Source organism: Pseudomonas tumuqii (assembly GCF_013184545.1).
Taxonomy (GTDB): Bacteria; Pseudomonadota; Gammaproteobacteria; order Pseudomonadales; family Pseudomonadaceae; genus Aquipseudomonas; species Aquipseudomonas tumuqii.
Genome location: NZ_JAAOJA010000009.1, coordinates 1 through 113022, shown reverse-complemented (window position 1 = coordinate 113022; position 113022 = coordinate 1). Strand labels below are relative to the sequence as shown.

At 63.0% G+C, this 113022-nt stretch carries 115 protein-coding genes, 4 tRNA genes and 2 riboswitches (1 of these 121 only partly in view); of the genes, 37 read left to right on the top strand and 82 right to left on the bottom strand.

The annotated features are described in order from the left end of the window. Both G9C89_RS16900 and G9C89_RS16895 read right to left on the bottom strand, forming a co-directional pair. Window positions 1-159, bottom strand: partial view of an LrgB family protein gene (locus tag G9C89_RS16900; protein ID WP_172150072.1) — the 5' portion only. Its footprint begins 558 nt before the window's first position; 159 of the gene's 717 nt are visible here — the first part of the coding sequence; its start codon is at window positions 157-159; its stop codon lies off the left edge, out of view. Continuing rightward, window positions 156-518, bottom strand: a complete 363-nt coding sequence (locus tag G9C89_RS16895) for a CidA/LrgA family protein (RefSeq protein WP_172150070.1) — start codon at window positions 516-518, stop codon at window positions 156-158. The genes G9C89_RS16900 and G9C89_RS16895 overlap by 4 nt, the downstream gene beginning before the upstream one ends. 252 nt (window positions 519-770) lie before the next feature. On the opposite strand from G9C89_RS16895, the gene G9C89_RS16890 reads away from it, so the two are divergent. The 6 genes from G9C89_RS16890 (at window position 771) to G9C89_RS16865 (ending at window position 7643) form a co-directional block, all read left to right on the top strand. Then, window positions 771-1226, top strand: a complete 456-nt coding sequence (locus G9C89_RS16890) for a MaoC family dehydratase (RefSeq protein WP_172150067.1) — start codon at window positions 771-773, stop codon at window positions 1224-1226. Between the two features lie 131 nt (window positions 1227-1357). Further along, window positions 1358-3124, top strand: coding sequence for a C13 family peptidase (locus G9C89_RS16885; protein WP_172150065.1), 1767 nt, complete (start codon window positions 1358-1360; stop codon window positions 3122-3124). Window positions 3125-3174: 50 nt separating this feature from the next. Then, on the top strand, window positions 3175-3816 hold the full coding sequence (locus G9C89_RS16880; protein WP_172150063.1) for an oxidoreductase: 642 nt from the start codon (window positions 3175-3177) through the stop codon (window positions 3814-3816). A gap of 29 nt (window positions 3817-3845) precedes the next feature. Then, the gene (locus G9C89_RS16875) at window positions 3846-4193 is read left to right on the top strand and encodes a DUF5629 family protein (protein ID WP_172150061.1); all 348 of its coding nucleotides are present in this window, start codon (window positions 3846-3848) and stop codon (window positions 4191-4193) included. A 136-nt stretch (window positions 4194-4329) separates the two neighbouring features. Beyond that, a complete protein-coding gene (locus G9C89_RS16870; RefSeq protein ID WP_172150059.1) occupies window positions 4330-4941 on the top strand; it encodes a class I SAM-dependent methyltransferase in 612 nt (203 codons plus the stop codon). 101 nt (window positions 4942-5042) lie between these two features. Next, entirely contained in the window at window positions 5043-7643 is a 2601-nt protein-coding gene (locus tag G9C89_RS16865; protein WP_218575943.1) for an EAL domain-containing protein, read from the top strand. Window positions 7644-7676: 33 nt separating this feature from the next. On the opposite strand, the gene G9C89_RS16860 is transcribed toward G9C89_RS16865, so the two are convergent. From G9C89_RS16860 to G9C89_RS16850, 3 genes are all read right to left on the bottom strand, one after another. Further along, a complete protein-coding gene (locus G9C89_RS16860) occupies window positions 7677-10328 on the bottom strand; it encodes an EAL domain-containing protein (protein ID WP_172150057.1) in 2652 nt (883 codons plus the stop codon). A gap of 114 nt (window positions 10329-10442) precedes the next feature. After that, a complete protein-coding gene (locus G9C89_RS16855; RefSeq protein WP_172150055.1) occupies window positions 10443-11090 on the bottom strand; it encodes a response regulator transcription factor in 648 nt (215 codons plus the stop codon). Further along, window positions 11087-13384 carry a PAS domain-containing sensor histidine kinase gene (locus G9C89_RS16850; protein ID WP_172150053.1) on the bottom strand — a complete coding sequence of 766 codons (2298 nt, stop codon included), beginning with the start codon at window positions 13382-13384 and terminating at the stop codon, window positions 11087-11089. The genes G9C89_RS16855 and G9C89_RS16850 overlap by 4 nt, the downstream gene beginning before the upstream one ends. 256 nt (window positions 13385-13640) lie before the next feature. Between G9C89_RS16850 and G9C89_RS16845 the strand changes: the two genes are divergently transcribed. The 16 genes from G9C89_RS16845 to G9C89_RS16770 all read left to right on the top strand — a co-directional run bounded on the left by G9C89_RS16845 (window position 13641) and on the right by G9C89_RS16770 (window position 29187). Next, window positions 13641-15263, top strand: coding sequence for an acyl-CoA synthetase (locus tag G9C89_RS16845; protein ID WP_172150051.1), 1623 nt, complete (start codon window positions 13641-13643; stop codon window positions 15261-15263). Window positions 15264-15375: 112 nt separating this feature from the next. Then, window positions 15376-16749, top strand: a complete 1374-nt coding sequence (locus G9C89_RS16840; protein WP_172150049.1) for a solute carrier family 23 protein — start codon at window positions 15376-15378, stop codon at window positions 16747-16749. Window positions 16750-16811: 62 nt separating this feature from the next. Further along, a complete protein-coding gene (locus G9C89_RS16835) occupies window positions 16812-18584 on the top strand; it encodes an acyl-CoA dehydrogenase C-terminal domain-containing protein (protein ID WP_172150047.1) in 1773 nt (590 codons plus the stop codon). Window positions 18585-18723: 139 nt separating this feature from the next. Continuing rightward, window positions 18724-19905, top strand: a complete 1182-nt coding sequence (locus G9C89_RS16830) for an acetyl-CoA C-acetyltransferase (protein ID WP_172150045.1) — start codon at window positions 18724-18726, stop codon at window positions 19903-19905. A 75-nt stretch (window positions 19906-19980) separates the two neighbouring features. Then, window positions 19981-20847: an MBL fold metallo-hydrolase gene (locus G9C89_RS16825; RefSeq protein WP_172150043.1), complete on the top strand. Its 867-nt coding sequence runs from the start codon at window positions 19981-19983 to the stop codon at window positions 20845-20847. 172 nt (window positions 20848-21019) lie between these two features. After that, a riboswitch (FMN riboswitch) is annotated at window positions 21020-21180 on the top strand. A gap of 125 nt (window positions 21181-21305) precedes the next feature. Beyond that, window positions 21306-21968, top strand: a complete 663-nt coding sequence (locus tag G9C89_RS16820; protein WP_172150041.1) for a riboflavin synthase — start codon at window positions 21306-21308, stop codon at window positions 21966-21968. Window positions 21969-21980: 12 nt separating this feature from the next. Continuing rightward, complete coding sequence (gene ribBA / locus G9C89_RS16815) at window positions 21981-23075, top strand: bifunctional 3,4-dihydroxy-2-butanone-4-phosphate synthase/GTP cyclohydrolase II (protein ID WP_172150039.1); 1095 nt, start codon at window positions 21981-21983, stop codon at window positions 23073-23075. Window positions 23076-23260: 185 nt separating this feature from the next. Then, the gene (ribH, locus tag G9C89_RS16810; RefSeq protein ID WP_079204576.1) at window positions 23261-23737 is read left to right on the top strand and encodes a 6,7-dimethyl-8-ribityllumazine synthase; all 477 of its coding nucleotides are present in this window, start codon (window positions 23261-23263) and stop codon (window positions 23735-23737) included. Next, the gene (gene nusB / locus G9C89_RS16805) at window positions 23734-24219 is read left to right on the top strand and encodes a transcription antitermination factor NusB (RefSeq protein WP_172150037.1); all 486 of its coding nucleotides are present in this window, start codon (window positions 23734-23736) and stop codon (window positions 24217-24219) included. Before ribH ends, nusB begins: the two co-directional genes overlap by 4 nt. A gap of 101 nt (window positions 24220-24320) precedes the next feature. After that, window positions 24321-25289: a thiamine-phosphate kinase gene (thiL, locus tag G9C89_RS16800; protein ID WP_172150348.1), complete on the top strand. Its 969-nt coding sequence runs from the start codon at window positions 24321-24323 to the stop codon at window positions 25287-25289. Beyond that, a complete protein-coding gene (locus tag G9C89_RS16795; protein WP_315852827.1) occupies window positions 25282-25794 on the top strand; it encodes a phosphatidylglycerophosphatase A family protein in 513 nt (170 codons plus the stop codon). The genes thiL and G9C89_RS16795 overlap by 8 nt, the downstream gene beginning before the upstream one ends. A 16-nt stretch (window positions 25795-25810) precedes the next feature. After that, a complete protein-coding gene (locus tag G9C89_RS16790; RefSeq protein WP_172150035.1) occupies window positions 25811-26539 on the top strand; it encodes a transporter substrate-binding domain-containing protein in 729 nt (242 codons plus the stop codon). A gap of 17 nt (window positions 26540-26556) precedes the next feature. Continuing rightward, a complete protein-coding gene (locus G9C89_RS16785) occupies window positions 26557-27204 on the top strand; it encodes a retropepsin-like aspartic protease family protein (protein ID WP_172150033.1) in 648 nt (215 codons plus the stop codon). A 152-nt stretch (window positions 27205-27356) separates the two neighbouring features. Continuing rightward, window positions 27357-27977 carry a GTP cyclohydrolase II gene (ribA, locus tag G9C89_RS16780; protein WP_172150031.1) on the top strand — a complete coding sequence of 207 codons (621 nt, stop codon included), beginning with the start codon at window positions 27357-27359 and terminating at the stop codon, window positions 27975-27977. Further along, on the top strand, window positions 27974-28390 hold the full coding sequence (locus tag G9C89_RS16775; protein WP_172150029.1) for an MFS transporter: 417 nt from the start codon (window positions 27974-27976) through the stop codon (window positions 28388-28390). Before ribA ends, G9C89_RS16775 begins: the two co-directional genes overlap by 4 nt. Beyond that, window positions 28390-29187 (top strand): cobalamin-binding protein, encoded by a 798-nt coding sequence (locus G9C89_RS16770; protein WP_172150027.1) that lies wholly within the window; start codon window positions 28390-28392, stop codon window positions 29185-29187. The genes G9C89_RS16775 and G9C89_RS16770 overlap by 1 nt, the downstream gene beginning before the upstream one ends. Window positions 29188-29328: 141 nt before the next feature. On the opposite strand, the gene G9C89_RS16765 is transcribed toward G9C89_RS16770, so the two are convergent. The 5 genes from G9C89_RS16765 to G9C89_RS16745 form a co-directional block, all read right to left on the bottom strand. Continuing rightward, on the bottom strand, window positions 29329-31233 hold the full coding sequence (locus G9C89_RS16765; RefSeq protein WP_172150025.1) for a TonB-dependent receptor domain-containing protein: 1905 nt from the start codon (window positions 31231-31233) through the stop codon (window positions 29329-29331). A gap of 101 nt (window positions 31234-31334) precedes the next feature. Beyond that, window positions 31335-31558: riboswitch (cobalamin riboswitch) on the bottom strand. A gap of 71 nt (window positions 31559-31629) precedes the next feature. Then, window positions 31630-33537: a 1-deoxy-D-xylulose-5-phosphate synthase gene (gene dxs, locus G9C89_RS16760; RefSeq protein WP_172150023.1), complete on the bottom strand. Its 1908-nt coding sequence runs from the start codon at window positions 33535-33537 to the stop codon at window positions 31630-31632. A gap of 185 nt (window positions 33538-33722) precedes the next feature. Then, complete coding sequence (locus tag G9C89_RS16755) at window positions 33723-37001, bottom strand: carboxyl transferase domain-containing protein (RefSeq protein WP_172150021.1); 3279 nt, start codon at window positions 36999-37001, stop codon at window positions 33723-33725. Window positions 37002-37051: 50 nt separating this feature from the next. Further along, window positions 37052-37477: a protoglobin domain-containing protein gene (locus G9C89_RS16750; RefSeq protein ID WP_172150019.1), complete on the bottom strand. Its 426-nt coding sequence runs from the start codon at window positions 37475-37477 to the stop codon at window positions 37052-37054. Window positions 37478-37513: 36 nt separating this feature from the next. Continuing rightward, window positions 37514-39205, bottom strand: coding sequence for an AMP-binding protein (locus G9C89_RS16745; RefSeq protein WP_172150017.1), 1692 nt, complete (start codon window positions 39203-39205; stop codon window positions 37514-37516). 158 nt (window positions 39206-39363) lie between these two features. On the opposite strand from G9C89_RS16745, the gene G9C89_RS16740 reads away from it, so the two are divergent. After that, entirely contained in the window at window positions 39364-40284 is a 921-nt protein-coding gene (locus G9C89_RS16740) for a LysR family transcriptional regulator (RefSeq protein WP_172150015.1), read from the top strand. A 204-nt stretch (window positions 40285-40488) separates the two neighbouring features. Here the strand turns inward: G9C89_RS16740 and ispA are convergent, their stop codons facing one another. The 5 genes from ispA to G9C89_RS16715 all read right to left on the bottom strand — a co-directional run bounded on the left by ispA (window position 40489) and on the right by G9C89_RS16715 (window position 44118). Continuing rightward, the gene (gene ispA, locus G9C89_RS16735) at window positions 40489-41376 is read right to left on the bottom strand and encodes a (2E,6E)-farnesyl diphosphate synthase (protein ID WP_172150013.1); all 888 of its coding nucleotides are present in this window, start codon (window positions 41374-41376) and stop codon (window positions 40489-40491) included. Next, on the bottom strand, window positions 41373-41615 hold the full coding sequence (locus tag G9C89_RS16730; RefSeq protein WP_172150011.1) for an exodeoxyribonuclease VII small subunit: 243 nt from the start codon (window positions 41613-41615) through the stop codon (window positions 41373-41375). Before G9C89_RS16730 ends, ispA begins: the two co-directional genes overlap by 4 nt. 98 nt (window positions 41616-41713) lie before the next feature. After that, window positions 41714-42484 (bottom strand): sulfite exporter TauE/SafE family protein, encoded by a 771-nt coding sequence (locus G9C89_RS16725; RefSeq protein WP_172150009.1) that lies wholly within the window; start codon window positions 42482-42484, stop codon window positions 41714-41716. Between the two features lie 189 nt (window positions 42485-42673). Continuing rightward, on the bottom strand, window positions 42674-43201 hold the full coding sequence (ppa, locus tag G9C89_RS16720; protein WP_172150007.1) for an inorganic diphosphatase: 528 nt from the start codon (window positions 43199-43201) through the stop codon (window positions 42674-42676). 77 nt (window positions 43202-43278) lie between these two features. Beyond that, window positions 43279-44118: a M90 family metallopeptidase gene (locus tag G9C89_RS16715; RefSeq protein ID WP_172150005.1), complete on the bottom strand. Its 840-nt coding sequence runs from the start codon at window positions 44116-44118 to the stop codon at window positions 43279-43281. Window positions 44119-44238: 120 nt separating this feature from the next. On the opposite strand from G9C89_RS16715, the gene G9C89_RS16710 reads away from it, so the two are divergent. Beyond that, the gene (locus G9C89_RS16710; RefSeq protein WP_172150003.1) at window positions 44239-45834 is read left to right on the top strand and encodes a protein kinase; all 1596 of its coding nucleotides are present in this window, start codon (window positions 44239-44241) and stop codon (window positions 45832-45834) included. A 71-nt stretch (window positions 45835-45905) separates the two neighbouring features. On the opposite strand, the gene G9C89_RS16705 is transcribed toward G9C89_RS16710, so the two are convergent. Then, window positions 45906-46361, bottom strand: coding sequence for a GNAT family N-acetyltransferase (locus G9C89_RS16705; protein WP_172150001.1), 456 nt, complete (start codon window positions 46359-46361; stop codon window positions 45906-45908). Between the two features lie 264 nt (window positions 46362-46625). Here G9C89_RS16705 and mpl point away from each other — a divergent pair, with 264 nt between their 5' ends. From mpl to G9C89_RS16690, 3 genes are read left to right on the top strand one after another with little or no spacing between them, the layout of a single operon-like run. Continuing rightward, entirely contained in the window at window positions 46626-47978 is a 1353-nt protein-coding gene (mpl, locus tag G9C89_RS16700; RefSeq protein ID WP_172149999.1) for a UDP-N-acetylmuramate:L-alanyl-gamma-D-glutamyl-meso-diaminopimelate ligase, read from the top strand. Continuing rightward, entirely contained in the window at window positions 47979-48608 is a 630-nt protein-coding gene (gene ubiX / locus G9C89_RS16695) for a flavin prenyltransferase UbiX (RefSeq protein ID WP_172149997.1), read from the top strand. It abuts the gene before it with no gap. Further along, window positions 48601-48909 carry a YceK/YidQ family lipoprotein gene (locus G9C89_RS16690; RefSeq protein ID WP_172149995.1) on the top strand — a complete coding sequence of 103 codons (309 nt, stop codon included), beginning with the start codon at window positions 48601-48603 and terminating at the stop codon, window positions 48907-48909. Before ubiX ends, G9C89_RS16690 begins: the two co-directional genes overlap by 8 nt. Window positions 48910-48928: 19 nt before the next feature. Here the strand turns inward: G9C89_RS16690 and ribD are convergent, their stop codons facing one another. Then, a complete protein-coding gene (gene ribD, locus G9C89_RS16685) occupies window positions 48929-50044 on the bottom strand; it encodes a bifunctional diaminohydroxyphosphoribosylaminopyrimidine deaminase/5-amino-6-(5-phosphoribosylamino)uracil reductase RibD (RefSeq protein ID WP_172149993.1) in 1116 nt (371 codons plus the stop codon). Beyond that, a complete protein-coding gene (gene nrdR, locus G9C89_RS16680) occupies window positions 50041-50508 on the bottom strand; it encodes a transcriptional regulator NrdR (protein WP_172149991.1) in 468 nt (155 codons plus the stop codon). Before nrdR ends, ribD begins: the two co-directional genes overlap by 4 nt. Before the next feature lie 151 nt (window positions 50509-50659). Here nrdR and G9C89_RS16675 point away from each other — a divergent pair, with 151 nt between their 5' ends. From G9C89_RS16675 to trxA, 3 genes are all read left to right on the top strand, one after another. Then, window positions 50660-51109 carry a hypothetical protein gene (locus G9C89_RS16675; protein WP_256674262.1) on the top strand — a complete coding sequence of 150 codons (450 nt, stop codon included), beginning with the start codon at window positions 50660-50662 and terminating at the stop codon, window positions 51107-51109. Beyond that, a complete protein-coding gene (locus G9C89_RS16670) occupies window positions 51106-51762 on the top strand; it encodes a class I SAM-dependent methyltransferase (RefSeq protein WP_172149989.1) in 657 nt (218 codons plus the stop codon). Before G9C89_RS16675 ends, G9C89_RS16670 begins: the two co-directional genes overlap by 4 nt. 72 nt (window positions 51763-51834) lie before the next feature. Continuing rightward, window positions 51835-52707 (top strand): thioredoxin, encoded by an 873-nt coding sequence (gene trxA, locus G9C89_RS16665; RefSeq protein ID WP_172149987.1) that lies wholly within the window; start codon window positions 51835-51837, stop codon window positions 52705-52707. 152 nt (window positions 52708-52859) lie between these two features. On the opposite strand, the gene G9C89_RS16660 is transcribed toward trxA, so the two are convergent. Next, on the bottom strand, window positions 52860-53195 hold the full coding sequence (locus G9C89_RS16660) for a hypothetical protein (protein WP_172149985.1): 336 nt from the start codon (window positions 53193-53195) through the stop codon (window positions 52860-52862). A 128-nt stretch (window positions 53196-53323) separates the two neighbouring features. Here G9C89_RS16660 and G9C89_RS16655 point away from each other — a divergent pair, with 128 nt between their 5' ends. The 4 genes from G9C89_RS16655 to G9C89_RS16640 are packed head-to-tail and all read left to right on the top strand — an operon-like array spanning window position 53324 to window position 56477. Beyond that, window positions 53324-53893: a DUF2796 domain-containing protein gene (locus G9C89_RS16655; RefSeq protein ID WP_172149983.1), complete on the top strand. Its 570-nt coding sequence runs from the start codon at window positions 53324-53326 to the stop codon at window positions 53891-53893. 45 nt (window positions 53894-53938) lie between these two features. Next, the gene (locus G9C89_RS16650; protein ID WP_172149981.1) at window positions 53939-54649 is read left to right on the top strand and encodes an ABC transporter ATP-binding protein; all 711 of its coding nucleotides are present in this window, start codon (window positions 53939-53941) and stop codon (window positions 54647-54649) included. A 2-nt stretch (window positions 54650-54651) separates the two neighbouring features. Further along, the gene (locus G9C89_RS16645) at window positions 54652-55917 is read left to right on the top strand and encodes an ABC transporter permease (RefSeq protein WP_172149979.1); all 1266 of its coding nucleotides are present in this window, start codon (window positions 54652-54654) and stop codon (window positions 55915-55917) included. A gap of 38 nt (window positions 55918-55955) precedes the next feature. Continuing rightward, window positions 55956-56477 carry a DUF3299 domain-containing protein gene (locus tag G9C89_RS16640; RefSeq protein ID WP_172149977.1) on the top strand — a complete coding sequence of 174 codons (522 nt, stop codon included), beginning with the start codon at window positions 55956-55958 and terminating at the stop codon, window positions 56475-56477. A 94-nt stretch (window positions 56478-56571) separates the two neighbouring features. Here G9C89_RS16640 and G9C89_RS16635 read toward each other — a convergent pair whose 3' ends face one another. The 9 genes from G9C89_RS16635 to G9C89_RS16595 form a co-directional block, all read right to left on the bottom strand. Beyond that, window positions 56572-57669 (bottom strand): hypothetical protein, encoded by a 1098-nt coding sequence (locus G9C89_RS16635; protein WP_172149975.1) that lies wholly within the window; start codon window positions 57667-57669, stop codon window positions 56572-56574. A gap of 1 nt (window position 57670) precedes the next feature. Further along, window positions 57671-58360: an energy transducer TonB gene (locus G9C89_RS16630; protein ID WP_172149973.1), complete on the bottom strand. Its 690-nt coding sequence runs from the start codon at window positions 58358-58360 to the stop codon at window positions 57671-57673. Then, a complete protein-coding gene (locus tag G9C89_RS16625) occupies window positions 58360-58770 on the bottom strand; it encodes an ExbD/TolR family protein (protein WP_090503932.1) in 411 nt (136 codons plus the stop codon). The genes G9C89_RS16630 and G9C89_RS16625 overlap by 1 nt, the downstream gene beginning before the upstream one ends. A gap of 11 nt (window positions 58771-58781) precedes the next feature. After that, window positions 58782-59267, bottom strand: a complete 486-nt coding sequence (locus G9C89_RS16620) for a MotA/TolQ/ExbB proton channel family protein (RefSeq protein ID WP_172150344.1) — start codon at window positions 59265-59267, stop codon at window positions 58782-58784. Between the two features lie 55 nt (window positions 59268-59322). Next, the gene (locus G9C89_RS16615; protein WP_172149971.1) at window positions 59323-60672 is read right to left on the bottom strand and encodes a MotA/TolQ/ExbB proton channel family protein; all 1350 of its coding nucleotides are present in this window, start codon (window positions 60670-60672) and stop codon (window positions 59323-59325) included. Further along, on the bottom strand, window positions 60669-61442 hold the full coding sequence (locus G9C89_RS16610; RefSeq protein ID WP_172149969.1) for a DUF3450 domain-containing protein: 774 nt from the start codon (window positions 61440-61442) through the stop codon (window positions 60669-60671). Before G9C89_RS16610 ends, G9C89_RS16615 begins: the two co-directional genes overlap by 4 nt. 239 nt (window positions 61443-61681) lie before the next feature. Then, a complete protein-coding gene (locus G9C89_RS16605) occupies window positions 61682-63208 on the bottom strand; it encodes a PepSY domain-containing protein (protein ID WP_172149967.1) in 1527 nt (508 codons plus the stop codon). Window positions 63209-63260: 52 nt separating this feature from the next. Next, window positions 63261-65432 carry a TonB-dependent receptor gene (locus tag G9C89_RS16600; RefSeq protein ID WP_172149965.1) on the bottom strand — a complete coding sequence of 724 codons (2172 nt, stop codon included), beginning with the start codon at window positions 65430-65432 and terminating at the stop codon, window positions 63261-63263. A gap of 105 nt (window positions 65433-65537) precedes the next feature. Further along, a complete protein-coding gene (locus tag G9C89_RS16595) occupies window positions 65538-65918 on the bottom strand; it encodes a DUF2946 family protein (RefSeq protein WP_172149963.1) in 381 nt (126 codons plus the stop codon). A 245-nt stretch (window positions 65919-66163) separates the two neighbouring features. Between G9C89_RS16595 and G9C89_RS16590 the strand changes: the two genes are divergently transcribed. Further along, window positions 66164-66850 carry an OmpW/AlkL family protein gene (locus G9C89_RS16590; protein WP_172149961.1) on the top strand — a complete coding sequence of 229 codons (687 nt, stop codon included), beginning with the start codon at window positions 66164-66166 and terminating at the stop codon, window positions 66848-66850. Window positions 66851-66908: 58 nt separating this feature from the next. Here G9C89_RS16590 and G9C89_RS16585 read toward each other — a convergent pair whose 3' ends face one another. Genes G9C89_RS16585 through G9C89_RS16570 form a run of 4 tightly spaced genes read right to left on the bottom strand, consistent with a single transcriptional unit; the run spans window position 66909 to window position 70648 of the window. Further along, complete coding sequence (locus G9C89_RS16585) at window positions 66909-67841, bottom strand: NAD-dependent epimerase/dehydratase family protein (protein WP_172149959.1); 933 nt, start codon at window positions 67839-67841, stop codon at window positions 66909-66911. After that, window positions 67834-68718 carry a sugar nucleotide-binding protein gene (locus G9C89_RS16580; protein WP_172149957.1) on the bottom strand — a complete coding sequence of 295 codons (885 nt, stop codon included), beginning with the start codon at window positions 68716-68718 and terminating at the stop codon, window positions 67834-67836. Before G9C89_RS16580 ends, G9C89_RS16585 begins: the two co-directional genes overlap by 8 nt. 22 nt (window positions 68719-68740) lie before the next feature. Next, on the bottom strand, window positions 68741-69241 hold the full coding sequence (locus tag G9C89_RS16575) for a single-stranded DNA-binding protein (RefSeq protein ID WP_172149955.1): 501 nt from the start codon (window positions 69239-69241) through the stop codon (window positions 68741-68743). 18 nt (window positions 69242-69259) lie between these two features. Next, complete coding sequence (locus G9C89_RS16570) at window positions 69260-70648, bottom strand: MFS transporter (protein ID WP_172149953.1); 1389 nt, start codon at window positions 70646-70648, stop codon at window positions 69260-69262. Between the two features lie 134 nt (window positions 70649-70782). On the opposite strand from G9C89_RS16570, the gene uvrA reads away from it, so the two are divergent. Both uvrA and G9C89_RS16560 read left to right on the top strand, forming a co-directional pair. Further along, complete coding sequence (gene uvrA, locus G9C89_RS16565) at window positions 70783-73623, top strand: excinuclease ABC subunit UvrA (protein WP_172149951.1); 2841 nt, start codon at window positions 70783-70785, stop codon at window positions 73621-73623. A 148-nt stretch (window positions 73624-73771) separates the two neighbouring features. Then, window positions 73772-75040 (top strand): M14 family zinc carboxypeptidase, encoded by a 1269-nt coding sequence (locus G9C89_RS16560; protein ID WP_172149949.1) that lies wholly within the window; start codon window positions 73772-73774, stop codon window positions 75038-75040. Window positions 75041-75106: 66 nt separating this feature from the next. Here the strand turns inward: G9C89_RS16560 and bfr are convergent, their stop codons facing one another. From bfr to birA, 50 genes are all read right to left on the bottom strand, one after another. After that, window positions 75107-75571: a bacterioferritin gene (bfr, locus tag G9C89_RS16555; protein WP_172149947.1), complete on the bottom strand. Its 465-nt coding sequence runs from the start codon at window positions 75569-75571 to the stop codon at window positions 75107-75109. Window positions 75572-75695: 124 nt separating this feature from the next. After that, window positions 75696-77846, bottom strand: a complete 2151-nt coding sequence (katG, locus tag G9C89_RS16550) for a catalase/peroxidase HPI (RefSeq protein ID WP_172149945.1) — start codon at window positions 77844-77846, stop codon at window positions 75696-75698. 523 nt (window positions 77847-78369) lie between these two features. Next, complete coding sequence (rplQ, locus tag G9C89_RS16545; protein WP_069519894.1) at window positions 78370-78756, bottom strand: 50S ribosomal protein L17; 387 nt, start codon at window positions 78754-78756, stop codon at window positions 78370-78372. Window positions 78757-78798: 42 nt separating this feature from the next. Further along, entirely contained in the window at window positions 78799-79800 is a 1002-nt protein-coding gene (locus G9C89_RS16540; RefSeq protein WP_079204540.1) for a DNA-directed RNA polymerase subunit alpha, read from the bottom strand. A 22-nt stretch (window positions 79801-79822) separates the two neighbouring features. Then, the gene (gene rpsD / locus G9C89_RS16535) at window positions 79823-80443 is read right to left on the bottom strand and encodes a 30S ribosomal protein S4 (RefSeq protein WP_090505816.1); all 621 of its coding nucleotides are present in this window, start codon (window positions 80441-80443) and stop codon (window positions 79823-79825) included. A 17-nt stretch (window positions 80444-80460) separates the two neighbouring features. Next, window positions 80461-80850 (bottom strand): 30S ribosomal protein S11, encoded by a 390-nt coding sequence (rpsK, locus tag G9C89_RS16530; protein ID WP_013789773.1) that lies wholly within the window; start codon window positions 80848-80850, stop codon window positions 80461-80463. 30 nt (window positions 80851-80880) lie between these two features. Further along, complete coding sequence (gene rpsM / locus G9C89_RS16525; RefSeq protein WP_079204537.1) at window positions 80881-81237, bottom strand: 30S ribosomal protein S13; 357 nt, start codon at window positions 81235-81237, stop codon at window positions 80881-80883. 133 nt (window positions 81238-81370) lie between these two features. Beyond that, on the bottom strand, window positions 81371-81487 hold the full coding sequence (gene rpmJ, locus G9C89_RS16520) for a 50S ribosomal protein L36 (protein ID WP_002555468.1): 117 nt from the start codon (window positions 81485-81487) through the stop codon (window positions 81371-81373). Window positions 81488-81515: 28 nt separating this feature from the next. Next, window positions 81516-82844, bottom strand: a complete 1329-nt coding sequence (secY, locus tag G9C89_RS16515) for a preprotein translocase subunit SecY (RefSeq protein WP_090505815.1) — start codon at window positions 82842-82844, stop codon at window positions 81516-81518. Then, the gene (gene rplO / locus G9C89_RS16510) at window positions 82845-83279 is read right to left on the bottom strand and encodes a 50S ribosomal protein L15 (protein WP_172149943.1); all 435 of its coding nucleotides are present in this window, start codon (window positions 83277-83279) and stop codon (window positions 82845-82847) included. It lies immediately after the preceding gene. A gap of 3 nt (window positions 83280-83282) precedes the next feature. Next, entirely contained in the window at window positions 83283-83462 is a 180-nt protein-coding gene (rpmD, locus tag G9C89_RS16505; RefSeq protein WP_090444984.1) for a 50S ribosomal protein L30, read from the bottom strand. 2 nt (window positions 83463-83464) lie between these two features. Next, window positions 83465-83965 (bottom strand): 30S ribosomal protein S5, encoded by a 501-nt coding sequence (rpsE, locus tag G9C89_RS16500; RefSeq protein ID WP_172149941.1) that lies wholly within the window; start codon window positions 83963-83965, stop codon window positions 83465-83467. Between the two features lie 3 nt (window positions 83966-83968). Continuing rightward, on the bottom strand, window positions 83969-84319 hold the full coding sequence (gene rplR, locus G9C89_RS16495) for a 50S ribosomal protein L18 (protein ID WP_003293038.1): 351 nt from the start codon (window positions 84317-84319) through the stop codon (window positions 83969-83971). Between the two features lie 10 nt (window positions 84320-84329). Then, window positions 84330-84863 (bottom strand): 50S ribosomal protein L6, encoded by a 534-nt coding sequence (gene rplF / locus G9C89_RS16490; protein ID WP_172149939.1) that lies wholly within the window; start codon window positions 84861-84863, stop codon window positions 84330-84332. A 12-nt stretch (window positions 84864-84875) separates the two neighbouring features. Next, window positions 84876-85268 (bottom strand): 30S ribosomal protein S8, encoded by a 393-nt coding sequence (rpsH, locus tag G9C89_RS16485; protein ID WP_069519903.1) that lies wholly within the window; start codon window positions 85266-85268, stop codon window positions 84876-84878. A 206-nt stretch (window positions 85269-85474) separates the two neighbouring features. Continuing rightward, the gene (gene rpsN, locus G9C89_RS16480; RefSeq protein ID WP_172149936.1) at window positions 85475-85780 is read right to left on the bottom strand and encodes a 30S ribosomal protein S14; all 306 of its coding nucleotides are present in this window, start codon (window positions 85778-85780) and stop codon (window positions 85475-85477) included. A gap of 13 nt (window positions 85781-85793) precedes the next feature. After that, the gene (gene rplE / locus G9C89_RS16475) at window positions 85794-86333 is read right to left on the bottom strand and encodes a 50S ribosomal protein L5 (protein WP_172149925.1); all 540 of its coding nucleotides are present in this window, start codon (window positions 86331-86333) and stop codon (window positions 85794-85796) included. 20 nt (window positions 86334-86353) lie between these two features. Next, a complete protein-coding gene (gene rplX / locus G9C89_RS16470) occupies window positions 86354-86668 on the bottom strand; it encodes a 50S ribosomal protein L24 (RefSeq protein WP_172149923.1) in 315 nt (104 codons plus the stop codon). Window positions 86669-86679: 11 nt separating this feature from the next. Beyond that, complete coding sequence (gene rplN / locus G9C89_RS16465) at window positions 86680-87048, bottom strand: 50S ribosomal protein L14 (protein WP_003289207.1); 369 nt, start codon at window positions 87046-87048, stop codon at window positions 86680-86682. 22 nt (window positions 87049-87070) lie between these two features. Beyond that, window positions 87071-87337 carry a 30S ribosomal protein S17 gene (rpsQ, locus tag G9C89_RS16460; RefSeq protein WP_025167719.1) on the bottom strand — a complete coding sequence of 89 codons (267 nt, stop codon included), beginning with the start codon at window positions 87335-87337 and terminating at the stop codon, window positions 87071-87073. A 2-nt stretch (window positions 87338-87339) separates the two neighbouring features. Beyond that, on the bottom strand, window positions 87340-87531 hold the full coding sequence (gene rpmC / locus G9C89_RS16455; protein ID WP_002555481.1) for a 50S ribosomal protein L29: 192 nt from the start codon (window positions 87529-87531) through the stop codon (window positions 87340-87342). Continuing rightward, the gene (gene rplP, locus G9C89_RS16450) at window positions 87531-87944 is read right to left on the bottom strand and encodes a 50S ribosomal protein L16 (protein WP_042552939.1); all 414 of its coding nucleotides are present in this window, start codon (window positions 87942-87944) and stop codon (window positions 87531-87533) included. The genes rpmC and rplP overlap by 1 nt, the downstream gene beginning before the upstream one ends. A 12-nt stretch (window positions 87945-87956) precedes the next feature. Continuing rightward, window positions 87957-88643, bottom strand: coding sequence for a 30S ribosomal protein S3 (gene rpsC / locus G9C89_RS16445; protein WP_027982006.1), 687 nt, complete (start codon window positions 88641-88643; stop codon window positions 87957-87959). Window positions 88644-88656: 13 nt separating this feature from the next. Continuing rightward, entirely contained in the window at window positions 88657-88989 is a 333-nt protein-coding gene (gene rplV / locus G9C89_RS16440; RefSeq protein ID WP_079204524.1) for a 50S ribosomal protein L22, read from the bottom strand. 11 nt (window positions 88990-89000) lie between these two features. Next, complete coding sequence (rpsS, locus tag G9C89_RS16435) at window positions 89001-89276, bottom strand: 30S ribosomal protein S19 (RefSeq protein ID WP_010486981.1); 276 nt, start codon at window positions 89274-89276, stop codon at window positions 89001-89003. 16 nt (window positions 89277-89292) lie between these two features. Further along, window positions 89293-90117: a 50S ribosomal protein L2 gene (rplB, locus tag G9C89_RS16430; protein WP_172149921.1), complete on the bottom strand. Its 825-nt coding sequence runs from the start codon at window positions 90115-90117 to the stop codon at window positions 89293-89295. 14 nt (window positions 90118-90131) lie between these two features. Next, complete coding sequence (rplW, locus tag G9C89_RS16425; RefSeq protein WP_172149919.1) at window positions 90132-90431, bottom strand: 50S ribosomal protein L23; 300 nt, start codon at window positions 90429-90431, stop codon at window positions 90132-90134. Beyond that, window positions 90428-91030, bottom strand: a complete 603-nt coding sequence (gene rplD, locus G9C89_RS16420; protein WP_172149917.1) for a 50S ribosomal protein L4 — start codon at window positions 91028-91030, stop codon at window positions 90428-90430. The genes rplW and rplD overlap by 4 nt, the downstream gene beginning before the upstream one ends. 12 nt (window positions 91031-91042) lie before the next feature. Continuing rightward, window positions 91043-91678 (bottom strand): 50S ribosomal protein L3, encoded by a 636-nt coding sequence (gene rplC / locus G9C89_RS16415; RefSeq protein ID WP_079204520.1) that lies wholly within the window; start codon window positions 91676-91678, stop codon window positions 91043-91045. 82 nt (window positions 91679-91760) lie between these two features. Beyond that, the gene (gene rpsJ, locus G9C89_RS16410) at window positions 91761-92072 is read right to left on the bottom strand and encodes a 30S ribosomal protein S10 (RefSeq protein ID WP_010486970.1); all 312 of its coding nucleotides are present in this window, start codon (window positions 92070-92072) and stop codon (window positions 91761-91763) included. A 141-nt stretch (window positions 92073-92213) separates the two neighbouring features. After that, window positions 92214-93407: an elongation factor Tu gene (tuf, locus tag G9C89_RS16405; protein ID WP_172149915.1), complete on the bottom strand. Its 1194-nt coding sequence runs from the start codon at window positions 93405-93407 to the stop codon at window positions 92214-92216. Window positions 93408-93437: 30 nt separating this feature from the next. Beyond that, window positions 93438-95540 (bottom strand): elongation factor G, encoded by a 2103-nt coding sequence (gene fusA / locus G9C89_RS16400; protein ID WP_172149913.1) that lies wholly within the window; start codon window positions 95538-95540, stop codon window positions 93438-93440. 30 nt (window positions 95541-95570) lie between these two features. Continuing rightward, window positions 95571-96041 (bottom strand): 30S ribosomal protein S7, encoded by a 471-nt coding sequence (gene rpsG, locus G9C89_RS16395; RefSeq protein ID WP_172149911.1) that lies wholly within the window; start codon window positions 96039-96041, stop codon window positions 95571-95573. Window positions 96042-96159: 118 nt separating this feature from the next. Continuing rightward, a complete protein-coding gene (rpsL, locus tag G9C89_RS16390; RefSeq protein WP_003186084.1) occupies window positions 96160-96531 on the bottom strand; it encodes a 30S ribosomal protein S12 in 372 nt (123 codons plus the stop codon). Window positions 96532-96688: 157 nt separating this feature from the next. After that, window positions 96689-100888 (bottom strand): DNA-directed RNA polymerase subunit beta', encoded by a 4200-nt coding sequence (gene rpoC / locus G9C89_RS16385; protein WP_172149904.1) that lies wholly within the window; start codon window positions 100886-100888, stop codon window positions 96689-96691. Between the two features lie 64 nt (window positions 100889-100952). Then, a complete protein-coding gene (rpoB, locus tag G9C89_RS16380) occupies window positions 100953-105026 on the bottom strand; it encodes a DNA-directed RNA polymerase subunit beta (RefSeq protein ID WP_172149902.1) in 4074 nt (1357 codons plus the stop codon). A 219-nt stretch (window positions 105027-105245) separates the two neighbouring features. Further along, a complete protein-coding gene (rplL, locus tag G9C89_RS16375) occupies window positions 105246-105611 on the bottom strand; it encodes a 50S ribosomal protein L7/L12 (RefSeq protein WP_172149900.1) in 366 nt (121 codons plus the stop codon). 81 nt (window positions 105612-105692) lie between these two features. Further along, window positions 105693-106193, bottom strand: coding sequence for a 50S ribosomal protein L10 (gene rplJ, locus G9C89_RS16370; protein ID WP_172149898.1), 501 nt, complete (start codon window positions 106191-106193; stop codon window positions 105693-105695). 213 nt (window positions 106194-106406) lie between these two features. Further along, window positions 106407-107102 carry a 50S ribosomal protein L1 gene (rplA, locus tag G9C89_RS16365; protein ID WP_172149896.1) on the bottom strand — a complete coding sequence of 232 codons (696 nt, stop codon included), beginning with the start codon at window positions 107100-107102 and terminating at the stop codon, window positions 106407-106409. Then, on the bottom strand, window positions 107102-107533 hold the full coding sequence (gene rplK / locus G9C89_RS16360) for a 50S ribosomal protein L11 (RefSeq protein WP_090505833.1): 432 nt from the start codon (window positions 107531-107533) through the stop codon (window positions 107102-107104). The genes rplA and rplK overlap by 1 nt, the downstream gene beginning before the upstream one ends. Window positions 107534-107650: 117 nt before the next feature. After that, a complete protein-coding gene (gene nusG / locus G9C89_RS16355) occupies window positions 107651-108184 on the bottom strand; it encodes a transcription termination/antitermination protein NusG (RefSeq protein WP_090505835.1) in 534 nt (177 codons plus the stop codon). 9 nt (window positions 108185-108193) lie between these two features. Next, a complete protein-coding gene (gene secE, locus G9C89_RS16350) occupies window positions 108194-108562 on the bottom strand; it encodes a preprotein translocase subunit SecE (RefSeq protein WP_172149893.1) in 369 nt (122 codons plus the stop codon). A 43-nt stretch (window positions 108563-108605) separates the two neighbouring features. Then, window positions 108606-108681, bottom strand: a tRNA-Trp gene (locus G9C89_RS16345). A 54-nt stretch (window positions 108682-108735) separates the two neighbouring features. Next, window positions 108736-109929, bottom strand: a complete 1194-nt coding sequence (gene tuf / locus G9C89_RS16340) for an elongation factor Tu (RefSeq protein ID WP_172149890.1) — start codon at window positions 109927-109929, stop codon at window positions 108736-108738. 84 nt (window positions 109930-110013) lie between these two features. Continuing rightward, a tRNA-Thr gene (locus tag G9C89_RS16335) sits at window positions 110014-110089 on the bottom strand. A gap of 26 nt (window positions 110090-110115) precedes the next feature. Further along, window positions 110116-110189, bottom strand: a tRNA-Gly gene (locus G9C89_RS16330). Window positions 110190-110213: 24 nt separating this feature from the next. After that, a tRNA-Tyr gene (locus G9C89_RS16325) sits at window positions 110214-110298 on the bottom strand. 141 nt (window positions 110299-110439) lie between these two features. Then, window positions 110440-111111, bottom strand: a complete 672-nt coding sequence (locus G9C89_RS16320) for an SPOR domain-containing protein (protein WP_172149888.1) — start codon at window positions 111109-111111, stop codon at window positions 110440-110442. Window positions 111112-111119: 8 nt separating this feature from the next. Next, window positions 111120-111866 (bottom strand): pantothenate kinase, encoded by a 747-nt coding sequence (locus tag G9C89_RS16315; RefSeq protein ID WP_172150340.1) that lies wholly within the window; start codon window positions 111864-111866, stop codon window positions 111120-111122. After that, window positions 111856-112818, bottom strand: coding sequence for a bifunctional biotin--[acetyl-CoA-carboxylase] ligase/biotin operon repressor BirA (gene birA / locus G9C89_RS16310; protein WP_172150342.1), 963 nt, complete (start codon window positions 112816-112818; stop codon window positions 111856-111858). The genes G9C89_RS16315 and birA overlap by 11 nt, the downstream gene beginning before the upstream one ends. Between the last annotated feature and the right edge of the window lie 204 nt (window positions 112819-113022).

Below are 113022 nucleotides of genomic sequence, written 5' to 3'. Positions count from 1 at the left end.
GATCACGATCACCATCGACACCAGCACCGGCTGGAGGAACATCCAGCGGGTCTTCTCGTACGCCGCGATGGCCAACTGGTAGGCGCCCAGGGTGATCCCGGCGCCGAACAAGGGGTGATGGGTGACCGCCTGCCAGGCGCCGTACCAGTCGAGACTCATGCGTCCTCCCGGCGACGCTGCTGGCGCTCGATCAGCTTCTGCATCATCCAGCCGGCAAACACCACCGACAGCACCAGCGATAGCACCAGCGCGCCGATCACCGCCCAGAAGTCCGCGGCAATCGCATCGGCGTAGGCCATCACCCCGACCGCGGGTGGCACCAGCAGCAACGGCAGGTACTTGAGCAGGTTACTGGAGGCCAGGTGGAGGGGCTCGCTAACCTCGCCATGCACCAGCAGAAACAGCAACAGCAGCAACATGCCGATGATCGGCCCCGGCAACATCGGCAGCAACAGGACGTTGAGTCCAGTGCCGAGCAATTGGCACAGCACCAGCCAGGACAAGCCGCGTAACAGCATGGGGTGAATCTCCGAGTGAAGTGACGAGCAGCGTCGCGGCGCTACAACCGACCAGCAGTTCCCGCAAAAGCATAACGCCCGGACCTCAGGCCACGGCGCACCGCGGCCATTATAGGCTGGCAAAGCACCTGGCTATAACCCGCCATTCAGCAAGGCACTGCAGACTTGACCCAACAGCGGCCGCGTGATGATCTAGGGGCTGAGCGGTTCGAATCGAACAACAACAAACCCCCGCTTCCTCAAGGAGGAACTATGCCGTCAGTACCCGTAGCAGAACTCAACAATTATGTAGGCAAGGAACTGGGACGCTCCGCCTGGCTGACCATCGATCAGCAACGCATCAATCAATTCGCCGAATGCACCGGCGACCACCAGTTCATTCACGTCAATCCGGAAAAAGCCAGGCAGACCCCCTTCGGCAGCACCATCGCCCATGGCTTCCTGTCGTTGTCGCTGATCCCCATGCTGATGGAAGACATCATGATCATGCCCCAGGGCCTGAAAATGGCCATCAACTACGGCCTGGACAGCGTGCGCTTCATTCAGCCGGTCAAAGTCGACTCCAAGGTGCGCCTGGTGGTGACCCTGACCGACGCCACCGAGAAAAATCCCGGCCAGTGGCTGCTCAAGGCCCGCGCGGTATTGGAAATCGAAGGCCAGGATAAACCGGCCTATGTGGCCGAACCCCTGACCCTCTGCTTCGTCTGATCTGCGTCGGCATAACCGGCGTTCACTCAACCGAGCGAACGCCGGTTATGCAACGGCTCTGTGCGGCGCGGCAGCGCAGGGTCCCTGGTTTGCGGCATACTTCCGGCAACACCTGGATCTGGATGCTTGCCATGCGCCGCCTCGCCCACCTGGCTCCCCTGAGCCTCGCCCTGCTGCTTGCCGCCTGCGGCGACGGCGAACCCCTGTTACCCGCGGACGCGACCCTGCCCGACGGCGCGCGCTATCGCGGCGAGGTGGTCGACGGCTTGTTGCAGGGCCCCGGCCGCCTGGATTACCGCAACGGCAGCTGGTTCGTCGGCACCTTCAAGGATGGCCAGTTGCATGGTCCCGGCGAATGGCACGGCGCGAATGGCGAGCACTACGTCGGCGAGTTCGCACAAGGCGCCTTTCATGGCCAGGGCACACTCCACTACCGTGACGGCAGCAGCTACCAGGGCGGTTTCGCCGCGGGTCGGTTTGCCGGTGAAGGTACGCTCAAGCAGGGCGGTCTGGTTTATCGCGGCGCATTCAAAGACGATCTGTTCCATGGCCTGGGCACCCTCGAACGCGCCGATGGCAGCAGCTTCCACGGCCAGTTCAACAATGGCCTGGCGGATGGCCAGGGCGTGCGCAGCGACGAGTACGGCAACCAGTTCAGCGGCGAGTTCGACAAGGGCCAGCTGCGAGGCCCCGGCAGCTTCAAGAGCGCTGACGGTGATCTCTACAGCGGTGCGTTCCGCGACAACCAGTTCCACGGCAAAGGCCGCTACCAGAGTGCCGCCGGCGATGTCTGGAGCGGGCTGTTCGTCGCCGGCGCAGCCAACGGCGCGGGCGAGTTCCAGGGCGCCGACGGCGAGCGCTACCTCGGTGAATTCCGCGACTGGAATTACCACGGTCAAGGCCGCCTGCACCTGGCCGATGGCAGTCTTTACCAGGGACGCTTCGAGCATGGCGAATACGCCGGCAACGGCACCCTGACCCTCGCCGAGGGCAACCAGCAGAGCGGCACCTGGCTGCGCGGCCAACGCCTGCGCGACGAGCAGGGGCGCATGCTGGCCGACCCGCTGGAACTCGGCCTGCTGGCGCAGGGCCAACTGCTCGACCAGGCCATTGCCGACCTGCCCGCTTCCACCCCCGCCATCGAACTGTACGCCCTGACCCTGGCAGGCGACGGCAAGCAGAGCGTGTTCATGCGCGAAGCCGACTACGTCGCCAATCTGCTCGGCGAACGCTTCGCCGCCCATGGCCGCATCAGCCTGACCAATCACCGCGAGCAGATCAGCCTGCGCCCACTGGCGACCCGCGAAAGCCTGCGCCGTGCGGTGCAGGCACTGGCCGAACGCAGCGGGCCGGAGGATCTGATCTTCATCTACCTGACCAGCCACGGCTCGAGCCAGCATGAGCTGAATCTCGACCAGCCGCGCCTGCAGCTCGGCGACCTGCCGGCCAGCGAACTGGCCGTCCTCCTGCAACCGCTGCGCGAGCGGCACAAGGTGGTGGTGATCTCGGCCTGCTACTCCGGCGGCTTCATTCCCCCGCTGCAAGACGACAAGACCCTGGTGATGACCGCCGCGCGGGCCGACCGGGTGTCCTTCGGTTGCTCGGAGGAAAATGACTTCACCTACTTCGGCCGCGCGCTGTTCGCCGAGGCCCTCAATGAGACCGATGACCTGCAGCGCGCCTTCGAGCTGGCCAAGGCAAAAGTCGCCGAGCGCGAACAAGCCGATGGCTTCGAGGCCTCCGAGCCGCAAATCTGGCCAGCCAAGGCGGTCCTGCAACACTGGCGCGCCCTGCGCGAACAGCAGGCCAGCCGCGCGTTGAACACCGCCAGCGGCGACCAGGCCGCCACCCGCCCCGCCCCACCTATCGAACAAAGTATCGAGCGCAGCACGCAGTAGTTTTTCAATGGCCTGTTAAGCTGATGGATATCAGCGGAGACCCCACGACCATGTATTTGACGCCCCAGCACATCCTCCTCGCGGGTGCCACCGGCCTGACCGGTGAACACCTGCTGGATCGCCTGCTCAACGAACCTACGGTCGCGCGCGTGCTGGCGCCAAGCCGTCGGCCACTGGCCGAGCACCCGCACCTGGAAAACCCGGTGGGCGAACTGCTCGATCTGTTGCCGCAGCTCAACGGCCCGATCGACACGGCCTTCTGCTGCCTCGGCACCACGATCAAGCAAGCCGGCTCGCAGGAGGCCTTTCGCGCCGTCGATCATGACCTGGTCGTGGCCTTCGCCCAGCGTGCCCGCGAGCTCGGGGCGCGCCACCTGCTGGTGGTCAGCGCCCTCGGCGCCGACGCCAAGTCCGCGGTGTTCTATAACCGGGTCAAGGGCGAAATGGAGCAAACGCTGCAAGCCCAGGGCTGGCCACAACTGACCCTGGTACGGCCAGCCCTGCTGCTCGGCCCGCGCAACGAGTTCCGCCTCGGCGAACGCCTGGCCGCGCCGCTGGTGCGTTGGTTGCCGGGCAAATACCACGGCATCGAGGCCACCGTCCTGGCTCGCGCCCTCTGGCGCCTGGCCCTGGAAGAAGACCACGGCCTGCGCGTCATCGAATCCGACCGGCTGCGCCGCCTCGGCCGTTGACTCCCTTACTTTCCCTATCGAGCCAACCCATGAGCACAACCCACAGCAGCCTGATCGAAGCCCTCGAAGCCGCCGACATGCTGGAAATCGACGACCTCTACGCCTGGCAATTCAACCTGGACAAGGAGCTGCTGGCCCAGGTCAGCGCCGGCTCGGCCGCTGCCGACAGCCAGGATCAGCCGCTGTTGAGCATCGACTGCGTAGACGGCAGCGCTCGCCGTCACTGGCAGTTCTCCCTGGCTGCGGTGAGCGCGGCGCGCTTCGATGCCGAGACGGATAGCTGGCTGCTGAGCGATGGCGGCACAGAACACCGGATCAAATGCAGCGCGGCGATCAGCGGCGACAACCTCGACAGCGACGACGACAGCGACGACTGAGAGGTTGTGAAAATATCGAGCGCCGTCGCGAGGTCGCCTCCAAGCGTTCGCGGCAAGGCGCGATGCAGCGGGCGTTTGGAGACGGCCGCAGTAGGCGAGAGTTTTTTCACAAGCTCTAATACCTGCGGAGCGCGCCATGCACCTGTATGACCGCTACATCCTGCCGCACCTGATCGAGTTCGCCTGCGGCATGGGCGAGGTGATGCAGGCCCGCGCGCAGATCGTCCCGCTGGCCCGGGGCCGGGTGCTGGAAATCGGCATCGGCAGCGGGCTGAACCTGCCGTTCTACGACGCCGCGCAGGTCAGCGCGATCGTCGGCGTCGACCCCTCGGCCGAGATGCAACGCCTGGCCCGAACCCGCGCCGCGCGCAGCGCCATACCGGTGCAGATGATCGCCCTGGAGCTGGGGCAGATCCAGGCCGCCGATGCCAGCTTCGACAGCATCGTCTGCACCTTTACCCTGTGCACCATCCCGGACGCCGTGGCCGCCCTGCAAGAGATGCGCCGGGTACTGAAACCCGGCGGCCGCCTGCTGTTCTGCGAACACGGCCTGGCCCCGGATGCCCCCGTGGTGCGCTGGCAGAACCGCCTGACGCCCTACTGGAAACCCCTGGCCGGCGGCTGTCACCTCAATCGCGACATCCCGGCGCTGATCGGGGCCGGCGGCTTCAGCATCGAGCAGCTGCAGACGGGCTACCTGAAAGGCCCCAGACCGATGACGTTCGTCTATCGCGGCTGGGCTCATTGAACCCGCCACACAGCATCATGAGCACTTTCTCTGCGAGGCAGGCAGGCCGTATTCTGTCTATGTTTGCTGGATAAGTTCATTGGATTGCAAGCGGTTAGCGCATGAAGCCACCCTCGACACGCCCCTGCAACATCCGCTACACCTGCCTTGCTGGCCTACTGGCGCTGTGCATGGTCTGCGCCGCGCCGCTCCGGGCGCAACCGCGCGAGGTCCGCGTGGGCGTCTACGCCAACGAGCCAAAAATCCTGCTGGGCCAGAACGGGCAAATCTCCGGCATCCTCGGCGAAGTGCTGGGGGAAATCGCCCGCCTGGAAAACTGGCGCCTGATCCCGGTACCCTGCGACTGGCAGGCCTGCCTGGAGCTGGCGCAAAACGGCAGTATCGATTTGCTGCCGGATGTAGCCTTCAGCGAAGCGCGCGCGCTGCACCTGGACTTTCACCAGCAGCCCTCGCTGTATAGCTGGTCGCAGCTGTATAGCCGCGAGGAGGCCAGCCTGCAGTCGGTCCTCGACCTCAAGGACCGACGCATCGCCGTGCTGGCCGGCTCCATCCAGCAAAACTACCTGCAAACGCTGCTCGACAGCTTTGGCCTGCACGCCCGCCTGATTCCCGTGCAAAACCTGGTCGAGGGCTTCGAGCTGGTGGCCAACCAGCAGGCCGACGCGGTCGTGGCCAACCAGCGCTTCGGCGACTTCCATGCGCCGCACTACCAGCTACACAACACGCCGATCATGTTCCTGCCCGCGCAGCTGTTCTATGCCACCCGCAAGGGCTCCAACAGCGACCTGCTGAGCAGCATCGACCGCCATTTGCGCGAGTGGCAGGGCTCTTCCTCATCCTATTACTACCAGACCCTGCAGCGCTGGGGCGGCGAACGGCCCCGGCTGCTGGTGCCAACCGCCGCCTGGTGGGGCCTGGCCAGCCTGGCCGGGCTGCTGCTGATGGCGCTCGGCGGCGCCCTGCTGCTGCGCCGCCAGGTCGCCGAGAAGACCCGCCACCTGAAGGCCAGCGAGCAGCGCCTGAACACCATCCTCGACAGCGTCGAAGCCTATATCTACATCAAGGATCCCGAGCTGCGTTACCAGTACGCCAACCGCAAGGTCTGCGAACTGTTCGGCCTGCCGCTGGCCCAGGTGGTGGGGCAGACCGACGACCGCTTCTTCGACGCCGCCACCACGGCCAACCTGCGTGACAACGACCGCCGCGTGCTGCTGCTCGGCGAGCGGGTGGAAACCGAGGAAATCAACCGCAGCCCGGACGGCACCCTCGAGCAGACCTACCTCTCGGTGAAGCTGCCGCTGCGCCACCCGGACGGGCGTATCTACGCCCTGTGCGGCATCTCCACCGACATCAGCGAGCACAAGAAGAACCTCGAGCAGATCCATCGCCTGGCCTTCTACGACCTGCTCACCGGCCTGCCCAACCGCCGCCTGCTGCTCGACCGCCTGCAGCATGCCCTGGCGCAGCGCAGCCGTAACCAGCTGGATGGCGCCCTGCTGTTCATCGACCTGGACAACTTCAAGGATCTCAACGACACCCTCGGCCACGACATGGGCGACCAACTGCTGCAACAGGTGGCCCAACGCCTGAGCCTCCATGTCCGCGAGGAAGACACCCTGGCCCGCCTCGGCGGCGACGAGTTCGTGCTCATGCTCGAAGGACTGCACCTGCAGCACCCCGAGGCCATCGCCCAGATCGAAACGGTGGCGACCAAGCTGATCCAGGTCCTCGGCGAACCCTATGTGCTGCAGGGGCGCAGCCACACCAGCACCGCCAGCATCGGCATCGCCCTGTTTTCCGAGGCCCAGGGCACCATGGATGAACTGCTCAAGCGCGCCGACCTGGCCATGTACGAGGCCAAGGCCGCCGGACGCAACACCCTGCGCTTCTTCAACCCCGAGATGCAGGCCGAAGTCAGCGCCCGCGCCAACCTGGAAAATGACCTGCGCCAGAGCCTGAGCGCCCGTCAGTTCATCCTCCACTACCAACCGCAGGTCAACGTGCAGGGGCAACTGCTCGGCGCCGAAGCCCTGGTGCGTTGGCAGCACCCCAGTCGCGGCCTGGTGGCCCCCGGCGAATTCATCCCGCTGGCCGAAAGCACCGGCCTGATCCTGCCGCTGGGCCGCTGGATCCTGCACAGCGCCTGCCAGCAACTGGTGGCCTGGGCTGCCAACCCCCAGCGCGCGCAACTGACCATGGCGGTCAACGTCAGCGCGCGGCAGTTCCACCACCGCGATTTCGTCGACGACGTGCTCGCCGTGCTGGATGAAACCGGGGCCAACCCGCAGCGCCTGGAGCTGGAACTGACCGAGAGCCACCTGGTGCAGGACGTGGAGACCATGATCGTCAAGATGGGCCAGCTCAAGGCACGCGGCGTGCGCTTCGCGCTGGACGACTTCGGCACCGGCTATTCGTCGCTCAGCTACCTCAAGCGCCTGCCGCTGAACCAGCTGAAGATCGACCGCTCCTTCGTCCGCGACCTGCTCAGCGACCCCAACGATGCGGCCATCGTGCGCACCATAGTCGCGCTGGGCGGCAGCCTGGACCTGGAAGTGATTGCCGAAGGCGTGGAAACCCTGGCCCAGCGCGACGCCCTGCTGCGCCTGGGCTGCCAGCGATTCCAGGGGTATCTGTTCGGCAAGCCGGAACCGCCACAGATGCTCGAGCAGTGGTCCATGCCGGCCGGCGCCAGCAGCGCCTGAGCCCTCGCCTCAGGCAAACGGCTGACACCGTTTTCAAGCCTTAGATGCAGTCCCTTCAAGCCTGGGCCGCAACAGATCGGACGCGGCAAAATCCGCCACGGCCATGGGCCGGGCAAAAAAGTAGCCCTGGTAATGCAGACAGCCATTGCTCAGCAGGCTGTCGCGCTGGGCCAGGGTTTCCACGCCTTCGGCAATCACCTCCAGCTTGAGGCTTTGCGCCAGGGCGATGATCGCGCGCACGATGGCCAGGCTGCTGGGATTGCCCGGCAACTCACGAATGAACGACTGATCGATCTTCAGCTGATCCAGCGGCAACTGCTGCAGATAGGCCATGGACGAATAGCCCGTACCGAAGTCATCGATGGAGAAACGGATGCCCATGTCTCGCAGGGTCTGCATGCGCACTATGGCTTCGTCCATGTCGGTCAGCAGCAATGACTCGGTCAGCTCCAGCTTGAGGCGCAGGGGGTTGGCTCCGCTACGTTGCAGGGTCTGTTGCAGCGCCTCGACAAAGTCCGCCTGATAGAGCAGGCGCGCACTGAGATTCACCGACAGGCTCAAGCCGGCGCTATACGGCTGTTGCGCCCACTGCGCGAGCAACTCGCAGGCGGCGCCGAGCACCTGCATATCCAGGCTTTCGATCAGCCCGCAGCGCTCGGCGATGGTGATGAAGGCGCCAGGCCCGAGCAGGCCACGCCGCGGATGCTGCCAGCGCACCAGCGCCTCGGCACCGTTCAGGCGCCCCAGTTGGTCCAGCTGCGGCTGCAGATACAGGAGGAATTCGCCGCTCTGCAGCCCCCGGCGCATATCTGCTTCCAGCTGCAGGCGGGCGCTGACCGCCTCCTGCATCTGCGGGTCGTAAAAACTCAGGGCGTTCTTGCCCGCGGCCTTGGCCGTATACATCGACAGGTCGGCGCGCTGCATCAGTTCATCCACCGAATGCTGATCGTCGTTGAACAGCACCACGCCCAGGCTGGCGCTGCTGAACAGGCTGTGCCCGCCGGCCAGATAGGGCTGGCGCAGGGCGTCGAGCACCTTGGCGCCCAGGTGTTCGACCTGGGAGGCGGCTTCCTCGGCACGGCTCTCCAGCCCTTCGAGCATGACGACGAACTCGTCGCCCCCCAGGCGGGCCACGGTATCGCGCTCACGCAGGCTATGGCGCAAGCGCTCGGCAACCTGGCACAGCAGCTCGTCACCGACCTGATGGCCATACAGGTCGTTAACATTCTTGAAGTTGTCGAGGTCGAGAAACACCAGCGCGGCATGCTGGCCGTTGCGCCGGCTCATCGCCCGCGCCTGCTGCAGGCGGTCGCGCAGCAGGCGCCGATTGGGCAGGCCGGTGAGGGCGTCGTAGAACGCCAGGTGCTTGATCTTCTCCTCGGCGGACTTGCGCTCGCTGATATCGGTCAACGAAGCCACGTAGTTGCTGACCCGCCCGCGCTCATCACGCACCGCACTGATGGCCAGCCACTCGGGAAAGACTTCGCCACTCTTGCGCCGGTTCCAGATCTCCCCTTCCCAGATGCCCGTCTCGATCAGGGTCTCCCACATGGCCTGATAGAACTCCGGGCCATGACGCCCGGAGCTGAGCATCTGGGTGGTCTGGCCGATGGCTTCGGCGGCGCTGTAGCCGCTGATCTGGCTGAAGGCGCGGTTGACCTTGAGGATCCGCGTGCTGGCATCGGTGATCAGCATGCCCTGCTGGGACTCGAAGGCAATCGCGGCAATCCGCCGATCCAGCTCCAGATTGACCCGATCGGTAATATCACGGGCGATGAACACCACCGCCCGCTTGCCCTGCAGCGGCGTATCCAGGCGCCTGGCGCGCCCCTCGAACATCCGGTGGCCGGAGGGCGTGCGCATGCCGTATTCCAGGGTCTGCGGGCTGTCGCTGGCCAGGGTGCGGGCAATGAAGGCCATGAAGCGCTCCACCTGACCCACCGACAGCACATCGGCCAGGCGCTTGCCGACCAGGCCCTCACCGCCGCCATAGAGCAGCTGTGGGTCGGGGGCCATCACCTCCAGGTAGCGCCCCTCCTCGTCCAGCACCAGGGTCAGGTCCGGGCTGGCCTCGCTGATCGCCCGCAGGCGCGCCTCGCTCTCGCGCAGGGCCTGGCGATCGCTGGCCTGCTGGTAGATATCCTGCAACAGCAGCCCCAGCAGCAGGGTGGCCGGCGTCAAGACCAGAAAAATCGGCACGACCACCTGCTGCAACGCCTGGCTGAAATCCTGGGCGGGCAACAGGCTCAGGCTCAGCACCAGCAACAGGTGTACCAGCGCACCGAACAGCAGCAGCTGCCAGGCGCCGATGCGCAGCCAGTTGCGTTGGCAGGCCGCCCGATAGGCCAGGCCCAGCAGCACCGGCATGAGGATATTGAGCAGGCCCGGAACGACCCCCACGCCACCCAGCCAGAGTCGATAGGCACCGGCCATCAGCCCGGCGATGGCCGCCACCAGCGGGCCGCCGAACAGGCCGGCCATGCTCAGCACCACGCTGCGCGCATCGAAGATCAGCCCCTCGTGGAGGGTGAACGGCGCCAGCATGCCGACCACGCAGATAGCCCCGAACAGGCCGCCGGCAAGCAGCTGGCGCAACAGTTGCGGCTGGACATGCCGCATATTCAGGGCGTGCAGCCAGCACAGCGCGATCAGCAGAGCCGCGCTCTCGATAAATTTCAGGATCATGGAACAACTCGAAGGGGTTACCAATACCGGCCGGCAGCGAGACAAGGGCCAGCAAAAGCGCATGATAGCAATTTACCAGCAGCCAGCTCAGACCGTAGATCGGGCAAACGACTGCTAGCTCGATGGCTCGCGCAGCTGCAGGGCGTCCACCAGGCCGGCGGCGATGGCCATGCCGACCAGATCGGCGAGGGTCTCGGCCTGCATGCGCTTCATCACCCGCGAACGGTAGAGGTCGACGGTCTTGACGCTGATTTCCAGCTGTTCGGCCACTTGCCGATTGGTGTAACCGCACACCAGCGGCAGCAGCACATCGCGCTCGCGCGGGGTGAGGCTGGCCAGGCGCGCCTGCACCGCCTGCAGGCGCTGATCCACCGCCGGGGTCGCCGACGGCCGACTCAACGCCTGCTGCACGCTGTCGAGCAGCAACTGCTCGTTGTAGGGTTTCTCGATAAAGTCCACCGCGCCGGCGCGAAAGGCGCGCACCACGATCGGCACATCGGCATGGCCACTGACGAAGATGATCGGCATGTCGATGCCGCGCTCGCGCAGGGCTTCCTGCACATTCAAGCCACCCATGCCGGGCATGCGCACGTCCAGCAACACACAGCCGCGGGTCTCGGCCGCACAGGCCTCGAGAAACGCCCGGCCGCTGGTAAAGGGCAAGGCCTTGAGCCCCACCGACTCCAGCAGCCAGACGGTGGAGTCGAGCATGCCCTGGTCATCATCGACCACATACACCTGTTGTTGCGCTTGCCCGCTCATCCTTCGCTCCTCGTGTCGTTCTCGTTCGCGGCCTCGTCAACCCGCCCCAGCGGCAGCCGACATTCCAGGCAGAGCCCGCCCGCCGGGCCTGGATGAGCCTCCAGGGCGCCCCCGAAGCCTTCGATAATGCTGCGGCTCATCGACAGCCCCAGGCCCAGGCCTTCCGCCTTGCTGGTGTAGAACGGGGTGAAGATATGCTGCAACTGCGTCGCCTCCACGCCCGGGCCCTGGTCACTGACCCAGACGCACAACTGGCCGTCACGCTCGCCGGCGCTCAGTTCGATGCGCGAGGGCTGGCCCGGATGGGCTTCGCGGTTGGCGTCGATGGCGTTGCGCAGCAGGTTGAGCAGCACCTGCTCGAGCAGCACCCGGTCGGCGTAGACCGGCGGCAGATTATCCGCCAGTTGCTCGACGATATTCACCTGCCAGTTGCTCGCCTCCCACTGACACAGACGCATCGCCTCGCGGGCCACCTGGGCGATATCCAGGGCCTGGGTACGCCGCTGGCCCTTGCGCAGGAAGGCGCGCAGCCGTTTGATCACCTCGGCGGCGTGGTTGGCGTGTGCGGTGATGCGTTCCAGGCCCTGGGCGACCTTGCCTGCCGCCTGCGGATTAGTGCCCAGGGCCCTGAGGTAGCGCTGGCTGGCGCTGGCGTAGTTGACCACCGCCGCCAGCGGCTGGTTGATCTCGTGGGCGATCCCCGACGCCAGCTCGCCGAGGGTGACCAGCCGCGCGGTGTGCGCCAGTTCGTCCTGGTGGTGGCGCTGCTGGGCCTCGCGCAATTCGCGCTCGGTCATGTCGCGGGCCACCAGCGAATAGTAATGCTCGCCGCCACTGCCGCGATGGGCCAGCAGCACCAGCGAAACCAGCAAGGGCGCGCGCGGCCCCAGCGGCCGCAGGCGCACCTCGGCGCTCCACACGCCACGGCTATCGGCGGTGGCCCAGCCCTGGGCCTGCAATTGCTGCAAATCGTCTTCGGCGAGCAGCGCATCCAGCGCCGGCAGCGGCTGCTCTGCGGCGATATTCAGGGCATGCCGGGCCGCCGGGTTGAGGTAGGTCAGGCGCCCGGCCGGGTCGATGAACAGCACCAGGTCGGTGTTGGCCTCGACCACTTCGGCCAAACGCCGCTTGTTCTCCTCGGCCTGCACCCGCGCGGTGATGTCGCGCGACACGCTGACCACTTCCACCACCGCACCGGTGTAGGTCTCGCGGATCGCCCGGCTGGCGGTCTCGAACCACAGGTAGTGCCCATCGCGGTGGGCAATGCGGAAGGTCATGGTGTGATAGCCATCCTGCTCCAGCGCTTCGCGGGTGCTCTGCACCAGCTGGGCCTGATCCTGGCGATGGAACAGCGCCTGCACCAGGGTGCCGCGCAGCTCCTCGGGCCAGTAGCCGAGCAGCGTCCAGCTGGCCGGCGAGGCATCGAGGAAGCGCCCGTCCGGGGTATGGCGGGAAATCAGGTCGGTGGTGTTTTCGGTGATCAGGCGATACAGGCGGCTGGCCTTGGCCGCCTCGCGCTCGGCGCGAACCTGGGCGGTGGCCAAGCGACAACGGGCCAGCACCCGCTGAGCGAGGGGATCGGGCACGAACAACCAGATCAGGATCTGCCCGTCGACCTGCGCCTCGACTTCCTCGATCGCCCGATCCTGCTGCAGGCAGGCGCGCACCAGCTGCGCCGCGTTGACCGGCAGCAACGCCGCCACCGCCGGCAACGGCCGTTCGCCGAGCAGCTCGAGCATGGCCGCATTCAATTGCAGCGGCTGCGCCTGCCCATCCAGTAGCAGACTCGGCTGCGGGTCGGCGCCGAGCAGGGCGTGGCCGCGCGTCTGCGCCGGCAGGCTGGCCAGCAGGGCCAGCAGCAGCTCGTGGATGAAGCCGAGCCAATCGAGGCTGACACCCTCCTGCAGTTCGATCAGCAGCAAACCGGGGCGCCCCTCGTCCAGCTCCAGGGCCAGCACCTGGCCGTGACTGAGGGCGGCGCGGCGCACTCGGCCGGCCAGCCAGCAGGGCAACCCGCGCAACTCGGCCAGATCCAGGCGCGGCTGCTGCGCCAGCGCCTCGAACAACAACTGATCGCTGGCCTGCAGGGGATCGCCAAAACCCGGCGGCAGGTGCGGGGCGCTGCCTTCATGGCTGTAGATGCCGGTGCCTGGCTGCCAGCCGAGAAAGAACGCCTGACGCACTTCGGGACAGGCGTGCAGGGTGCGGCGCAAGGCATCGGCGCGCACCGCCAGGGGCAGCGCCTCGCGCTGCAACGCCAGCCAGCTGTGCAACTGCACGCGGATTTCACTCATCGAATCTGCTTCCTCGCAGCGGGCTGCCCGCAGGCGTGTGTTGACCAGCCGCGAGCATCGGGGCAACGCGCGCGGAATGCAAAGCGACCAAGGCCTATATCCGATCAAGGCATCTAGCAAACATACTATAGAACTATGGTTTAACTTCCATATTTTACTAGGCGAATATATAAATAGCCCCCAGTTGCAACAGCAAGCGCCTGTTCGCCCGTCGAACAGGCACTACAAGAGCAAACAATCTGCCATGGGTACCCGCATGTCGATCTACGAACAGGGCCTTGCGCCTGCCGCCGTCAACCACATCGCCCTTTCCCCGCTGAGCTTTCTCGAGCGCACCGCCAGCGTCTACCCGCACTACCCGGCGGTGATCCATGGTTCGATTCGCCGCGACTGGGCCGAGACCTATGCCCGTTGCCGGCGCCTGGCGTCGGCCCTGGCCGGCCGCGGCATCGGCCCGGGCGACACGGTGGCGCTGATGCTGCCCAATACCCCGGCGATGCTCGAAGCGCATTTCGGCGTGCCGATGATCGGCGCGGTGCTCAACCCGCTCAACGTGCGCCTGGACGCCGAGGCCATCGCCTTCATGCTGCAGCACGGCGAAGCCAAGGTGCTGATCACCGACCGCGAGTTCCATGAAGTGATCCACGCCGCCGTCGGCATGCTCGACCACCCGCCGCTGGTGATCGACGTCGACGACCCGGAATACGGCGAGGGCCAGGCGGTCAGCGACCTCGACTACGAGGCCCTGCTGGCCGAAGGCGATCCGCACTTCGCCTGGCAATGGCCGGATGACGAATGGCAGGCGATCAGCCTCAACTACACCTCCGGCACCACCGGCAACCCCAAGGGCGTGGTCTACCACCACCGCGGCGCCTACCTCAACTCGCTGGGCAACCAGATGACCTGGGCCATGGGCCACCACCCGGTGTACCTCTGGACCCTGCCGATGTTCCACTGCAACGGCTGGTGCTACCCCTGGACCATCACCGCCCTGGCCGGCGCGCATGTGTTCCTGCGTCGCGTCGATCCGCAGAAAATCCTCCACCTGATCCGCGAGCACAAGGTCAGCCACCTGTGCGGCGCGCCGATCGTGCTCAACGCCCTGGTCAACATGCCCGAGTCGGCCAAGGCGGCCATCGAGCACCCGGTCAATGCCATGGTGGCCGGCGCGGCGCCGCCGGCCAAGGTGATAGGCGCGGTCGAGGAGATGGGCATCAAGGTCACCCACGTCTACGGCCTGACCGAAGTCTACGGCCCGGTCACCGTGTGCGCCTGGCATGCCGAATGGGATGAGCTGCCGCTGGAGCAGCGGGCGCAGATCAAGTCGCGCCAGGGCGTGCGCTACCCGACCCTGGAAGGGCTGATGGTCGGCGATCCGAAAACCCTGGAGCCGACCCCGCGCGATGGCGAGACCATCGGCGAGATCTTCATGCGCGGCAACACCGTGATGAAGGGCTACCTGAAGAACCCCAGCGCCACCGCCGAGGCCTTCGAGGGCGGCTGGTTCCACACCGGTGACCTGGCCGTGTGTCACCCCGATGGCTACGTGGAAATCAAGGATCGCCTGAAAGACATCATCATCTCCGGCGGCGAGAACATCTCCACCATCGAAGTGGAAGCCGTGCTCTACCGCCACCCGGCGGTGCTGGAAGCGGCCGTGGTCGCCCGCCCCGACGAGAAGTGGGGCGAAACGCCCTGCGCCTTCATCACCCTCAAGGTCGACCAGCAGAGCACCCGCGAGGCCGACATCATCGGCTTCTGCCGCGAACACCTGGCCGGCTTCAAGGTGCCGAAAACCGTGGTCTTCACCCAGTTGCCGAAGACCAGCACCGGCAAGATCCAGAAGTTCGTCCTGCGCGACATGGCCAAGGCGCTCTGATCGATAAAACCACTCGCCCAGCCCCGTAGCCCGGATTGCATCCGGGCTACGGGTCGATAACCCCGTTTGCACAACAACAATAACCGGCCCAGGCGGCCGACGGAGCAACCTCATGCAAGTCTTCAAGCGTCGTGACGGCGATGAACAACCTTACTGGCCGCTCGGCCCGTTCAAGGTGCGCCTGCCGTTTATCCACTACCGCTGGGAAACCGCGGAAATGCTCCAGGCGCTGATCATGTTCGTGGTCAGCCTGGCGATGATTCCGCTGCTGGAAAAATACCTCGGCCTGCCCTACGACGTGGCTCTGGCCTATGTGGTGGTGTGTGGCATCGGCTTCATGCTGCCGGCGCTGCTCGGGGTGCCCATGGTGCCCGGCTGGATCACCCCGGGCATCCCGGTGGTGCTGCTGTTTCTGGGTGATTTCACGCCCGGCCCGCAGGCGATTCAGGCGCTGTTCGCCCTGCAGTTTCTGGTGTTCGTGATCTTCCTGGTGCTCGGCGTCACCCGCCTGGGCAGCACCCTGGTCAAGATCATTCCCAACTCGATGAAAGGCGGGATCATCATCGGCGCCGGCATCGCCGCGCTGATGGGCGAAATCTCCAGCGGCGGACGCCTGGCCAACACGCCGATCTCCCTGGTGCTGGGCAGCCTGATCTGCCTCTACCTGATGTTCTCGGTGTCGTTCAAGGGCCTTACCGAGCGCGTGCCCTTCGCCCGCAAGATCGTCAACTACGGCATGGTACCGGGCATGCTGATCGCCATCTTCATCGGCATCGCCGTCGGCGAATACAAGATGCCCGACGTGCGCTTCGGCATCACCGCGCCGGCCTTCGCCGAGATGTGGAACTACCTGCCGTTCAACGTCGGCTTTCCCGGCCTGGACGTGTTCCTCCTGGCCATGCCGACGGCAGTGATCGCCTACATCATCGCCTTCGGCGACATCATCGTCGGCCAGTCGCTGATGCAGCGCGCCGATGAGCTGCGCACCGATGAAGTAATCGAGAACAACATCGACCGCGTGCACCTGGTGACCGCCCTGCGCAACGCCCTGCACGCCTTCTTCGCCCCTTATCCGGGCCTGGCCGGGCCGCTGTGGACCGCCGTGGCCGCAACCATGGCCGAGCGCTACAAGTACGGGCGCAAGGCCATGGACTCGATCTACAGCGGCGCGGGGACCTTCTGGATCACCGGCTTCATCGCCCTGTTCGCCCTGCCGCTGGTGAGCTTCTTCCAGCCGGTCCTGCCGATCGCCCTGTCCTTGACCCTGATTCTCACCGGCTATATTTGTCTGATGGTGGGTTTCGAACAGCTCAACAACAACACCGAACGCGGTGTCGCCGGCACCATGGGCGTGGTCCTGGCCGTCTACGGCGCGGGCTGGGGCCTGGCCGCCGGTGCCGCGCTGTACATCCTGGTCGAGCGCACCCACCTGCTCAGGTTCGCCTCGAGCAAGGACAAGACCAGCGGCGCGCCTGAAGTCGACTGACACGCTATAACCCTATTCACCCGCCGCAGGTTCGCCTGCGGCACTCTGCTTTGAGGTGCCCCATGCCCGACTACAACGCGCCCCTGCGCGACCTGCGTTTCGTCCTCCACGAAGTCTTCGATGCCCCCGCCCTGTGGGCACGCCTGCCGGCCCTGAGCGAGACCGTGGATGCCGACACCGCCGACGCCATTCTCGAAGAAGCGGCCAAGGTCACCGGCAGCCTGATCGCCCCGCTCAACCGCAGCGGCGACGAGGAAGGCGCGCAGTGGGTCGCCGGCGAGGTGCATACCCCAGCCGGTTTCAAGCAGGCTTACGCCACCTATATCGAAGGCGGCTGGGTCGGCCTGGCCGGCAACCCGGCCTACGGCGGCATGGGCATGCCCAAGATGCTCGCGGTGCAGTTCGAGGAGATGCTCTACGCCGCCGGTTCCAGCTTCGCCCTCTATTCGGCGCTGAGCTCCGGCGCCTGCCTGGCGATCGACGCGCATGCCAGCGAAGCATTGAAGACCACCTATTTGCCGCCGATGTACGAAGGCCGCTGGGCCGGTTCCATGTGCCTGACCGAGGCCCATGCCGGCACCGATCTGGGCCTGATCCGCACCAGGGCCGAACCGCAGGCCGACGGCAGCTACAGCATCAGCGGCAGCAAGATCTTCATCACCGGCGGCGAGCAGGACCTGACCGAGAACATCATCCACCTGGTGCTGGCCAAGCTGCCGGGCGCGCCGGCCGGGCCCAAGGGCATCTCGCTGTTTCTGGTGCCGAAAGTCATGGTCAATAGTGACGGCAGCCTGGGCCCACGCAACGCGGTGAGCTGCGGCTCGATCGAACACAAGATGGGCATCAAGGCCTCCAGCACCTGCGTGATCAACTTCGACGGCGCCAGCGGCTACCTGATCGGCGAAGCCAACAAGGGCCTGGCGGCGATGTTCACCATGATGAACTACGAGCGCCTGTCGATCGGCATCCAGGGCATCGGCTGCGCCGAGGCCTCCTACCAGGCCGCCGCCGCTTACGCCCGCGACCGCCTGCAGAGCCGCGCCGCCACCGGCAAGGTGGCGCCGGACAAGGCCGCCGACCCGATCATCGTGCACGCCGACGTAAGGCGCATGCTGCTGAGCATGAAAGCCATGACCGAGGGCGGCCGCGCGTTTGCCTGTTACGTCGGCCAGCAGCTGGATCTGGCGAAGTTCTCCGCCGACGCCGAGGAACGCCAGCAGGCCGACGCCCTGGTCGCCCTGCTCACCCCGCTGGCCAAGGCCTTCTTCACCGACATCGGCCTGGAAAGCTGCGTGCACGGCCAGCAGATATTCGGCGGCCACGGCTACATCCGCGAGTGGGGCCAGGAGCAGCTGGTGCGCGACGTGCGCATCGCGCAGATCTACGAAGGCACCAACGGCATCCAGGCCCTCGACCTGCTCGGCCGCAAGGTGGTGGCCAACGGCGGTGCCGGGCTGCGCCAGTTCGCCACCGAAGTCCGCCACTTCGCCCACCAGCACGAAACGCCCTACGGCAGCGAGCTGGTCACCGCCCTGGAACGCCTGGAAGCGGTCAGCGGCTGGCTGCTGGAACAGGCCAAGACGGATGCCAATGCGGTCGGCGCCGCCTCGGTGGAGTACCTGCACCTGTTCGGCTACGTCGCCTACGCCTACATGTGGGCACGCATGGCGGCGGTGGCCGAGGCCAAGCGCGCCGAGGACCCCACTTTCTACGGCGGAAAGCTGGCCACTGCGGCCTTCTATTTTACCCGCCTGCTACCGCGCACCCTGAGCCTGGAAGCGAGCATCCGCGCCGGCAGTGCGCCCTTGTATGGGCTGGGCGCCGAGCAGTTCTGAGCGGCAGCAGCAATAGTTGAGCGTTTGCGCGGCGTCCCCAAGGCGTCGCGCTTTTTTATTCGAGCCGTAGGGTACGTGGGGCCGCCTAGGCCGCGCGCACCAGACAATACCGCCAGGCACGCGCCTGCGAGGAAATCTTATGCGTGAAGTCGTCATAGTCGCCGCCACCCGCACCGCCGTTGGCTGCTTCCAGGGTTCGCTGAGCCGCATCCCGGCGCCAGAACTGGGCGCCGCGGTGATCCGCCGCCTGCTTGCCGACAGCGGCCTGCCCGCCGAGCAACTCGACGAGGTGATCCTCGGCCAGGTACTAACCGCCGGCGCCGGGCAGAATCCGGCGCGCCAGGCGGTGCTCAAGGCCGGCCTGGCGTACACGGTGCCAGCCATGACCCTGAACAAGGTCTGCGGCTCCGGCCTCAAGGCCGTGATCCTCGCCGCCCAGGCGATCCGCTGCGGCGATGCCGAGGCGATCATCGCCGGCGGCCAGGAGAACATGAGCCTGTCGCCCTACGTCATGGCGCAGGCGCGCAATGGCCTGCGCATGGGTCACGGGCGGTTGCTCGACAGCATGATCCACGACGGCCTGTGGGATGCGTCCAACGACTACCACATGGGCATCACCGCGGAAAATCTGGTCGCGCGCTACGGCATCAGCCGCGAAGAACAGGATGCCTTCGCCGCCCGCTCGCAGCAGCGCGCCTGTGCCGCGATCGAAGCCGGACGCTTCGCCGCGGAAATCACCCCGATCGAAATTCCCCAGCGCTATGCCGACAGCCTGCTGTTCCAGGAAGATGAACAACCCCGCGCCGACAGCAGCCTCGACTCGCTGGGCAAACTGCGGCCGGCCTTCAAGGCTGACGGCAGCGTCACCGCCGGCAACTCCTCGACCCTCAACGATGGCGCGGCCGCCGTGCTGCTGATGAGCGCCGAGCAAGCCGCCGCCCTCGGCCTGCCGGTATTGGCGCGGATCAAGGCCCACGCCAGCGCTGGAGTCGACCCGTCGATCATGGGCATCGGCCCGGTGTTCGCCACACGCAAGGCCCTGGCAAAAGCCGGTTGGAGCCTCGATCAGCTCGACCTGATCGAAGCCAACGAAGCCTTCGCCGCCCAGGCCATCGCCGTCGGCCGCGAACTCGCCTGGGACAGCGCCAAGGTCAACGTCAACGGCGGCGCCATCGCCCTCGGCCATCCCCTGGGCGCCTCCGGTTGTCGTATCCTCGTCAGCCTGATTCACGAGATGGTTCGCCGCGACGCGCACAAGGGCCTGGCCACCCTGTGCATCGGCGGCGGTCAGGGCGTGGCCCTGGCCATCGAGCGCGACTGAACCACGCCCCGACCGCAGGGTGCGCGGGGCCGCCTAGGCCATGCGCACCGAGAGCAGACACAAAACGAGAAGTCTATGCGCAGCCTGACCACCCTCACCGGCAACAGCCAGAAACTCGACGGCGGCGCCATGTTCGGCAACGCGCCCAAGGCGCTCTGGCAGCGCTGGATGACGCCCGATGCACAGAACCGCATCGACCTCGGCTGCCGCGCCCTGCTGGTGCAGGAAGAGGAGCGCAATATCCTGGTGGAGACCGGCATCGGCGCCTTCTTCAGCCCCGAACTGAAAGACCGCTTCGGCGTCCAGGAAGACCGTCATGTGCTGCTCGACAGCCTGGCCGAACGGGGCCTGAGCGATGCCGACATCGACATCGTGGTGCTCAGCCACCTGCACTTCGACCACGCCGGCGGCCTGCTCGCCGCCTGGGCCAAGGATCAACCGCCGCGCTTGCTGTTCCCCAATGCACGCTATGTCACCGGCCAGCGCCAGTGGCAACGCGCCTGCCAGCCCCACGCCCGCGACCGTGCCTCGTATATCCCAGAACTGCTGAGCCTGCTGGAAAGCAGCGGTCGCCTGAGCCTGCTGGAGGAAACCGCACAGTGCCAACTGCTCGGCCCGGACTGGCGCCTGCACTGGAGCGACGGCCATACCCCGGGGCTGTTGCTGCCGGAAGTGGCCATGCCCGGCGGCCCGGTGCTGTTCCCCAGCGACCTGATTCCCGGCGCGCCCTGGGTGCACCTGCCGATCACCATGGGCTACGACCGCTTCCCCGAAGGCCTGATCGAGGAGAAGCAGGCATTACTCGCCGACCTGCTGGCCCGCGGTGGGCGCCTGGTCTTCACCCATGACCCGCAAATCGCCATGGGCCAGCTGGTGCGTGACGACAAGGGCCGTTATGGCCTGACCCACACCCGCAGCGCGGTGCAGGCGCTGGATCAATAGCCAGCCTCGGGCTGCCGGCACACCCCTGGGTGGGGCTCAGCGCAGCAAGCTAACGGTGCTCCCCGCGACAGCAGCCGTGCCAAATCGGCCATCGGCCAGCACAGACCGTCGTGTGGCGATGCAGGCGCGCGGCAATTATGGTAAAACGCGTCTCGGCCACCATTGATGGCCGCAACGTTCTCAGGGCGGGGTGTGATTCCCCACCGGCGGTAATGGCGCTCAAGTGCCTAGCCCGCGAGCGCTTGCCCGGGTTGCGTAAGCAACCCGGCAAGGACAGCAGACCCGGTGCGATTCCGGGGCCGACGGTATAGTCCGGATAAAGAGAGAGCGGGATTCCCTCCTCGGGCGCCCTGTGCGCACCCGTGAAATCCCTATCGATCGGCATTGCCCTGTTTTGCTCAAAACAGGAGTTCATTCATGCTGTTCAACATCATCTTCAGCCGAGTACCGGAGGACCCATGTTCACCGGCATAATCGAATCCATTGGCAGCATCCGTGCGCTGACGCCCAAGGGCGGTGACGTGCGGGTCTATGTGGCCACCGGCAAGCTCGACCTGGGCGACGTCAAGCTGGGCGACAGCATCGCGGTCAACGGCGTCTGCCTGACCGCGGTGGAGCTGCCCGGCGACGGCTTCTGGGCCGATGTCAGCCGCGAAACCCTGGCGCGCACCGCCTTTATCGACCTCAAGGCCGGCAGCCGGGTCAACCTGGAAAAGGCCCTGACGCCATCCAGTCGCCTCGGCGGCCATCTGGTCAGCGGCCATGTCGACGGTGTCGGTGAAGTCATCGCCCGCGCCGATAACGCCCGCGCCGTGCAATTCACCATTCGTGCGCCGCGCGAACTGGCCAAGTACATCGCGCACAAGGGCTCGATCACCGTCGACGGCACCAGCCTGACCGTCAACGCGGTGAATGGCGCCGAATTCGAGCTGACCATAGTGCCGCACACCCTGGCGGAGACCATCATGGTCGACTACCGACCCGGCAAGCAGGTCAACCTGGAAGTGGATCTGCTGGCGCGTTACCTGGAACGTTTGCTCCTCGGCGACAAGGCCGCCGAGCCAAATGCCCCGGGCCTGACGAAAAGTTTTCTGGCCGAACACGGCTACCTGAAGAATTAAGGAATCGCCAGCATGGCTCTCAACAGCATCGAAGAACTGATCGAAGACATCCGCGCCGGCAAGATGGTCATCCTCATGGACGACGAGGATCGCGAGAACGAAGGCGACCTGATCATCGCCTCCGAGTGCGTCAGCGCCGAGCACATCAACTTCATGGCGCGCTTCGCCCGCGGCCTGATCTGCATGCCGATGACCCGCGAACGCTGCGAAACGCTCAAGCTGCCGCTGATGGCGCCGCGCAACGGCTCCGGTTTCGGCACCAAGTTCACCGTCTCGATCGAGGCCGCCGTCGGGGTCACCACCGGCATCTCCGCGGCCGATCGCGCGCGCACCGTGCAGGCTGCGGCAGCCAAGCACGCGGTAGCCGACGACATCGTCAGCCCCGGCCACATCTTCCCGCTGATGGCCCAGCCCGGCGGCGTGCTGGCCCGCGCCGGTCACACCGAAGCGGCCTGCGACCTGGCACGCATGGGCGGCTTCGAGCCGAGCGGCGTGATCTGCGAAATCATGAACGACGACGGCACCATGGCCCGGCGTCCCGAGCTGGAAGAGTTCGCCAAGGCCCACGACATCAAGATCGGCACCATCGCCGACCTGATCCACTACCGGCTGATCCACGAGCGCACGGTCGAGCGCGTCAGCGAGCAGATCCTGGACAGCGAGCTGGGCCAGTTCAACCTGGTGACCTACCGCGATTCGGTGGAGAACGACGTGCACATGGCGCTGACCCTGGGCACCATCTGCGCCGATCAGCCAACCCTGGTGCGGGTGCACAACATGGACCCGCTGCGCGACCTGTTCATGGTCAAGCAGCCCGGCCGCTGGAGCCTGCGTGCGGCCATGGCGCAAGTCGCCAAGGATGGCAGCGGCGTGGTGCTGCTGCTGGGCAACCCGCTGACCGGCCCGGACTTGCTGGCACACCTGGAGCGCCAGTTGGGCGGCGAGGCGAAAGTGGCCAATCCGACCACCTACAGCACCGTCGGCGCCGGCTCGCAGATCCTCCGCGACCTGGGCGTGCGCAAGATGCGCCTGATGAGCTCGCCGATGAAGTTCAATGCGATATCCGGTTTCGACCTGGAAGTTGTAGAATACCTGCCCGCTGAATAACGACCGCCGCGCGACTGCGCTTGGACATACTGCGTTGCAAACAGGCTCGGCTTGCTCACTTACCCCGGTAAACTCTGCAGCCTCGCCTGTTTCCGCCTTGTCTGTCCTGCGCTCGCCACGCGCTGTTCCGTTGGACTATAGATTTCTTGCCCCCTGGCTCTTTAACGCTATATGAGAATTGTTTTATGACCCTGAAGACCATCGAAGGTACTTTCATCGCCCCCAAGGGCCGCTTCGCCCTGGTGGTCGGCCGCTTCAACAGCTTCGTTGTCGAAAGCCTGGTAAGCGGCGCCGTTGACACCCTGGTGCGCCACGGTGTGAGCGAAAGCGACATCACCATCATCCGTGCGCCGGGCGCCTTCGAAATCCCCCTGGTGGCGCAGAAAATCGCCCAGCGTAGCGAGTTCGACGCGATCATCGCCCTGGGTGCGGTGATCCGTGGCGGCACCCCGCATTTCGAATACGTCGCTGGCGAATGCACCAAGGGCCTGGCCCAGGTGTCCATGGAATTCGGCGTACCGGTGGCCTTCGGCGTACTGACCGTCGACTCCATCGAGCAAGCCATCGAGCGCTCCGGCACCAAGGCCGGCAACAAGGGCGCGGAAGCTGCACTGTCCGCCCTGGAAATGGTCAGCCTGCTGGCGCAGTTGGAGGCCAAGTGAGCCAGAACGACAAGCCGCAAGCGCCGAAAGGTCCCAAGGCCCCCAGCGGCAAGACCCTGGCGCGGCGTCAGGCACGCACCCTGGCCATGCAGGCGCTGTACTCCTGGCACATGGCCGGTCAGCAACTGAACGAGATCGAGGCGCAGTTTCGCGTCGATAACGATTTCAGCACGGTCGACGGTGCCTACTTCCACGAGATCCTGCACGGCGTGCCGCGGCAGAAGAGCGAGATCGACGGTGCCTTCGAGCCCCTGCTGGATCGCCCGATCGCCGAGATCGATCCGGTCGAACTGTCGATTCTGCGGCTGTCCACCTACGAGCTGAAGAACCGCCTCGATGTGCCCTATCGCGTGGTGATCAACGAAGGCATCGAGTTGGCCAAGGTGTTCGGCGCCACCGACGGGCACAAGTTCGTCAACGGTGTGCTGGACAAACTGGCACCGCGCCTGCGGGCGGACGAAGTCCGCGCCAACCGGCGCTGACAGCCTCTTGAACAGCTGCTGCGGGTTGCGTGCGCCCGGCCAGGTCGCGATCAGCCAGATCGCGGCGCGTGACACGGCGCTCCGGGCAGGCGTTGCCGCCTGTGGGTGAGTTCGAGCTGATTCGTCGTTACTTCGCCGCGGCGGCCTGCGCGCAGGCCGGCGCGGGCGTGGCGCTGGGCATCGGCGACGACTGTGCGCTGCTGGAGCTGCCGGCTGGCGAACAGCTGGCGGTTTCCACCGACACCCTGGTTGCCGGGGTGCATTTTCCCGAGGCGGCCGATCCGTTTCTGCTGGCCCAGCGCGCGCTGGGCGTGTCGGTCAGTGACCTGGCCGCCATGGGCGCGACCCCCATCGGCTTCACCCTGGCCCTGACCCTGCCCCGCGCCGAACCGGACTGGCTGCAAGCCTTCGCCCGCGGCCTCGATCGCATGGCGCGGGACTGCGCCGTGCGCCTGATCGGCGGCGATACCTCGCGCGGACCGTTGAGCCTGACCCTGACCGTGTTCGGCCGGGTGCCCCGTGGCCTGGCGTTGACTCGGGCCGGCGCCCGGGCCGGCGATTTGCTCTGCGTGGGCGGCGAGCTGGGCGATGGCGCCGGCGCCTTGCCGCTGGTGCTCGGTCAGCGCCAGGCACCGGCCGAGATTGCCGAGCCCCTGCTGGCGCGCTACTGGTCGCCGCGACCGCAGCTTGGCTTGGGCGTGGCGCTGCGCGGCAAGGCCACGGCGGCGCTGGATATTTCCGATGGCCTGCTGGCCGACTGCGGGCATATCGCCGCCGCCTCGGGCGTGGCGCTGCTGATCGAGCAGGCGCGCCTGCCGCTGTCGCAGGCGCTGCTGACCTTGCTCGGTGCCGCTGGCGCGCGCGACTGCGCGCTGAGCGGTGGTGACGATTACCTGCTGGCCTTTACCCTGCCGGCCGAGCATCTCGCCGGCTTGCAGGCGCAGGGCTGGCCGGTGCATGTGATTGGTCGCGTCGAAGCCGGCTCGGGCGTACAACTGCTGGATCAACGTGGTCAAGGCATCACGCCACAGGCGCGGGGCTATCAACATTTCGGGAGTGACGGTGACTGAACCGCTAAGCGTGCCGCCATCGGTATGGCGCAATCCGTGGCACTTCATCGCCTTCGGCTTCGGCTCGGGCACCCTGCCCAAGGCGCCGGGCACCTGGGGCTCGCTGGTGGCGTTGCCGTTCATCCCGCTGTGGCAGATGCTGCCGGACTGGGGCTACTGGCTGATGCTCGGCATCACCATGCTGTTCGGCTTCTGGCTGTGCGGCAAGGTGGCCGAAGACCTGCGCGTGCATGACCATGAAGGCATCGTCTGGGACGAAATGGTCGGCATGTGGATCACCCTGTGGCTGGTGCCGGAAGGCTGGGGCTGGCTGCTGGTGGGTTTCCTGATGTTCCGCCTGTTCGACATCCTCAAGCCCTGGCCGATCAGCTGGATCGACCGGCACGTGCATGGCGGTGTCGGTATCATGCTCGACGATGTGCTGGCCGGGGTCTTCGCCTGGCTGGCCATGCAGTTGCTCGTGTGGGGCTGGGCCAATGGCCTGGCCAGCGGGCTGGGCCTGTAACAGACCGAGATCGATCATGGCGAGATGCTGGTTGGCAATACTGCTGGGCCTGCTGGGCTGCTCATGCGCCCTGGCCGAGCCGGCTGCGCCGCGGGAAATTCGCCTGGCCAGCGAGGCCTGGCAAGACCATACCAATGCCGACGGCAGTGGTCTGGCCTGGGACATTCTGCGCCAGGTATTCGAGCCCGAAGGCATCGAACTGGTGATCCACAGCGTGCCCTATACCCGCTCCATCGGCCTGGTGCAGCGCGGCGAGGCCGACGCCTGGGTCGGTTCCTACCGCAATGAGGTGGACGCCGGCGTGTTCTACCCGCGCTGGCATTACGACGTCGATCAGATCAGTGCGCTGGGCTTGATCACGCTGCCGGCGCCCAACCTGGCAACGCTCGGCGAGTTTCGCCTGGTATGGATGCGTGGCTACGAGTATCAGCGTTATCTGCCGAATTTGACCCGTTACCGGGAAGTGCAGCGGCAAAGCGATATTCTCAATATGCTGAACCTTGACCGCACGGATTTCTATATCGATGCGCGCACCGAGGTCGACGAGGCACTCGAGACGGCCAGCGATCCGGCGCGTTACCGGATTACCGATCTGACCCGCTTGCCGCTGTATCTGGGGTTTGCCGATAATCCGCGTGGTCGGGCGTTGGCCCAGTTGTACGATCGACGCATGGCGCATCTGGTCGAGCAGGGCAGTCTGCGGCCGTTGTTCGAGCGCTGGCAGCAGCCCTATCCCTTCGATTAAACGATTGTGAGAGCCTGATGGATCGACTGAGATGCTGGATTGTCGCTGCACTGCTGCTGGCCTGCGGGCTGAGCTGGGCGGCGCCCCAGGTGCTGGTGGTCGGCCTGTTCCCCGGCGCCGCGGTGCTCAATGTCGACGGTCAGCGCAAGCTGGTAAAAGTCGGCCAGACCGGTCCCGGTGGGGTGCTGGTGGTCAGTGCCGACAGCCGCGGCGCCGTGCTGCGAGTGGATGGCGTCGAGCGCGCCTATACCCTGAGCCGCGAATACAGTGAAGGTTTTGCCGAGCCGAGCACGCGCCAGCTGAGCATTGCCAAAGGCATCGGCGGGCACTATTGGGTCGCCGGTTCGGTGAACGGCCATCCGCTGCAGTTTCTGGTCGACACCGGTGCCACTTCGGTCGCCCTCAACGATGGCCACGCCCGCCGCCTGGGCATCGATTACCGGGTGGTCGGCCGGCCGCTGCAGGTCAGTACCGCCAGCGGCACCGTGCGTGGCTGGCGGGTCAACCTCAACAGCGTCAAGATCGGCACAATGGAAGTGCTGGGCGTCGAGGCGGTGGTGCTGGAGGGTGGCTCGCCCACCGAGGCGCTGCTCGGCATGAGCTTCCTCAGTCGGGTCGGCTGGCGGGTGGAGCAGGATCTGCTGGTGCTGGAATCCAAGCACTGACAGCAGGCATACGCCACAAGCCCGACCTGCTATCCCTTAGTTGCGGCTTATCCGATCCTTATCATCGGTAATTCAAGCTGACCCGCTGGCAGGGGCTGCTGTTACAATGCGCCCTCGCAAATTTCCAGCCCTTATCTATTTAGGAGCATCCGGTGTCTGTCGTGTTCGTCGCCGCCTCCCAGCTGCCTACCCCGTTCGGGGTGTTTACCATGCATGGCTTTCTCGAAACGGCCACGGGCAAGGAGCATGTTGCGCTGACCTTTGGCGATGTCGCCGATGGCGAGCCGGTGCTGGGGCGCCTGCATTCCGAGTGCCTGACCGGCGATGCGCTGTTCAGCCTGCGCTGTGACTGCGGCTTCCAGCTCGAAGCCGCGATGCGTGCGATTGCCGCCGAAGGGCGTGGCGTCCTGCTCTATCTGCGACAGGAGGGCCGCGGCATTGGCCTGCTGAACAAGATCCGCGCCTACGAGCTGCAGGATGGCGGCGCCGATACGGTGGAGGCCAACGAACTCCTCGGTTTTGGTGCCGATCAGCGTGAATACGCGATCTGCCTGCCGATGCTCGAACACCTGCACATCAAGGCCCTCAAATTGATGACCAACAACCCGCGCAAGGTCAAGGCGCTGGGCGATATGGGCATCAACGTGGCCACCCGCGTGCCGCTGCAGATTGACCATAACCCGCACAACAAGAAGTACCTGGCGACCAAGGCCGGCAAGCTCGGACACATGCTCGGCAGCCTGCATCAGGGCGAGGTCGAGGAAAGCCTGTGACCCGCAGCGAGGTGCGCCGTCGCCTGGCGCTGACCTGGTGGTGGCAACTGGGGCTGACCCTGGCGCCGCTGTTCGTGCTTAATCTGCTGTTCGGGGAGGACCGGCAAGTCGGTGTACTGACCATGCCGCTGTTCATCGTCGGCCTGGCGTCGATGTTCGTCAGCCTGCCGCTGTTCCATGCCTACAAGCACGCAGTGATCGCCACCGGAAAGGCCCTCGACAGCCCCGCAGAGCCGGCCGCCTGGCTGGCCTTGGCCGCTCGGCGCCGGCTGGCCCTGCTCGGCGCCGGCCTGCCGGCCTGGATTGCCGCCATCGCGGTGTTCGCCGGACTGGAGGCGATTCCGCTGATCCTCCTGGCGCTGTCCAGCGTCGTCCTGTTCTACCTCTACCGCACTCCCCGCCAGCTCGGCTGATGCTCCGTCTTTGCGCCTGTCTGCTCGCGCTGCTGGCCTGGCCGGCGAGCGCGGTCGAGCGGGTGGTCAGCCTCGCGCCCTCCCTGAGTGAAATCGTGGTGGAGCTGGAGGCTGCCGATCTGCTGGTCGGCGTGCTGGATGGCGGCGAGCGGCCGGCGGCGCTGGCCCACCTGCCCTCGGTGGGGCGCTACGGCCAACTGGAAATGGAAAGCCTGCTCGAGCTGCAACCCGATCTGATCCTGCTGTGGCCGGACAGCATCAGCAGCGCCCAGCGCCAGCAGCTGGAGCGTTTCGGCATCCCGCTGCTGATCACCGAGCCGCACAACCTGGCGCATCTGGCCGAGCAGTTCGCCGCCATCGGCACCCGCCTCGGCCGCCACGAACAAGGGCAGGCGCTGCGCCAGCGCTTCAGCCGGCGCCTGGCCGAACTGAGCGCGCGCTACCGGCGTGAGCCGCCACTGCGGGTGTTTTACCAGATATGGGATGTGCCGCTGTACACCATCGGTGGCCGGCAGATCATCAGCGACGCCTTGCGCGTGTGCGGTGGCGAGAACGTGTTTGCCGAGCTCGACCTGCCGGCGCCGCAGGTCAGCGTGGAGGCGGTGCTGCAGCGCGATCCCGAGGTGATCCTCGGCGGCAGCGGTGCGCAGCTGGAGGCCTGGCGCATCTGGCCGCACCTGACCGCGGTGGCGCGCAAGCAACTCTGGCAGGTGCCGGACAAGGGCCTGGAGCGGCCCAGCTTCCAGATGCTGGAGGCGACCGAGCGCCTGTGCCAGCAGCTGGCCAAGGCGCGCTGAAGCCCGGGCTAAACGCCCTGTGGGAGGGGCTTTAGCCGCGAAGCTTTACCGTCACATTCGCGGCTGAAGCCCCTCCCACGGTGATGGTCCTGGCTACGGTTCTCGGGCATTTCGTAGGAGCAGCTACGTTATACCTCTGCGTTAAAGCTGAGGTGTCCAGGTCAACGCGAGCAGTCCACTGCGGCCCTCCTCGCGGAAGCCATAGCGGGTCACGCTGCTGAAGAAGGCATCGTCCGGACGGCTATAGGTGGCCTGGCTGTAGTCCTTGTCCAGCAGGTTGTCGACTTTCACCTGCCATTGCAGTTCTTCGGTCATTTTCCAGCTGCCACGCAGGCCGAGCAGGCCGTAGCCGGCCACTTCGATACTATTGGCGGCATCGTCGTAGCGGCTGGAGACCGCCTGCCAGGTCAGGCCGGCGCCGAAGTCGCCGAACTGACGGTCGAGATCCAGGCTCAGGCTGCGTTTGGCGCGCCTGGGCAGGGTATGGCCGCTGTCGCGGTCACGCGGATCGACCCAGCCGGCAGCCAATACCGCCTGCCAGCCCAGCAGGTCGCGCTCCAGGCTCAACTCCACGCCTTGCAGGCGTGCCTTGCTGACGTTTTGCGGCTGACTGAAGAAGGTCAGCGGGTCGCTGACCACGGTGATCAGGTCCTTCACCTCGGTACGGTAGGCCGCCAGGCTCCAGATGGTCTCCAGATGCTCGCCGCGCAATTGCACCTCGTAGGTCTTGGAGCGTTCCGGATCCAGGTCGGGGTTGCCGCCAAAGAATGCCGAGGTGGGAAAGTACAGGTCGTTGAAGGTCGGCGCGTGGAAGCCTTCGCCATAGCTGAGCAGCAAGTCCAGCTGCTGGCTGAGGTTGAGGGTCAGTGCGGCGTTCAGCGTGTTCTCGCTGCCGAACTGCTCGTTGTTGTCATGGCGCAGGCCCAGTTCGGTGGCGAAGCCATCGCCCTGATAGCGATGCTGGGCGAAGGCCGCCTGGTTCCAGCGTTCGGTTTCGCTGAAGTCGGTGTCGCTGGTCAGGCGATCCTCGTACCAATCCGCACCCAGCAGTAGCTGATGAGCATCGCCCAGTTGCAGGGTGTTCAGCCAACTGGCGGAGTCGCGGTAGGTGTTGAAGGCGAAGTTGTTAAACGCGTTGAAGCGATCGCGGTTGTCGCTCTTGTCCTCGACATGGCCGAGTTCCAGGCGGCTGCTCCAGGCATCCAGCAGCTGGGCCTCCAGGTGACCGGCGACGCTGGAAAGGCTGAAGCGCTCGCTGGGGTTGCCCGGGTCGAAGCTGAAGAGGTCGTCGTACTCGGTCTCGCCGCGCTGATCGAGCAGGTTGAAACCGCCTTTCAGGCGCTCGTTGAAGCGATGCTCCAGGCTCAGGTTGAGGGCCTGGCGGCGTAGGCCATCATGATCGCCATCGCGGCCGCGGGAATCGTTGGAGCGGTCGAAGCCCGCGGATTCGTCGAGGCTGGCGCCGAGGTCGAAGCGGGTTTGCGCGTCGCCGCCGGACAGACCGAGGCTGCGTTCGAAACTCTGCTGGCTGCCCGCGGCCAGGCGCAGGCGCGGCTGCAGGCCGGCTTCGCCGCGGCGGGTGAAGATCTGGATCACCCCGCCGATGGCGTCGGCGCCATAAAGCGCCGAGCGTGGCCCGCGCACCACTTCGACCCGCTCGATCTGCTCGGGGCTGAGGAACTCCAGGCGCGCCAGACCACTGGCGGCGGCGTTGAGGCGTACGCCATCGACCAGCACAAGGGTCTGATTGGAGTTGGCGCCGCGCAGGAACACGCTGGTCAGGCTGCCGCGGCCGCCGTTCTGCACGATCGATACCCCGGGCACGCGGCTCAGCAGTTCGGGCACGCTGCGCACCTGCAGGCGTTCGATATCCTGGCGCGTGAAGACGCTGGTCGCAGTCGTCGCCTGGCGTCGTGGTTCCAGTTGCCGCCCGGAGGTCACGATCAACGGCTGCAATTCGAGTGAGTCGGCGCGGTTGCTGGCCTGATCAGCATGAGCAGCCAGCGGCAGCAGGGCCACAGCCAGGGCAAGTCGGGACAATTTCATCGGTAAATCCTCAAAAGACGGAACACTTTCGAGGAGGGCAGGGACAAGCACCGGGCAAGGAGGCGATAGCCAGCGCTTGACGGTGATGCCCTCCGCAACACCAGTCACATCGCGCCGAGGCAGGTCTCCGGGCTGCCGACTGGCACTTTCCCGCCTTCCCAGGCGAACCCAGTGGCGTATCGAGAAAGCCTGCGCATGAGCGCTGTCGGTTACCGTTGCGGGGGCAGCGCAGGCATTGCGGCAGTCGAGTCGACGGCTACGCACCTGCTTCCCTTTTCACGCCTGGGCCTTGCGGCTGTCGGCGACCTCGGACAAGTAAAACGCCGCGCACCATAGGGTACGGCGGGTAGAAGCACAAGCCGCTCGCAGTTGCCGAGCAGGCTTGTTGGATCGCTCCTACATTTGAGTCGTTTCCAGCAGCGACAACCGCTGGCGCACCGCCGCCTCGATGCCGGCCTGGTCGAGGCCGCATTCGGCGAGCATCTGGCTTGGCTTGGCGTGCTCGACGTAGTAGTCCGGCAGGCCGAGGTGGAGCAGCGGCTTGAGGATGTTCTCGCGGGCGAGGAATTCGCTGACCGCGCTGCCGGCGCCGCCCATGATGCTGTTTTCTTCGATGCTCACCAGCAGTGCGTGGCTGCCGGCCAGTTCGCGGACGAGGGCTTCGTCCAGCGGTTTGACGAAGCGCATGTCGACCACGGTGGCGTCCAGGCTCTCGCCGACTTTCAGCGCCTCGGCCAGTTGCACGCCAAACACCAGCAGGGCGACCTTCGCGCCCTGGCGACGGACCAGGCCCTTGCCGATTTCCAGCGGCGTCAGGCCCGGCTCGATAGCTGCGTTCGGGCCGCTGCCGCGGGGGTAGCGCACCGCGGCCGGGCCGTCGAACAGGTGGCCGGTGGTGAGCATGCGGCGCAGCTCGTTCTCGTCGCTGGGGGTCATCAGCAGCATGCCGGGGATGCAGCGCAGGTAGGACAGGTCGAAGCTGCCGGCGTGGGTCGGGCCGTCTTCGCCGACCAGGCCGGCACGGTCGATGGCGAACAGCACGTCGAGGTGCTGCACCGCGACGTCGTGGATCAACTGGTCGTAGGCGCGCTGCAAGAAAGTCGAGTAGATCGCCACCACCGGCTTGATGCCGTCGCAGGCCATGCCGGCGGCCAGGGTCACCGCGTGCTGTTCGGCGATCGCCACGTCGAAATAGCGCTCGGGGTAGCGTTCGCTGAAGGCCACCAGGTCCGAGCCTTCCTTCATCGCCGGGGTGATGCCGACCAGGCGCGGGTCCTCGGCGGCCATGTCGCACAACCACTGGCCGAACACGCTGGAGTACTTGGGGCCAGCGACCCGCTTCTGGATGGAGAGCGGAGCGTTGATCGGCTCCAGCTTGGTGATCGCGTGGTAACCGATCGGGTCGGCTTCGGCCGGGGCGAAGCCCTTGCCCTTCTTGGTGATGACGTGGAGGAACTGCGGGCCGTCGAGGTCGCGCATGTTGCGCAGGGTGGCGAGCAGGGTCGGCAGGTCGTGGCCGTCGATCGGGCCGATGTAGTTCCAGCCCAGCTCCTCGAACAGGGTGCCGGGCACCAGCATGCCCTTGGCGTGTTCCTCGGTCTTGCGCGCGATTTCCCAGGCGCCGGGCAGGCGCGAGAGGATCTTCTTGCTGCCCTCGCGCATGCTCGCGTAGGTGCGGCTGGAGAGGATCTTGGCCAGGTAGTTGGACAGGCCGCCGACATTCTGCGAGATCGACATGTCGTTGTCGTTGAGGATCACCAGCATGTTGGCGTTGACGTCGGAGGCGTGATTGAGCGCCTCGAAGGCCATGCCGGCGGTCAGCGCGCCGTCGCCGATCACCGCCACGCTCTTGCGCTTGCTGCCCTGCAGGCGCGCGGCGATGGCCATGCCCAGGGCGGCGCTGATGCTGGTGCTGGAATGGCCGACGCCGAAGGTGTCGTACTCGCTCTCGCTACGGCGCGGGAAGGCGGCGATACCGTCCTTCTGGCGCAGGCTGGCCATGCGCTCACGGCGGCCGGTGAGGATCTTGTGCGGATAGGCCTGATGACCGACATCCCACACCAGGCGGTCGTCCGGGGTATCGAAGACGTAATGCAGGGCGACGGTCAGTTCGATCACGCCGAGGCCCGCGCCGAAGTGCCCGCCAGTCTGGCCGACCGTGTACAGCAGGTACTGGCGCAGTTCGTCGGCCAGGGTTTCCAGCTCGGCCTCGCCCAGGCGACGCAGCTGATCCGGCGTGTTGGCGCGGTCGAGCAAGGGCGTCAGTGGGCGTTCGCGAGGAATCTCGTGGAAGGTCGTCGGCATCAGGCTGATCGTTATAGGTGCAAAAGATGCGGCAGTTTACCCGAAGCGCCGGAAACTGCCCAAACAAGCTGTGGCGTCCTTGAAACCTATGGGCAGGAGCGGGCCATGCCCGCGATGCCATTTACCGCTTGAGCCATCGCGACCATGGAACTGGGCGCCCCCGCCGCTCCTGCGCAGAGCCCGGACTACCAGCTATCGACGCAGCGCTTCTTGCCCTCACGCGTTGCCGGCCGGGGCGCCGCATTCAACCCGCGCACCAGCCAGGCGCGGGTTTCCAGCGGATCGATGACCGCATCGATCTCGAGGAAACTGGCCATGTTGATGCCCTTGCCGCTCTGGTAGGCCTTGGCCACCAGTTTGTCGAACAGCTGCTGGCGGGCGCCGGGCTCCTCGACGGCCGCCAGCTCCTTGGCGAAACCCAGGCGCACCGCACCCTCCAGGCCCATGGCGCCGAACTCGGCGCTGGGCCAGGCGATGGTGAACAACGGCGAGTGGAAGCTGCCGGCGGCCATGGCCTGGGCGCCGAGGCCGTAGCCCTTGCGCAAGACCACGGTAAAAAACGGCACGGTCAGGCTGGCGGCGGCGACGAACATGCGTGACACATGGCGCACCGTGGCCTGTTTCTCCGCCTCGGGGCCGACCATGAAGCCGGGGGTGTCGCACAGCGAGAGCATGGGGATATCGAAGGCATCGCACAGCTGCATGAAGCGCGCGGCCTTGTCGCCCGCCACGGCATCGATGGCGCCGCCCAAATGCGCGGGATTGTTGGCGAGCAGGCCGAAGGGCCGGCCTTCGATACGGATAAAGGCGGTGATCAGGCCGGGAGCGAACTGCCGGCGCAGCTCCAGCACCGAGCCGGTGTCGGCCAGGGTGGCGATCACCTGGCGGATGTCGTAGACACGCAGGCGGTTTTCCGGGATCAGGTGGCGCAGCTCGCGCTGGTCGGCGCACTGCCAGTCGGCCAACGGCCCCTGGAAGTAGCCGAGGTACTGCTTGGCCACCCGCACCGCCTCGGCCTCGTCGGCCACCTGCACATCGATCACCCCGTTCGGTCCCTGCACCGCGACCGGGCCGACCTCCTCGGGCGTGTAGCTGCCCAGGCCGCCGCCCTCAATCATCGCCGGGCCGGCCATGCCGATGGTCGCGTTGGCGGTGGCGATGATCACATCACAGCAGCCGAGCAGCGCCGCATTACCGGCAAAGCAGCGCCCGGAGACCACCCCGACCAGCGGCACCAGCCCGGACAACCTGGCCATGCCGACGAAGGTGTGGCAGTCGAGCCCGGCGACGCCGACGAAATCGCTGTCACCGGGCCGGCCGCCACCGCCCTCGGCGAACAGCACCAGGGGCAGGCGCCACTGCTCGGCGAGGCCGAGCATGCGGTCGGTCTTCTTGTGGTTCATCACCCCCTGGGTGCCGGCGAACACCGTGTAGTCGTAGGCGATGGTCATGCAGCGTGCGGCCTGGCTGCCGAACAAGTCGGCGTTGACCGTGCCGATGCCGGCCACCAGGCCGTCGGCCGGGCTCTGTTCAATCAGCTCCTCCAGGGAACGACGGCGGCGCTGGGCGGCCAGGGCCAGGGCACCGTATTCGCTGAAGCTGCCGTCATCGAGCAGCTCGGCGAGGTTCTCGCGCACCGTGCGCTGGCCGGTCTTGCGCCGCTTGGCCACGGCCTGCGGGCGGCGTTCGTCGCGGGTGATGGCGTGGCGTTCGAGCACTTCGGCCAGGTCCGCGCGGATATGCTCGAGGTCCAGGCTCTGCTCGCTCCGGGCCGGTTCGCCGCCGACCTCGGCCGGTTCGATAAACAGTAGCGGCTGGCCTTCGCCGACCACGCTGCCGGGCGGCGTGGCGAGGGCGCGGACGATGCCGCTGTGGCTGGCCTTGACCACGAACTCCATCTTCATCGCCTCCAGCACGGCGATGCTCTGGCCGACCGCCACGGCGTCGCCTTCCGCCACCTCCAGGCACACCAGCACGCCGCTGCTCGGCGCCTGCAAGGGCAGGCAGCCGGGCGGGGCATCGATCGCCTGCGGCGCCGCACCGGCGGCCGCCGGGCTGCCGGCAAAGAACAGATGGGCATGGGCCTGCTGCTGGGGCGCCAGCAATTGCACCAGCCGGCTTTCGACGAAGCGCGTGCTGACCCGGCTGGCGGCGACTTCCGGCAGGCGCAGCAGGTTCTGCAGCAGGTGCAGGTTGCTCGCCACGCCCTCCAGGCGGAACTCGCAGAGCGCGCGGTAAGCGCGGCGCAGCGCGCTCGGGTAGTCCGGGGCGTGGGCGATCAGCTTGGCCAGCAGCGAATCGTAGCTGGGGCTGACCGGGTAGCCGGCGTAGCCGTAGCCGTCGACGCGCAGACCCGGGCCGCTGGGCGGTTCGTAGGCCGTCAGGGTGCCGGCGGCCGGGTGGGTGCTGCCATCGCTGCTCATGCTTTCCAGGTTGATCCGCAGTTGCACGGCGCAGCCAGTAATGGCCGGCGGCTGCAGCAGGTTCAGTTGCGCCAGGCTATGCCCGGCAGCCAGCCTGAGCTGGGTCTGCAGCAGGTCGATGCCGGTGACCTGCTCGGTGACCGTGTGCTCGACCTGGATGCGCGGGTTGGCCTCCATGAAGTAGAAACGCTCGGGCTGCTGGTTATCCAGCAGGAACTCGAAGGTGCCCAGTCCCTGATAGCGCGCCGCGCCGGCCAGTTTCAGCGCCGCGGCGATCATCCGCGCGCGGGTGGCGGCTGGCAGGTCCGGGCTGGGGGCGATCTCCACCAGCTTCTGCTGGCGCCGCTGCAGGCTGCAATCGCGTTCCCACAGGTGGCTGACCGCGCCCGTATGGTCGCCCAGCACCTGGATCTCGATATGCCGGGCATCGCCCACCAGTTGCTCGATATAGAGCGCGTCACTGCCGAAGGCCGCACGGGCTTCCGACTGGCAGCGGGCGAACGCCTGGTCCAACTCCGCTTCGGCGAACACCGGGCGCATGCCGCGACCGCCGCCGCCGGCCAGGGCCTTGAGCATCACCGCGCCGCCGGCGCCCAGGCTGCGCAGGAACTCGCGGGCCTGATCCAGGCTGACCGCATGATTGAGCCCGCGCACCAGTGGCACCTCGCAGCGTTCGGCCAGCGCGCGCGCCGCGGCCTTGTCGCCGAACAGTTCCAGCACTTCGGCACTGGGGCCGATAAAGCACAGGCCGGCGGCCTGGCAGCGGCGGGCGAACTCGGCGTTCTCGGCGAGAAAACCGTAACCGGGATGGATCGCCGCGCAACCCTGGTCCTGGGCGATGGCGATCAGCTGGTCCATCGCCAGATAGGCTGGCACACCACGGCCCTTGAGGGCGACCGCGCTGTCGGCCTTGCGCACATGCAGGGAGGCGGCATCGTCCTCGGCGTACACCGCCACCGAGCGAATGCCCAGCTCGGCGGCGGCGCGGGCGATGCGGATGGCGATCTCGCCGCGGTTGGCGATCAGCAGGGCTTGGAACATGGCAGGACTCGCTGGTTGACGGCGTGAATGGGCATTTTCGCGGCGGTCTGTTAAAGCGCCGGGGTTCGAAGCTGTCTTTGCAACTCGATCAAGATGTTCGCCAGATGGTCATAGGCGCTGCGCCAGGCCCGCATGGCCGCGTCGGACAGGGCCTCTCTATCCAGGGCTTGGCGAAAGGCCGCGAACAGTGCGCTGGCCACCATCTCGAATTGCTCTTCCTGCAGGTCGATGCGGTGATGAACCTGGGCAATCTTCGGCGCGTGCTTGAGGAATGGTTCCAGATTATCGATGTTGGCCGCATACCCGGCGACGATGTTGGCCAGCGGTGGCAGTCCAGCCCGCTGCAGTAGGGCATAGGCCGTGGGGTGGTGTTTGTCCAGATGTTCGTAGACCAGTTGGTTGATTTGTTGCGCCTGCGCCTTGATGGCTCCCGCGCTTTGCTTGATCAACTGAACCGCCGTGTCATCGATAGTCATACTCATTCCCTTCGGTTGGTTGCGTGGGGCTTACCGTTAAAGCAGCGCCTCGAGTTCGTTCTTCTTCACCTTGCCGGTGGCGGTCAGCGGCAGGCTGGCGAGCAGGCGGATCTCCGGCACCTTGTAGACCGCCATGGCCTCGCGGCACCAGGCCTGCAGGCTGTCCGCGCTGGCGCCGCTGCCGGGCTTGAGCACCACGAAGGCCACCGGGCGCTGGCCGCTGCGTTCGTCGCTGCGGCCGAGCACGGCGCTGGCGAGGATCGCCGGGTGCTGGCCGAGCAGGGCCTCCAGCTCGCTGGGGAATACGCTCATGCCGTTGACCTTGAGCATCTCCTTGCGCCGGCCGAGGTAGCGGATAAAGCCCTGTGCGCTGATCTGGCCGAGGTCGCCGCTGTGCAGCCAGCCGTCGCGCAGCGCGGCGGCGGATTCCTCCGGACGATTCCAGTACCCCTTGAGCAACGACGGGCTGCGCAGGCACAGCTCGCCCTCCTGGCCCAGTGGCAGCAGTTCGCCGGTGGCGAAGTCGCAGACCTTGAACTGGGTGCCCGGCACGGGCAGGCCGACGAAGGTCGGCGCGCTCCTGAGGTCGAAGTCGTCTTGTTGCAGGCCGGCGGTGAAGGTGTCGCAGGTGTGGCTCTCGGTCATGCCGAAGCTGAACTCGAACAGGCTGGTGCCGGTCAGCGTGCGCCACTGGCGGCGGTACTCGGCGGTGAGCTTCTTGATAAAGGAGATGCTGCCGGTCTGCTGCAGCGAGCGGAAGTCGAAGTCGCCGACCCGCGGGTGTTCCAGCACCTCGGCGACATTGTCCACCAGCAGGCCGCAGTGGCTGACCCGGTAGTGCTCGACCGCGCCCATGAAAGCCAGGGCGTCCCAGCGTGCCAGCAATACCAGGCGGCAGCCGCTGAACACCGGGAACAGCAGGCCGGCGTTCTCCCCGGCGATCCAGAATTCCGGGAGGAAGTTGAGCAGCACGCTATCCGGGCGCAGTTGCAGGGCCACCGCGAGGAAGCTGGCGCAGGTGTAGAGCATGTCGCCGTGGCTATGCACGCAACCCTTGGGCAGACCGGTGGTGCCGCCGGTGTAGTTGAGCGCGGCGATGTCGCCCAGCTGCGGACGGTGCGCCGGAGTCGGCGCCTGGCAGGCCGCCAGCGCCGGGTAGAAGTCGATGAAGTCGTCGCCCGTGACCTTCGCCGCCAGCAGCAGGTCCGGCACCGGGATGCTCGGCTCGGCCGGGCACAGCTCGGACAGGCTGGTCGCCAGCACATGGGCAAGCTGGCAGTCCTCGCGCACCGCCCGGACCAGCGGCAGCAACTGGTCGAAACAGAGGATGGTGCGGGCGCCGCTGTCCTTGAGCTGGTAGCTCAGCTCCAGCGCCTTGCTCAGCGGGCTGACCGGCGCATAGACCGCGCCGCACTTGAGGATGGCGTAGAAGGCGATATGCAGTTGCGGGCAGTTGGGCATGAACAGCGCGACCCGATCCCCCGGCGCTATCCCCAGCTCCACCAGCAACGCGGCGCAGCGGTCGGAAAGGCGATCCAGTTCGGCATAGCTCAGGGACAAGCCGTAGAAGTCCAGGGCCGGCGCTTCGGGCTGCAGGCGGGCCCAGGCGCGCAGGTACTCGGACAGCGGCTGCTGGCCGTGCGGGTAAGACGGCTCGCTCGGCGTGCCGACCGGCCAGGCGGCGGCCTGCAGCGCATGCAACTGTTGCAGGTAGAGGTCTTCGGTCATCGGTTGTGCCCTGTCGTTTGGCTCTGCGGGCAGCTTAGGCGGCCGGGACACGGGACAGAACTGATGCTTATGCATTGCTATCCATGAATGCTATGCATGGTGGCGCCGAGGCTTGGCGCTGCTAGGTTCAGGCTGAGTCGGATAATGCGGAAATAACCATGAATCAAACGCATGAATGGCCAACCCTGGAACGCCTCGACCTCAACCTGTTCCGGGTGTTCGAGGTGGTCTATCGCGAGCGCAACCTGACCCGCGCGGCGCTGCTGCTGCACCTCAGCCAGTCGGCGGTCAGCCACGCCCTGGCGCGCCTGCGCGAGCAACTGGGCGATCCGCTGTTCGTCCGCGCGGGACGCGGGGTGGCGCCGACGCCCCTGGCCGAGCAGCTGGCGCCGGGCATCCAGGATGCGCTGGAGGGGTTGCGACGCAACCTCGGCCGCGGCCATGGCTTCGACCCGCAGCATGATCGGCGGGTGTTCAGCCTGAATATGCCGGAGCAACTGGAACCCCTGATGCTACCGGGCATCCTCGGCCAGTTGCGCCGGCTCGCGCCGCAGCTGGAAGTGCGCAGCAGCAGCGTGCATTGGGCGGCGTTGAAGCTGGAGCTGATCGCCGGACGGGTCGATCTGGCCATCGAGATCGCCCGCCCCACCGATGCCGAACTGCGCCAGCAGCTATTGCTGCAGGAGCCGCTGTGCGTGGTCGCCGGCCCGGCTTTCGCGGGCGAGCTGAGCGCCGAGCGCTACCTGGCCGCCGAGCATGTGGCGGTCACCTCGCGGCGCCGCGGGATCTGCGTGGAAGACTTGGCCCTCGGCCATCTCGGCCTGGTGCGCCAGGTGCGCCAGCGCTGCCAGCATTACCTGACCGCGGCGCTGCTGGTGGCGCGCAACGACTGGCTGCTGACCATGCCCAGGCGCTATGCCGAGCTGATCAATGCCGGGCTGGACAACCGCCTGCTGGCGATGCCCCTGGCACTGCCGCCGGTGACCCTCAACCTGTACTGGTCGCGCCAGGCCGAGAATGAGCCGGGCAGCCAATGGCTGCGCGGGCAGTTGCTGGAGCTGGCGCGGCAGCGGTTTTGATCGGGTGACGGCTGTGTAGGAACGGGGGGACGCCTAGTTGCCATGCCCGCGATACTTTATGCAGGCATGTCCTATCGCGGCCATGGGCCGCTCCTACGAAACGCCCTAAAACCGTAGCCCGGATGAAATCAGGGAATCTCTAAAAGACCGACAACGTTCCCCGGATTGCATCCGGGCTACAAGAGCCCTAAACCCAACAGCCCGCTAGTGCTGGCGTTCGACGATATAGCGGGCCAGCTCGCGCAGCGGCTCGGCGGCGTGGTCGAACGGGCGCAGGGCGTGCAGCGCCTGGTCGCGCAGTTCCAGGGCGTAGGCCTTGGCGGCGTCGAGGCCGAGCAGCGCCGGGTAGGTCGGCTTGTGGTTGGCCTGGTCCTTGCCTTGGGTCTTGCCCAGAGTGGCGGTGTCGCTTTCCACGTCGAGGATGTCGTCCTGCACCTGGAACGCCAGGCCGATGGCGCGGGCATAGCTGTGCAGGGCTTTCAGCGTACGTTCGTCGGCACGCGCACTGGCCAGGGCGCCGAGGCGCACGCTGGCTTCGATCAGGGCGCCGGTCTTGTGCCGGTGCATGAGTTCCAGCGCTGCCTGATCGAGCGTCTGGCCGACCGAACCGAGGTCGATGGACTGACCACCGACCATCCCTGCGGGGCCGGCGGCGCGGGCCAGGCTGGCGATCATCGCCAGGCGCAGCTCGGCGTCATGCGGGTTGCAGTGAACATCGGCGAGCACTTCGAAGGCCAGGCTCTGCAGGCCATCGCCGGCGAGGATGGCCACGGCTTCGTCGAAAGCCTTGTGGGTGGTGGGCTGGCCACGACGCAGGTCGTCGTCGTCCATCGCCGGCAGATCGTCATGCACCAGCGAATAGGCATGGATCAGCTCGACCGCGCAGGCCGCGCCATCGGCCTGTGCCGGCTCGCCGCCGAGGGCTTCGCAGGCGGCGTAAACCAGCAGCGGGCGCACCCGCTTGCCGCCGTTGATCACGCTGTAGCGCATGGCCTGGTAGAGCCGCTGCAATTCGCCGGGGGGGGCCTCGAACAGGCTTTCCAACGCCGCATCGACACGGCGTTGGCACTGCGCCTGGTAGGTCGCGATCATGCCTGTCGATCCGCGTCGAAGGGGGCTTCCTCCAGCTCGCCGTCGCGCTCCATGAGGATTTGCACTTTCTGCTCGGCCTGAGCCAGCGCGGCCTGGCAGTCGCGGGTCAGGCGGATGCCTTGTTCGAAGGCGGTCAGCGAGTCTTCCAGCGACAGCTCGCCGTTTTCCAGGCGCTCGACCAGGCTCTGCAAGTCGGTGAGGGATTGCTCGAAGTCGAGTGAGGCTTTTTTACGGGCCATGGCGGGCATTCTCTGGCGGGGGTTCGGGCAGCAGTTGCAACCGGCGCGACACTAGCAGAGCCGCGCCACACGGGCAAATCGACGGTCGTCGCAGCAGCTCACCCGGCGAAATAGGTCACCCAGAAATAATAGAGGGTCATGCCGGCGCCAACCAGAATGACCAAGGCGCGCAGCAGCGCCGGCGGCAAGCGCTGGCCCAGGACGCCGCCGGCATAGCCGCCGAGTGTCGCGCCGACCAGCAGGACCGCCAGCTCGTACCAGCTGACCCGCCCGGCGACGATAAAGGTGATGCTGGCGACGCTGTAGATCACCGCGGAAATCAGGTTCTTCAGGGCATTGGCGCGGGCCAATGGATGCCCTTCGATGGAAAACGCCGCCAGTTGCAGGATGCCCATGCCCGCGCCGAAGTAGCCGCCGTAGACCGACACGCCGATATGCGCGCCCAGCGACAGCGGGCCGTGCGGCGGTTGCGCGGCTTCGGCGCGGCGTGCCGCCAGCCAGCGACTGAGCCAGGGGCTGGCGGCGAACAGTACGGTGGCCGCCAGCAGCAGCCAGGGGATCAGCTTGGCGAACACATCGTCGCCGCCGGCCAGCAGCAACAGGCCGCCGAGCAGGCCACCGCATAATCCGGCCAACAGCAGCGGCAGCGGATAGCGGCCGAGCGGACGCAACGAGGCCCGTGCCGCCCAGGCCCCGGCCAGGCTGGCCGGCCACAGCGCCACGGCATTGGTGGCATTGGCCGTCACCGGCGGCAGACCGGCGGCGAGCAGGGCCGGAAAGGAGAAAAAGGTGCCGCCACCGGCCAGGGCGTTCATGCCGCCGGCGGCGAAACCGGCAAGCACCAGCAGGAGGATGTCTGAATAGGGCATGGACCGTGCTCGCGGCAAAAGCGTGCAGAGTAAGGCCTGACCATCGGCTCAGCCAAGCGCGAACTGCAGGCATAAAAAATGGCCGGGAGCCATTTCTAACGTCGCGTAGCGACGGCCAGAAGGGTGGCTGCCATGGATGGCAGACATAAAAAAACCGGCTTGTGGCCGGTTTCAGGGGGTGGTGTCAGCTTATTTTTGGTAAGCCGCCACTGCCTTGATGATTTCGGCGCGGGCTGCGTCGGCATTGCCCCAGCCTTCTACCTTGACCCACTTGCCTTTCTCGAGATCCTTGTAGTTCTCGAAGAAGTGCTTGATCTGCTCGAGCAGCAGGGCTGGCAGGTCGGTGTATTCCTTCACGTCCACATACAGCTGGCTGAGCTTGTCGTGGGGCACGGCGATCAGCTTGGCGTCGCCGCCGGCTTCGTCGGTCATGTGCAGGACGCCAACCGGACGCGCGCGGATCACCGAGCCGGGGGCTACCGGATACGGGGTCACGACCAGCACGTCGAGGGCGTCGCCGTCGTCGGCCAGGGTGTTGGGGATGTAGCCATAGTTGGCCGGGTAGAACATCGGGGTGGCCATGAACCGGTCGACGAACAGGCAATCGCTGTCCTTGTCGATTTCGTATTTGATCGGCGCGTGGTTGGCCGGGATTTCGATGGCGACGTAGATGTCGTTCGGCAGGTCGAGACCGGCTGGAATCTTGCTGTAGCTCATGGAGTGACTCCCGGGGATGGGCTAAAAAAGTGGCGCGATTATAGGCATATTCCCCGGCTGTTGCTATGCCGGAGTGCCTAGCCATTGGTCGTGTGCTGGCTGTCTTTGGGAGTAGCGCGATAGTCAGGATGCGCCGCCTGCAAGCGTTGCAGGCGCGCCAGCGGGTCCTGGCGGTAGAACAGTGCGAGCTGCGCATAGACCGCGGGAAAGGCCTCGGCCAGCAGGTCCGGGGCGCTGAAGAAGTACTCGCTGGTTACCGCGAAGAATTCCGCCGGATTTTCCGCAGCGTAGGCGTCGATGGCGGTATCGGCGTGCGGATCGGCGTCGAGCTGGGCGTTCATGGCGTCGTAGGCGCTTTGCATGGCGCTGGCCCAGTCTTTGACGCGCATGCTGCGGTGCAAGGGCGGCAGGCCATTGGCATCGCCATTGAGCATGTCCAGCTTGTGCGCCAGCTCGTGAATCACCAGGTTGTAGCCGTCCCAGCCGCCGCTGGTCTGGACCCCAGGCCAGGCGAGGATCACCGGCCCCTGCTGCCAGGCTTCGCCGCTGTGCGCGGCATCCCACTCGTGGACTACGCCGCTGGCATCGCGATGGCGCTGCGGGCTGACGAAATCGTCGGGGTAGAGGACGATCTCGTGGAAACCCTGGTACCAGTCGAGCTCGGCCAGGTGCAGCAGCGGCAACTCGGCCTGCGCCGCCAGGGTCAGGCGGTCGATGGCGTCCAGTTCGACGCCGGGCAGAGCGCTCAGGTGTTTGTCATGCAGGAACAGCACGGCGCTTTCGCGCAGGCGCTGCTCTTCGCTGTCGCTGAGGCCATCGAGCAGCGGCAGGCGCCGACGCACCTCGGCCCAGGTCGTGGCGGTTATTGGATGGCGGGCAAGGATGCGCCGGCGGCGCCAGGCGCGGAACGACCACATGGGGACTGGCTCGGGTTGCACGGCTGTTCACCATAAGCGGCGCCTGGGGATGCGGCAAGCGGCGGCGAATCGGCATAAAGGCTGCAACGGTCCTGGCAGTACTGTCCAGGGGGGCTGCCGATGTCGATAGAACGCATGGACCATCCTGCCGTCAGCCTGCTGCTGGGCGGCGGCATCGACCTGCCGGCCCAGGCGGCGCGGGCGCGGGCGATGTGGCTGGCGGGGCGGCAGGGACGCCCACCGCTGTTGCTGGTGGCCTTGTTGTGGGCACGCGATTGCCCCGATGTGGTGCAGCAGCTGCAGGGTTATCTGGATGCGCTGTTCGCCGATTATCGCTGCACGCCCGCGGGCTGGAGCGAGGCGCAGGCGGCGCGGCAGGTGCTGGCGGCGCTCAATCAGCAACTGTTCCGCAGCCGGCGGACGGGGCGCAGTGTGCCGCGCCTGGATGCCGGGCTGCTGTTGCTGCAGGGTGGCGCTGCGCAGTTCCTGCAGGCCGGTGCGGTGGGTCTGCTGCGCCACAAGGGCGGTGGCCTGCAGTGCCTGCCGGGGCGTGAAGACATGCAACTGGGCATGCAGGCCGAGCTGGCGCTGGTGCAGCACAGTCTGCCGTTGAGTGAGGGCGAGGCACTGTTGCTGGCGCCGCAGCCGTTGCTCGGCGTGGCCGATCTGGACGCCTTCCGCGCCGGCTGCCAGACGCTGACCGTGGCGAGCATGCCGGCGCTGCTGGCGCCCTTGCTCAAGGCGCCCGGCGCCGCCGCGCTGCTGCTGCCGGGGGCGGCCGCAAGCCTGCCGCCGACGGCGCCGCGGGAGCAGTGGCCGGCGCTGGCCGAGGCCGTGACCGGCATGCAGGTGGATGGCTGGACGCTGCTCGACGAGTGCCCGTACGGCCCACCCGGCCGGTTGTTCCGGGCGCGCGACGAAAGCGCCCGCGAGGCCTTGCTGTGGCTCGCCGAGCAGGCGGCCGACGAGGTGTTCTGGCAGCGTGAATGGGCACTGCGGCGCAGTCCGGTAGCCAGCTTGCCGCGGGTGTTGTCGTCGCACCGGCCGCGCCGACATGCCTTCATGCTGTTCGAGCCGCCGGCACCGGGGCTGCGCAGCCTGGCCGATTGGGCCGCGGCCCATGGACCCGTGGATGGGGCGACCCTGCTGGCCTTGCTCGATCAGGCGATTGCGGCGGTGCGCGCCCTGCAGCGCCGGGGTATGCAGGGGCTGTGGCTGAGTCCGCGGAACATCCTGATCAGCGCGGGCGGGCGTCTGTTGCTGTTGCCGGAACATGCCGCGCTGTTGCCGGGCGCGCCACGTCAGCAGCTGCCCGCCGAGGCGATCCCGCTGGCGCCGGAGTTGCGCGGCGGGCAGCGGGTGGATGGCCGCGCCGATCAGTTCGCCCTGGCGGCCCTGGCCTACTGGTTGATCTGCGGCCAATGGCCGGAAATCGCGTGCCCGGAAGGCGGCTCGCCGAGCCGTTATGTGCCACTGGCCAGCTTCACCACGCACTTGCCGGCCGGTTGGGATGGCGTGCTGGCTCGGGCCTTGGCGCCCCAGCCGGCCGCGCGCTTCGAGGCCTTGTCGGAGTTTCGCCAGGCGTTGCAGGAGCCGCTGGCGCATCCGCCGGCGCCGGCTCGGGTCAACCTGCGCGCACAGCCCTGGCGCCTGGCATTGCTCGGCGCCCTGGTGATTCAGCTGGGGTTCGGCTTATGGCTGAGCCTGCTGGGGTAGGCGAACGCATGCCACGGCAGGCCCCACCCGGTTGCCGATGTGGCAGCCGGATTGGGCCGGCGCAGCCCCGGTCAATCGCTGCTGATGGGCAGCACGTAGTTCTTGAACTGCTCGTCCTCGACGAAACCGATCGACTCGTAGACCCTCTGCGCCACCTCGTTATCCCGGCTGGTGGCGACGCGCATGCGCACGGCGTTGGTTTCCTTGGCCATTTTCTTGGCCGTTTGCAGCAGCCGGTCGGCAACCAGCTGCCGCCGCGCGTCTTTGGCGACATAGATGTCGTTGAGGATCCACACGCGCTTGAGCGACAGCGAGGAATAGCTGGGGTAGAGCTGGCAGAAGCCGAGCAGCTTGTCTTCGTCGTCGGCCAGGGCCAGGTAAATCACCGATTCCTTGCGGCGCAGACGGGTTTCCAGGAACTTGCGCGAGGAGTCGGGGAAAGGCAGTTCGCCGTAGAACTCACGGTATTCGACGAACAGCGGGGTCAACAGATCCAGGTGCTCCAGGGTAGCAGGGACGATACGCATGGCGAGCCTCGGCATTGGTGATTGGCTGGGTTGGCACCGCATGAGCTATGCCAGCGGACGCTCCGATGCTGCCTAATGCTTTTGGAAAGCGCAATCCAAGCAAGCGTTTGATTTTTCGATTCCACCCTGCAACTTGATTGGGGCTGGTCGGTCGAAACCAGCGCGCTACACGTCGAGATCGAGCGCAGGGCGCTGTGCTAACCTGCGGCAAGATTTTTCAGCGCCTGTTGTGGCCGGTTTTCGAGGACGCCTTCAAGGTAAATCATGCATATCCATATTCTCGGTATTTGCGGCACCTTCATGGGCTCGCTGGCCGTGCTGGCCAAGGAACTGGGCCATCGCGTCACCGGCTCGGATGCCAATGTCTACCCGCCGATGAGCACCCAGCTGGAGGCCCAGGGCATCGAGCTGACCCAGGGCTACGATGCCGCGCAACTCGATCCGGCGCCGGACCTGGTGGTGATCGGCAACGCCCTGTCGCGCGGCAATCCGGCGGTGGAATACGTGCTGAACAAGGGGCTGCCTTATGTCAGCGGCCCGCAGTGGCTGGCCGACCATGTGCTGCAGGGGCGCTGGGTACTGGCGGTGGCCGGCACCCATGGCAAGACCAGCAGCGCCAGCATGCTGGCCTGGGTGCTGGAGCACGCCGGCATGAGCCCGGGCTTCCTGATCGGCGGGGTGCCGCAGAACTTCGGCATTTCCGCGCGCCTGGGCGACACGCCGTTCTTCGTGGTCGAGGCCGACGAGTACGACAGCGCCTTCTTCGACAAGCGCAGCAAGTTCGTCCACTACCGCCCGCGCACCGCGATCCTCAACAATCTGGAGTTCGATCACGCGGATATCTTCCCGGATCTGGCAGCCATCGAGCGGCAGTTTCACCATCTGGTACGGACCATCCCCGGTGCTGGCCTGATCATCCAGCCGGCTGCCGACGTGGCACTGCAGCGGGTGATCGCGATGGGTTGCTGGACCCCGGTGCAGACCACCGGCGAAGGCGGCCAGTGGCAGGCACGCCTGCTCAGCGCCGATGGTTCGCGTTTCGAGGTGGGCTTCGCCGGCAAAACCGCCGGCGTGGTCGACTGGCAACTGACTGGCCAGCACAACGTGGCCAATGCCTTGGCGGTCCTGGCGGCGGCGCGGCATGTCGGCGTGGTGGCGGAGCTCGGCATCGCCGCGCTGTGCAGCTTCATCAACGCCAAGCGGCGCATGGAGAAGGTTGCCGAAGTCAATGGTGTGACCATCTACGACGACTTCGCCCACCATCCGACCGCCATCGCCACCACCCTCGACGGCCTGCGCAAACGCATCGGCAGCGCCAGGCTGATCGCGGTGATCGAGCCACGCTCCAACTCGATGAAGCTCGGCGCCCACCGCGACGGCTTGCCGGGCTCGGTGGTTTTGGCCGATTCGGTGTACTGGTATGCACCGGCCAACCTCGGCTGGGACCTGGCGGCGACGGTCGCCAACTCCACGGTGCCGACCCGGGTCTGTGATTCCCTGGAAGCGATCATTGCCGGGGTCAAGGCCGAAGCCGCACCGGGCACCCAGGTGGTGGTGATGAGCAACGGCGGTTTTGGCGGTTTGCACGGCAAGCTGGCCGCGGCCTTGGAGGCATAAATGTCCGGTCCAGAACGCATCACCCTGGCCATGACTGGCGCCTCCGGGGCGCCATATGGCCTGCGCCTGCTCGACTGCCTGGTGCAGGAAGACCGTGAGGTGCATTTTCTGATTTCCAAGGCCGCACAACTGGTGCTGGCCACCGAAACGGACGTGACCCTGCCAGCCAAACCCCAGGCCATGCAGGCATTCCTCAGCGAATACACCGGCGCCGCGCCGGGGCAGATTCGTGTCTACGGCAAGGAGGACTGGATGGCCCCGGTGGCGTCCGGCTCGGGCGCACCCAGCGCCATGGTGGTGGTGCCGTGCTCGACCGGCACGCTGTCGGCGATCGCCACCGGTGCCTGCAACAACCTGATCGAACGCGCCGCCGATGTGGTGCTCAAGGAGCGCCGCCAGTTGATCCTGGTGCCGCGCGAGGCGCCGTTTTCCAGCATCCACCTGGAGAACATGCTCAAGCTGTCGAACCTGGGCGCGGTGATCCTGCCGGCGGCGCCGGGCTTCTATCACCAGCCGCAGACCATCGACGACCTGATCGACTTCGTCGTCGCGCGCATCCTCAACTGCCTGGGCGTGCCGCAGGACATGCTGCCGCGCTGGGGCGAGCACCATCAGGTGTCGGATGAGTAAGACCACCGTGCGTACCGGCGGGCGAATGGCGTGCCTGCTGCTCATGCTGTTGAGCAGCGGTTGTGCCACGGTGCGCACCCTGGATGCGGCCAAGTCGGGCGCGCCGGTAATCTATGCCGGCACCCGCCTGGACCTGTATGCGCTGAACCACGGTTGCTGCGCGCAGCAACGTTTCGGCGCCGAGGCGCCGCCCTACCCCGGCCTCGACCTGCCCGCCAGTGCCCTGCTGGACACCCTGTTGCTGCCATTCTCGCTGGCGACCGAATTGGGTGTGAACCTGGGCGTCAGCGGCGGGCTTTGATCCGGCGCTGCCCCCCCATCTATGAAGATTGCGGCACCGCGATGATCCGCCAGTCGTCGCCGACCGCGCGCATCTCGACGATCTTCAGTGCCTGCGCCTCGGCCATGCGCGCCAGCGGCAGGTCGAGCAGCGGCCGCGCACTGGAGCCGAGAAACTTCGGCGCGATGAACAACTGGTACTCATCGACCAGGCCCTCGCGGGCGAACGCGCCAGCCAGGCGCGGCCCAGCTTCGACCAGCACTTCGTTGGCGCCGCGCCCGGCCAGTTCGCCCAGCAGTTTGTGCAGATCGACATAGCCGCTACTGCCCGGCACGGCCAACAGTTCGTGGCCGGCGTCCAGGTAGCGTTCGCGCGCCGTAGCGGCCGCGCAGGTCGCCACCAGTGTCGCGCCAGCCTGAAAGAAAGGCGCATCCAGCGGCACCCGCAGGCGTCCGTCGACCAGCACCCGCAAGGGTGGCCGGGTCACGGCCAGCGCCGTCAGTTCGGCATCCAGGCCCAGTTCAGCGGGGCGCACGGTCAAGCGGGCATTGTCCGCCAGCACGGTGTCGGCACCGGTCAGCACCACGCTGGCGCGGGCGCGCAGGCGCTGCACCGCGGCGCGGGCAGCCGGCCCGGTAATCCACTGGCTCTCGCCGCTGGCCATGGCGGTGCGACCGTCCAGGCTCATCGCCAACTTGACCCGCACGAAGGGCAAGCCCTGCTCCATGCGTTTGATGAAGCCGGCGTTGAGCGCCCGCGCCTCGGCTTCCAGTACGCCGGCCTGGACCGCTATCCCGGCCTGCATCAGCCGCGCCAGGCCATTGCCGGCGACCTGCGGATTGGGATCCTGCATGGCCACCACCACCCGCGTGACGCCGGCGGCGACCAGCGCATCGGCGCACGGCGGGGTGCGGCCGTGATGGCTGCAGGGTTCCAGGGTCACATAGGCGGTGGCGCCACGCGCCTGCGCGCCGGCCTGGCGCAGCGCATGCACCTCGGCGTGCGGCTCACCGGCGCGCACATGCCAGCCTTCCCCGACGACCTGCCCGTCGCGGGCGATGACGCAGCCGACTCGCGGATTCGGGTGGGTGGAATACAGGCCTTTGCGGGCCAGCTCCAGGGCGCGGGCCATGCAGGCATGATCGACGCTCATCATTGCTCTTTCGCGGGTTCGCGGGACAGCCGATCGATTTCCTCGCGGAATTCGTTGAGATCCTGAAAGCGCCGGTAGACCGAGGCGAAGCGGATGTAGGCAACCTCATCGAGCTTTTGCAACTCGCTCATGACCAACTCGCCGAGCACCAGCGACTTGATCTCGCGCTCGCCGGTGGCGCGCAGCTGGTGCTTGATATGGGCAATCGCCGCCTCCAGACGCTCGATGCTCACCGGGCGCTTCTCCAGGGCACGCTGCATGCCGGCACGCAGCTTGTCTTCGTCGAACGGCTGGCGGCTGCCGTCCTGCTTGATCAGCCGCGGCATCACCAGTTCGGCGGTTTCAAAGGTGGTGAAACGTTCTTCGCAAGCCAGGCATTCGCGCCGACGACGCACTTGCCCGCCCTCGGCGACCAGGCGCGAATCGATGACCTTGGTGTCGTTGGCACCGCAGAAGGGACAGTGCATAGGAGGGCAGCCGCCTTGAACAGGAAAGCGCCATGGTAGCGCATCCCGCGGGCAAGACAAGCCAATGACTTTGCGGTATACAGGCGCGCGCCCAGCTACTCTTTGCAGGCACACCGCTTCTTTCAGGCCTACCCCTCAGATGAACATTGCCATGCGACTGCTCGCTCCGCTCACCCTCGCCGGACTGCTCGCTGCCTGCGCCGGCGAACCCGCCGTGCCGCCCCAGCCCCAGCCCACGACCAAGCCGGCGCCTGAAGCAAGCAGCGCGGCGGCGCCGGCGCCCCTGTCGGCGCACCTGCGCGAACTCACCGGCAGCCTGCTCGGCGTACCCAGCGATGGCGAAGTCGAACTGGCTCTGCTGCTGATCGATGCGCGTGGCCTGCCCCAGGGCCTGCTGGGCAACGTGCAACTGACCGGCAACGGCGCGGCCCTGCCCTTTCGCCTGCCCTTCAACCCGGAGGCCTTCATTCCTGGGGTCCAGGTCGAACTGCGCGGCCGGGTCAATCAAGCCGGACGCCTGATCCTGCGCCTGCCGCCGCGACCGATTCGCCACAACGACAGCCAGCAACTCGGCGAATTACGCCTGGTGCCGGCGCCGTGAGCAGCACTGCCGCCCTGCAGGCGGCACTGAGTGAGCTGCTCGGTGACGCCAGGCTGGTGGCCGAGCCATTGCCCGCTACCGAGCTGAAACTCTGGCTGATCGATGCCGCCAATATGGCGCGCGCCTTCAACCCGGAGGAAACCCGGCGCGTTCTCGAGGAACCGCCCTACTGGTGCTTCTGCTGGGCCAGCGGCCTGGTCCTGGCGCGCTGGCTGGCCGAACACCCGCAGTGGGTGCGCGGCAAACGCGTACTGGATTTCGGCGCCGGTTCCGGCGTCGCGGCGATTGCCGCGGCCAAGGCGGGCGCCCTCGAAGTGGTGGCCTGCGACCTCGATCCACTGGCCCTCGCGGCCTGCCGGGCCAATGCCGCACTCAACCAGGTGGAACTGGGCTACTCGGCGGACTTCTTCCAGGAAGCCGACCGTTTCGACCTGATCCTGGTCGCCGACGTGCTCTACGACCGCGCCAACCTGCCGCTGCTCGACCAGTTCCTCAGCCGCGGCCGCCAGGCGCTGGTGGCCGATTCGCGGGTGCGCGATTTCCAGCATCCGCTGTATCGGCGCCTTGGCCTGATGGACGCCTGCACCTGGCCGGATCTGGCCGAGCCCGCCGAGTTTCGCCAGGTCAGCCTGTATCACGCGCAACGCGACTGACACACGCCTTGTTTCCGCAAGCAGGCGCCCACATTTATAGTGATAGCCATTTTTCGCCCAGCGAGACCGACCATGAGCGACATCCCTTATATTTTCGACGTATCCGGCAGCGCCCAATTCGAGCAACTGGTGATCGAGAACTCGTTCCACAAACCGGTGCTGGTCGACTTCTGGGCCGAGTGGTGCGCGCCCTGCAAGGCGCTGATGCCACTGCTGGCGCAGATCACCGAGGGCTATCAGGGCGAACTGCTGCTGGCCAAGGTCAACTGCGACCTCGAGCAGGACATAGTCGCGCGCTTCGGCATCCGCAGCCTGCCCACCGTGGTGCTGTTCAAGAACGGCCAGCCGGTCGACGGTTTCTCCGGCGCGCAGCCTGAGTCGGCGATACGCGAACTGCTCAAGCCCCACGTGGCCGAGCCGGCAGCGCCTGGCGTCGCTCCCCTGGAAAGCGCCCAGGCGCTGTTCGCCGAAGGACGCATCGGCGACGCCGAAGTCCTGCTCAAGCAGTTGCTCGGCGAGGACAACGAAAATGCCCTGGCGCTGATCCTCTATGCCCGCTGCCTGGCCGAACGCGGCGAGCTGGACGAAGCGCAAAGCGTGCTCGATGCGGTCAAGGGCGACGAACACAAGCAGGCCCTGGCCGGCGCTCGCGCGCAGCTGACCTTCCTCCGGCAGGCGGCGGACCTGCCGGATGTCGCCAGCCTGAAAACCCGCCTGGCGCAGAACGGCGCAGACGATGAGGCCGCCTACCAGCTGGCGATCCAGCAACTGGCCCGCCAGCAATACGAGCCGGCACTGGATGCCCTGCTGCAGCTGTTCACGCGCAACCGCGCCTACGCCGACGGCCTGCCGCACAAGACCCTGCTGCAGGTGTTCGACCTGCTCGGCACCCAGCACCCGCTGGTCACCACCTACCGGCGCAAGCTGTATCAGGCGATCTACTAGACAGGCCTGGGCCTCTGTCGGGCCTCGCGGCTGAAGCGGAACGCCGCCCGGCCCTTCCCACAGGGCTAACTGTGCTCGTGGGAGGGGCTTCAGCCGCGACAGGTCAGATGATGGATAACCTGTCGCCGTGGCGGCTACCCCATCGGTACTTATTAACCAATCCAGTGATAGATAGGCGCATCCGCAGCGGCTTCCATGCGCACCTGGGCGCAATGGCGCAAACGCACCAGCAGGCGCTTGCCCGCCGCCTCACTGCCGGCCAAGGCGGCCAGCTGGGCCAGTAGCTGCGGCCCTTCGATCCGTCCGGCCTGACGCAGCAGGTCCAAGGTGGTCTGCCACAGCGCATCCGTTGCTGCGACGACCGCTGCCGGCTCGCTGGCGGCGGCAGCAGGCATCATCTGCTGCGCCAGTTGCGCCCAGTCCTGCGCGTCCAGTTCCACTGTCAGATCCACCGGCCAATCGCCGACCCGTCCACGGATTCGCACCATCTTGCTGCCCTCGAGTAATCGACAGGCATGCTCCCACGTCAGGCGCAGCCCGCCAAGCGGAGCTGGTCAGACCCATATAAAAGTTGTTATAACGTAACAAGTAAATTGAATCCCGACCGGAGATCACCATGCGTCGCCTGCTGCTTGCCCTGCCTTTTGCCCTGCTTCCCCTGGCCGCCGCCCAGGCCAACGAGCACAACCACGCGCATACGGATGAACATGGCAGCCTCGACGCCCACGAGCATGGCGCCGCCCGGCTCAATGTGGTGCTCGACGGCCAAGCCCTGGAGCTGCAGCTGGAAAGCCCGGCGATGAACCTGGCGGGTTTCGAACATGCGGCCAACAGCGCCGCGGACAAAGCCAAGGTCGCGACGGTGCGCAGCCAGCTACAAGACCCGCAGGCCTTGTTCGGCCTGAATGCCGGCGACTGCACCCTGAGTGAACAAGAACTGGAAAGTGCGCTATTCGAAGAAGCCGCGCACGACGAACAGCACGCCGATGAAGACGAGAGCGAGCACAGCGAAATCCATGCGCAGTACCAACTCGACTGCAAAAAGCCGAGCGAATTGAAGCAATTGAACCTGAGCGAGCTGTTCAAGCGCTTCCCCGCCACCGAGAAAATTCAGGTACAACTGATCGGCCCGAGCGGCCAGCAAGGCGTCGAGTTGACGCCCGCCAAGCCTTCCCTCAGCTTCTAAAATTTCGGAGTGCAGAGCGGCTGGGTCAACCCAGTCGCTTACTTTATGAGCAATGCCCTGATCAGCCTGTCCAATCTCGGTTTCGCCTGGCCCGGCCAGGCGCAGCTGCTGGACATCCCCAGCTTCACCCTGCAGCGCGGCGAAAGCCTGTTTCTCAAGGGCCCCAGCGGCAGCGGCAAGACCACCCTGCTCGGCCTGCTCGGCGGCGTGCAAACGCCCAATCGCGGCAGCATTCGCCTGCTCGACCAGGAACTGAGCGCACTCTCGGCCAGCGCCCGCGACCGCTTTCGCGTCGACCACACCGGCTATATCTTCCAGCAGTTCAACCTGCTGCCGTTTCTCTCGGTGCGCGAGAACGTCGAGTTGCCCTGCCACTTCTCCAGGCTGCGCGCCAGCCGCGCCATCCAGCGCCACGGCAGCATCGACCAGGCCGCCGCCACCCTGCTCGCCCACCTCGGCCTGAAGGAGCCGACACTGCTCGAACGCCGCGCCGATGAACTGTCGATCGGTCAGCAACAGCGGGTCGCCGCCGCTCGCGCCCTGATCGGTCAGCCGGAACTGGTGATCGCCGACGAGCCGACCTCGGCGCTGGACTTTGACGCCCGCGAGGCCTTCCTCCAGCTGTTGTTCGCCGAATGCCGCGAGGCCGGCGCCAGCCTGCTGTTCGTCAGTCACGACCAGAGCCTGGCGCGCCTGTTCGACCGCAGCCTGTCGCTGGCCGAACTCAATCGCGCCGCCACCCCGACGGAGGTCTGAAGGTGTACCTATTACGTCTGGCCCTGGCCAGCCTGGGCAACCGCCGCTTCACCGCGCTGCTCACGGTATTCGCCATCGCCCTTTCCGTTTGCCTGTTGCTGGCCGTCGAGCGGGTGCGCACGGAAGCGCGCGCCAGTTTCGCCAATACCATCAGCGGCACCGACCTGATCGTCGGCGCGCGCTCCGGCTCGGTCAATCTGCTGCTGTATTCGGTATTCCGCATCGGCAATGCGACCAACAACATTCGCTGGGACAGCTTCGAGCGCTTCGCCGACCACCGCCAGGTCAAGTGGGCGATCCCCATCTCCCTCGGCGACTCGCACCGCGGCTACCGAGTGATGGGCACCAGCCCGGCCTACTTCGAGCACTTCCGCTATGCCCGCAGCCAGCCGCTGCAGATCGGCCAGGGCCGTGCCTTTGCCGACGACCCGTTCGAAGTGGTACTGGGCGCGGAAGTGGCCAAGGCGCTGGACTACCGCCTCGGCGAAGAGCTGGTACTGGCCCATGGCGTGGCCACCATCAGCCTGGTCAAGCACGACGACAAGCCCTTTAGCGTGGTCGGCATCCTCGAGCGCACCGGCACCCCGGTGGATCGCACCCTGCATATTTCCCTGGCCGGCATGGAAGCGCTGCATGTCGACTGGCAGAACGGCATGCCGGCTCGCGGCGCCGGGGTAGTCAGTGCCGAGCAGGCGCGCGCCCTGGATTTGCAGCCCAAACAGATCACCGCCTTCCTGCTGGGCCTCAACAGCAAGATCGCCACCTTCAGCCTGCAACGCGAGCTCAATGAATTCCGCGGCGAACCGCTGCTGGCGATTCTCCCCGGGGTCGCCCTGCAGGAGTTGTGGAGCCTGATGGGCACGGCGGAAAAGGCGCTGTTCGTGGTCTCGCTGTTCGTGGTGCTGACCGGGCTGATCGGCATGCTCACGGCGATTCTCACCAGCCTCAACGAACGCCGCCGGGAAATGGCGATCCTGCGTTCGGTGGGCGCGCGGCCCTGGCATATCGCCAGCCTGCTGATCCTGGAAGCCTTCGCCCTGGCGTTGGCCGGCGTGCTGCTGGGCCTGTTGCTGCTGTATCTGGGCATCGCCGGGGCGCAGGGCCATGTGCAGGCCAACTACGGCCTGTATCTGCCGCTTGACCTGCCAACGGCCTATGAGTGGGCGCTGCTCGGCGCTATCCTGAGTGCCGCCCTGCTGATGGGCTGCGTCCCCGCCTGGCGTGCCTACCGGCAATCGCTGGCCGATGGCCTGTCGATTCGTTTATAACGCCGCTTATGACGCTTTTTTCGATACGAGGTAGCACCATGCTCCGCCCCCTGCTCGCTGCTGTGCTTATCGCCCTGGCCGCGCCGGTAACGGCCGCCGAGGTGCGCGAGCTGACCTGGTCGGACATGGTCCCGGCCGATGCGCCCGCGCAAGTGGTCGAGCCCGCGCCCATCCATGACCTCTCGCAACTGGCCGACGCCTTGTCCGAAGCCGGCCCGGCCAGCCAGCAACAATCGCCCGCCGCGCCCGTGGTCAAGGAACTGGACGGCCAGGCGGTGAAGCTGCCCGGTTATATAGTGCCGCTGGATGTGACCGACGAAGGCCGCGTCACCGAATTCCTGCTGGTGCCCTACTTCGGCGCCTGCATCCATGTACCGCCACCGCCATCGAACCAGATCGTGCACGTCACCACCGAACTGGGCGTGCTGCTTGATGCGCTCTATCAGCCGTTCTGGATCGAGGGCGCGCTGAAGGTCGAGCAGAGCAGCAGCGAACTGGCCGAAGCCGGCTACCAGATGCAGGCGGACAAGATCTACGCCTACGAGCTGCCGGATAGTTAGCAGCGCCTACACTGAACCCGCGCATCCTAGGCTCCTGGCCGTGGGCTGTGCCGTACGCACCAGCTTCGCACCCTACGGTTAACCGCGGCAGGTTTCAGTCGGCGCTGGCCACCCGCTTTTCCCGCTCGAAACTCAGCTCGCTTTCCGCCCAGTTGCGCCAGGCGCGCACCTTGCTGCGTTCGGCACCGGCGCGCTCGGCCTTGGCCAGAGCCTCCAGGCCGGCCTGCCAACGGGCCTGTTCCAGCTCCAGCTGGGCCAGGTTCAGCCAATGCTTGGCGCTGCCGGAACGCCCCGCCAGTTCGCGGTAGATACGCGCCGCCGCAGCGCGCTCGCGGGCCTGCCACCAGAGCAGGGCCAGGCGCTCTTCGCGGGCAGCGGTACGCGGCAACAAGCCCTGTTCGAGCATGCCGGTAAGCAGCTTGGCTCCTTGCCAGGGTTGCTCGGCCGCGCCAGCCAGCAGCACCAGGTTGTCCAGCTCGCTTTCATTGAAGCGCAGGCCCTTGCTGTGCGCGGCGCGCAGGGTGGCCAACGCCTTGGCGTGGCTGCCGCTCAGCTGCTGCAGGGCGGCCAGCTGTCGCCAGCCCTGGGCCTGATCGGGCTGACGGCCGAGCAGCTGACGCTGCCAGCGCTCGGCCGCCGGGTAGCGCTTGAGGTCGGCATTCACCGCGACGAGAAACTGCAACCAGCTGTCGCCCGCCTGCGGATTGCCTTGCACATAGCGCTCGGCCAGCGGCAGCGCCTTGGCCGGCTGACCCAGCCCCTGATAGGCCTGCACCAGCATCTGCAGGACCTCTTCAGCGGCCGTCGCCTGCTGCGCCGCCAGCAGGCTGACGACCTGGGCGTAGCGACGCTCGGCCAGGTTGAGCCGGGCCAGGTTGAGTTGCTCGCCGGCCTGCAACTCGGCATCCAGCTTGCCACTGTTCAACGCCTTGCCGAGCAGCTCGATGGCCTTGGTGTTCTGTCCTTCGGCCCAGGCCAGATAGCCGCGACTGCGCCACAGCAAGGCCTGCTCCAGGCTGTCCGGCTTGGCCTTGGCCGCATCCAGCGCCCGCCTGGCCGCGGCATAGTCGCCCTGCTGCTGCGCCTCCTGGGCCGCATTCAGGGCACGGAATACGCCCGGCTCGACGCTTTGCCCGGCAGCCTGCACGGCACTCGCCGTGCACAGAATCCATAACAGCAACAAACGCTGCATCTCAGCGACCTCCCTCAAGGCGGAAGTACAGGGTTTTCACCGCTTCGCGGGCCACCGCCAGACCGCTCTCGGTCCGCGGGGCAAAGCGCCAGCGCACGGCGGCGCGCCGTGCTTCGCGCTCGAACACATTCTGCGGGCTGGCTTCGATCACCCGGATATTCTCCACCGCACCGGCGCGGGTGATGGTGAACGCCAGCTTGACGTGCCCTTCGATGCCCCGTTGCAAGGCGTAGCGCGGATAGTCCGGACTGACATCGTTGAGCGGCATCACCTCGCTTTCCGGGCCGCCGGCCTGGCCAGCGGACTCGCTTGGCGCCGGTGCGCTGGGCGCGCCGGCGCCGGCGCCGGCGCTCAGACCGCTGAGACTCGGGGTCGGCGCACTGTTGACGGCGATGCCGCTACTCAGACTCGGCAATTGCAGATCCAGCGCCGGCAGCGTGGCACTCGGCGTGGCGGCGACCGGCGTGGGCGGTGTCGGCGGTTGCGGGGTTTGTGCTTGCGGTGGCTGCGGCGCCTGCTGGCGGGTGCGCGTCGCGGTGTCGCTGGCATGGCCATCGAGGCGTACGAAGTTGGCCACCGTCACCGGCTCGTCCGAGGGCTGGCTGCGCGGCGGCGCCACCATGTACAGCATCAAGGCGAACAGCGCCACGGCCATCAGGCAGGCGCCGAGAAAGGCCAACGGCACACGCATCAAAGTGCTCCCGAGCTAGCCGCCAGGGCGACATCCTGCACCCCGGCCAGACGCGCCTGATCCATCACCTGCACCACCAGGCCGGTACGCGCATCCTGATCGGCCTGCACCACCACCGCACCTTCCGGCTGGTCGACGCGCATGCGCTCGACATGGGCGCGCACGCTGCGTACGTCGACGACTTTCTTGTCCATCCACACCTGGCCATCGGCGGTCACGGCGATGAGGATATTGCCCTTGTCCTGCGGGCTGGCAGTCTCCGCCTGGGGACGCTGCACTTCGACACCGGACTCCTTGATAAAGGAGCTGGTGACGATGAAGAAGATCAGCATGATGAAGACCACGTCGAGCATCGGCGTCAGGTCGATGCCGGTGTCTTCGTCCTGCTGGTGGTGTCGGCGCATTCGCATAGTGAACAGTCTCAGTCGTGACGCAGCTGGTCGGCCAGCCGCTCGAGGGCCCGGCGCGCATCGCGTTCGAGGCGTGCCAGGCTGAACAATCCGGTAATTGCCAGGACCATGCCGGCCATGGTCGGCAGGGTCGCCTGCCAGACGCCGGCGGCCATGCCGCGCGGGTTGCCGGTGCCGTTGATGGCGAGCACGTCGAACACCGCGACCATGCCGCTGACGGTGCCGAGCAAGCCGAGCAGCGGGTACATCGCCACCAGGGTCTTGCTCAGCCGCAGCGGGCCGAGCAGGTGTTGCCGCGCCTGCGCCAGCCAGGCGGCGCGCACCGCCCGTTGCCAGCTGCCGTTGTCGTCCTGCAGCACTTGCTGCCAGGCCTTGCGCCGCTCGCGCCCCCACTGCGGGAAAACCCGGCGCACATACCAGAAGCGCTCGAACACCAGGGTCCAGAACACCACGCAGAGCCCGGCCAGTGCCCACATCACCACGCCGCCGGCGCTCATGAAGTCGAGCAGCGCGTAGCTGCTGTCGACCAGGCGCAGCCATACGCCGAGCCAATCAGTCACGACGCGGCGCCCCGGACAGGTGCAGGGCGATCAAGCCGGCACTTTGCTGCTCGAGCAACTGGATCAGGCTCTTGCTGCGACTGGCCAGCAGGCTGTGCAGGAACAGCAGCGGAATCGCCACCACCAGGCCCAGCACCGTGGTGACCAGGGCCTGGGAAATGCCGTCGGCCATCAGCCGCGAATCGCCGCCACCGCCCTGGGTGATGGCCTGGAAGGTGACGATCATGCCGGTCACGGTGCCGAGCAGGCCGAGCAGCGGCGCCACCGCGCAGAGCAGCTTGAGCAGGCTCTGGCCTTTTTCCAGTGGCGGGGTTTCCTGCAGGATCGCCTCGTCGAGCTTCAGCTCCAGGGTTTCCAGATCGGCCAGCTGCGGTTGCGGCCCCAGCACGCCGATCACCCGGCCCAGCGGATTATCGTCACGCGGCGCGCTGAGATCATGCAGCTGCGCGCTCACCCCACGTCCGACCCGGGCCAGATGAAGCATGCGCCAGATGGCCAGGAGCAGACCCAGCACGCCCAGTGCGACTATCACCCAGCCAACCAGGCCGCCCTGTTGCAGGCGATCCCACAGGGTCGGCTGCCGCTGCAGTTGCGCCAACAGCGTGCCACGACTGGGGTCGATGGGCAGGCTGGCGAGCGCTGCGCCACCCTGCAGGTAATCCTCGACCTGGCCCAATCCGGACGGCTGTCGCGGCGGTGCGAGCAACTCGCCGGCATCGGCGTCGTAACGCAAATAGGCATCCTCGCTATAGGCCGAGAAAGCCCCGACGCGCAGTACCGACTGCTCGCTACGGTTGCCATCGGCGGCCACCACCGGCAATTGCAACTGCTCGACCCGGCCGCTGGCGGTCAGGTCTTCCAGCAGCAGCATCCAATAGCCATCGAGATCCGCGGCGGACGGCAAGGTGCGACTCTCGGCCAGCGCCTCAAGGCGCTGCAGGCGCTCGGGATACTGCGCATTGAGCAGGCTGTCCTGCCATTGCCCGGCGACATCGCCGGCGCTCTGGCGGACCACGCCAAACAACTCGCCCAGATGACCGACGCGCTGGCCGAGGAGCTTTTCCTGCTCGGCCAGCTCGGCCTCCTGCCGATCGAATTCGGCCTTCAGGCGTTCGGCTTGGGCCTTCTGGGTCTGCAAGGCCGCCCGCGCGTCGGCGAGCAACTGCGCCCGCTCGCCACGCTCGGCGACAAACGCCTGCTCGCGACTGTGCATGGCCGTGACTTCGGCGGCGCGTTCGCTGCGAATGCGCTGCAGCAGTTGATCCGGGCTGAGCGGTGCGGCGGCACTGGCAATCGCCGGCAACAGCGCCAGGGTCAAGATGGCGAGGACACGACGGCTCATTGCTTGGCCTCCTGGGTCAGGGTTTGCACAGGGAGATCGAGCAGGGCCGGAGCCTGTTCCTGACGAGCAATGGCAATGGCCTGATGCAACGGCCGCCGGGCACTGCCATCGAGCGTCTGCCAACTGCGGCTTTGCGGGTTCCACCAGCCACTCTCGTGGCCGTCGAGGCTCTGGTAGTACAGCATCACCCGGCCGAGACGGAGAAACTCGACGCTACGCGACGCGCCGCCGTCGACTGGCAGCTCGCCACGCCAGGCCTCCAGGGTGCGGCCGTAATCGCTCTCGACCTGATAGGCCTCGAGAATGCGCCGGTACTTTTCCGCCAGGCTGACATCGGCACGCGGCAACAGATCCTGCAACTGCGCTAGGCGATCGCTGCGCTCATCCGGCAGGAACGGCAGGTCGGCGGCAATGAATTCACCGAGCACCTCGACCATCCGGCGCATCTGTGGCGTCACCGCTTCCTGGGTGCGCTCGATGCCGTCCAGCTGCTCCTGGTAACCCGCCAGCTCCTGGCGCTGGGCAACGACCAGCTCTTGCAGCTGCTGGTTATAGCCTTTCAGCGCCTCGGCTTGCTGCAAGGCATTGCGGTACTCACCGAGCATCTCGCGACTGGCATCGTCGAGCTGCTCGATACGCGCCTGGGACGCCTTGGCGTCTGCGGCCAGGCGCTGGCTCTCATCCAGCGCGGCATCCAGCGGTGCGGCCAGCGCCGGCGTGCTGCTCAGCACTAGAGCGGCGGCCAGTGAACGCAGGGGGTACAGATTCATGCGACGGGAGTCCTCGAGCGACGGGCTTATATTAAAAAGAAACATTATAACCTTTCTAAATCTAAAACTGCTGCAAGGCTGAGTGGTATTCGATAAACATCCGGCAGGCACCTTGGTCCAGAGGACATGAGCGGCACCTTGACGGGAGCCAACGCAGTAAAGATAACCATTATCAACTGCATTAGCATCATCTAGCAACCACCCTGATGCGACTTGCGTGTAATCGCCGCGCTGCAGACTCACGGGACATCTCCCACGGGAGCGGCAAGCCCCGGATGCCGTTGCGGCCGCCGCACTCGACGAGGCCGGCGCAAACGCCGCCAACCGAGCACGGCACCGGTGAGGCTGATCAGCAGCCCGCCAGCACTGAACAGCAGCATCAGCAGGTCCCACAACGGACGATTCTCCAGCAGCGGCAGCCAGTCCCAGCTGTGCAGCAGGGCGAACAGCCAGCGCGAGGTGCGCTTGCCACTGTCCATCTGGCCAAGCATGGCGCCCGTGTGCAGATCGAGATGCACCCAGGTTTCGCCAGGGTCGTCGAACCTCACGCGCAACACCGGCAGGCGTTGCTCCAGATGGCCGAGCATGCTCTGCTCGCCCCGCCGGTAGTAATAGAAGTCATAGGCACCCAGCCGTTCGCTGCGCATTTGCCCCTGCCCATGCATGGCCTGGGCCGCGCGTTCCAGGGTCGCTTGGGGGAGCTGGCTGCTGACCTGACCATCCGCCATCGCCAGAATGCGCGTTTGGCCAGTGCCATCGTAGGCCACCAGATAACCCTGCCCGGCGATCAACCGCCATTCCAGTTCGCGCGCCTGCAAACCCGCTTGCTCGAAGCGCCGCAGCGCCTCGGGTAGCGCCAGCGCAAATGCCCTGGAGCGAAGTTCGCCACCCTGGTATGCCGCCGTGGACAGCGGCGCTGCAGCGTCGAACAGCCGCCATGGATTCATCGACATCAGGCCGCTGAAAATCCAGCTAATGACCAATGCGCCGCACAATAGCCCGCCCACATGGTGCCAGCGGGCAAAGCCGCTATAGGGGCTGCGCGAACCGCTGCGGTAAGGCCGCTGCAAGCGCCAGCGCAATAGACCGATCACGTTGCCGAGCACGGCCATCAGGGTGGCGGCCAGCGCCAGGTAGATGACGATGTCCGCCCACCAGCCACTCAACACGCCGCCACGTAACGGATACAGCCAGTGAAGCCAGGCACCCAGCCAATTCCAGCTGCGCTCCTGCCCGGTAGCATCACGCACCACCGCCCCGGTACGACTGGAAATGTAGAGCAATCGCTGCGCCTCGTCGGCGAGCGACACGCGATGCAGGGGGCGCTCACTGTCCAGCGCCCGCGAATGGGTCCAGACATCTTCCTGCACAAGCCCCTGGTAACGCGCGGATGCGTCTGCGGCGAATTGCCGGGCGGCAGCCATGGCCTGGGCCTCATCAACCAGACTCAGGCGCTGCCCGCTACGGGCATCGACTGCCACGCTGGGCTGCCCGGCATAACCGAGCAGGTAGCGCGGCACGCCGCCGACCATGCTCAGGCGAATGCTGCTGGGCGCATCGCTCTGCCCGCCAGCCGCAAGAACCTCATCCAGGCTGCGGCAGCAGCCCTGCAGATCCAGCACAGGCAAATGCGCCAGGTGCTCGCGCGGCGTCAGCTTGGGGTAGCCGACATACATCATCACCACGCCCGAGATGAACCACATGGCCATGAACAGGCACAGCACGATGCCCAGCCAGCGATGCCACAAGTACAGATAACGCTTCATAAGCCAGTCCCTCGAACCCCGGGACGACGGCAATCGCCCCGGCTCACTGCAGTCAGAAACGGGTGTCCAGGGCGACCTCAAAGGTACGGGGTGCCCCCTGGTAGAACATCGTTCCATAAGCTTGTTTGGCGTACAGTTCGTCCGTCAGGTTGCGCACGCGCGCCGTTACCGAGCTGTGCTCATCCACGTTGAAGCGGGCAAAAACGCCATACAGGCTGTAGGCCGGCGCTTCCAGGGTATTGGCATTATTGGCGAACACCGCGGCGACGTAACGGGCATCGACCCCGGCCTGCCAGGCTGGCGAGATGTCGTAGGTCAGCCACAGATTGCCAACCTGGTCGGGCACGTTGGTCGGTGTATTGCCTTTACGGGATACGGCCTGACCGCCGACGTTCTCGTTGAACTCGTCGTATTGCGCATCGACATAGGCGAAGTTGCCCTCGGCCAGCAGTTTCGGCGTAACCCGCAAACTGGCCGCCAGCTCCAGCCCCTGCGAGGTCTGCTGCCCCGCCTGGATATCGACGGTTGGGTTGTTGGAGTCCTTGACCGCAAAGTCTTTCCGCACGATCTGGTAGGCGGCGATCGTCGCCGAACCGCGGCCCTCGAGAAAATCGAACTTGCCGCCAACCTCCACCTGCTCGCCGGTACTCAGGTCGAAGTTCTGTACCTGAGAGAAGGTCGCCGAGGCCAGCGAACCGGCGGGAGGATCGGCCGCGGTGCTGTACTGCACATACACATTCAGCGCCGGGGCCACCTCGTAGACCAGGCCGACCCGACCTGTCACTGGCTCCCAGGTACGCTCGAAAAAGGCCGGGCTGGTTGGCGTGACCGCCGCGTAGTTGGTCACCTCCATGTGCAAGTGGTCATAACGCAGGCCGGTCAACAGCGCCAAGCGCTCGGTCAGCGCCAGGCGATTCTCCAGGAAGCCGGCCAGGGTGGTGACCTCATGCTTGCGCACCTTCTGCAACCCGCCATTCACGCCGGGAATGGCGTAAAAACTCCCAGGGTCGAAATGATCCGGATCGATCACATCGTAGGGAGCCCCGGACGCCGGGAACTGCCCGTTGGGGTGCAGCGTCTGCCGGTTGATCGAGTAGTCCGCACCGGCTGACCACTGGCTGGCCAAGCCGAACAAGGCAGTGTCGTGACGCAACTCGAAGCGGTTGCCGTTGACCTGCTGAGCATGCCGCTGCAAGTAGGCCGCGTAACGCTGCACCTGGGTATTGGCGGCGTTATAACGGTAGTTCTCGAGGTTGCGGTAATCGCGCTGGGCGTTGTAGTGATAGAAGGTATTGCGCAGGCTGGTGCTGTCGCTGACCCGATAATCGGTGATCGAGCGAACCCAGCGCACGCGCTGCTCATAACGGCCATCCGCGACGTTGTAATTCTCGAAGCGCCGGCGCCTGTCGATCTTCATGGTCTCGCCGACCGGATTCAGTAATGGCGAGCCCCAGTAGGGACTGTCTTCCTGGTCTTCCTGGTATTCGAGCGCCAGGGTATGGGTCAGCTCAGGCGTCAGATCACTGAGGATGGAGAAGGCCGTACTCAACGACTCGCGCCCATTGCGATCCATATAGCCGTTGCTGCGGGTGCGACTGACATCGAGCCGGGCAAAATGACGGGGATCCGGCCCCGCACCCAGGGCATGGTTGACGCCGATTGCGAGCTCGGAGGAGTCGTAACTGCCATAGCGCAGACGCCCCTCCACGGCCTGCTCCTCACGGCTGGCCTGCTTGGTGACGTAGTTGATCGAGCCCCCCACGGCGCCCGCACCATACAGAAAGGTCGAGGGCCCGCCAATCGCCTCGACACGCTCATAGATCCAGGCATCCACTGGCCGCGCGGCACTGCTGTAGCTCATGCCGATGCCGTTGTAGAGCTGGGTGACCTGGGCGCTGGTGAAACCTCGATAGGAGACGAAACCACCGAAACCCGGGTTGGCCGACGCATTGATGCCGGGCATGCTGTTGATCACATCCTGGGTATCTTTCGCGCCACGCGCAGCGATGGTCGCGCGGTCGGCGATGCTGACCGAAGCCGGTGTCTGCCGTGATGTCAGGCCCAATCGTGATCCCGTCTCCAGCGGCTCATCGAGGCTCAGACCAGGCTGCGTCTGCTTGGCTGCGGTAACGGTGATGCTCGGCAAACTGAGGGCTGTATCTTCGGCCCATGCCAGCTGGCAGGTGCCGGCCAACAGCACCAGGGTGGCGTTTCTTAGCGTCATGAATAACTTCCACGCAAAAGGATATGGCCTCGCCCGGCGGTTGCAGCACGCACACAACGGCACATGCGCTCATGTCAGGTCGAGTGATTCACTTCATGGGTGGAGTCAAGGAGAGGCGCGGGGGTTGATTGAAGGCCAGCTATAACGTGGTGGTGGCGCAGCCCACGCCAAGGCGTCGATGGGCGTGGAAGGCAAGCCCGCCAGCGGCTCAAGCGATGCGCCAGAGCTATTGAGGGCCAGGGCCAAACCGAAAGAAGAGCACAACGGGCAGGTGTACGAGGAGGATGGCGACGACGGGTCTGACCCTGACGAATCGTTGATTGCCGAGTCGAGGTGGCCGCTGGTCGAGCAGAACAGGCCATCAAGCCCACTCAGGGCCAGGCCACTCATTTGCCCATGATGAATACCGCAGGCGAACAGATTGAACAGGACGCAGCCATACAGCATCCAGGCAATCAGCGAGCGGTCACGACGGGTAGCGTTCATGGCGCCACTCTAGCACTGCGCCTTTGCCCGACAACTGCCAGCCTGTGCGGCCGAATGCCACACGCGACGCATGCCGCGCCCCGCAAGCAACAACGACAAGGCCTGCGTGCCATCCACGAGAACCAATGCGGCACAATGGCCTGTCGCTAGCAGACCAATTCATTGAGCTGGGTCAAAACTCGATTTGCTTAGGCCCCTAACATTGCCATCAGCCCAACCAACTGATGACTCGACCGGAGCTCACTATGCGCAAGTCCCTGCTCGCTCTCTCCATCCTGGCCACCGCATTGGCCGCCCCCCTCGCCCAGGCCTATGAGGCAGGTGACGTCATCCTGCGCGCAGGTGCCGCTACCGTCGATCCGCATGAAAGCAGCAGCGATATCTGGGTTGGTGCGCTGAACACCGACGTAGCCGGCACCAAAGCCACGCTGGACAGTGATACCCAACTGGGCCTGACCGGCACCTACATGATTACCAACCACATCGGCATCGACCTGCTCGCTGCCACCCCGTTTAGCCATGACGTCGGCGTGAAAGGCATGCCGGGCCCTTTTGCCGGGCTGAACGGCAACCTGGGTGAACTCAAGCACCTGCCGCCAACCCTGAGCGTCGTCTACTATCCGCTCGACAGCGCCTCGGCCTTCCAGCCCTATGCGGGGGTGGGCATCAACTACACCTGGTTCTTCGACACAGAGCTGAGCAGCGAAGCCGAAGGCAAGGGCTTCAGCGGTCTGGACATGAAGGATTCCTGGGGTCTCGCTGCCCAGCTGGGCCTGGACTACATGCTGACCGACAACCTCCTGGTCAACGCTCACGTGCGTTACATCGACATCGACACCACCGGCACCACCTCCTTCGCTGGCGAGAAGGTCAAGGTCGATGTAGATGTAGACCCATTCGTCTACATGGTCGCCCTCGGCTACAAGTTCTAAGGCAAACCGCCACCCATAAAAAAACCGGCCTCAGCGCCGGTTTTTTTATGGGTACAGATCAGCCCTGGCCCAACAGCTTGCGCAAGCCCTCACGCATGGCGGTCACTGGCGGCAAGTGGTAACTGGCCTGCAAGCGCCGATTATCTGCTCGCGAATGACGAATATCGCCGGGCCGCGCCGCCTGATAGTCAACCGCCGGCAAGCCGCCACACAAACTGCCGATCTCGGCCAGCAACTGGTTCAGGCTGACGGCCTGATTCCAGCCGACGTTCACCGCCCCCACGACCACCTGCGGCATGTCCAGCGCCTGGGTCAGCAGCGCCAGCAGGTCGCCGATGTAGAAGAAATCGCGGGTCTGCTCGCCATCGCCGAACACGCGGATCGGCAAGCCCTGCTGCGCCCGCTGGGTGAAGATGCTGATCACCCCGGAATAGGGCGAGGAAGGGTCCTGGCGCGGACCAAAAATATTGAAGAAGCGAAAAATCGCCGGTTCCAGGCCGTGCTGACGACGATAGAAGTCCAGGTAATGCTCACTGGCCAGCTTGTCCGCGGCGTAGGGCGTCAGTGGCGCCTTGGGCGTATCTTCGCCAATCGCCTGACCTTCGCCATTGTTGCCGTAGACCGCCGCACTCGAAGCGTAGACCACCCGCTTGACGCCGTGCAGACGCATGGCCTCGCAGACGTTGAGGGTGCCGACGAAGTTGCTCTGGTGAGTGCTCACCGGGTCGTCTACCGAGGCTTGCACCGAGGCCACCGCGGCCAAATGCACCACGGCCGCACAACCGGCCACGGCCTGACCGACCAGGACCGCATCGGCTACATCGCCCTCGAGCAACTGCAGGCGCGGGTTGTCCAGGGGCAGGTTGGCGCGCTTGCCCATCGACAGATTGTCCAGCACGCGCACCGCATGCCCCTGGCTCAAGAGTGCATCGACCAGGTGCGAGCCGATAAAGCCGGCCCCACCGGTAATCAGGATAGGTGCATCAGACATGGCGATAGTAACGATCCAGTAGGCTCGGCAATGCCGAGCGCCAGGAGCGCGGCTTGATACCGAAGGTATGCAGAATTTTCTTGCAGGCCAGCACCGCGTGCTGCGGCTCCTCGGCGGCATCCGGGCGCGCGGCATGGGCCTGCGCCGTGATGTCTTCGAGCAGATTACTGCGGAAGTTGCGCGCCTCGCTCAACACCGCCTGGCCCAATGCCAGCGAGGTGGTGGCTTCATGGCCGCCATAATGGAACGTGCCCCATAACGGCGTCTGACAATCGAGCTGCTTGAGCACGGCGAGGATGACCCGCGCGGCATCGTCGACCGGGGTCGGATTGCCGCGCCGATCATCGGCCAGCGCGATGCTTTCATCACGCTCGGCACGCATCAAGAAACGCCCGAGCTGGCCGTCCGGGCTCTCATCCAGTAACCAGCCGAAGCGCAACAACACATGCCGCGGGCACACCGCTCGCACGCGCTGCTCAATCCGCCACAAGGCCTGGCCACGCACGCCCAGGGGAACCGGCTCTTCCTTTTCGCTGTAGGCGGTCACCCGCGAACCATCGAACACCCGGTAGCTGGACGGCTGCAGCAGGCGAATCTCGTGATGCTGACACAGTTCGGCAAGCCGCTCGACCGCCTGTTCCTGGGCAGCAAGACGCGCCTCGCTCACCTCTTCGGCCTGGAACCAGTCGAAGTAGTAAGCAAGATTGATCAATGCATCGGGGCGGGTGTCGTCCAGCAGCTGGGTCAGGCTGGCGGCATCCCAACCGGTTTCCGGCGGGCGCGGCGCGAGGAAGCCGATGTCCTCCTCGGCGCCGAGACGGATCAGCGCTTGCCCCAGGGCATTACCGCCACCCAGCAGCATCAGACGCATACGCATGATAGAACGCGGGCTCAGTTAATCAGAACGGAATGTCGTCGTCGAAACTGTCGAAATCCTGCGCGGGCTTGGCCTGCGGCTGCGGAGCCGGACGCGGCGCCTGCTGCTGTTCGCGCTGCGGTTCACGTTGCGGCGCCTGGCGCTGCTGACGCGGGGCGGAGTCGCCACCGGCGTTGTCCGGACGGCCACCGAGCAGCTGCATGGTGCCCTGCATGTCGACGACGATCTCGGTGGTATAACGCTTGATGCCGTCTTTTTCCCACTCGCGGGTCTGCAGCTTGCCTTCGATATACACCTGCGAACCTTTGCGCAGGTATTCGCCGGCGATTTCGGCAACCTTGCCGAACAGCGAGACACGGTGCCACTCGGTTTTCTCGACCTTCTGCCCGGTCTGCTTGTCGGTCCACTGCTCGCTGGTGGCCAGGCTCAGGTTGGTGACCGCATTGCCGCTGGGCAGATAGCGCGTTTCCGGATCCTGTCCGCAGGTACCGACCAGAATGACTTTGTTAACCCCACGGGCCATAACTTTCTCCTAGAGCTGTCAGCACGTCACCGGCGCCGCTTCGATCAGGCGCTCGAGGGACGTGCGATCCAATTGTTGGGTATCCACTTTGATGTAGATGGCGGCTTCTTCACGCACCACCACGGCATCCGCCACTCCGGGCACTGCCTGTAAACGCTCGGCCAACCCCACTTCGTGCAATGCCGCGGCTGAAAGCGGCAAGCGCAGGCTGGTGACATAAGGCGGTTCGCGCATAGTAACAGCAAAGCCTAGCCAGAGAAGAGCCATGGCCGCGCAACCGAGGAACACCCCCGACAGGCTGTAATGCTGATACAGCCAGCCACCGAGAATGCCGCCCAGCGCAGCGCCGAGAAACTGACTGGTCGAGTACACCCCCATCGCCGTGCCCTTGCCGCCGGCAGGCGCAACCTTGCTGATCAGGGATGGCAGCGAAGCCTCGAGCAGATTGAACGCGGTAAAAAACACCACGGTACCCAGCACCAGGGCGCGCAGGCTGCTGCCGAACTGCCAGAAGTACAGCTCACAGGCCAGCAACACCGCTACCGCCCCGAGCAGCACGCGCTTCATGCGGCGCTGTTTCTCGGCATAGATGATGAACGGCAGCATGCCGAAGAAACCGATCAGCAGCGCGGTCAGGTAGACCCACCAGTGTTCTTCCTTGGGCAGCCCGCCCTGCTCCACCAGCGCCAGCGGCAAGGCGATGAAACTGGCCATCAGAATCGCATGCAGGGCCAGGATGCCGAAGTCCAGGCGCAACAGGTCGACATGTTGCAAGGTCGGCAACAATGCCTGGCGGGCGACGCCGGACTCGCGGTGTTGCAGCGGCCCGGCCGCGCGCGGCACCACCCCGGCGACGATGACGATGCCGAGCAAAGCCATGGCGGCGGTGGCCATGAACAAACCGGACAAACCAAAGGCGCGGGTCAGCAGCGGGCCGACCACCATGGCCACGGCGAAGGACAGACCGATGCTCATGCCGATCATGGCCATGGCCTTGGTCCGGTGCTGTTCGCGGGTCAGATCGGAGAGCAGCGCCATCACCGCGGCGGAAATCGCCCCGGCGCCCTGCAGCACCCGGCCGGCGATAACGCCCCAGATCGAGTCGGCATTGGCGGCCAGCAGGCTGCCGGCGGCAAAAATCAGCAGCCCGGCATAGATCACCGGACGCCGGCCGATACGGTCGCTGAGCATGCCGAAGGGTATCTGCAGGAACGCCTGGGTCAGGCCGTAGGCGCCGATGGCCAGGCCAATCAATGCCGGCGTACTGCCGCGCAACTCCATGCCGTAGGTCGCCAGTACCGGCAGCACCATGAACATACCGAGCATGCGGAACGCGAATACCAGTGCCAGCCCGGCGGCCGCACGGGTTTCACCGCCACTCATGCGCTCGCTGTAGGGATCGTGCATGGAAAACGCCTTGATGAAATAGGCGGCGATTCTAGCAGCACCGTTCGACGCGGCACAGCCGTCACGCTTTGCCGCACTGCGGCACAGGGCCGTATACTCACTGGTTTTCCGCCCGCCATGCGAGGCCGCTGTTTGTGGACAAGATTGTGATCCGGGGTGCCCGCACCCATAACCTGAAAAACATCGACCTGACCCTACCGCGCGACAAGCTGATCGTGATTACCGGCCTGTCCGGCTCCGGCAAGTCCTCGCTGGCCTTCGACACCCTCTACGCCGAGGGCCAGCGCCGCTACGTCGAGTCACTGTCGGCCTATGCCCGGCAGTTCCTGTCGATGATGGAAAAACCCGATGTCGACACCATCGAAGGTTTGTCGCCGGCGATCTCCATCGAGCAGAAGTCCACCTCGCACAACCCGCGCTCCACCGTCGGCACCATCACCGAGATCTACGACTACCTGCGCCTGCTCTACGCCCGCGCCGGTATTCCGCGCTGCCCGGACCACGACCTGCCGCTGGAAGCGCAGACCGTCAGCCAGATGGTCGACCAGGTGCTGGCCCTGCCGGAAGGCAGCAAGCTGATGCTGCTGGCGCCGGTGATCCGCGAGCGCAAGGGCGAACACCTGGCGATCTTCGACGAGCTGCGTGCCCAGGGTTTCGTGCGGGTGCGGGTCAACGGCAAGATCTACGAACTGGACGAACTGCCCAAGCTGGATAAGCAGAAGAAGCACAGCATCGATGCCGTGGTGGATCGCTTCAAGGCCCGTGGCGACCTGCAACAACGCCTGGCCGAGTCGTTCGAGACCGCACTCAAGCTGGCCGACGGCCTGGCCCTGGTTGCCCCGATGGAAGGTGAAGACGGCGAGGAGATCATCTTCTCCGCGCGCTTCGCCTGCCCGGTGTGCGGTCACTCGATCAGCGAGCTGGAGCCCAAGCTGTTTTCCTTCAATAATCCGGCCGGCGCCTGCCCGACCTGCGACGGTCTGGGGGTGAAGCAGTTCTTCGACACCAAGCGCCTGATCAACGGCGAGATGACCCTGGCCGAGGGCGCGATCCGCGGCTGGGACAGACGCAACGTCTATTACTTCCAGATGCTCGGCTCGCTGGCCGGGCATTACGGTTTCAGCCTGGAAATTCCCTTCGACGACCTGACCGCCGAGCATCAGAAATGCATTCTGTTCGGCAGCGGCACGCAGAACGTCGACTTCCGCTACCTGAATGACCGTGGCGACATCGTCAAACGCGCCCACCCGTTCGAAGGCATAGTGCCGAACCTGGAACGCCGCTACCGCGAGACCGAATCGGCCAGCGTGCGCGAGGAGCTGGCCAAGTTCCTCAGCACCCAGGCCTGCCAAGACTGCCGTGGCACCCGCCTGCGCCGCGAGGCGCGCCACGTCTGGGTCGGCGAGAAGACCCTGCCGGCGGTCACCGGCCTGCCGATTGGCGACGCCACCGAGTATTTCGGCAGCCTGGCGCTCCCCGGCCGGCGCGGCGAGATTGCCGAAAAGATCCTCAAGGAAATCCGCGAGCGCCTGCAGTTTCTGGTCAACGTCGGCCTGGATTACCTGACCCTGGATCGCAGCGCCGACACCCTGTCCGGCGGCGAAGCCCAGCGCATCCGCCTGGCCAGCCAGATCGGTGCCGGTCTGGTCGGAGTCATGTACATCCTCGACGAACCCTCGATCGGCCTGCACCAGCGCGACAACGAACGCCTGCTCGGCACCCTGCGGCATCTGCGCGATATCGGCAACACGGTGATCGTGGTCGAGCACGACGAGGACGCCATTCGCATGGCCGACTACGTGGTCGACATCGGCCCCGGCGCCGGCGTACATGGCGGCCAGATCGTCGCCCAGGGCACGGCGGCCGACGTCATGGCCCACCCGGACTCGCTGACCGGCAAGTACCTGTCCGGTCGGGTGAGGATCGAGGTACCGGCCAAGCGCACGCCCAAGGACAAGAAGCTCTCGCTGAAGATCAAGGGCGCGCGCGGCAACAACCTGCAAAAGGTCGACCTGGATATCCCGATCGGCCTGCTGACCTGCGTCACCGGGGTGTCCGGCTCGGGCAAGTCGACCCTGATCAACAACACCCTCTACCCACTCAGCGCCACCGCGCTGAACGGCGCGACCACCCTAGAAGCCGCCGCCCACGACAGCATCGATGGCCTGCAGCACCTGGACAAGGTGGTGGATATCGACCAGAGCCCGATCGGCCGCACGCCACGCTCCAATCCGGCGACCTATACCGGCCTGTTCACCCCGATCCGCGAGCTGTTTGCCGGCGTGCCCGAGTCGCGCTCGCGCGGCTACGGGCCGGGCCGCTTCTCCTTCAACGTCAAGGGCGGGCGCTGCGAAGCCTGCCAGGGCGACGGCCTGATCAAGGTGGAGATGCACTTCCTGCCGGATATCTACGTGCCCTGCGATGTGTGCAAGAGCAAGCGCTACAACCGCGAAACCCTGGAAGTGAAGTACAAGGGCAAGAACATCACCGAAGTACTGGACATGACCATCGAGGAAGCCCGGCTGTTCTTCGATGCCGTGCCGGCCCTGGCGCGCAAGCTGCAGACGCTGATGGATGTCGGCCTGTCCTATATCAAGCTGGGGCAGAGCGCGACCACCCTGTCCGGCGGCGAGGCGCAGCGGGTCAAGCTGAGCCGCGAGCTGAGTAAACGCGACACCGGCAAGACCCTGTATATCCTCGACGAGCCGACCACCGGCCTGCACTTCGCCGATATCCAGCAACTGCTCGACGTGCTGCACCGCCTGCGCGACCACGGCAACACCGTGGTGGTGATCGAGCACAACCTGGACGTGATCAAGACCGCCGACTGGCTGGTCGACCTCGGCCCGGAAGGCGGTTCCAAGGGCGGCCAGATCATCGCCGTCGGCACACCCGAAGAAGTCGCCGAGATGCCGCAGTCGCACACCGGCTACTTCCTCAAGCCGCTGCTGGAACGCGCCCGCTTCGCCAGCTGAAGCCGATGGCCTGCCGAGGTCTCGTCGAGGCGCGATGAAACCCCGGCAACTTCTCGGCAAACGCAACCTCCGCGCCCGGGCCAGGTCAAACTGGAGTCCCCCGGGCTGTGCTGGTGGGACATCCCGTCTTCTACAAGGAGAGTTCCCGATGCGCCTGACTTTTACCGCCCTCCTGCTCGGCGCAGGTCTTACCCCCATGCTTGCCACTGCCGCCCAACCGAATGGACCCTGGCTCAACGAGCAACAGCATGTCTCGCTCGAAGGCTTCATGAGCAATGCCCAGTTGTATGAGCAACTCGCCGGCGTGGCGCGTCGCTCCGGCGGTGCGCTCAGCCTCGAACAGACCGGCACCAGCGGCGAAGGCCGACCGATCTGGCTGGCACGCCTGGGCAAACCGGATAACCCGGCGGTGATGATCATCACCCAGCAACACGGCAACGAACCCCACGGCACCGAAGCCGCCCTCGACCTGATTCGCAAGCTGGCGGCCGGCGGTTCTTTCGCCGAGCAGGTACTGGCCAACCTGCAAGTGCTGTTCATTCCCCGCGTCAACCCCGACGGCACCGCACTCGTCACCCGCGGCAACCTCGATTTCAGTGCGCCGCAAACCAGCGCCAGCTGCCTGCGTGCGGATGGCAGCCTGGACCCGAGCAAACTCGACCAGGGCCTGGGCGCCAATGTCACCGCCTACACGCCCGAAGAGGGTCCGCGCCAATGGAGCTACGACATCAACCGCTACCACTGGCCGGACTGGAGCCAGAGCACCCAGGTGCTGTGCAATCCGGGGCTGGCCGAGCAAGCGCATTTCAATCCAGGCCAGAACCCGGTGCCGGAAGCCCTGGCAGTGCGCAGCGCCTATGACCGCTATCAACCCATGTGGATGGTCGATGTACACAACCAGAACCCAGCCGTCGTGCTCGACGACGCCGACCCTGAAGCCAATCGCCCCGGACGCCAGGTGACCGCCTCCATCGCCTGGCCGACCCACCCCGAGGTCGCCCAGGAAGCGGTCGACCTGTCGAAGCAGATGGCCCTGGTGATGAAGAAGCGCTCCATGCAGATCGGCCATATGGAGATCAGCAACTATTACTACCAGCGCCCGGACGGCAGCATTCGCCGTGGTGGCGGCGAACCCGGCATTGCCCGCAACGCCTACGCGCTGCTGGCCAGCGAGAGCCTGGCCAAGGGCGCCGAAGGACCACTGGGCGGCAGCATCCTGATGGAAATAACCGGACTCAACAGCCGCGGACAGAAATCCATCGGCATGCTGCGCAACAACGTCAGGGAAATGCTCGAAGCCCTGCTGCTAGCCAGCGCCGACGGCAGCCTGCTGACCCAGGACCCGGCCGAAGCGGAGCACCTGCTGCGCCCCGGCCAGGAAGTCGACGAGCCCCTGACGAACCCGCACGACGAATAGCGGCAGCACAATGAAAAAAGCCCCGAGTGTTTCGGGGCTTTTTTGTTGCTATCGGTGCGCGTGTACTTACATCTGCGCTTGCAGGTAATTCTCTAAACCTATTTTGTCGATCAACCCCAATTGGGTCTCCAGCCAATAGGCATGGTCTTCCTCGGTGTCCTTCAACTGCGGCACGAGGATATCGCGGCTCTGGTAGTCCTGATGTTTCTCGCACAGGGCAATACCCTTGCTCAGGGCGGCGCGCACTTGATACTCAAGAGCGAGATCGAGCTTGAGCATCTCCGGCACCGTCTGACCGAAGGTGAACGAATCCGGGGTCATATCCGGCGTGCCTTCGAGAAACAGAATCCGCTTGAGTAGCGCGTCGGCGTGCTGGGTTTCTTCTTCCATCTCATGGTTGATCCGCTCATAGAGCTTGCTGAAGCCCCAATCCTCGTACAGGCGCGAATGCACGAAGTACTGATCGCGCGCCGCCAGTTCGCCCTTGAGCAGCATTTTCAAATAGTCGATGACTTCGATGTGGCCCTGCATACCTGGAATCCTTGCAACATCCGCTGGAATAACCCGCATGCTCCGCATCCCGCCCCTGCGGGTCAAGCGAAAAGCACGACGCCTCCACCAGGGAGGCGCCGCACGCTTGCTTGATCGCAGCCGGTCAGGCGAGGTCGAAGCGGTCCAGGTTCATCACCTTGGTCCAGGCGGCGACGAAGTCCTTGACCAGCTTTTCCTTGCCGTCGGTACTTGCGTAGACCTCGGCATAAGCACGCAGCACCGAGTTGGAACCGAAGACCAGATCGTTGCGGGTGCCGGTGTATTTCACCGTACCGCTCTTATGATCCTTGCCCTCGAAGGTTTCCGCCTCGGCATCCATCGCCGTCCACTCGGTGCCCATGTCCAGCAGGTTGACGAAGAAGTCATTGCTCAGCACGCCGACCTTGTCGGTGAACACGCCATGCTGGCTGCCGTCATGGTTGGCCCCCAGCACGCGCAGGCCGCCGACCAGCGCGGTCAGCTCCGGCGCGCTCAGGGTCAGCAACTGAGCCTTGTCGACCAGCATGGCCTCGGTCGGTACGCCGAGCTTGCCCTTGCGGTAGTTGCGGAAGCCGTCGGCGACGGGCTCCAGCAGGGCGAAGGCCTCGACATCGGTCTGATCCTGGCGGGCATCCACCCGCCCCGGCGCGAAGGGCACATCCACACTCACCCCGGCGGCCTTGGCGGCCTGCTCCACGCCGACATTGCCGGCCAGCACTATGACGTCGGCCAGCGAGGCCTTACCAGACGCTTTCTGGATCTCGATCAGCTTGGCCAGGGCCTTGATGGCGCGCTGATTGACCTCCCAGTCCTTCTGCGGAGCCAGGGCCAGACGCGCACCGTTGGCACCGCCGCGCTTGTCGCCGCCGCGGAAGGTCGAGGCCGAAGCCCAGGCCACGGAGACCAGATCGCCAACCGACAGCCCGCAGGCGGCAATCCTGGCCTTGAGGTCGGCGATATCGGCCGCGCTCGGGTTACGTGTCGGCGCCGGCAGCGGGTCCTGCCAGATCAGATCCTCTTTCGGCACTTCCGGGCCGAGGTAACGGGCCTTCGGCCCCATGTCGCGATGGATCAGCTTGAACCAGGCGCGGGCGAAGGCTTCGGCAAAGGCTTGCGGATCGTCGAGGAAGCGTTTGGAGATCTTGCCGAACTCCGGATCGAAACGCAGGGTCAGGTCGGTGGTAAGCATGGTCGGCTTGTGGAACTTGCCCGGGATATGCGCGTCCGGAATGATCTCCGGCGCATCCTTGGCCACCCACTGCTTGGCGCCGGCCGGCGACTGGGTCAGCTCCCACTCGTAGTTGAACAGGTTCTCGAAGAAGTTGTTGCTCCACAGCGTCGGGGTCTTGCTCCAGGTGACTTCGATGCCACTGGAGATGGTGTCCTTGCCGTGACCGCTGCCGAAGTTGCTGATCCAACCCAGGCCCTGCGCCTCGATCGGCGCAGCTTCGGGCTCCGGCCCCTTGTGCGACTCCGGCGCGGCGCCGTGGGCCTTGCCAAAGGTATGACCGCCGGCGATCAGCGCAACGGTCTCCTCATCGTCCATGGCCATGCGGCTGAAGGTGGAACGGATGTCCTTGGCCGCTTCCAGGTAGTCGCCGCTGGCGTTCGGGCCCTCCGGGTTCACATAGATCAGGCCCATGTGGGTAGCGCCGAACGGCGCGCTCAGTTCGCGGTCGCCGATGACGCGCTGCGGGTCAACGCCCAGCCAGGCCATCTCCGCCCCCCAGTTCACATCCATGTCCGGTTCCCACACGTCTTCACGACCGGCGGCAAAGCCGAAGGTGCGAAAACCCATGGATTCGAGGGCCACGTTGCCGGCTAGGATCAACAGATCGGCCCAGGAAATCTTCTGCCCGTATTTCTGCTTGATCGGCCAGAGCAGGCGGCGTGATTTATCGATATTGACGTTATCCGGCCAGGAGTTCAGCGGGGCAAACCGCTGCTGGCCGCGCCCGCCGCCACCGCGACCGTCGGTGGTGCGGTAGGTGCCGGCGGCGTGCCAGGCCATACGGATCATCTGCGGGCCGTAGTGACCGAAGTCGGCCGGCCACCAGTCCTGGCTGTCGGTCATCAACTTGACCAGGTCCGCCTTGAGCGCCTTGTAGTCGAGCTTCTTGAATTCTTCGGCGTAGTTGAACTTCTTGCCCAGCGGGTTGGACTTTTCAGAGTGCTGATTCAGCAGATCTACACGCAACTGCTTCGGCCACCAATCCCTGTTGGTCGTACCACCGCCAGCGACATGATTGAACGGGCATTTACCTTGGTTCGACATTGTTCTCTCCTCTCTCCTCATCGGGTCGGCCCAGCGTCTACAGCCAACGATGGAACAAGACTAGACCCGCTTTGGCAGGGGAACCAATTTATGAAGCGTAACAACTCAATAGTTTTTATCTTTCATCATCCGCACAAAAAACGGCCCAACAGGACCGTTTTTTATCTACGCCTCATTTAGCCGGTCAGGATAGTACCGATAAATGCCGTCCTGCCCCGATCAGGGTAGAGGCAACCGGGTCAAGCCATCGCTGATCCGGTTGCCACCCTGTCTCTGCGCAGCCAATGGGGTGGAGTCGCTGTAGAAACAGGCTCGGCTACCGAAGGCCGAAGCCGACAGCAGTGTACCGATGATCAAGGGAATATCGGCCTCTAGCGCATAGGCCAGGAGCATGACGATGGGGATGGTCAGGCCTTACCCGAGCAGGAGACCGCACACAAAATCGAACATGACGTGCGCAATACCCTTCACCCCAGAAACAAAAAAACCGGGCCAGGGCCCGGTTTTTTCTACAACCTACTACTTACTCGGCGTCTACAGCTGCACCAGCGACCGGACGGTCAACCAGCTCAACATAAGCCATCGGAGCATTGTCGCCAGTGCGGAAACCGCACTTGAGGATACGCAGATAACCGCCCTGACGGGTGGCATAACGCTTGCCCAGGTCGTTGAACAACTTACCGACGATGGCTTTCGAACGGGTACGGTCGAAGGCCAGACGACGGTTGGCAACGCTGTCTTCTTTAGCCAGAGTAATCAGCGGCTCAGCAACGCGACGCAGCTCTTTGGCTTTCGGCAGAGTAGTTTTGATCAGCTCATGCTCGAACAGCGACACCGCCATGTTCTGGAACATGGCCTTACGGTGTGCGCTGGTGCGGCTGAGGTGACGGCCACTTTTACGATGACGCATGGTTCAATTCCTTACCAAACTGACGTTCGGTGATGATGACGATCAGGCAGTCGCCTTATCGTCTTTCTTCAGACTTGCCGGCGGCCAATTGTCGAGGCGCATACCGAGGGACAGACCGCGTGAAGCCAGAACATCCTTGATTTCAGTCAGGGATTTCTTGCCCAGGTTCGGCGTTTTCAACAATTCTACTTCGGTGCGCTGAATCAGGTCGCCGATGTAATAAATGTTCTCTGCCTTGAGGCAGTTTGCCGAACGTACAGTCAGTTCCAGGTCATCAACCGGACGCAACAGGATCGGATCGATCTCGTCTTCCTGCTCGATAACCACCGGCTCACTGTCACCCTTGAGGTCGACGAACGCAGCCAACTGCTGTTGCAGAATGGTTGCGGCACGGCGGATAGCCTCTTCAGGATCCAGAGTACCGTTGGTCTCCAGGTCAATAACCAACTTGTCCAGGTTAGTACGCTGCTCAACACGAGCGTTCTCTACCACGTACGACACACGGCGTACCGGACTGAACGAAGCATCCAGCTGCAAGCGACCAATGCTGCGGCTTTCATCTTCATCGCTCTGACGAGCGTCAGCCGGCTCATAGCCGCGACCACGAGCTACGGTGAGCCTCATGTTCAGCGCGCCAGTGGAAGCCATGTTGGCGATCACGTGGTCGCCATTGACGATTTCGACATCATGATCCAGCTGAATATCGGCAGCGGTAACTACACCCGAGCCCTTCTTCGCCAGAGTCAGCGTCACTTCGTCGCGACCGTGCAACTTGATAGCCAAGCCTTTCAGGTTAAGCAGGATTTCAATGACATCTTCCTGAATACCTTCGATGGCGCTGTACTCATGGAGTACACCGTCAATCTCGGCCTCGACTACCGCACAGCCAGGCATTGAGGACAACAGGATGCGGCGCAGCGCGTTGCCCAAGGTGTGGCCAAAGCCACGCTCGAGAGGCTCGAGCGTAATCTTGGCGCGGGTCGGACTGACCACCTGCACATCAATATGGCGGGGGGTCAGGAACTCATTTACCGAAATCTGCATGGATGCACCTATTTTCTAGCCCTTACTTGGAGTAGAGCTCGACAATCAGGCTTTCGTTGATGTCAGCGGACAGATCACTGCGAACCGGTACGGCTTTGAACACGCCGGACTTCTTCTCAATGTCTACTTCTACCCATTCAACGCGGCCACGCTGGGCACACAGCTCAAGAGCCTGAACAATGCGCAGCTGATTCTTCGACTTCTCGCGAACTGCAACGACGTCACCAGCTTTAACCTGGTAGGACGGCACGTTTACAGTTTTACCGTTTACGCTGATCGCTTTGTGCGAAACCAGCTGACGGGATTCGGCGCGGGTAGCACCATAGCCCATGCGATAAACCACGTTATCCAGACGGCACTCGAGCAGTTGCAGCAGGTTCTCACCAGTAGCGCCTTTCTTGCCGGCTGCTTCTTTGTAATAACCGCTGAATTGACGCTCAAGCACACCGTAGATACGACGAACTTTTTGCTTCTCACGCAGCTGGGTGCCGTAGTCGGACTGACGACCACGGCGCTGACCGTGAATACCTGGGGCTGCTTCGATGTTGCACTTCGATTCCAGGGCGCGTACGCCACTTTTCAGGAAAAGATCAGTGCCTTCACGACGAGACAGTTTGCATTTGGGACCAATGTAACGAGCCATTTCTCACTGTCTCCTGATTACACGCGACGCTTCTTCGAAGGACGGCATCCGTTGTGCGGGATGGGTGTCACATCGGTGATGCTGGCGATCTTGTAACCGCAGCCGTTCAAAGCACGGACAGCGGACTCACGACCCGGACCGGGACCCTTGACGTTGACGTCGAGGTTCTTCAGGCCGTATTCCAGCGCAGCTTGACCAGCACGTTCAGCAGCCACCTGGGCAGCGAACGGGGTGCTTTTACGCGAGCCGCGGAAACCCGAACCACCCGAGGTAGCCCAGGACAGGGCGTTACCCTGACGGTCAGTAATGGTCACGATTGTGTTGTTGAAAGAAGCGTGGATGTGGGCGATGCCATCAACCACTGTCTTTTTGACTTTCTTACGAGTACGAGCAGCAGGTTTTGCCATGACTAGATTCCTGTCGATGCGCGAATGCGATTACTTGCGGATCGGCTTACGCGGGCCCTTACGGGTACGCGCGTTGGTCTTGGTACGCTGACCGCGGACCGGCAGACCACGACGATGACGCAGGCCGCGATAGCAACCCAGGTCCATCAAGCGCTTGATTTTCATGTTCACTTCACGACGCAGGTCGCCTTCGGTATTCACCTTGGCTACTTCGCCACGCAGCTGCTCGATCTGCTCGTCAGAGAGATCTTTGATCTTTACTGCCGGATTAACACCAGCAGCCGCACAGATTTTCTGTGCGGTAGTGCGACCGACACCAAAGATGTAGGTCAGCGAGATAACAGCGTGCTTGTTATCCGGAATGTTTACGCCTGCAATACGGGCCATTCAGTGGAACTCCAATTGACAGCTACCTACGCCCCGGAAGCCAAGAAATAAGGCGCGAGATATTAGCGCTGTAAAAACAAATAATCAACCCGGCAGCGCACTAGCTGCCGGGCTTGTAACACTTCAATCACACTCAGCCTTGGCGCTGCTTGTGACGCGGTTCCGCGCTGCAAATAACTCGAACGACACCTTCACGACGAATAATCTTGCAGTTACGGCACAGCTTTTTCACCGATGCACGAACTTTCATCACCAACTCCTCGAACCTTATGGACACTTCAGCGCATCATGCCGCTGCCGTAGCCCTTCAGGTTGGCTTTCTTCATCAGGGATTCGTACTGGTGCGAAACGAGGTGCGATTGTACTTGCGACATAAAGTCCATCACAACCACTACCACGATCAGCAACGAGGTCCCGCCAAGATAGAACGGTACGTTGGCCGCCACCACCAGGAACTGGGGCAGCAGGCACACGGCCGTCATGTACAGGGCACCGAACATGGTCAAACGAGTCAACACGCCATCGATATAGCGCGCCGACTGCTCACCTGGACGGATACCCGGAATAAAGGCACCGGACTTCTTCAGGTTTTCCGCTACGTCTTTCGGATTGAACATCAGCGCCGTATAGAAGAAGCAGAAGAAAACGATCCCTGCACTAAACAGCAAAATGTTCAACGGCTGACCAGGAGCGATAGCCTGTGAAATATCCTGCAGCCAGCCCATACCTTCGGACTGACCAAACCAGGCACCCAGCGAGGCCGGGAACAACAGAAGGCTGCTGGCGAAGATAGCCGGGATAACCCCTGCCATGTTCACCTTCAACGGCAAGTGGCTGGTCTGCGCAGCAAAAACCTTGCGGCCCTGCTGACGCTTGGCATAGTGCACCGCAATGCGACGCTGCCCACGCTCAATGAACACCACGAAACCGATGATCGCTACTGCCAGCAAACCGATGGCGATCAGGGCGAAGATATTGATATCGCCCTGGCGAGCAGACTCGAAAGACTGCCCGATCGCCGACGGCAGACCGGCCACGATGCCTGCAAAAATCAGCATCGAAATACCGTTGCCAACACCACGCTCGGTGATTTGCTCGCCCAACCACATCATGAACATCGCACCCGCCACAAAGGTGGTGACTGCTACGAAGTGGAAGCCGAAATCGCCCGAAAACGCTACGCCCTGACTCGCCAAACCCACGGACATGCCGATTGCTTGAACGAACGCCAGGACGAGGGTGCCGTAGCGGGTGTATTGGCTGATCTTGCGACGACCAGCCTCACCTTCCTTCTTCAACTGCTCCAGTTGCGGGCTGACAGCGGTCATGAGCTGCATGATGATCGATGCCGAAATGTACGGCATGATCCCCAACGCAAAGATGCTCATGCGCTCCAGCGCACCACCGGAAAACATGTTGAACAAGCTAAGAATGGTCCCCTCATTCTGTCGAAACAGGTCCGCCAACCGGTCCGGGTTTATGCCAGGAACTGGAATGTGTGCGCCAATCCGATAGACGATAATCGCCATGAACAGAAAACGCAGACGAGCCCAGAGCTCGGATAACCCGCCATTGCTGAGCGCTGAGAGAGCACCTTGCTTAGCCATTTATTCCTCGAACTTACCGCCAGCTGCTTCGATAGCCGCACGCGCACCTTTGGTGGCAGCGATACCTTTAAGGGTGACAGCGCGAGTAACCTCACCGGACAGCATGACTTTCACACGCCGTACATGTTGGTTAATCAGGTTGGCATCCTTCAGCGCTTGCAGAGTAATAACGCCGCCTTCGACCTTGTTCAGCTCAGAGGTACGCACTTCTGCGCGATCCATAGCCTTCAAAGACACGAAACCGAACTTGGGCAAACGACGGTGCAGAGGCTGCTGGCCGCCTTCGAAACCCGGAGCAATGGTGCCACCGGAGCGGGAGGATTGACCCTTGTGGCCACGGCCACCGGTCTTACCCAAACCACTACCGATACCACGGCCCGGACGGTGCTTCTCGCGGCGGGAACCCGGCGCAGGACTCAAATCGTTCAGGTACATGTATTAACCCTCCACACGGAGAAGGTAGTAAGCCTTGTTAATCATGCCGCGATTTTCCGGAGTATCCAGAACTTCAACGGTGTGATTGATGCGACGCAGGCCGAGACCCTTGACGCAGGCTTTATGATTAGCCAGACGGCCGCTCACGCTCTTGATCAGCGTGACTTTTACGGTATTAGCCATGATTAGAGAATCTCCTCGACGCTCTTGCCACGCTTGGCCGCAACGGAATCAGGCGACTGCATAGCTTTCAAACCTTTGAAAGTGGCATGCACCACGTTCACCGGGTTAGTCGAGCCGTAGCACTTGGCCAGAACGTTCTGCACACCAGCCACTTCCAACACGGCACGCATGGCGCCGCCGGCGATGATACCGGTACCGTCGGAAGCAGGCTGCATGTACACCTTGGAGGCGCCATGGGCAGACTTCATCGCGTACTGCAGAGTGGTGCCGTTCAGGTCCACCTGGATCATGTTGCGACGCGCAGCTTCCATCGCTTTCTGGATGGCAGCCGGCACTTCACGGGACTTGCCACGGCCGAAACCGACGCGACCCTTACCATCACCCACTACGGTCAACGCAGTGAAAGTGAAGATACGGCCACCCTTTACGGTTTTGGCTACGCGGTTAACCTGTACCAGCTTCTCGATATAGCCTTCGTCGCGCTTTTGGTCGTTATTTGCCATAACTTAGAACTCCAGCCCGCCTTCACGAGCAGCATCAGCCAGCGCCTTGACGCGGCCGTGGTACTTGAAGCCAGAACGGTCGAATGCAACCTGAGTCACACCAGCGGCTTTCGCACGCTCGGCAACCAGCTCGCCAACTTTCTTGGCCGCGTCGACGTTGCCAGTGGCGCCATCACGCAGTGCTTTGTCCAAGGTAGAGGCGCTGGCCAGAACCTTGCTGCCGTCGGCCGAAATGACCTGGGCATAGATATGCTGCGAAGAGCGGTACACGCAGAGACGCACGGCTTCGAGCTCGTGCATTTTCAGACGTGCTTTGCGAGCGCGACGCAGTCGAGTAACTTTTTTGTCGGTCATTTGCTAGGCCCTACTTCTTCTTGGCTTCTTTACGACGGACGACTTCGTCAGCGTAACGAACACCTTTGCCCTTATAAGGTTCAGGACGACGGAAATCACGGATTTCCGCAGCAACCTGACCAACCAGTTGTTTATCGACACCCTTGATCAGGATTTCGGTCTGGCTAGGGGTTTCAGCAACAACGCCTTCCGGCAGCTCGTAGTCGATCGGGTGGGAAAAACCCAGAGCCAGGGACAGAATCTGACCTTTGGCTTGAGCCTTGTAACCAACGCCTACCAGCTGCAGCTTGCGCTCGAAGCCAGTGCTGACGCCGATCACCATGTTGTTGACCAATGCACGAGTGGTACCGGCCATTGCGCGGGTCTGCTGGTCACCGTTGCGAGCAGCAAAACGCAGCTCACCGGATTCCTGGACCACTTCAACGGACGAGTGAATGTTCAGCTCTAGAGCACCCTTGGCACCCTTAACCGAAAGCTGCTGACCGGCGAGACTAATCTCTACACCAGCGGGCAACGTGACGGGGTTCTTAGCGACGCGTGACATGCTTATCCCCCCTTAGAACACTGTACAGAGCACTTCGCCGCCGACACCGGCAGCGCGCGCCGCGCGGTCCGTCATCACACCTTTGTTGGTGGAGACGATGGAAACGCCGAGACCGCCACGAACTTTTGGCAAATCATCAACGGACTTGTACTGGCGAAGGCCTGGACGGCTAACGCGCTTCACTTCTTCGATAACCGGACGGCCTTCGAAGTATTTCAGCTCGATGGACAGCTGCGGCTTAACTTCACCGCTGATCTGATAACCCGCAATATAACCTTCGTCTTTCAAAACTTTGGCTACAGCCACCTTCAACGTGGAAGACGGCATGCTTACGACGGACTTTTCAGCCATCTGGGCATTACGGATACGAGTTAGCATGTCCGCTAACGGGTCCTGCATACTCATGGGCTAGACGCTCCTGATACAAAAAGAATTAGCCTTACGGCTAGAGTCACCAAAACGCCGGGCAAATCAAAAGCCCTGGCTCAGGCGAGCCGAACATTCTAGAGACTGATCAAAAATGAATCAAGCCCCAAAAGGGGCTTGTTTCATTTTGCCTGTCTGAATCTGCCAAGTATCTCAACCGGACAGACCCAGGGTGCGACGAAGACTTACCAGCTGGCCTTGACCAGACCTGGCACGTCACCGCGCATTGCCGCTTCACGCAGCTTGTTACGCGACAGACCGAACTTGCGATATACGCCGTGCGGACGACCGGTAATGCGGCAGCGATTGCGCAGGCGCGAAGCACTGGCATCACGCGGCTGCTTCTGCAGAGCGACCTGAGCTTCCCAGCGCGCTTCCGGACTGGCGTTCAGATCGGCGATGGTAGCTTTCAGCGCAGCACGCTTCTTCGCGTACTTGGCTACCGTTTGCTGACGCTTCAGCTCACGGTTTTTCATGCTCATTTTAGCCATGGTCCAACTCCAATCAGTTGCGGAACGGGAATTTGAAGGCGCGCAGCAAAGCACGACCCTCATCATCCGTACGCGCAGTGGTAGTCAGGGTAATGTCTAGACCACGCAGGGCATCGATCTTGTCGTAGTCGATTTCCGGGAAGATGATCTGCTCTTTAACACCCATGCTGTAGTTGCCACGACCATCGAAGGACTTGGCATTCAGGCCGCGAAAGTCACGCACGCGCGGCAGGGAGATAGACAGCAGACGATCCAGGAATTCGTACATGCGATCGCGGCGCAGGGTTACCTTGACGCCAATCGGCCAGCCTTCACGCAGCTTGAAACCTGCAATCGACTTACGGGCATGAGTCACTACGACTTTCTGACCGGTGATCTTTTCCAGGTCGGCTACAGCGTTCTCGATGATTTTCTTGTCACCGATCGCTTCGCCCAAGCCCATGTTCAGGGTGATCTTGGTAATGCGCGGAACTTCCATCACGTTGGCGAGCTTAAGTTCTTCCTTAAGCTTCGGCGCGATTTCTTTCCGATAAATCTCTTTTAGTCGTGCCATGGTCTTCTACCTAGCAGTGTTCAAGCATCAACCGCTTTTTGGGTCGACTTGAAGACACGAATTTTTTTACCTTCTTCAACTTTGAAACCAACGCGGTCAGCCTTGTTGGTTTCACCGTTGAAGATGGCCACGTTGGAAGCGTGCAGAGGCGCTTCTTTCTCGATGATACCGCCCTGAACGCCCGACATCGGGTTCGGCTTGGTATGGCGCTTCACCAGGTTGATCCCGCCAACGACCAGACGGTCGTCAGCGAGAACCTTGAGCACCTTGCCACGCTTACCTTTGTCTTTACCGGCGATCACGATGATCTCGTCGTCACGACGAATCTTTTGCATGTCGGATCTCCTTAGAGCACTTCAGGGGCGAGCGAGACGATCTTCATGAACTTCTCAGAGCGAAGTTCACGAGTCACTGGCCCAAAAATACGGGTGCCGATTGGCTCTTGCTTGTTGTTCAGCAGAACAGCAGCGTTGCCATCGAAGCGAATGATCGAGCCATCAGGGCGACGAACGCCGTGACGAGTGCGGACTACGACAGCAGTCATCACTTGGCCCTTCTTCACTTTACCGCGCGGAATTGCTTCCTTGACGGTCACCTTGATGATGTCGCCGATGCCAGCGTAGCGGCGATGCGAGCCACCCAGCACCTTGATGCACATAACGCGACGAGCACCGCTGTTGTCAGCGACGTCGAGCATGGATTGAGTCTGAATCATATATTTCTCCGACCCCTAGTCCTTAGACTTCCACTGCGCGTTCGAGAACTTCAACCAGCGCCCAAGATTTGGTCTTGGCTACGGGACGGGTTTCACGAATGGAAACCTTGTCGCCGATATGGCACTGATTGCTTTCGTCGTGCGCGTGCAGCTTGGTCGAACGCTTGACATATTTACCGTAGATCGGGTGCTTAACGCGACGCTCGATCAATACGGTGATGGTCTTGTCCATCTTGTCGCTGACGACACGGCCGGTCAGCGTACGGACTGTTTTTTCGGCTTCAGCCATGATCACTTACCTGCCTGCTGATTGAGCACAGTCTTCACACGAGCAATGTCGCGCTTAACTTGCGAGAGCAGGTGAGACTGCCCCAACTGGCCAGTTGCTTTCTGCATACGCAGATTGAACTGGTCGCGCAGCAGGCCGAGCAGTTGCTCGTTCAGCTGCTGTGCTGATTTTTCACGAAGTTCATTCGCCTTCATCACATCACCGTCCGCTTAACAAAAGTGGTGGCGAGCGGCAGCTTTGCAGCAGCCAGGGCGAAAGCCTCACGCGCCAACTCTTCGGAAACGCCTTCGATTTCATACAGGACTTTGCCTGGCTGAATCTGGGCTACCCAATACTCGACGCTACCCTTCCCTTTACCCATCCGCACTTCGAGAGGCTTCTTGGTAACAGGCTTGTCAGGGAACACGCGAATCCAGATTTTCCCGCCACGCTTAACGTGACGAGTCAGAGCACGACGAGCGGACTCGATCTGACGGGCGGTGAGACGACCGCGGGCAACAGACTTCAGCGCGAATTCGCCGAAGCTGACTTTGCTACCGCGCTGAGCCAGGCCACGGTTGTGGCCGGTCATCTGCTTACGGAACTTCGTACGCTTTGGTTGCAACATTTGGCGTACCCCTTACTTAGCAGCTTTTTTACGAGGCGCAGGTGCCTGCGGTTTCAGTTCTTCCTGGCGACCACCAATTACTTCGCCTTTGAAGATCCAAACCTTGACACCGATCACACCATAAGTGGTGTGCGCTTCGTACGTGGCATAGTCGATATCGGCACGCAGGGTGTGCAACGGCACACGACCTTCGCGATACCATTCGGTACGGGCAATTTCAGCACCGCCGAGACGACCGCTCACTTGGATTTTGATGCCCTTGGCACCAATGCGCATGGCGTTCTGTACAGCGCGCTTCATAGCGCGACGGAACATCACACGACGCTCCAGCTGCTGAGCTACGCTCTGCGCAACCAGCATACCGTCGAGCTCCGGCTTGCGGATTTCTTCGATATTGATGTGCACAGGCACACCCATTTGCTTGGTCAGGTCCTGACGCAGCTTCTCAACATCTTCACCTTTCTTGCCGATCACGATACCGGGACGGGCGGTGTGGATGGTGATGCGTGCAGTCTGAGCCGGACGATGGATATCGATACGGCTTACGGACGCGCTTTTTAGTTTGTCTTGGAGGTATTCGCGCACCTTCAGATCAGCGAACAAATAGTCCGCATAAGTCCGACCGTCTGCGTACCAGACGGAGGTGTGCTCCTTGACGATTCCCAGGCGAATGCCAATGGGATGTACTTTCTGACCCATCTGATCGACTCCGTTACTTGTCCGCAACCTTGACAGTGATATGGCAAGACCGCTTGACGATGCGATCAGCGCGGCCTTTGGCACGCGGCATGATTCGCTTCAGCGAACGCCCTTCGTTGACGAAAACGGTGCTGACCTTGAGGTCATCAACATCTGCGCCTTCGTTATGCTCGGCGTTGGCTACAGCCGACTCCAGCACTTTCTTGATGATATCGGCGGCTTTTTTACTGCTAAAAGCCAACAGATTGAGCGCTTCGCCCACCTTCTTCCCGCGGATCTGGTCGGCGACCAAGCGGGCTTTCTGGGCGGAGATTCGAGCGCCCGACAACTTAGCGGCTACTTCCATTTCCTAACCCCTTAACGCTTGGCTTTCTTGTCTGCTACGTGCCCACGATAAGTGCGGGTACCAGCAAACTCGCCGAGTTTGTGGCCGACCATGTCTTCGTTCACGAGAACTGGAACATGTTGACGACCGTTATGCACAGCAATGGTCAGACCGACCATTTGCGGCAGGATCATGGAACGGCGCGACCAGGTTTTCACTGGCTTGCGATCGTTCTTTTCCACCGCCACTTCGATCTTCTTCAGTAGGTGAAGATCGATAAAAGGACCTTTTTTCAGAGAACGTGGCACTGTCGTATCCCTCTATTTACTTGCGACGACGGACGATCATTTTATCGGTGCGCTTGTTACCACGAGTCTTCGCGCCCTTAGTCGGGAAGCCCCATGGAGACACCGGATGACGACCACCAGAGGTACGACCTTCACCACCACCGTGTGGGTGGTCAACCGGGTTCATGGCAACACCACGAACGGTTGGGCGAACGCCACGCCAGCGTTTGGCACCAGCTTTACCCAGCGAACGCAGGCTGTGCTCGGAGTTCGAGACTTCGCCCAGGGTCGCACGGCATTCAGCCAGCACTTTACGCATTTCACCGGAACGCAGACGCAGGGTCACGTAGACACCTTCACGCGCAATCAGCTGAGCCGAAGCACCAGCGGAACGAGCGATCTGGGCACCTTTGCCCGGCTTCAATTCGATACCGTGAACAGTGCTACCAACTGGGATGTTGCGCAGTTGCAGACTGTTGCCCGGCTTGATCGGAGCCATGATACCAGCTACCAGCTGATCGCCAGCACTCACGCCTTTAGGGGCGATGATGTAGCGACGCTCGCCGTCTGCATACATCAGCAAAGCGATGTGTGCGGTACGGTTCGGATCGTATTCAATACGCTCGACAGTGGCTGGAATGCCATCTTTGTCGTTGCGACGGAAATCGACCAGACGGTAATGCTGCTTGTGGCCACCACCGATATGACGGGTAGTGATCCGACCATTGTTGTTACGACCGCCAGTCTTCGACTTCTTCTCGAGCAGCGGAGCGTAAGGAGCGCCTTTATGCAGCTCCTGATTGACCACCTTGACCACAAAACGGCGGCCAGCGGAAGTCGGTTTGCATTTAACGATTGCCATGATGCACCCCTTCCTTACTCAGCACTGCTGGCGAAATCGAGATCTTGGCCTGGCTGAAGGGAGATGATCGCCTTCTTCCAGTCGTTACGCTTGCCCAGACCGCGAGCGGTGCGCTTGCTCTTACCCAGAACATTCTGAGTAGTCACACGCTCAACCTTCACGCTGAACAGGCTTTCGACGGCCTTCTTGATTTCCAGCTTGGTTGCATCGGTTGCAACCTTGAAAACGAACTGGCTTTTCTTATCAGCCAGAAGTGTGGCCTTCTCGGAGACGTGCGGGCCAAGCAGCACTTTAAATACGCGTTCCTGGTTCATCCCAGCAGCTCCTCGAATTTCTTCACGGCAGAAACGGTGACCAGCACCTTTTCGTACGCGATCAGACTGACCGGATCGGAACCCTGCACGTCACGAACATCGACATGCGGCAGGTTGCGGGCAGCCAGGTACAGATTTTCGTCAATAGCATCGGACACGATCAGTACATCGGTCAGACCCATGCCATTCAATTTGTTCAGCAGGTCTTTGGTCTTCGGCGCTTCAACGCTGAAGTCTTCAACCACGACCAAACGATCGGTGCGCACCAGCTCAGCAAGAATCGAACGCAATGCAGCGCGATACATTTTCTTGTTCAGCTTCTGATCGTGATTCTGCGGACGGGCCGCGAAAGTCACACCACCGCCACGCCAGATCGGACCACGAGTGGTACCAGCACGAGCACGACCAGTGCCCTTCTGACGCCATGGGCGCTTACCGCCACCGGAAACGTCGGAACGGGTTTTCTGCTGCTTGCTGCCCTGACGGCCGCCAGCCATGTAGGCCACGACTGCTTGGTGAACCAGGGTCTCGTTGTAATCGCCACCGAAGGTCGCTTCGGACACTTCGATCGCTTGAGCGCCATTTACATTTAATTGCATGTCAGCTTCCCCTTAACCGCGAGCCTTGGCTGCCGGACGAACAACCAGGTTGCCGCCAGTAGCGCCAGGAACGGCACCCTTGACCAACAGCAGGTTGCGTTCAGCGTCGACGCGCACTACTTCCAGGGACTGCACAGTCACGCGCTCAGCACCCATGTGACCGGACATTTTCTTGCCCTTGAAGACGCGACCCGGAGTCTGGCACTGGCCAATGGAACCCGGAACACGGTGGGACACGGAGTTACCGTGAGTGTTGTCTTGGCCGCGGAAGTTCCAACGCTTGATGGTACCGGCAAAGCCTTTACCCTTGGACTGACCGGTGACATCCACCAGTTGACCAGCTTGGAAAATTTCAGCGTTGATCAGATCGCCAGCCTGGTAGTCGCCTTCTTCAAGACGGAACTCCCAAACACCACGACCTGCCGCGACATTCGCCTTGGCGAAATGACCGGCTTGCGCCTTGCTGACACGGGAAGCACGACGCTCACCGACAGTGACTTGCACTGCACGATAGCCATCGGACTCTTCAGTTTTGAACTGAGTGACGCGATTCGGCTCGATCTCAATGACCGTAACCGGAATGGAGACACCTTCTTCGGTGAAAATACGGGTCATACCGCACTTACGACCGACTACACCAATAGTCATGTTGTAACCTCATGAGTGTACGGGGCTTTCACCCGCTATGGCCGCCCATTTCAGAGCGTTACACGACTAAAACCCCAAGGTTTTAGCCGAGGCTGATCTGCACTTCCACGCCAGCCGCAAGATCAAGCTTCATCAACGCATCAACGGTTTTATCCGTCGGCTGGACAATGTCCAGAACGCGCTTATGAGTGCGGATTTCGAACTGATCACGCGCGTCTTTGTTGACGTGCGGTGAAGTCAGAACGGTAAACCGCTCTTTGCGGGTAGGCAGAGGAATCGGACCACGCACCTGAGCACCAGTACGTTTCGCGGTTTCCACGATTTCCTGGGTTGATTGATCGATCAGGCGATGGTCAAAAGCCTTCAACCGAATACGGATTTGTTGGTTTTGCATTTTGACCTCAGATTCCAAGCTGCTATTCCCAACGGGCGCAATACACCCGCTAAAAGGAGGCGCAATTCTATAGACGGCCCCAACGAGTGTCAACCCAATAAAAAAGCCCCCGCAAGCGGGGGCTTTTTTCAGATCAATCGATTACTCGATGATCTTGGCAACCACGCCGGCACCAACGGTACGGCCGCCTTCGCGAATCGCGAAACGCAGACCATCTTCCATGGCGATCGACTTGATCAGGGTAACAACCATTTTCACGTTGTCGCCCGGCATTACCATTTCAACGCCTTCCGGCAGCTCGCAGTTACCAGTTACGTCGGTAGTGCGGAAGTAGAACTGCGGACGGTAGCCTTTGAAGAACGGAGTGTGACGACCGCCTTCTTCTTTGCTCAGTACGTAGACTTCTGCCTCGAACTTGGTGTGCGGCTTAACGCTACCCGGCTTGGCCAGAACCTGACCACGCTCGACGTCGTCACGCTTGGTGCCGCGCAGCAGGATACCGCAGTTCTCGCCAGCACGACCTTCGTCGAGCAGCTTGCGGAACATCTCAACACCGGTACAGATGGTCTTGACGGTAGGACGCAGGCCCACGATCTCGACTTCTTCCTGGATCTTGATGATGCCGCGCTCGATACGACCGGTCACCACAGTGCCGCGACCGGAGATCGAGAACACGTCCTCGACCGGCATCAGGAACGGCTTGTCGATAACACGCACCGGATCCGGAATGTAGGTATCCAGAGTCTCAACCAGCTTGCGCACGGCAGAGGTGCCCATTTCGTTGTCGTCCTGGCCATTCAGAGCCATCAACGCGGAGCCGATCACGATCGGAGTGTCGTCGCCTGGGAAGTCGTAAGCCGACAGCAGGTCACGCACTTCCATCTCGACCAGCTCCAGCAGCTCAGCGTCATCCACCATGTCAGCCTTGTTCAGGAAGACCACGATGTAAGGAACGCCCACCTGACGGGACAGCAGGATGTGCTCGCGAGTCTGCGGCATCGGGCCGTCAGCAGCGGAGCAAACCAGGATCGCGCCATCCATCTGCGCAGCACCGGTGATCATGTTCTTCACATAGTCAGCGTGGCCCGGGCAATCTACGTGAGCGTAGTGACGGATGTTGGAATCGTATTCAACGTGGGAAGTATTGATCGTGATACCACGAGCTTTTTCTTCCGGAGCGCTGTCGATCTGTGCGAAGTCGCGAATGGCGCCACCGAAAGCCTCGGCACACACCTTGGTCAGCGCAGCAGTCAGGGTGGTTTTACCATGATCGACGTGACCGATGGTGCCAACGTTGACGTGCGGTTTGTTACGTTCGAATTTTTCTTTAGCCACGACAGTGAACCTCTTGCCTAAAGGGCTGAATCAGCCTTGTCTTTTAACGATAGCTTCGACGATATTCGACGGAGCCTCGGAGTATTTGGAGAATTCCATGGAGTAGCTCGCGCGACCCTGGGACATGGAGCGAACGTCGGTCGCATAACCGAACATCTCACCCAACGGAACTTCAGCGCGGATCACCTTGCCGGAAACCGTATCTTCCATACCCTGGATCAGACCACGACGACGATTCAGGTCACCCATCACGTCACCCATGTAGTCTTCAGGTGTTACCACTTCGACCTTCATGATCGGCTCAAGCACTACAGCGCCGCCCTTCTGGGACAACTGCTTGGTCGCCATGGAGGCAGCTACCTTGAACGCCATCTCGTTAGAGTCGACGTCATGGTAAGAACCATCAAACACTGTAGCCTTCAGGCCGATGAGCGGATAACCGGCGACAACACCGTTTTTCATCTGCTCTTCGATGCCCTTCTGAATGGCCGGGATGTATTCCTTCGGAATCACACCACCTACCACTTCATTGACGAACTGCAAGCCTTCCTGACCTTCATCGGCAGGAGAGAAACGCACCCAGCAGTGACCGAACTGACCGCGGCCACCGGACTGACGCACGAACTTGCCTTCGATCTCACAGGTCTTGGTGATCTTCTCACGATAAGAAACCTGTGGCTTACCGATGTTGGCCTCGACGTTGAACTCGCGGCGCATACGGTCGACCAGGATGTCCAGGTGCAACTCGCCCATGCCCGAGATAATCGTCTGACCAGTCTCTTCATCAGTCTTGACGCGGAAAGATGGGTCTTCCTGAGCGAGCTTGCCCAGAGCGATACCCATTTTTTCCTGGTCATCCTTGGTCTTCGGCTCAACGGCAACCGAAATTACCGGCTCCGGGAAGTCCATACGAACGAGGATGATCGGCTTTTCCAGAGAGCACAAAGTATCACCAGTGGTGACATCTTTCATGCCGATCAGAGCGGCGATGTCGCCAGCGCGACATTCCTTGATCTCCTCACGGGTGTTGGCGTGCATCTGCACCATACGGCCAACGCGCTCTTTCTTGCCCTTGACCGAGTTCAACACGCCGTCGCCCGAACTCAACACGCCCGAGTAAACGCGTGCGAAAGTCAGAGTACCCACGAATGGGTCGGTGGCAATCTTGAAAGCCAGAGCAGAGAACGGCTCGCTATCATCAGCGTGGCGCTCCATCTCGATGCTTTCGTCATCAACGTCCGAACCCTTGATCGCCGGGATATCAACCGGAGCAGGCAGGTAATCGATAACGGCGTCGAGAACCAGGGGCACGCCCTTGTTCTTGAACGAAGAACCACAAACAGCCAGAACGATTTCGCCGGCGATGGTGCGCTGACGCAGACCCGCCTTGATCTCGGCAATGGTCAGTTCCTCACCCTCGAGGTACTTGTTCATCAGCTCTTCAGTGGCTTCAGCGGCAGCTTCAACCATGTTGCTGCGCCACTCTTCGGCCAAGGCCTGGAGCTCGGCAGGGATTTCCTCCTCACGGAGAGCCATACCCTTGTCGTCGTCGTTCCAGTAGATAGCTTTCATCTTGATCAGATCGATCTGACCCTGAAAGTTATCTTCCGCACCGATGGCAAGCTGAATTGGCACCGGGGTATGACCCAGACGCTGCTTGATCTGACCGATCACGCGCAGGAAGTTGGCACCCGCACGGTCCATCTTGTTGACATAAACCAGACGCGGAACACCGTATTTGTTGGCCTGACGCCATACGGTCTCCGACTGCGGCTCAACACCCGAGGTACCGCAGAACACCACAACCGCGCCATCGAGTACGCGCAGCGAGCGCTCTACTTCAATGGTGAAGTCAACGTGCCCGGGGGTATCGATGATATTGAAGCGATGCTTTTCGAACTGCTTCTCGGAACCCGCCCAGAAGGCGGTGGTGGCCGCGGAGGTGATAGTGATACCACGCTCCTGCTCCTGCGCCATCCAGTCCATGGTCGCGGCGCCATCATGCACCTCGCCCATCTTGTGGTTGACGCCCGTGTAAAACAACACCCGCTCCGTGGTCGTGGTCTTGCCGGCATCAACGTGCGCGACGATACCAATGTTACGGTAGCGGCTAATCGGTGTAGTACGAGCCATAAAGCCCTCGCAAATTTAGAAGCGCAAAAATTAGAAGCGGTAGTGCGAGAAGGCCTTGTTGGCTTCAGCCATGCGGTGCACGTCTTCACGCTTCTTAACTGCTGCACCCTTGCCTTCAGCGGCATCCATCAGCTCGCCAGCCAAGCGCAGAGCCATGGACTTCTCGCCACGCTTGCGGGCGAAATCTACCAGCCAGCGCATGGCAAGCGCGTTACGACGGGACGGACGAACTTCGACCGGAACCTGGTAAGTAGCACCGCCTACACGGCGCGACTTCACTTCGACCAGCGGAGCGATGGCGTCGAGAGCTTTCTCGAAGATTTCCAGGGGATCGCTATTCTTACGCTCTTTAACCTTATCCAGGGCGCCATAAACGATACGCTCGGCAACGGCTTTCTTGCCGCTCTCCATCACGTGGTTCATGAACTTGGCCAGGATTTGGCTACCGTATTTTGGATCGTCAAGCACTTCGCGCTTGGCTGCTACACGACGTCTTGGCATTTGATAAGCCCTCAAACGGTCTTCAGGTTAGCTCGGGACTGCCTCACAAAGATGGCGCCCGACCTTACTCTTATCGACTCAGAAAAATAGAAAACTGCAGTTTCAGCTCAAGCACCGATTACTTCGGACGCTTGGTACCGTACTTCGAACGACCCTGGTTACGACCTTTGACGCCGGAAGTATCCAAGGAGCCGCGAACGGTGTGGTAACGCACACCCGGCAAGTCTTTTACGCGACCGCCGCGGATCAGCACCACGCTGTGCTCTTGCAGGTTGTGGCCTTCACCGCCGATGTACGAGGAAACCTCGAAACCGTTGGTCAGACGCACACGGCAGACTTTACGCAGTGCCGAGTTCGGTTTTTTCGGCGTAGTGGTATACACGCGAGTGCATACGCCACGACGTTGCGGGCAGTTCTGCAGCGCAGGCACGTCGGATTTCTCGACGATACGCTTGCGCGGCTGACGTACCAGCTGGTTGATAGTTGCCATCTACTAGCTCCACTGTTGTCTTTCGACGCTATTTATTTTCAACAAAAGCAATTTGGCAGGGCACGTGCCCTGCCAAATTTAGGGGTGCATGAGTCTAATGAGACTCGCGCGCCCCGTCAAGCTACAGCCCCACTGCCAAGGCAGCAGGGCTGTTCACTCAATTACCGCTGGAGTTCAACGCTTCGGTCAGTGCGGCTTCCACTTCACTGGCGCTGACGCGTACCGGCTTGTCGGCTTCACGCTTGCGCTTGCGCTCGGCGTGATAGGCCAGACCGGTACCGGCCGGGATCAGACGACCCACCACCACGTTCTCTTTCAGGCCGCGCAGGAAGTCGCGCTTGCCGGTAACCGCCGCCTCGGTGAGTACACGGGTCGTCTCCTGGAAGGAAGCCGCCGAGATGAACGACTCGGTGGACAACGACGCCTTGGTGATACCCAGCAGCACGCGGGTGTACTTGGCAACGAACTTGTCGTCTGCGGCCAGACGCTCGTTCTCGCCCAGTACCGCGGTCAGCTCCATCTGATCGCCCTTGATGAAGGTGGAGTCACCCGACTCGGCCACTTCGACCTTGCGCAGCATCTGGCGCAGGATGGTCTCGATGTGCTTGTCGTTGATCTTCACGCCCTGCAAGCGGTAAACGTCCTGAATCTCGTTGACGATGTACTTGGCCAGGGCGCTGACACCCAGCAGACGCAAGATGTCGTGCGGATCGCTCGGACCGTCGGAGATGACTTCACCCTTGTTGACCTGTTCACCTTCGAACACGTTCAGGTGACGCCACTTCGGAATCAGCTCTTCGTACGGTTCGCTGCCATCGTTCGGGGTAATGACCAGACGGCGCTTGCCCTTGGTCTCTTTACCGAAGGCGATGGTGCCGCTGATTTCTGCCAGGATCGAGGCTTCTTTCGGGCGGCGCGCTTCGAACAAGTCGGCAACGCGCGGCAGACCACCGGTAATGTCGCGGGTCTTGGAGGTTTCCTGGGGGATACGGGCGATGACATCACCCACACCGACCTGGACCCCGTTGGCCACACCTACCAGAGCGTTAGCCGGCAGGAAGTACTGGGCCGGTACGTCGGTACCCGGCAGCAACAGATCCTTGCCATCCACACCGACCATCTTCACGGCCGGACGGATGTCCTTGCCGGCAGCCGGACGATCCTTCGGATCGAGGACTTCGATGTTGGTCAGACCGGTCAATTCGTCGGTCTGGCGCTTGATGGTGATGCCTTCTTCCATGCCCACGTAGGTCACGGTACCTTTCATTTCGGTAACGATCGGGTGGGTGTGCGGATCCCACTTGGCGACGATAGCGCCAGCATCGACCTTGTCACCTTCCTTCACCGAAATCACCGCACCGTACGGTAGCTTGTAGCGCTCACGCTCACGACCGAACTCGTCGGCAATCGCCAACTCGCCGGAACGCGATACCGCAACCAGGTTGCCGTCCAGACGCTCGACGTGCTTGAGGTTGTGCAGACGAACCGCACCGCCATTCTTCACTTGTACGCTATCGGCAGCGGAAGTCCGGCTGGCCGCACCACCGATGTGGAACGTACGCATGGTCAGCTGGGTACCCGGCTCACCGATCGACTGGGCAGCGATAACGCCGACCGCTTCACCGATGTTGATCTGGTGACCACGAGCCAGGTCGCGACCGTAGCACTTGGCGCAGATACCGTAGCGGGTTTCGCAGGTGATCGGCGAACGCACGATCACTTCGTCGATGCTGTTCAGCTCGATGAATTCGACCCACTGCTCGTCGACCAGGGTGCCACCCGGCACCAGGAGTTCGTCGCTGCCCGGCTTGAATACGTCCTTGGCAATAACCCGGCCCAGTACGCGCTCACCCAGCGGCTCGACCACATCACCGCCTTCGATGTGCGGCGTCATCAGCAGACCGTGCTCGGTGCCGCAATCGATCGCGGTCACCACCAGATCCTGAGCCACGTCGACCAGGCGACGAGTCAGGTAACCGGAGTTCGCCGTCTTCAATGCGGTATCCGCAAGACCCTTACGTGCACCGTGAGTGGAGATGAAGTACTGCAGAACGCTGAGACCTTCGCGGAAGTTCGCAGTGATCGGCGTTTCGATGATCGAGCCGTCCGGCTTGGCCATCAGACCGCGCATACCGGCGAGCTGGCGGATCTGCGCAGCAGAACCCCGCGCACCGGAGTCGGCCATCATGTACATGGAGTTGAAGGATTCCTGCTCGACTTCATTGCCATGACGGTCGATGACCTTCTCTTTCGAGAGGTTGGCCATCATCGCCTTGGACACTTCGTCGTTGGCCTTGGACCAGAGGTCGATCACCTTGTTGTACTTCTCGCCCTGGGTTACCAGGCCGGAGGCATACTGCGATTCGATCTCCTTCACTTCCTCGGTGGCGGCATCGATGATCCGCGCCTTCTCATCCGGGATCACGAAGTCGTTCACACCGATCGACACACCGGAGATGGTCGAATAGGCGAAACCGGTGTACATCAGCTGGTCGGCGAAGATCACGGTGTCTTTCAAGCCGACCGTGCGGTAGCACTGGTTGATCAGCTTGGAGATCGCCTTCTTCTTCATCGACTGGTTGACCACGTCGTAGGACAGGCCCGCCGGAACCACCTGGAACAACAGCGCGCGGCCGACAGTGGTGTCGACGATGCGGGTGTTCTTGGTGATGCTGCCATCACGATCCTTGATGACTTCGTTGATGCGTACCTTGACCTTGGCATGCAGCGAGGCTTCGCCGGCACGGAACACCCGGTCGACTTCCTGCAGGTCGGCGAACACGCGGCCTTCGCCCTTGGCGTTGATCGCTTCGCGAGTCATGTAGTACAGACCCAAGACCACGTCCTGCGACGGCACGATGATCGGCTCGCCGTTGGCCGGCGAGAGGATGTTGTTGGTCGACATCATCAGCGCACGGGCTTCGAGCTGGGCTTCCAGCGTCAGCGGCACGTGAACGGCCATCTGGTCGCCGTCGAAGTCGGCGTTGTACGCGGCGCAGACCAGCGGGTGCAGCTGGATAGCCTTACCTTCGATCAGAACCGGTTCGAACGCCTGGATGCCCAGACGGTGCAGGGTCGGTGCGCGGTTGAGCAGTACGGGGTGTTCGCGAATCACTTCGGCAAGAACGTCCCACACCTCTGGCAGCTCGCGCTCGACCATCTTCTTGGCGGCCTTGATGGTGGTCGCGAGACCACGCATTTCCAGCTTGCCGAAAATGAACGGCTTGAACAGCTCGAGGGCCATCTTCTTCGGCAGACCGCACTGGTGCAGACGCAGGGTCGGGCCTACGGTAATAACGGAACGACCGGAGTAGTCCACGCGCTTACCGAGCAGGTTCTGACGGAAGCGACCTTGCTTACCCTTGATCATGTCGGCCAGGGACTTCAGCGGACGCTTGTTCGAGCCGGTGATGGCGCGACCGCGACGGCCGTTGTCGAGCAGGGCGTCGACCGCTTCCTGGAGCATGCGCTTTTCGTTGCGCACAATGATGTCCGGTGCTGACAGATCGAGCAGGCGCTTGAGGCGGTTGTTACGGTTGATCACGCGGCGATACAGATCATTGAGATCCGAAGTCGCGAAACGGCCACCGTCGAGCGGAACCAGCGGACGCAGGTCTGGCGGCAGAACCGGCAGAACGGTCAACACCATCCACTCGGGCAGGTTGCCGGAGCCGAGGAAGGCTTCCATCAGCTTCAGGCGCTTGGACAGCTTCTTGATCTTGGTTTCCGAGTTGGTTTGCGGAATCTCTTCGCGCAAACGGCCAATCTCGTGCTCCAGGTCGATCGCGTGCAGCAGTTCGCGAACGGCTTCGGCACCCATGCGGGCGTCGAAGTCGTCACCAAACTCTTCGAGGGCTTCGAAGTACTGTTCGTCGTTCAGCAGCTGGCCTTTCTCAAGGGTGGTCATGCCCGGATCGATCACCACGTAGCTCTCGAAGTAGAGCACGCGTTCGATATCACGCAGGGTCATGTCCATCAGCAAGCCGATACGGCTCGGCAGCGACTTGAGGAACCAGATGTGGGCAACCGGCGAAGCCAGTTCGATGTGCGCCATGCGCTCACGACGGACTTTGGCCAGCGCCACTTCAACGCCGCACTTCTCGCAGATCACGCCGCGATGCTTCAAGCGCTTGTACTTACCGCACAGGCACTCGTAATCCTTTACCGGGCCAAAGATCTTGGCGCAGAACAGGCCGTCGCGCTCAGGCTTGAACGTACGGTAGTTGATGGTTTCCGGCTTTTTAACTTCACCGAACGACCACGAACGGATCATCTCAGGCGAGGCCAATCCGATACGGATGGCGTCGAACTCTTCGACTTGACCCTGGTTTTTCAGCAAATTCAGTAGGTCTTTCAAGGCCTTTCCTCCTGGCGGAGCAGAGAGCGGGCTATGCGGCCCCGCTCTCGATTCGCGTCACGTGTTATTCGGTTTCCAGATCGATGTCGATACCCAGCGAACGGATCTCTTTGATCAGTACGTTGAAGGACTCGGGCATGCCCGGCTCCATACGGTGATCACCGTCCACGATGTTTTTGTACATCTTGGTACGGCCGTTCACGTCGTCCGACTTCACGGTCAGCATTTCCTGCAGGGTGTAGGCGGCGCCGTAGGCTTCCAGTGCCCAGACCTCCATCTCACCGAAGCGCTGACCACCGAACTGCGCCTTACCACCCAGCGGCTGCTGGGTAACCAGGCTGTAGGAACCCGTGGAACGCGCGTGCATCTTGTCGTCCACCAGGTGGTTCAGTTTCAGCATGTACATGTAGCCAACGGTGGTCGGACGCTCGAACTGGTTACCAGTCCGGCCGTCGATCAGACGCATCTGGCCGCTCTCCGGCAGGTCTGCCAGCTTGAGCATGGCCTTGATTTCGCTTTCCTTGGCACCGTCGAACACCGGAGTGGCCATCGGCACGCCGCCGCGCAGGTTCTTCGCCAGGTTGAGGATTTCCTGATCGCTCAGTTCATCCAGATTTTCCTGACGACCACCGATCTCGTTGTAGATCTGCTGCATGAACTTGCGCAGCTCGGAGACCTTGCGCTGCTCTTCGAGCATGCGGTTGATCTTCTCACCCAGCCCTTTGGCCGCGAGGCCCAGGTGGGTTTCGAGGATCTGCCCAACGTTCATCCGTGACGGTACGCCCAGCGGGTTGAGGACGATGTCGACCGGCGTGCCGTTGACGTCGTGCGGCATGTCTTCGACCGGCATGATCACCGAGACCACACCCTTGTTACCGTGACGACCGGCCATCTTGTCGCCCGGCTGGATGCGACGACGGATTGCCAGGTAGACCTTGACGATCTTCAGCACGCCCGGCGCCAGGTCATCGCCCTGTTGCAGCTTGCGCTTCTTGTCTTCGAACTTGTCGTCGAGCAGCTGACGGCGGTCGGAGATGTAGGCCTGGGCCTTTTCCAACTGCTCGTTCAGCGCGTCGTCGGCCATGCGCAGCTTGAACCACTGACCGCGCTCGAGGCCGTCAAGGAACTCGTCGGTGATCTCAGCGCCCTTCTTCAGGCCAGCGCCGCCTTCGGCCTTCTTGCCGACCAGAGCTGCACGCAGACGTTCGAAAGTGGCACCTTCGACAATGCGGAACTCTTCGTTGAGGTCCTTGCGGATCTCGTCGAGCTGGCTCTTCTCGATCGACAGAGCACGAGCATCACGCTCTACGCCGTCGCGGGTGAAGACCTGTACGTCGATAACGGTACCCTTGGTGCCGGTCGGCACGCGCAGGGAGGTGTCCTTAACATCGGACGCCTTCTCACCGAAGATCGCACGCAACAGCTTCTCTTCCGGAGTCAGTTGGGTCTCGCCTTTCGGGGTGACCTTGCCGACCAGGATGTCGCCGGCACCCACTTCGGCACCGACGTAGACGATGCCCGCTTCGTCCAGCTTGTTCAGGGCAGCCTCACCGACGTTCGGGATGTCGGAGCTGATCTCCTCCGGCCCGAGCTTGGTGTCACGCGCCACACAGGTCAGTTCCTGGATGTGGATGGTGGTGAAACGGTCTTCCTGAACCACACGCTCCGAGAGGAGGATGGAGTCTTCGAAGTTGTAACCGTTCCACGGCATGAACGCGACGCGCATGTTCTGACCCAGCGCCAGTTCACCCATGTCGGTGGACGGACCGTCGGCCAGGATGTCGCTGCGCTCGACCTGATCACCCTTGCTCACCAACGGACGCTGATTGATGCAGGTGTTCTGGTTGGAGCGGGTGTACTTGGTCAGGTTATAAATGTCGACACCGGCTTCACCGGTTTCAACTTCGTCATTGTTAACCCGCACCACGATACGGCTGGCGTCGACCGAGTCGATCACCCCGCCGCGACGGGCGACCACGCAAACGCCGGAGTCGCGCGCTACGTTGCGCTCCATACCGGTGCCGACCAGCGGCTTGTCACAACGCAGGGTCGGTACTGCCTGACGCTGCATGTTCGAACCCATCAACGCACGGTTGGCGTCGTCGTGCTCGAGGAACGGAATCAGCGACGCTGCAACCGAAACCACCTGCTTGGGCGAGACGTCCATCAGGGTGACGTCTTCCGGCGCCTTGACGGTGAATTCGTTGAGGTGACGCACGGCCACCAACTCATCGACCAACTGACCTTTCTCGTTCATCGTGGCCGAAGCCTGGGCGATCACGTGATCGGCCTCTTCGATTGCCGAGAGGAAGACGATTTCGTCAGTCACCAGGGTGTCGTTCACTACACGGTACGGGCTCTCGAGGAAACCGTACTGGTTGGTGCGCGCATAGGCCGCCAGGGAGTTGATCAGACCGATGTTCGGACCTTCCGGCGTTTCGATCGGGCACACACGGCCGTAATGGGTCGGGTGTACGTCACGGACTTCGAAGCCGGCACGTTCACGGGTCAGACCGCCCGGGCCAAGAGCCGAAACACGGCGCTTGTGGGTGATCTCGGAAAGCGGGTTGTTCTGGTCCATGAACTGCGAAAGCTGGCTGGAACCGAAGAATTCTTTCACCGCCGCCGCAACCGGCTTGGCGTTGATCAGGTCCTGCGGCATCAGGCCTTCGCTTTCGGCCATCGACAAGCGCTCTTTGACCGCGCGCTCGACGCGTACCAGGCCGACACGGAACTGGTTCTCGGCCATCTCGCCGACGCAGCGAACGCGGCGGTTACCCAGGTGGTCGATGTCGTCGACGATGCCCTTGCCGTTACGGATATCGACCAGGGTCTTGAGGACCGCAACGATATCTTCCTTGCACAACACGCCCGAACCTTCGATTTCGGTACGACCGATACGACGGTTGAACTTCATCCGGCCTACGGCAGAGAGGTCGTAACGCTCAGGACTGAAGAACAGGTTGTTGAACAGGGTCTCGGCGGCATCCTTGGTTGGCGGCTCGCCAGGACGCATCATGCGGTAGATCTCGACCAGCGCTTCCAACTGATTGGTCGTGCTGTCGATCTTCAGGGTGTCGGAGATGAACGGGCCGCAATCAATATCGTTGGTGTACAGCGTTTCGATGCGCACAACCTGAGCCTTGACCACCTTGGCCAGGATCTCGACGTTCAGCTCGGTATTGCACTCGGCGATGATTTCGCCAGTCGACGGATGGACGATGGCCTTGGCACTGGTGCGCCCGATCAGGTAATCGATCGGCACTTCCAGTTCTTTGGTACCGGCCTTGTCTAGCTGATTGATATGGCGCGCGGTAATCCGGCGACCCTGCTCAACGATGATCTTGCCCTTCTCGTCCTTGATGTCGAGAACGGCGATTTCACCACGCAGGCGATGCGGTACCAGTTCCAGGCTGAGGGTTTCGCCCTTCACATGGAATACGTTGGTCGCATAGAAGGCGTCGAGCACCTCTTCAGTGCTGTAACCCAGGGCGCGCAGCAGCACCGAGGCCGGCAGCTTGCGGCGACGGTCGATACGCACGAACACGGCGTCCTTCGGATCGAACTCGAAGTCCAGCCAAGAGCCGCGGTAAGGAATGATCCGCGCGGAGTACAGTAGCTTGCCCGAGCTGTGGGTCTTGCCACGATCGTGATCGAAGAACACGCCTGGGGAGCGATGCAACTGGGAGACAATGACGCGCTCGGTACCGTTGATAACGAAGGTACCGTTCTCGGTCATCAGGGGGATTTCCCCCATGTAAACTTCTTGCTCTTTAATGTCCTTGATCGCTTTGTTCGACGATTCTTTGTCGAAAATGATCAGGCGCACTTTTACCCGCAGCGGCACGGCGAATGTGACGCCGCGCAACACGCACTCTTTTACGTCAAATGCCGGATCGCCCAAGCGATAACCAACGTACTCCAGGGCCGCATTGCCGGAGTAGCTGATGATCGGGAAAACGGACTTGAAGGCCGCATGCAGGCCGATGTCACGAAACTGGTCCTTGGTCGCTCCTGCCTGCAGGAATTCGCGATACGAATCCAGCTGGATGGCCAGGAGATAAGGCACATCCATGACATCCGGCAACTTGCTAAAGTCCTTGCGGATACGTTTTTTCTCAGTATATGAGTAAGCCATCAGCGTTCCCCAGCTTGGTCACCTGCTTATTTGGCCTCTCCGATGGGAGCAGCCAGAAACTCTTGCAAACCCTATGGTTTGCGCCACCGCTCAGGGTGGGTTGTTCCAGTGAAGGCCGACCAATGAATAGCCGACCTACAACGGAAAAAGGCCGGTGGCAAAAGCCACCAGCCATCAGCCTTACGCGAATCGCTCAGGCTGTAGACGCAAGGTCGTCGCTTACTTGAGCTCGACTTTAGCGCCAGCTTCTTCCAGGACTTTGACTGCAGCTGCAGCTTCGTCCTTCGAAACGCCTTCCTTAACAATGCCAGGAGCGCCATCAACCACTGCCTTGGCTTCTTTCAGACCCAGGCCGGTCAGTTCGCGAACAGCCTTGATCACGTTTACTTTCTTCTCGCCAGCTTCCAGCAGCACGACGTTGAATTCGGTTTGCTCTTCAGCTACAGCGGCAACGGCAGCAGCCGGGCCAGCAGCAGCAGCAGCAGTCACACCGAACTTCTCTTCCATTGCCTTGATCAGTTCAACAACCTGCATCACGGACATGTCGGAAACGGCGTTGATGATGTCTTCGTTGGTCAGAGCCATGACTCTAAATTCCTGTATTGGGGGACAGCCTTCGCGGCCATCAAATTAAACAAATAAGATTGAAAGACGACGCAGCCAGCCTTAGGCCGCTGCAGCTTCTTTCTGGTCGCGAACAGCCGCCAAAGTACGAACGAACTTGCTGGTAGCGCCTTGCATCACGCTCATCAGCTGAGAAATCGCTTCGTTGTAAGTCGGCAGAGTTGCCAGTACGTCGATCTGATTGGCTGCGAGGAACTGACCCTCGAACGCAGCTGCCTTGATCTCGAACTTGTCCTGACCCTTGGCGAAATCCTTGAAAATACGAGCAGCAGCGCCCGGATGTTCATTGGAAAATGCAATCAGGGTCGGGCCTTTGAACACGTCGTTGAGCACGTCAAACTGAGTGCCCTCAACGGCGCGGCGCAGCAGGGTGTTACGCACGACTTTCACGTACACACCAGATGCGCGGGCCTCTTTACGGAGTCCGGTCATTGCAGCTACGGTCACGCCACGGGCATCAGCCACGACAGCGGACAGGGCAGCTTTGGCAGCCTCGTTGACTTCAGCGACGATGGCCTTTTTGTCTTCGAGTTTAATTGCCACGGGTTTACTCCTGGATGTTACCGTTTCGTCCAACCGGAGTCGGACGGCGTTTTGGTGTCTGATTCGGTAAGAATCGGGAGCACCATCTGCGTAGGCTGCCGGTGATCACTCGCCGGGTTTAAGGCTTGCGCCACCTACGGTCTTGGATAGCCCCCGCCAGGCAGGGACCCCAATTTTGCAGACTGGCGCAATCACTTGCGCCAGCCGAATTCATTACGCGTCGAGCGAAGCTTGGTCGATAACCAGACCAGGCCCCATGGTGGTGCTCAGGGTCACGCGCTTGACATAGATGCCTTTCGAAGTCGACGGTTTGAGACGCTTCAGATCGGAGATCAGCGCCTCAACGTTTTGCTTCAGTTTCTCGGCGTCGAAGCCAACTTTGCCCACGGAACCATGGATGATACCGTTCTTGTCGGTACGGAAGCGCACCTGACCAGCCTTGGCATTGCGTACGGCAGTGGCAACGTCTGGAGTAACGGTACCGACTTTTGGGTTCGGCATCAGGCCGCGTGGGCCGAGGATCTGACCCAACTGACCGACAACGCGCATGGCATCCGGGGATGCGATAACCACGTCATAGTTCAGATCGCCGCCCTTCATCTCGGCAGCCAGCTCATCCATACCTACGCGGTCAGCGCCGGCAGCCAGAGCCGCTTCAGCAGCCGGACCCTGGGTGAACACGGCAACCCGCACGCTTTTCCCGGAGCCGTTCGGCAGCACGGTAGCGCCACGCACGACCTGGTCGGATTTACGCGGATCGACGCCGAGGTTCACCGCGACATCAACAGATTCGGAGAACTTGACAACCGAAAGCTCAGCCAGCAGAGCGGCAGCCTCGGTGAAGTTGTAGGCTTTGCCCGGCTCAATCTTCGCCGCGATTGCCTTTTGACGCTTGGTCAGCTTAGCCATTACACACCCTCCACGTTGAGGCCCATGCTACGAGCAGAGCCGGCGATAGTACGCACGGCCGCATCCATATCAGCGGAAGTCAGATCGGCCTGCTTGGTCTTGGCGATCTCTTCCAGCTGAGCACGAGTCACAGTGCCAACCTTGACGGTGTTCGGACGAGCCGAACCACTGGTCAAGCCAGCAGCCTTCTTCAGCAGAACCGAAGCCGGGGTGCTTTTGGTTTCAAAGGTAAAGCTGCGGTCGCTGTACACAGTGATGATCACTGGAGTCGGCAGACCGGGCTCCATACCCTGGGTTCTGGCGTTGAACGCCTTGCAGAACTCCATGATGTTCACGCCATGCTGACCCAAAGCCGGGCCTACTGGCGGGCTCGGGTTAGCCTGTGCAGCCTTTACTTGCAGCTTGATATAAGCCGTTATTTTCTTAGCCATGAGCTACTCCAATTACGGGTTCTAGCGCCTTACGGCTCCCCGATGATTTACGCATTTATCCCAGTGACGACAAAACCCCGCAGCTTGCGACTGCGGGGTAAGGGATGCTTGTGTCAGTTATGCCTTCTCGACCTGACTGAACTCCAGCTCGACCGGAGTGGAGCGACCAAAAATAGTCACCGCCACCTGGATACGGCTTTTCTCATAATTAACTTCTTCGACTACGCCACTAAAGTCGGCGAACGGCCCATCAACAACACGGACCATCTCACCCGGCTCAAATAGCGTCTTAGGCTTGGGCTTATCGCCGCTATCAGCCACGCGACGCAAGATGGCCTCGGCCTCCTTGTCAGTAATAGCCGCCGGCTTATCGGCAGTACCACCGATGAAGCCCATGACCCGAGGTGTATCCTTGACCAAGTGCCAAGTGCCCTCGTTCATGTCCATCTGCACCAACACATAGCCAGGGAAAAACTTGCGCTCGCTTTTGCGCTTCTGGCCATTACGCATTTCCACCACTTCTTCAGTAGGGACCAGAATCTCGCCGAAACCATCTTCCATACCGGCGAGTTTTACGCGCTCTATCAACGAGCGCATCACATGCTTCTCGTAACCCGAGTAAGCATGCACAACGTACCAACGCTTAGCCACGGGACACCTTTAACCGACTACAAACGAAACAAGCCAACCGAGCAAGGCATCTAAACCCCACAACAGCAGCGCCATAACCAGAACAACAGCCACGACAATCAACGTAGTCTGCGTGGTTTCCTGGCGGGTTGGCCAAACGACCTTACGAATTTCAATGCGTGCTTCTTTTGCCAGCTCGAAAAAAGCCTGCCCCTTAGTCGTCTGCAGCGCGACAGCGCCAGCAACGACCGCGAGCACAAGCAAGGCCAACACACGGTACAGGATTGGCTCAGCAGAAAAGTACTGATTACCAACCACACCCGCCACCACCAAAGCGGATACCACAACCCACTTCAGCAGATCAAAGCGCGAATCTTTGGCTTCAGCCTTAACAGTCATTTACGAGGATCCTGTGAGAAGACACGCCAAATTCGTTAGAAAATGGCAGGTCAGGAGGGAATCGAACCCCCAACCTGCGGTTTTGGAGACCGCCGCTCTGCCAATTGAGCTACTGACCTAAAACTAAAATCAGGCCGACCATTATGCCGGCCTGACGGGGACAGATCAACCGATTACTCGATGATCTTGGCAACCACACCCGCACCAACGGTACGACCACCTTCGCGAATCGCGAAGCGCAAGCCATCTTCCATGGCAATCGGAGCGATCAAGGTAACAACCATTTTCACGTTGTCGCCCGGCATTACCATTTCAACGCCTTCCGGCAACTCGCAGTTACCAGTTACGTCGGTAGTGCGGAAGTAGAACTGCGGACGGTAGCCCTTGAAGAACGGTGTATGACGACCACCTTCCTCCTTGGACAGCACGTACACCTCTCCCTCGAACTTGGTGTGCGGCTTGATAGTGCCCGGCTTGGCCAGAACCTGACCACGCTCTACGTCGTCGCGCTTGGTACCACGCAGCAGGATACCGCAGTTCTCGCCAGCACGACCTTCGTCGAGCAGCTTGCGGAACATCTCAACGCCGGTACAGATGGTCTTGGTGGTATTACGAATACCAACAATCTCCACCTCTTCCTGGATCTTGATGATGCCGCGCTCGATACGCCCGGTCACCACAGTGCCGCGACCGGAGATCGAGAACACGTCCTCGATAGGCATCAGGAACGGCTTGTCGATCGCACGAACAGGCTCGGGAATGTAGCTATCCAGAGTCTCCACCAGCTTGCGCACGGCAGAGGTGCCCATTTCATTGTCGTCCTGACCATTCAGCGCCATCAGCGCCGAACCGATCACGATCGGAGTGTCGTCGCCCGGGAAGTCGTAAGCTGACAGCAGGTCACGCACTTCCATCTCAACCAGTTCCAGCAGCTCAGCGTCATCCACCATGTCAGCCTTGTTCAGGAAGACCACGATGTAAGGAACACCTACCTGACGGGACAGCAGGATGTGCTCGCGAGTCTGCGGCATCGGGCCGTCAGCAGCAGAGCAAACCAGGATCGCACCATCCATCTGCGCAGCACCGGTGATCATGTTCTTCACATAGTCAGCGTGGCCAGGACAATCAACGTGCGCGTAATGCCGAATAGCGGAATCGTATTCAACATGGGAAGTGTTGATGGTAATACCACGCGCCTTTTCTTCCGGGGCGTTGTCGATCTGGGAGAAGTCACGCGCAGAGCCACCCCAAGTCTCAGCACAGACCTTGGTCAGCGCTGCAGTCAGAGTAGTCTTGCCGTGGTCGACGTGGCCGATAGTGCCTACGTTGACGTGCGGCTTATTACGTTCAAACTTTTCTTTAGCCATCTCGACTGTCTCCAAACGAAGAATTGAGCAAGTCATATCACCATTAAAACAAAGGCAGATACTTTCATATCTGCCTTTGTCGAATGGAGCTCATGAGCGGACTCGAACCGCTGACCTCACCCTTACCAAGGGTGTGCTCTACCAGCTGAGCTACATGAGCGTTACACATTACGCAAACCACAAACATGGAGCGGGTAGCGGGAATCGAACCCGCATCATCAGCTTGGAAGGCTGAGGTTCTACCACTGAACTATACCCGCGGAGCTTGCAGCTCACGCTAAATCTGGTGGAGGGAGAAGGATTCGAACCTTCGAAGTCGATGACGTCAGATTTACAGTCTGATCCCTTTGGCCACTCGGGAATCCCTCCAAAAGGAGGCGGCATTCTCTTTAGATGCCACCCTACTGTCAAGCAATTTCTCATTAAAAACCTGAGGTTAGCTGCACTGACAGCAACTCCGCAGTTTTACCGTTAAAGCCAGCCTGCGAAGCGGGCGCCATTCTATGCAATCTAACGAGAGGTTGCAATGCTTTCGCACGGCATTAATTGATGCTGCAACCCATTGAAGTCAAAAGCCAAACTTTCCAGGAGCGAATCGCTGACCAAACGACGGCTTTCGGGGGCTATGCGCACCCAATAGCTTCGATGAGACCGCGGTAACTCCCTCAGCTCGGCGTCGTAACCAGCGTCATGCAGACGCTGCATCACACCCCTTGCCGAGTCTTCACGCGGAAAGATCCCCAACGATATCCCGTTAGCCAAATCCCCCTGGGTAATGATGTAGCTGTCTATTTTTCGCGCCTGCAACTCTTTCAACTGCCGAAGCGAGGCCTGGCGTGACGCCAGTGGAGGCAAATACACCCAATACTCGACCTCTGCCGCGGCATCCATTGATTGCACGCGCGAACGTATATCGAGACTGAGCAGACGCTGCTCGACCGCTGCAGCAGCAGACTCCAATTCAAAACCACCTAGAAAAAGACAGACAGCCCCAGCGACCGCACGGTGCGCCTGCTCACGTCGCACAGGCTCATCAGACTCACTTAACAGCTGAATATCGCGCTTGCTGTTTTGAGCGAGGGTCAGTGGAGCAACCTCTTTAGCACGCAATGGTGCCTGCTGCTGGTGCCACACGTAATAAAACAGATTCAGTACAATCAACAACAAGAACATCCAACGCATGCATGACCTCAACGCAACGGACAGGCGATTGCCAAGCCGATAAAGACCAGGTCAGGGACTACCCGAGCATCAGGCAACATGTTGACCACTAAAGAAGCATCACCGCCTGTCAGGAAGACCACGAAGCGCCCTCCCCAGTAGTCGCGCGCCATATCCAGCTGAGTACGAACAAACCCTTGCAGCATCAATGAACAACCGCGTTCAACCGCTTCAGCCGTCGAGCGCCCGGGTGCCAAGCTCTGTATCGCTTGCTTAGCAAGCCGATCGTCATAACGCGTTCGCCTGGTGTGGGTGCGCAATTGATTGCGCATCAATGGCACACCAGGACAAATAAAACCGCCAAGGTGCCGACCATCAGCATCAACAAAATCAGAGGTCACAGCAGTACCCAAGTCTAGTACCAAACAAGCCTGCCGAACCTGCTGATATGCCCCCACCAGAGCGAGCCAGCGGTCAAGCCCTAGACGCTCATACTGCTCATACCCATTACGCACACCCGCCAATTCCATAGCCGGATGCGCACAAACGCACTCTATGCCAAATGCCCGCCTCAGGGCATCGACAAGCCGCAGCGTTTCTTCATCCGAGCGCACACTCACCAAACGACAAGCGCGCAGGTTGAGCAATTGCTGCTGAACGGCTTGAACGAGTTCTTCATCGGTGCCAACAACACCGCCACAACCCGCACTCACGCCACCTTCTGTGACGATTCGCCATTTGATAAAGCTGTTTCCACAATCGAGCTCAAGAATCATCATTCAACCTCAAACTGAGCTCTCCACCACTGAAATTTTGCTCTACTCCTGCAACACGCAAGCGAATGGCGCCCGTCTGGTCGACTCCCAACACCACACCCTCAACCGAGCTGGCTCCCGCGGCGAGCGTCACATGACGCCCCTGCCAAAGATGATTTTCTTGCCACTCATCCCTCAAAACGGAAAAACCATGCTTTTGATGCACACCTAGATAGAGCGATAACTGGCGATTGAGCTCGCAAACAAACTCGTTGCGATCCACCAGCCGCCCTAACTCAGCACGCATAGAGGTCCACGGCTGATCGATAGCCCCCCTATCCGCAAGCATGTTCACGTTGACTCCGATACCTATCACGACGTGACATACATCAGCCGGATCGCCAGACAACTCCAGGAGAATACCCGCTATCTTGCGGCCATCGACCAATACGTCGTTAGGCCACTTCAACCCCGCAGTGACCACTCCTGCTATACGCAGCGCACGAAGCAGGGCCAAACCCACAACCAGACTCAACCCCTCGAGCTGACGCATACCGCCATCTACCTGAAGAGCCAGGCTGTAATAGAGGTTCTCACCAAAAGGGCTCACCCAATTGCGCCCCCTGCGTCCACGCCCAGAGGTCTGGCGTTCCGCCAAGACGATAAAAGGGGGCACCAGACCGCCGGCCAAACGTCTTAACGCCTCTGCATTGGTCGAATCCACGGCGGGCAGAATGCTCACTGGCCAGCCTTGAGCAGCCTCATTGACCGCCAGAACGCCCTCATCCAAAAGCACAAGCTGGCTCTCCAGGCAGTAGCCACGTCCGCGAACCCTGTGAACAGGCAATGCCAACTCAGCCTCCAAGGACTGTAATTGCTTCCATATCGCTGAGCGACTGACCCCCAAGGCTGCGCCAAGCGCTTCGCCCGAATGAAAACGCCCGTCTTGAAGCAGCCTTAGTAGTGGCAACATGCTGATCTCACTGAGTTGCAAGGCACGCATGATAACGGCGTGCCTACAGGTTGCCTACTGAGACTGATCGTAGTTTTCGGCGGCACAAAGACAAACCCCCCACCTGCTTACGCAGATGGGGGGTTTGGAATATAAGCTTGACGATGACCTACTCTCACATGGGGAAACCCCACACTACCATCGGCGATGCATCGTTTCACTACT

Coding starts and splice junctions, on each gene's coding strand:
- rplF (WP_172149939.1), bottom strand. CDS start 84,863: ATGTCACGCGTCGCTAAGAACCCCGTCACGTTGCCCGCTGGTGTAGAG.
- rplR (WP_003293038.1), bottom strand. CDS start 84,319: ATGACCGACAAAAAAGTTACTCGACTGCGTCGCGCTCGCAAAGCACGT.
- rpsC (WP_027982006.1), bottom strand. CDS start 88,643: ATGGGTCAGAAAGTACATCCCATTGGCATTCGCCTGGGAATCGTCAAG.
- G9C89_RS16715 (WP_172150005.1), bottom strand. CDS start 44,118: ATGTGGTCGTTCCGCGCCTGGCGCCGCCGGCGCATCCTTGCCCGCCAT.
- G9C89_RS16865 (WP_218575943.1), top strand. CDS start 5,043: ATGAAGCCACCCTCGACACGCCCCTGCAACATCCGCTACACCTGCCTT.
- G9C89_RS16750 (WP_172150019.1), bottom strand. CDS start 37,477: ATGACTATCGATGACACGGCGGTTCAGTTGATCAAGCAAAGCGCGGGA.
- G9C89_RS16640 (WP_172149977.1), top strand. CDS start 55,956: ATGCTCCGCCCCCTGCTCGCTGCTGTGCTTATCGCCCTGGCCGCGCCG.
- rpsK (WP_013789773.1), bottom strand. CDS start 80,850: ATGGCAAAACCTGCTGCTCGTACTCGTAAGAAAGTCAAAAAGACAGTG.
- trxA (WP_172149987.1), top strand. CDS start 51,835: ATGAGCGACATCCCTTATATTTTCGACGTATCCGGCAGCGCCCAATTC.
- G9C89_RS16600 (WP_172149965.1), bottom strand. CDS start 65,432: ATGACGCTAAGAAACGCCACCCTGGTGCTGTTGGCCGGCACCTGCCAG.
- rplB (WP_172149921.1), bottom strand. CDS start 90,117: ATGGCAATCGTTAAATGCAAACCGACTTCCGCTGGCCGCCGTTTTGTG.
- rpsH (WP_069519903.1), bottom strand. CDS start 85,268: ATGAGTATGCAGGACCCGTTAGCGGACATGCTAACTCGTATCCGTAAT.
- rpmJ (WP_002555468.1), bottom strand. CDS start 81,487: ATGAAAGTTCGTGCATCGGTGAAAAAGCTGTGCCGTAACTGCAAGATT.
- G9C89_RS16660 (WP_172149985.1), bottom strand. CDS start 53,195: ATGGTGCGAATCCGTGGACGGGTCGGCGATTGGCCGGTGGATCTGACA.
- G9C89_RS16790 (WP_172150035.1), top strand. CDS start 25,811: ATGGCGAGATGCTGGTTGGCAATACTGCTGGGCCTGCTGGGCTGCTCA.
- G9C89_RS16655 (WP_172149983.1), top strand. CDS start 53,324: ATGCGTCGCCTGCTGCTTGCCCTGCCTTTTGCCCTGCTTCCCCTGGCC.
- rplA (WP_172149896.1), bottom strand. CDS start 107,102: ATGGCTAAGCTGACCAAGCGTCAAAAGGCAATCGCGGCGAAGATTGAG.
- G9C89_RS16880 (WP_172150063.1), top strand. CDS start 3,175: ATGTATTTGACGCCCCAGCACATCCTCCTCGCGGGTGCCACCGGCCTG.
- secE (WP_172149893.1), bottom strand. CDS start 108,562: ATGACTGTTAAGGCTGAAGCCAAAGATTCGCGCTTTGATCTGCTGAAG.
- G9C89_RS16590 (WP_172149961.1), top strand. CDS start 66,164: ATGCGCAAGTCCCTGCTCGCTCTCTCCATCCTGGCCACCGCATTGGCC.
- G9C89_RS16820 (WP_172150041.1), top strand. CDS start 21,306: ATGTTCACCGGCATAATCGAATCCATTGGCAGCATCCGTGCGCTGACG.
- G9C89_RS16315 (WP_172150340.1), bottom strand. CDS start 111,866: ATGATTCTTGAGCTCGATTGTGGAAACAGCTTTATCAAATGGCGAATC.
- G9C89_RS16825 (WP_172150043.1), top strand. CDS start 19,981: ATGCGCAGCCTGACCACCCTCACCGGCAACAGCCAGAAACTCGACGGC.
- ubiX (WP_172149997.1), top strand. CDS start 47,979: ATGTCCGGTCCAGAACGCATCACCCTGGCCATGACTGGCGCCTCCGGG.
- nrdR (WP_172149991.1), bottom strand. CDS start 50,508: ATGCACTGTCCCTTCTGCGGTGCCAACGACACCAAGGTCATCGATTCG.
- G9C89_RS16885 (WP_172150065.1), top strand. CDS start 1,358: ATGCGCCGCCTCGCCCACCTGGCTCCCCTGAGCCTCGCCCTGCTGCTT.
- rplQ (WP_069519894.1), bottom strand. CDS start 78,756: ATGCGTCATCGTAAAAGTGGCCGTCACCTCAGCCGCACCAGCGCACAC.
- G9C89_RS16575 (WP_172149955.1), bottom strand. CDS start 69,241: ATGGCCCGTGGGGTTAACAAAGTCATTCTGGTCGGTACCTGCGGACAG.
- G9C89_RS16730 (WP_172150011.1), bottom strand. CDS start 41,615: ATGGCCCGTAAAAAAGCCTCACTCGACTTCGAGCAATCCCTCACCGAC.
- mpl (WP_172149999.1), top strand. CDS start 46,626: ATGCATATCCATATTCTCGGTATTTGCGGCACCTTCATGGGCTCGCTG.
- tuf (WP_172149890.1), bottom strand. CDS start 109,929: ATGGCTAAAGAAAAGTTTGAACGTAATAAGCCGCACGTCAACGTAGGC.
- G9C89_RS16605 (WP_172149967.1), bottom strand. CDS start 63,208: ATGAAGCGTTATCTGTACTTGTGGCATCGCTGGCTGGGCATCGTGCTG.
- rplO (WP_172149943.1), bottom strand. CDS start 83,279: ATGTACCTGAACGATTTGAGTCCTGCGCCGGGTTCCCGCCGCGAGAAG.
- rplK (WP_090505833.1), bottom strand. CDS start 107,533: ATGGCTAAGAAAATAACGGCTTATATCAAGCTGCAAGTAAAGGCTGCA.
- G9C89_RS16755 (WP_172150021.1), bottom strand. CDS start 37,001: ATGTTCCAAGCCCTGCTGATCGCCAACCGCGGCGAGATCGCCATCCGC.
- rpsD (WP_090505816.1), bottom strand. CDS start 80,443: ATGGCTCGTTACATTGGTCCCAAATGCAAACTGTCTCGTCGTGAAGGC.
- rpsM (WP_079204537.1), bottom strand. CDS start 81,237: ATGGCCCGTATTGCAGGCGTAAACATTCCGGATAACAAGCACGCTGTT.
- G9C89_RS16830 (WP_172150045.1), top strand. CDS start 18,724: ATGCGTGAAGTCGTCATAGTCGCCGCCACCCGCACCGCCGTTGGCTGC.
- rpoB (WP_172149902.1), bottom strand. CDS start 105,026: ATGGCTTACTCATATACTGAGAAAAAACGTATCCGCAAGGACTTTAGC.
- G9C89_RS16840 (WP_172150049.1), top strand. CDS start 15,376: ATGCAAGTCTTCAAGCGTCGTGACGGCGATGAACAACCTTACTGGCCG.
- fusA (WP_172149913.1), bottom strand. CDS start 95,540: ATGGCTCGTACTACACCGATTAGCCGCTACCGTAACATTGGTATCGTC.
- rpsG (WP_172149911.1), bottom strand. CDS start 96,041: ATGCCAAGACGTCGTGTAGCAGCCAAGCGCGAAGTGCTTGACGATCCA.
- G9C89_RS16675 (WP_256674262.1), top strand. CDS start 50,660: ATGCGACTGCTCGCTCCGCTCACCCTCGCCGGACTGCTCGCTGCCTGC.
- G9C89_RS16835 (WP_172150047.1), top strand. CDS start 16,812: ATGCCCGACTACAACGCGCCCCTGCGCGACCTGCGTTTCGTCCTCCAC.
- ribBA (WP_172150039.1), top strand. CDS start 21,981: ATGGCTCTCAACAGCATCGAAGAACTGATCGAAGACATCCGCGCCGGC.
- G9C89_RS16560 (WP_172149949.1), top strand. CDS start 73,772: ATGCGCCTGACTTTTACCGCCCTCCTGCTCGGCGCAGGTCTTACCCCC.
- G9C89_RS16615 (WP_172149971.1), bottom strand. CDS start 60,672: ATGAGCCGTCGTGTCCTCGCCATCTTGACCCTGGCGCTGTTGCCGGCG.
- G9C89_RS16595 (WP_172149963.1), bottom strand. CDS start 65,918: ATGAACGCTACCCGTCGTGACCGCTCGCTGATTGCCTGGATGCTGTAT.
- rpsJ (WP_010486970.1), bottom strand. CDS start 92,072: ATGCAAAACCAACAAATCCGTATTCGGTTGAAGGCTTTTGACCATCGC.
- G9C89_RS16855 (WP_172150055.1), bottom strand. CDS start 11,090: ATGAGCGGGCAAGCGCAACAACAGGTGTATGTGGTCGATGATGACCAG.
- G9C89_RS16610 (WP_172149969.1), bottom strand. CDS start 61,442: ATGAATCTGTACCCCCTGCGTTCACTGGCCGCCGCTCTAGTGCTGAGC.
- rpmC (WP_002555481.1), bottom strand. CDS start 87,531: ATGAAGGCGAATGAACTTCGTGAAAAATCAGCACAGCAGCTGAACGAG.
- secY (WP_090505815.1), bottom strand. CDS start 82,844: ATGGCTAAGCAAGGTGCTCTCTCAGCGCTCAGCAATGGCGGGTTATCC.
- ribH (WP_079204576.1), top strand. CDS start 23,261: ATGACCCTGAAGACCATCGAAGGTACTTTCATCGCCCCCAAGGGCCGC.
- katG (WP_172149945.1), bottom strand. CDS start 77,846: ATGTCGAACCAAGGTAAATGCCCGTTCAATCATGTCGCTGGCGGTGGT.
- G9C89_RS16635 (WP_172149975.1), bottom strand. CDS start 57,669: ATGCAGCGTTTGTTGCTGTTATGGATTCTGTGCACGGCGAGTGCCGTG.
- rplC (WP_079204520.1), bottom strand. CDS start 91,678: ATGACTATTGGTGTAGTCGGTCGTAAGTGCGGTATGACCCGTATTTTC.
- rpsE (WP_172149941.1), bottom strand. CDS start 83,965: ATGGCAAATAACGACCAAAAGCGCGACGAAGGCTATATCGAGAAGCTG.
- G9C89_RS16765 (WP_172150025.1), bottom strand. CDS start 31,233: ATGAAATTGTCCCGACTTGCCCTGGCTGTGGCCCTGCTGCCGCTGGCT.
- rplD (WP_172149917.1), bottom strand. CDS start 91,030: ATGCAATTAAATGTAAATGGCGCTCAAGCGATCGAAGTGTCCGAAGCG.
- G9C89_RS16745 (WP_172150017.1), bottom strand. CDS start 39,205: ATGACCGAAGACCTCTACCTGCAACAGTTGCATGCGCTGCAGGCCGCC.
- G9C89_RS16540 (WP_079204540.1), bottom strand. CDS start 79,800: ATGCAGATTTCGGTAAATGAGTTCCTGACCCCCCGCCATATTGATGTG.
- G9C89_RS16625 (WP_090503932.1), bottom strand. CDS start 58,770: ATGCGAATGCGCCGACACCACCAGCAGGACGAAGACACCGGCATCGAC.
- G9C89_RS16845 (WP_172150051.1), top strand. CDS start 13,641: ATGTCGATCTACGAACAGGGCCTTGCGCCTGCCGCCGTCAACCACATC.
- rplW (WP_172149919.1), bottom strand. CDS start 90,431: ATGAACCAGGAACGCGTATTTAAAGTGCTGCTTGGCCCGCACGTCTCC.
- rplP (WP_042552939.1), bottom strand. CDS start 87,944: ATGTTGCAACCAAAGCGTACGAAGTTCCGTAAGCAGATGACCGGCCAC.
- bfr (WP_172149947.1), bottom strand. CDS start 75,571: ATGCAGGGCCACATCGAAGTCATCGACTATTTGAAAATGCTGCTCAAG.
- rpsN (WP_172149936.1), bottom strand. CDS start 85,780: ATGGCTAAAATGAGCATGAAAAACCGTGAGCTGAAGCGTCAGCAAACG.
- G9C89_RS16570 (WP_172149953.1), bottom strand. CDS start 70,648: ATGCACGATCCCTACAGCGAGCGCATGAGTGGCGGTGAAACCCGTGCG.
- G9C89_RS16725 (WP_172150009.1), bottom strand. CDS start 42,484: ATGCCCTATTCAGACATCCTCCTGCTGGTGCTTGCCGGTTTCGCCGCC.
- rpsL (WP_003186084.1), bottom strand. CDS start 96,531: ATGGCAACTATCAACCAGCTGGTACGTCAGCCGCGCAAGCGTATCGTC.
- G9C89_RS16620 (WP_172150344.1), bottom strand. CDS start 59,267: ATGAGCGCCGGCGGCGTGGTGATGTGGGCACTGGCCGGGCTCTGCGTG.
- rplE (WP_172149925.1), bottom strand. CDS start 86,333: ATGGCACGACTAAAAGAGATTTATCGGAAAGAAATCGCGCCGAAGCTT.
- rplX (WP_172149923.1), bottom strand. CDS start 86,668: ATGCAAAAGATTCGTCGTGACGACGAGATCATCGTGATCGCCGGTAAA.
- G9C89_RS16705 (WP_172150001.1), bottom strand. CDS start 46,361: ATGCGTATCGTCCCTGCTACCCTGGAGCACCTGGATCTGTTGACCCCG.
- rpsQ (WP_025167719.1), bottom strand. CDS start 87,337: ATGGCTGAAGCCGAAAAAACAGTCCGTACGCTGACCGGCCGTGTCGTC.
- ribD (WP_172149993.1), bottom strand. CDS start 50,044: ATGATGAGCGTCGATCATGCCTGCATGGCCCGCGCCCTGGAGCTGGCC.
- rpmD (WP_090444984.1), bottom strand. CDS start 83,462: ATGGCTAATACCGTAAAAGTCACGCTGATCAAGAGCGTGAGCGGCCGT.
- dxs (WP_172150023.1), bottom strand. CDS start 33,537: ATGCCGACGACCTTCCACGAGATTCCTCGCGAACGCCCACTGACGCCC.
- birA (WP_172150342.1), bottom strand. CDS start 112,818: ATGTTGCCACTACTAAGGCTGCTTCAAGACGGGCGTTTTCATTCGGGC.
- G9C89_RS16860 (WP_172150057.1), bottom strand. CDS start 10,328: ATGATCCTGAAATTTATCGAGAGCGCGGCTCTGCTGATCGCGCTGTGC.
- G9C89_RS16650 (WP_172149981.1), top strand. CDS start 53,939: ATGAGCAATGCCCTGATCAGCCTGTCCAATCTCGGTTTCGCCTGGCCC.
- ispA (WP_172150013.1), bottom strand. CDS start 41,376: ATGATCGCGACCTACCAGGCGCAGTGCCAACGCCGTGTCGATGCGGCG.
- G9C89_RS16895 (WP_172150070.1), bottom strand. CDS start 518: ATGCTGTTACGCGGCTTGTCCTGGCTGGTGCTGTGCCAATTGCTCGGC.
- rplN (WP_003289207.1), bottom strand. CDS start 87,048: ATGATTCAGACTCAATCCATGCTCGACGTCGCTGACAACAGCGGTGCT.
- rplL (WP_172149900.1), bottom strand. CDS start 105,611: ATGGCTCTGACCAACGAAGACATCATCAACGCCGTTTCCGACATGTCC.
- G9C89_RS16710 (WP_172150003.1), top strand. CDS start 44,239: ATGTCGATAGAACGCATGGACCATCCTGCCGTCAGCCTGCTGCTGGGC.
- G9C89_RS16770 (WP_172150027.1), top strand. CDS start 28,390: ATGCTCCGTCTTTGCGCCTGTCTGCTCGCGCTGCTGGCCTGGCCGGCG.
- G9C89_RS16320 (WP_172149888.1), bottom strand. CDS start 111,111: ATGCGTTGGATGTTCTTGTTGTTGATTGTACTGAATCTGTTTTATTAC.
- G9C89_RS16850 (WP_172150053.1), bottom strand. CDS start 13,384: ATGAGTGAAATCCGCGTGCAGTTGCACAGCTGGCTGGCGTTGCAGCGC.
- ppa (WP_172150007.1), bottom strand. CDS start 43,201: ATGAGCTACAGCAAGATTCCAGCCGGTCTCGACCTGCCGAACGACATC.
- G9C89_RS16630 (WP_172149973.1), bottom strand. CDS start 58,360: ATGCGTGTGCCGTTGGCCTTTCTCGGCGCCTGCCTGATGGCCGTGGCG.
- G9C89_RS16875 (WP_172150061.1), top strand. CDS start 3,846: ATGAGCACAACCCACAGCAGCCTGATCGAAGCCCTCGAAGCCGCCGAC.
- G9C89_RS16785 (WP_172150033.1), top strand. CDS start 26,557: ATGGATCGACTGAGATGCTGGATTGTCGCTGCACTGCTGCTGGCCTGC.
- rplV (WP_079204524.1), bottom strand. CDS start 88,989: ATGGAAGTAGCCGCTAAGTTGTCGGGCGCTCGAATCTCCGCCCAGAAA.
- G9C89_RS16740 (WP_172150015.1), top strand. CDS start 39,364: ATGAATCAAACGCATGAATGGCCAACCCTGGAACGCCTCGACCTCAAC.
- G9C89_RS16585 (WP_172149959.1), bottom strand. CDS start 67,841: ATGTCTGATGCACCTATCCTGATTACCGGTGGGGCCGGCTTTATCGGC.
- G9C89_RS16870 (WP_172150059.1), top strand. CDS start 4,330: ATGCACCTGTATGACCGCTACATCCTGCCGCACCTGATCGAGTTCGCC.
- G9C89_RS16690 (WP_172149995.1), top strand. CDS start 48,601: ATGAGTAAGACCACCGTGCGTACCGGCGGGCGAATGGCGTGCCTGCTG.
- G9C89_RS16890 (WP_172150067.1), top strand. CDS start 771: ATGCCGTCAGTACCCGTAGCAGAACTCAACAATTATGTAGGCAAGGAA.
- G9C89_RS16580 (WP_172149957.1), bottom strand. CDS start 68,718: ATGCGTATGCGTCTGATGCTGCTGGGTGGCGGTAATGCCCTGGGGCAA.